The organism is Amycolatopsis lexingtonensis, assembly GCF_014873755.1.
GTDB lineage: Bacteria > Actinomycetota > Actinomycetes > Mycobacteriales > Pseudonocardiaceae > Amycolatopsis > Amycolatopsis lexingtonensis.
On record NZ_JADBEG010000001.1, the window covers coordinates 1,699,692 to 1,814,696 of the forward strand.

A 115,005-nucleotide genomic window follows, 5' to 3' on the forward strand; every position below is an offset into this window, starting at 1 on the left:
CACCTTGATCACCCCCGCGATCCCCGCCGCGGCCTCGGCGTGCGCGATGTTCGTCTTCACCGACCCGATCAGCAGCGGCGACCGCGCGTCGCGCCCGGCTCCCAGCACCGCACCGAGCGCCCGGGCCTCGATCGGGTCGCCGAGCAGCGTGCCCGTCCCGTGCGCCTCCACGTAGTCCACTGTGGACGGATCGAGCCCGCGGTAGGCGTCCCGGAGCATCGCCTGCTGCGCCGCCGGGTTGGGGGCGGCCAGCCCGTGGGAACGGCCGTCCGAATTGACCGCCGACGCGCGGATCACCGCCAGCACGCGGTCGCCGTCGACCTCGGCGTCCGCGAGGCGCTTGAGCACCACCACGCCGCAGCCTTCGGCGCGGGCGATGCCGTCCGCGGCCGCCGAGAACGTCTTGCAGCGGCCGTCCGCCGCGAGCAGGCCCGCCGCCGAGAACGCCGCCGTCGGCCCGGGCAGCAGCATCAGGTTGACGCCCGCGGCCAGCGCCAGGTCGGCGTCGCCGTCGCGCAGGGCGCGCACCGCGTGGTGCACCGCCACCAGCGAAGACGAGCACGCCGTGTCCACCGCCACGCTCGGCCCGCGCAGGTCGAAGACGTACGACAGCCGGTTGGCCGCGATGCTGCCCGCCGCGCCGGTCGCCGTCCACAGGTCCGGGGCGCCGCCGCTCATCGTGAGGTGGCCGTAGTCGTGGGTGGCGATGCCGGTGAACACGCCGGTGCGGCTGCCGCGCAGCGACGACGGCGCGATCCCGGCGTGCTCCAGCGCCGCCCACGTCACCTCCAGGAGCATCCGCTGCTGCGGGTCCATCGTGGCCGCTTCGCGCGGGGTGATGCCGAAGTGCTCGGCGTCGAACCCGGCGACGTCGTCGAGGAACCCGCCCACCACCGGTGCCGCGTCGGCGCTCCACCGCCCCGGCGGCGCGGTCCGGACGGCGTCCCGCCCGGTCCGCAGCAGGTCCCAGTACTCCTCGAGGCCGTCCGCGCCGGGGAAGCGGCAGCCCAGGCCGACGACGGCGACCGGATCGGTGCGGCGCCGGTCGGCGGGCGCCGCGGCGGGCTCGGGTCCGGCGCCCGCGACGAGGGTGCGGGCGAGGTGGTCGATGGTCGGGCTTTCCCACAGCAGCGTCGCGGGCAGCCGGGTACCGAGCAGGTCTTCGAGGTCGGCCGCGATCCCGACGGCCTGGCGGGAGGACAGGCCGTAGTCGGCGAGGGGCCGGTCGGGCTCGGCGGTCAGGCCGGTGTGCTCGGCGACGGCGTCGAGGAGCCAGCGGCGCAGGGCGTCCGGGTTTCTCATCGCGCCAGCGCCTTCCCGTAGTCGCCGGCGAGGTAGCGCTCGCGGCAGGCGGCGCGGGCGATCTTGCCGCTGGACGTGCGCGGCACCCGCCCGGCCGGGACGAGCAGCACGTCCCGCAGCGCGAGCCCGTGCGCGTCGGCGACCAGCCGCCGGACCGACGTGGCCAGCGCGCGTTCCGCGGCTTCGGCCAGGTCGGCGTGCGCGCGGTGCTCCGCGACCACGACGACGGCTTCGGTGTCGGCGCCCTCGATCGCGAAGGCCGCGACGCTGCCGGGGCGGATCGCGGCGTCGGCCGACGCCGCGGTCGCTTCGACGTCCTGCGGGTAGTGGTTGCGCCCGTCGACGATGATCAGGTCCTTGATCCGGCCGGCGATGTACAGCTCGCCGTCGTGCCGGAGGCCGAGGTCGCCGGTGCGCAGCCACGGCCCCTCGGGCAGCTCGCCGCGGTCGCCCGCGAGGCGCGCGCCGAAGGTTTCCGTGCTGTCCAGGGGTTTCTGCCAGTACCCTTCGCCGACGTTCGGGCCGTGCACCCAGATCTCGCCCACCGAGCCGTCGGGGAGCGCGACGGCGGTTTCGGGGTCGACGAGCGCGACGAGCTGCCCGGCCGGGACCCCGCAGGCGACCAGCCGGACCCCGGCGTCCGCGGGTCGCGAGGTGCCGGTCGCGAGGGCGTCGCGGTCGAACGTCGTGACGCGCGGGGCGGCGGCGGGGCCGGTGGTGACGAAGACGGTCGCTTCGGCCAGGCCGTACGCCGGGCGCGTCTTGTCCGGGGTGTAGCCGGCGGCGGCGAAGGTGGTGTGGAAGCGGTCGAGGACGTCCGGGGTGATCGGCTCGGCGCCGTTCACGATCGCCGTGACGCGGCCGAGGCGCAGCCGCGCGCGGTCGGCCTCGCGGATCCGGCTCGCGCAGTAGTGGAACGCGAAGTTGGGGGCGGCGCTCCAGGCGCCGTCGTGGTCGCCGAGCAGCTCCAGCCAGCGGACCGGCCGCTCGATGAAGGCCAGCGGGTCCATCAGCACCGACCGCAGGCCCAGCGCCAGCGGCGTGATCAGGCCGAGCACGAGCCCCATGTCGTGGAACAGCGGCAGCCACGAGACGGTGGTCGACGCGGCCGGGTCCAGGCCGAGGCCGCGCACGGCTTGGGTGACGTTGGCGAGGACGTTCGCGTGCGTGAGCACCACGCCGGCCGGGGTGCGGGTCGACCCCGAGGTGTACTGCAGGTACGCGATCTCGTCCGGGACCGCGGCGGGCGCGGGCCACGAGCGCACCGGGCCGGGGCGGTCCGCCGCGACGACCGGGACGCCGCCGACGAAGTCCTCGACCGCGAGCTGCACCGAGGTGGTGGTGACGACGGCCGAGGGGGCGCAGTCGGCGAGCACCGCGGCGAGCCGTCCCGCGTGGCCGGGCAGGCCCGGGTCGAACAGCGGCACCGCGATCGCGCCCGCGGTGATCGCGGCGAGGAAACCCACGACGTAGTCGGTGCCCTGCGGGCAGAGCACGGCCACGCGGTCGCCGGGCCGGACCGGGAGCGCGCCCGCGACGGCGTCGACGCGTTCGCGCAGCTGCCGCCAGGTCAGGGTGCGGCGCCGTCCGTCGCGGTCGGTGGCGAAGTCGGCGAAGGTCAGCGCGGGGGCGTCGGGGGTGGTCGCGGCCCAGTGGTGCAGGCACGCGGTCAGGGTGGCGCCGCCCACTGCCGGGAAGTTCTGGTCGGACATGGGTTTCTCCTTGGCTAGCGGCCCAGCCGCGGCGCCGCGTGCTGCCACGCGGTGACGGCCAGGGCGTCGAGGTCGAGGTCGGTCGCGCCCGCGTCGCGGAGCACGAGCAGGACGTCGCCGGCGGCGACGGCGACGGTGCGCAGGCGCAGCCCCGGCAGCTCGGCCGGCTGGCCGGGCAGGGTCAGGACCTGCTGGTAGGAAAGGGTTTCCGCGCCGGGGATGGCGGGCGCGGTCCCGGTGGTGAGCGTCGAGACGGTGGGGAGGTCCTGGTCGGTCACGGTGACGCTCGCGCACTCGCGGAGCTTCGCGGTCCACGCGCCGAGGTCGGGCGGCTGCGGGGTGCGCGCGACCAGTTCGCTGAGCTGCCCGCCGGGGACGGCGGTCTGGAAGCCCTGGCCGGTGGCGGTTCCCCGGAGCAGCCTGCCGTGCACGACACCGGTACAGCCGTCGTCTTTGGTGTCCAAAGTGGACAGCGCGGTGGCGACGTCGAACGCGTCGCGCGGGGCGGGTGGCCCGGGGATCGCCTCGGCGGGCAGCAGTGCGGCCGGGGGAACCGGCGGCGGTGGGGGCGGTGGGGGAGCGGCGGTCGCTGCCGCGGTGGGTCCGCCGGAACCGGAAATTGCGGCGGCGACGACCACGAGCGCGGCGACTCGGAACGGGGGGAAACGATTTCGGGCAGCCATGGACGACCCTTTCGGGAGCATTCTCGGGGGATTGCGGGTCCCGGCGCTGGGACATCCGCCCGGGTGGCGGCGAGGGGCGGCCCAACCCGGCGACACGGGCGAGGCTAGGGCAAGAAATCGGTTACCGGAAGAGCCTCAAGATCCCGTCAACGTCCCTCAGTACGCCGCGTGACCTGCTGAATCGCTGGTTACTGGTGAGTTACTGGCACGGGCGTCCGACTTTGGTGACCGAGCGTGTGCGCTGACTCACCCGTGCGGGGGAGTTTGTTTGCCTGCAATTCACATTGTCCGGTCGTGTGGCGCACGAGACAATTGCGCTTGGTGGCTCGATTGATTTAACTTGAGCGCACCGTCGGGGATGTTGGGAAAGGAATGCTTATGCGCATGTTTTCGAGGTGGCTCGCCGTGCTGGCGGCCGTGGCGTGCGGGCTGCCCGGCGTCCCCGCCGCGGCGGCCGACGGGCCGCGCGCCGATGACGGCACGCACGTCGTCGCCGAGACCACTGTGGACGGTGACGCGCGGGTGCTCGACCTCACTGTGCGCTCCACCGGCGTCGGGGCCTACGCGATGGTCCGGCTGATCCTGCCCCGCGACTGGGCGGAGCACCCGGACCGGAAGTGGCCGGCGGTGTACCTGCTCGCGGGCGAAACCCGGCTGCAGGACTACCGCGGCTGGAGCGCCAACACCGACGTCCGGCGGCTGGCCGACGACGCGGACGTCCTGGTGGTGATGCCGGGTGCCGGCCCAGCGGGGTTCTTCACCGACTGGTGGAACTACGGCAAGGACATCGCGCTGAACCAGTGGGAAACCTTCACCGCGGTCGAACTGCCGCAGCTGATCGACCGCGGCTACCGCGGCGACGGCCGGCGCGCGGCGGCGGGGCTGTCCCTCGGCGGCTACGGCGCGATCGAACTCGCCGCGCGGCGCCCGGGCGTCTTCCGCTACGCCGCGTCGTACAGCGGGAACCTCAACCCGGCCGGCCCGACCGGCGAGCTGCTCACCGACGCGATCGTCGCGTCCGTGCACCTGGACCCGGAAGCCCTGTGGGGCGACCGCCGCCGCGAATCGGCGCGCTGGGAGGCGCACGACCCGCTGGTGAACGCCGAGCGCCTGCGCGGCACCGAGCTGTACCTCTCCGCGGGCAACGGCCTGCCGGGGCCGCTCGACGCCAAGCTCCCGATCGACGTCCTGCCCGGCGCGATGCTCCTGGAGTTCCTCTGCGGCGGCCAGACCACGGCGATGGCCGGGCGGCTGCGCGCGCTCGGCGTCCCGGTGACCGCGGACCTCTACGGGCCGGGCACCCACCAGTGGGCGTACTGGCAGGAGCAGCTGCACAAGACGTGGCCGCGGATGCTGCAGGTCGTGGCGTCGTGACGTCTTACGTGGTGACGGGCGCGTCGAGCGGCATCGGCCGCGCGTGCGTGGCGGAACTGGTCCGGCGCGGCGCCCACGTGTGGGCGAGTGTGCGGACCGACGCCGACGAGGCGGAACTGGTCCGCGCGTACGGCGACGCGGTCACGGTGCTGCGGATGGACCTGCGCGACCCGGCGTCGATCGCGGCGTGCGGCGAGCGCGTGACGGCCGGCGGACCGGTGCGCGGCCTGGTGAACAACGCGGGCCTCGCGCGGCCGGGCCCGCTCGAGTACGTGCCGCTGGAGGCGTTCCGGGAGCAGCTCGACGTGAACGTCACCGGCCAGCTCGCGGTCACCCGCGCGATGCTGCCGGCCCTGCGCATCGCGGAGACGGCCCGCGTGGTGACGGTCGGCTCGATCGGCGGCCGCATCGCGGGGCCGATGGTGGGGCCGTACCACACGTCGAAGTTCGCGCTGGTCGGGTTGACGGACAGCCTGCGCGCGGAGCTGGCTCCGGAAGGGATCGAGGTGGTCCTGGTCGAGCCGGGCGCGGTGGCGACGTCGATCTGGCCCCGCGCCCGCGCGGCGGCGGAGGAGGTCCGCGCGACCCTGCCCGCGGCGGGTCTCGAGCGGTACTCGGCCCAGCTGGCGGCGGCGGAGCGAAGCGCTGCCCGTTCGGCACGGACGGGGGTGCCGCCCCGGCGGGCGGCGGAGGTGGTGGTGCGGGCGTTGACGGCCCGTCGGCCGGCGCCGCGGTATTTGGTGGGCACGGACGCACGGGTGGCGGCGGTGCTGGCGAACCTGCCGTTCCGCCTGCGCTACCGGTTGACGGCGGCGAAGCGGTGACCGCGCAATGAGCCGCCAGGTTGTGATCGTTGCGCCCGGTTCGCGTGGGGATGTCCAACCGTGCGTCGCGCTCGGCGAGGGGCTCGCCGCCGATGGCGATCGTGTCCGCATCCTCGCCGCGCCGCGGTTCCGGAGCCTCGTCGAAGGGCACGGCCTCACCTTCGCGCCACTCTCGGCCGACCCCGCGGAAATCCTCGCCTCCGCGGCGGGGCAAGCGTGGACCAGCCCGGGGAAATTCCTGAGCGGGCTACGCGAAGTCCTCCGCCCTGTCCTCGCGCAGCTCCTCGCCGACACCCACGCGGGCACCACCGGAGCCGACCTGATCCTCGCCCCCACCCTCGGCTTCCTCGGCACGCACCTGGCCGCCCACCTCGACGTCCCGCACGCCGAACTGCACTACCAGCCCAGCGTCCCCACCCGCTCCTTCGCGCACCCGCTGCTACCCCAAGCCGAGCACCTCGGCCCGTGGGGCCGCCACCTCAGCTTCCGGGCAGTCGACGCACTCGCGTGGCACCTCCTCAGACCCGAAATCGACCGCTGGCGCACCGAAACCCTCCACCTGCCCGCCGCCGGAATGCGCGGGCCGCGACGCCGTTCGCCGGTGCTGTGCGGGTTCTCGACCGCCGTCGTACCCCGGCCGCCCGACTGGCCCGCGCACGTCCACGTCACCGGGTACTGGTTCCTCGACCAAGGCGCATGGCACCCGGACGCCCGGCTGCGCGACTTCCTCGCCGCGGGCCCGCCGCCGGTCTACGTCGGCTTCGGCAGCATGCGCCCGGCCGAAGCCGAGAAGACCTTTGAGGTCGTCCGGACGTCCCTGCGCCGCGCGGGACTGCGTGGTCTCCTCGCCACCGAGGGTGACGTCGACGCCGATGATCTGCTGACCGTCGCCGACGTCCCGCACGGCTGGCTGTTCCCGCGCACCGCGGCCGTCGTCCACCACGGGGGTGCCGGGACCACCGCGGCCGCCTTGCGGGCCGGGGTGCCGTCGCTGGTGTGCCCGGTGTTCTCCGACCAGCCGTACTGGGGCGAGCGGGTGTCCCGGCTCAGTGCCGGGCCGAAACCGTTGCCGCTCAAGGAACTCGACGCCGACGCGCTCACCGCCCGGCTGCGGGAACTCACCGGCAACCCGCTCTTCCGGCGCGGCGCGCAGTACACCGGGGCGCGGCTGCGCGCCGAGGACGGGGTGGCCCACGCCGTTTCGGTGCTGCGTTAGGTGGCCCGCGCCGGGGCCGCGCGCTCGACCGCCGACACCAGCGCCCGCAACGCGGCCACCTCCGCGGCGAGCGCCTTGCGACCTGCCGGGCTGATGCTGATCCACGTCCGGGGCCGTTTGCCTTCGTAGCCCTTCTCGACGTCGATCAGCCCGGCCTCGTCGAGGATCGTGACGTGCCGGGACAGGTTCCCGGCCGTCATGTCCAGCGTCCGGCGCAGGTACCCGAAATCCACCTTCCCCGCCTCGGCGGCGATGGTGAGGATGCCGAGCCGGTGCCGCTGGTGGACCGTCTCGTCCAGGCCCGCCGCGGGGTGCTCGCTCATGCGCGCGCCCGCCGCTCGTGCCAGGCCGCGAAGGCACCGCCCGCGAGCAGCACCAGCCCCGGGGGCAGCGTGTTCGTGAACGCCATCGTCGCTTCGCCGTCGTAGCGCGGGAAAAGCCCGAGGTGGAAGAACACGTGCTGCACGTTGTAGAGGTTGACCAGCAGCGCCGAGGCCGCGAAGAGGCCGCTGACGACGCCGAGCACCCGGCTGCGCTCCAGCCACGCGAGCCCGAGCAGGCCGAGCGCGATCGTGAGCAGCGGCGCGTAGGGCCGGGCGGGCGCGAGCGCGAGGTCGAGCATCGCCAGCACGACGAAGCCGGAGGCCATCGCCGCCGCCGTGGCGGCACCGCGCGCACCGCGCCGAACAAGCCGAGACCGCAGCCACAGCGCCCCGCCGCCCACGAGCGCGGCGACGGCCGCCACCGGGACCGTGAACGACGGCTGCGAGTACGGCGATCGCGCGACGCGGTAGGCGAACGACTCCACCACCGGGAGCCCGAACGAGATCGCGAGCACGCCGATCAGCCCGATCGCGAGGTAGCCCCGGATCGGCGTCCGCACCCCGCTGCGGCGGCCGCGGTGGAGGTACCAGGCCGCGGTGGCCAGGAACCCGCCGACGACCACGACCAGCCAGTACAGCTGCAACGGCGTCCCGAACCAGATCCCGGCGGCCCCGAACCGCGGCGGCCCGCCCTCGGCCCACAGCGGCGCGAGCAGCACGAGCACTCCGAACAGCAGCAACGGCGGCACGTAGGCGTGGCGATCCGCCCTGGCCTGGGCGCGAAGCCGCGTCATCTCGTCGAGCAGAGCGGCCGGTGGCAGGTCGGTCATGAAGTACCCCCAGATCCGAAACAGGTCTATTTGGCAAACCAGATCTGTGGATGAACCTAGCGCACGGCCGGGGTGGTGCGGAAGCCTAGGCGGCGATCGCCAGCACCAGGCCGGCCCCGACGATGGCCGCGCAGGCCGCGATCGTCGTCCGGCGGTAGTGCAGGATCAGCGCCGCGAACTCGCGCAGCAGCGCGCTCGGCAGGAAGTAGCCCGCGGTCGGTGACCCGGTCGCGTGGAACGGCAGGTGCAGCCGTCGGCACTCGATCGCCGCGCGGAACACGTGGTAGCTGCTCGTCACGGCCACGACGCGGTGGGCGTCGCGGGGGAGCAGCGCCGCCGATAAGCGCAGGTTCTCCTCGGTGGTCGTGGCGCGGTCTTCGAGCCGGATCCGCTCGTCGGGGATCCCGCGCTCCCGCAAGTACGCGTGCATCGCCTCGGCTTCGGTGACCGTCTCGCCGGGACCACGTCCGCCCGACACCACCAGCAGTGGCGGCTCGGGCTCCCGGGCGGCGAGCCGGAGCGCGCGGTCGAGCCGCCCGGCCAGCAGTGGCGGCACCCGATCCCCGGCGAGGCCGCAGCCGAGCACGATGATCGCGTCGATGCCGCCGCGCCGGCCGATCCGGCTGTACACCACCGAATACACCAACAGGGACAGGAACAGGAACCCGAAGTAGCAGGCGAGCACCGCCGCGATGCCCACCAGCGCCGACCCCCACCGCCCGAGCGGGGCGAAGAACAGCGCTTCCAGCGCGAGCAGGCCGGCGCCGAGCCCGAGCGACAGGAGGTTCCCGGTGCTGCGCCCTTCCCGCCGCCACATCTGCACGCCGTTGGCGAGCAGGGCGGCGGGCAGCACCAGCGCGGCGAGCCCCACCGCGGCCCCGGCCACCGCCAGCAGCACCGGCGTCTCCCGCAGCAGCCACAGCGTGGTCAGCAGGAGCGCGACGCCCAGCCAGACGGCGTTGCCGAGCCGGCGCGGCTCCCGCGCCAGCCGGACGGCGAACACGAGCAGCGCCACCGCGGCCGCGACCGGCAGCACCCCACCGGCGACGTTCACCCGGACCTCCCTGGCTCCTCACGCGGAGGTCCAACCTAGTGCTACCGGGCCGCCGGGGTGCACGCCCCCAATGTGGCGTTCGGTGCGTCAGACGCACCCAATGTGGCGTTCGGTGCGCTGGACGCACCCAACGCCACATTGGGGCGCTCGCGACGCCGCCGGCCGCGCGTGGCTAGGCCTTGCGCTGCATGCTCGACCGCGCCGGGTTGGCCTGGTCGGCCGCCTTCGGGTCCTTCTCGTCCTGCTTGGCCCGGACGCCGGACTCGATCCGGTCGCCGAGGTCCTTGTCGACGTTGCGCCAGTAGTCGAACGCCCGCTGTAGCACCGGCTCCGACACGCCGTTGAGCAGGTGCCCGACGATGTTGTCCACCAGCCGCCCGCGCTGGTCGTCGTCCAGCACCTCGCGGACCATCGTGCCGGCCTGGCCGAAGTCGTCGTCGTCCTCGCGCAGCGTGTAGGCGGTGCGGACCATGTCGCCGTCGGTGTGCCAGCCCGCCGGCTGCCCGTACCGGGCGACGTCGGCGTGCGGGCCGCCCTTGGAATTCGGCGCGTACACCGGGTCGGTGACCTTCGTGTACCGCATCGCGCCGTCCTTGCTGTAGCTGTGCACGGGCGCGACGGGCGCGTTCACCGGCAGCTGGCGGTAGTTGGCGCCGATCCGGTAGCGGTGCGCGTCCGGGTAGGAGAACAGGCGGCCGAGCAGCATCTTGTCCGGGCTGGCGCCGATGCCGGGCACCAGGTTGCTCGGCTCGAACGCGGCCTGCTCGATTTCGGTGTGGTGGTCGGTCGGGTTCCGGTCCAGCGTCATCCGCCCGACGTCGATGAGCGGGTAGTCGCCGTGCGGCCACACCTTCGTGAGGTCGAACGGGTTGAACCGGTAGGTCTTGGCGTCGTCGAACGGCATGACCTGCACCTTCAGCGTCCACGAAGGGTGGTCGCCGCGCTCGATCGCCTCGAACAGGTCGCGCGTGTGGTAGTCGGTGTCGGCCGAGGCCATCTGGTCGGCTTCGTCCTGGGTGAAGCACTCGACACCCTGGTCGGTCTTGAAGTGGTATTTCACCCAGAAGCGCTCACCGGCGGCGTTGACCCACATGAAGGTGTGGGAGCTGTAGCCGTTCATGTGCCGCCAGGTGCGCGGGATGCCGCGGTCGCCCATCAGCCACGTCACCTGGTGCGCCGACTCCGGCGACAACGTCCAGAAGTCCCACTGCATGTCGTGGTCGCGCAGGTTGTTGTCCGCGCGGCGCTTCTGCGAGCGGATGAAGTGCTGGAACTTCAACGGGTCCCGGATGAAGAACACCGGGGTGTTGTTCCCGACCAGGTCGTAGTTGCCTTCGCTGGTGTAGAACTTCACCGCGAAGCCGCGCGGGTCGCGCCAGGTGTCCGGGCTGCCCCGCTCGCCGGCGACGGTGGAGAAACGGATCAGCAGGTCGGTCTTCGTCCCCGGCTGGAACACCGCCGCCTTGGTGTACGCGCTGACGTCGCCGGTCACCTCGAACCGCCCGAACGCGCCGCTGCCCTTCGCGTGCGGCTGGCGCTCCGGGACGCGTTCGCGGTTGAACTGCGCCATCTGCTCGATGAGGTAGCTGTCCTGCAGCAGGATCGGGCCGTCCGGGCCGACGGTGAGCGAGTGCTCGTCGCTTTCGACCGGGATCCCGGCGTCGGTGGTGGTCGGTTCGGTCACGGTGATGCCTCTTTCCTGGAAGTGGCCAGACATTCGGGGCACTGGCCCCAGAACACCACTTCCGCTTCGTCGATCAGGAAGCCGTGCGCGTCGTCCGGGGCCAGGCACGGAGCCGTGCCGACCACGCAGTCGACGTCCTCCGTCCGCCCGCAGGTGCGGCACACGACGTGGTGGTGGTTGTCCCCGGCTCGCCGTTCGAACCGGGCGGGGTGTCCCGGCAGTTCGATCCGCCGGATCAAGCCGGCCTCCGTGCACGCGCCCAGGACGTCGTAGATGCCTTGGGTGGACACCGAACCCAGCACCGACCGGACCCCGGTGCCGATTTCGTCCACTGTGGAGTGAGGATGCCCGGCGAGCCACGCGAGCACCGCCCGCCGGGGCGCCGTGACCCGCAGGCCGGCGGCCCGCAGCGCGGTGGTCACATCGCTCATGGCCCCACCGTGCGCGCTTCTTCGGAATGAGTCAAGTGCACGGATGGACCGTTTGGCGCCCGGGAAAACGGGTAGGGACAAGAAGTTCTGGCATCGTGGAGGGGTGAACGAGCGACCGGCCTTCGTGCTGCACGAGCACTGGCGGCCACGGCACCACTTCGACCTCCGCCTCGAGGAAGACGGCGTGCTGCGGTCCTGGGCGGTACCCCGCGGCCTCCCGCCGGACGCGACCGGCAACCGGCTCGCGGTCGCCGTGCCCGACCACGCGCTCGACCACCTCGGCTACGAGGACGACACCAAGAAGATCGCCGACACGGGCTGGTGGGAGGAGCACGACCGGACGGCCAAGCGGATCCTGTTCACCCTGCACGGGCGGACGTCGTCGGTGCGGTACGCGCTGATCCGCACCGAGCGCGATTGGCTGCTGCACCGGACCCGGGAGCAGCCGGACTGAGCTCCTACACGCGGAAGCGGGCCGGGCGCATGGCCCGGTGCGCCCACTGCCCGAGCACCGCGAGCAGCGCGATCTCCAGCACCATCATCAACCGCTCCACCAGCCCGGTCGCCACCGTCGGCAGGTGCCCGCCGAGCACGACGTTCACCGCGAACGGGACGATGAACGGCAGGTAGAACGGGATCGCGGCCAGCGCCAGCCGCCGGGACCAGGCGGCGAAACGGCGCCAGCGGGGGTCGTCGCGGTGGCGGCGGCCCAGCGCCCAGCCGACCACCGGCAGGCTCAGGCACGTCACGGCCGAGGCGTAGAGGTGGATCTTGCCCGTCGCCGTGATCGCGCCACCCTGCGGATCCTTCGCGAACACCGCCACCGCCAGCAGGCTCACGCACCACAGCGCCTTCGCCGCCACGAGCGCCGGGTTCGCCAGCAGGCCGCGGCGGTAGAGCGCGACCAGCAGCAACGCCGAGCCCGTGCTGGTCAGCAGCAGCGCGCCGTCCCACAGCCAGCGGCCCGGGCTCAGCGCGTAGTCGCTGAGCATCGTGCTGACCGGGTCGAGCGCCGCCACCCGCCGGTCGAGGTGCAGCACGGCCAGGAGCACGACGGCGCCGGCGAAGGCGGCCAGCGCCCCGGGGACGAGCAGCCGGGCGCGCAGGGACGGACGGACAGGTGAAGGGCACAGCATGCGTGGAAACACTCCGGGACGGCTCGGCTGGTTCAGGCGAAGTCGCGGACGCTACCCGTGACCATTCCGTGACCATCGCAGACACGCCCCGAGTGTGACGCAGGCCTCAGCGGTCGCCGTCGGCCGGGATCTCCGCCGAGTCCGTCAGCCGCAGCTTGCGCCGGGCCCGCTGGTAGAACGTCGTCATCCCGAGCCGCACCACCCGCGCCGCGTCCGGCCGGGCGCTCAGGTCGAGCCGGTCGCCAGGGGAGACGTACCCCTGGACCTGGCCGTCGACCTCCACCGCGAGCCGTCCGCTGGTCGGCAGCAGCTCCAGCGTCACCTCGTCGTGCACCGAGAGCACCACGCCCCGGCTGTACGCCGAGTGCGGCGCGGCCGGTGTGACGAGCAGCGCTTCGACCGACGGGCTGGTGATCGGCCCGCCGGCGGAGAAGCTGTACGCCGTCGAGCCGGTCGGGGTCGCCACGACCACCGCGTCCGCCGAGTAGCTGACGAACGGCTGGCCGCCGACGCGGACCGCGACCACCGCGCTGCCCTCGCCGGGCACGCGCACCACCGCGATGTCGTTGAACGCGGTGATCCGCCGCCCGCCGAGCACGGCGTCCACGGCCAGCCGCGGCTCGACCGTGAACTGGTGGTCGTCGATCGCCGAAAGCGCGCCGGGCAGGTCCGGGACGTCGACCTCGGCGAGGAAGCCGAGCTTGCCGAGGTTCACCCCGAGCACCGGCGCGCGCTGCCCGTCGGCCAGTCGCATGGCCCGCAGCATCGTGCCGTCGCCGCCCAGGCTGACCACGAGGTCGGACCGGCGCCCGAGCTCTTCGGGCGTCACGCCGATCGCGGCGCAGTCCAGCCGGACGATCTCGTCCTCGATGCCGAGGATCTCGATCCCCCGGTTGCCCGCCCAGCCCAGCACGGCCTCGACGGCGGCCGCCGAGTCGCGGCGGGGGTGCAGCACCAGTCCCGCGGAGTGCATGTCAGCGGCCCCGGGCAGGGGCGGTTCCGAGCGTCATGCGCCCAGTCTGCCCGCTCCCGCCGTCCGTCGCGAGAACCGCAGGGCGCCGTCGTCGATCTTGCCGTGCCGGAGCTTGACGACGTCGTGCGCGTAGCTCATGCCCAGCTGCCACGGTGCCCGCGAGCCCGCCTTCGGGAACTCGTCGATCGACCGCAGCACGTACCCGGCGTCGAAGTCCAGCAGCGGCCGCTCGGTGACCGCCGGGTCGTCGTTGACCGGCACGGCCTGGTCGTACCCGTGGCGGTCGAGGTGGCGCAGGAGCCGGACGAAGTACTCGCCGACGAGGTCGGCCTTCAGTGTCCAGGACGCGTTCGTGTACCCGATCGTGAAGATGAAGTTCGGCACGCCGCTGAGCATCATCCCCTTGTAGGCCATGGTTTCCGGCAGCTTCACCGGGTCGCCGTCGACGACCAGGTCGATGCCGCCGAAGGCGAGCAGCCGCAGCCCGGTGGCGGTGACGACGACGTCCGCTTCGAGCTCAGCGCCCGACTCGAGCCGGATGCCCGTCCCGGTGAAGGAGGCGATCCGGTCGGTGACGATCGAGGCGTCGCCGCGCTTGATCGAGCGGAACAGGTCGCCGTCCGGCACCAGGCAGAGCCGCTGGTCCCAGGGCTGGTAGCGGGGCTTGAAGTGGGTGTCGACGGCGTACCCGGGCGGCAGCTGCTTGAGCGCGGCCTTGCGGATCATCGCCTTGACCACGCCGGGGCGGCGCCGGCTGAGCTGGTAGATCAGCGTGCTGACCGCGACGTTCTTCCAGCGCGCGATCGGGTAGGCCAGCCGTGGGCCGAGCAGGTCGCGCAGCCGGTTGGCCAGCGCGTCCTCCGACGGCAGCGAAAGGATGTAGGTGGGGGAGCGCTGCAGCATCGTCACGTGCTCGGCGCGGTCGGTCATCGCCGGCACCAGCGTCACGGCGGTCGCGCCGCTGCCGATCACGACGACCTTCTTGCCGGTGTAGTCCAGGTCCTCGGGCCACTGCTGGGGGTGCACCACGGTGCCACCGAAGTTCTCGATGCCGGGGAACTCCGGGGTGTGGCCGCCCGCGTAGTCGTAGTAGCCGCTGCACAGGTACAGGAACTTCGCGGTGAACTTTACGGGCTTCCCGTCGTGCACCGCCCCGACCGTCCACAGTGCGTCCTCAGTGGACCATTCGGCGCGGACGACCTTGTGCCCGAACCGGATGTGCCGGTCGATCCCGGCTTCGGCCGCGGTGTCGCGGACGTACTTCAGGATCGACGGGCCGTCCGCGATGGCCTTGGCGTCGGTCCACGGCCGGAACCGGTAGCCGAGGGTCTGCATGTCCGAATCGGACCGGACGCCCGGGTAGCGGAACAGGTCCCAGGTGCCGCCGATGGCGTCGCGCGCCTCGAGGATCGCGTACGTCTTGCGCGGGAACGCCGTCCGCAGGTGGTGGGCCGCGCCGACGCCGGACAGCCCCGCGCCGACGATCAGGACTTCGACGTGCTCGGTCATCGGACGGCCTCCGTCCGCCGCGGGCGCTTCATCACGCGCGAAAGCACGGCGTTGTAGTGGGTGGGGGTGATGCGGGCGAGCGCGTCGAACAGGTAGGCGTCCGGGCCGACCAGGATGCGGGCCTTCCCGCGGTCGACGCCCGCGTGGATGATCGCCGCCGCCTTGTCCGGCGACGTCATGGTCATCGCCTCGAACTGCGCGGCCATCTCCTCGCGGGAGCGGCCCTGCCCGGTGGGGTCGCGGCGGACCCGGGCGTTGCGCGCGATGTTCGTCGTGATGCCGCCGGGGTGCACGGTGATCGCGCGGACGCCCGCGCCGTGCAGTTCCTGCCGCAGCGACTCGGTGAACCCGCGGACGGCGAACTTGGCCGCGCAGTACGCGCTCTGGTTGGGCACCCCGAGCAGGCCGTACACGCTGGAGGTGTTCACGATCGCGCCTTCGCCCTGCTCGACGAGGATCGGCAGGAACGCGCGCGTGCCGTGGACGACGCCGTGGAAGTTGATGTCGTGCAGCCAGTCGTCGTCCTCGATCACCGCGTCCAGCACGCTGGAGGTGACCGCTACGCCGGCGTTGTTGAACACCGCGGCCAGCGGCGCGGGCAGCCATTCCTTGACCTCGGCGGCGAAGCGCAGCTGGTCTTCGGCGTCGCGGACGTCGAGTACTCGGGTCAGCACCTTGCCGTGCAGGGCGGCGGCGGTCGCCTTCAGGCCGGCGGCGTCGACGTCGGCCAGCGCGACCGGCGAGCCGAGCCGGGACAGCCGGGTGGCCAGCGCGCGGCCGATTCCTGAAGCCGCACCGGTGATCACCACCGGCCGGCCGGTGATGCTACGGGGCCGTGACATCGCTGCTCCTCGCGTGCTTGTCGATGAGGTCGAGGACGGTGGGCCACGCGCCTTCGGGCAGGTCGTGGCCCATGCCGCGGACGGTTTCGCGGCGGGCGCCGCGGATCGCGCGGGCGGTCGCGCCGCCGCCGGTGGGGTGGACCATCCGGTCGCGGTCGCCGTGGATCACCAGCGTCGGCGCGGTGATCTTGCGCAGCAGCGCGGTCCGGTTGCCGGACTTCATGATCGCGGCGAGCTGGCGGCCCACGCCGCCCGCCGTCGGGTCGCGGTCCCACCCCGTCCCGGCCAGCTCACGCACCCGGGCCTCATCGAACGGGAAACCGTGCGAGCCGATGTGCCGGAACATCCGGACCGCGCTTTCGACGGCCTCTTCACGCGACTTCGGCGGCTTCCCGCCCATCATCCGCAACGTCGAGAACGCGGGACGGCCGAGCAGGCGCGACCCGGTCGTCGACATGATCGACGTCAGGGTGCGGATCCGGTCCGGGTAGAGCGCCGCCACCGTCTGGGAGATCATGCCGCCCATCGACACCCCCGCGATGTGCGCGGTTTCGAGGTCGAGCGCGTCGAACAGCCCGATGGTGTCGGCGGCCATGTCCTTCAGGTCGTACTGCTGCTCGGGGAACCGTCCGGCGAGCATGGCCGGCAGGCTCGGCGGCCGGAAACGAGGGTGCGTCGAGCGCCCGGCGTCGCGGTTGTCGAACCGGATCACCTCGAAGCCGCGGTCGGCCAGCTGCGCGCAGAAGGCGTCCGGCCAGCTGTGCAGCTGCTGGCCGAGACCGGCGACGAGGACCAGCGGCTCGGCGCCGGCGTCCCCGATCCGTTCGTACGCCAGGGAAATCCCCCGGCCGGCGTCGGCGATCTGTTCGGTCACTGCTCTCCTCCGGTTCGGCGGCGCACGACCGCGCGGCCGCCCTTGGCGGGGGCGTAGGCCACGCCCCTCGAGTGCCAGCGTTCGCCGGGCTCGGTCGTCGGTACGAGCGTGAAGTCCCGCAGCAGCGTCCGCAGCACGACGGTCATCTCCATGGTCGCGAAGGCGGCGCCGAGGCAGCGGCGGGTGCCGCCGCCGAACGGGATCCACTGGTAGAGGTCCGGGCGCGCGCCGGCGAAGCGGTGCGGGTCGAAGGTGGCCGCGTGCGGGAACACGGCGTCGTCGTCGTGGATCAGCGCGATGCTGACCAGCACGTTGTACCCCTTCGGCAGGGTCCACCGGCCGAGCTGGAAGCCGTCCTGCTTGACCTGCCGGGCGGTGAGGTCGATGACCGGGCGGGTGCGCTGGACCTCGAGGATCGTGGCGTCGAGGAGGTCGTCGCTCTCGGCGAGCTCGCGCAGGATCGCCGGGTGGCGGCGGAGGCGTTCGACGGCCCAGGCCAGCGTGGTCGCGGTGGTTTCGTGGCCGGCGGTGAGCAGGGTGAGGAGCTGGTCGGCGATCTCGTCGCGGCCGAGCCCGGAGCCGTCGTCGTAGCGGGTCTGCAGCATCATCGCGAGGACGTCGTCGCCGTCCGGGCGAGCCTTGGCGATCAGCCGGTCGACGATCGCGTCGTACTCGCGGCGCATCCGTTCGAAGCGGCGCCACGGGTTGAAGCGGCCCTTCTTCGTGATCGGCAGGACGGCCAGCCGCGAACCGAGGGTGACGAACGGCGGGAGCAGCTCGCGCAGCTGCGCGAATTCGGCCCCTTCCGCGCCGAACACCGCGCGGAGAATGGCGTTCAGGGTGATCCGCATCATCGACGGCAGCGTGGCGAACGCTTTGCCGTCCGGCCAGCTCGCGAGTTCGCGGACGGTTTCTTCTTCGACGATCTGCTCGTAGGCGGCGAGCCGGCGGCCGTGGAAGGGCGGCACCAAGAGCTTGCGCTGCCGCTTGTGCTCGTCGCCGGAGAGGGCGAACAGCGACCGCGGCCCGAGCACCCGGCCGAGGTTGACTTCGAGGTTGTCGACGAGGTCGGGCCCGGAGGTGAACAGCTGCTTGATCTCGGCGGGATTGCCGAGCACGACGGCGTTGCCGAAGATCGGCACGTCGACGGTGAAGGCGTCGCCGTAGCGCTCCTTGAGCCGCCGCATTCCGCGCAGTGGCTGGGTCAGGGCGTAGGCACCCTGGACGGCGCGGGGCACGGCCGGCCCCGGCGGCAGCGTCGCGGGGCGTGTCATGGTCGTCATCGACCCTCCCGGGAAGGTGGTACGCGAACGTACCGTCGGTACGGTACGCCGGTGTACCATCCGGTTTCAAGAGGAAGGGGTGACTGCCGTGGACGTCGACACCCGCCGGCACCGCCAGCGCCTGCTGGACGGACTGGCCGAGTCGATCACCGAGACGGGCTTCCGCGACACGACGGTCGCCGACGTCGTCCGCCGCGCCCGCACTTCCCGCCGGACGTTCTACGAGCACTTCTCGAGCCGTGAAGAGTGCCTGATCGCGTTGCTGGCCGACGCGAACCGCGCGATGATCGAGCAGATTTCGGATGCGGTGGACCCTGGTGCGCCGTGGTCCCTTCAGGTGCGCCAGGCGATCGAAGCGTGGATCGCGTGCGCGGAGTCGGAGCCGGCGATCACCCTGAGCTGGATCCGCGACGTCCCGGCACTGGGGGCGGCGGCCCGCGACTTGCAGCGCGACGCGATGGAGGGGTTCATCGCGATGACGCAGCGGCTGACGGACACCCCGTCGTTGCGGGCGGCGGGGATCAGCCCGCCGTCCCGCCAGGTGGCGATCATCCTGCTGGGCGGGTTGCGGGAGCTGATCGCGACCACGGTGGAGGACGGCGGGCGAGCGGGGGACGTCACCGAGGTGGCGGTGCGGGCGTCGATCGCGTTGCTGAGTCCGGCTACGTCATAGTCGGATCGCCCAGTGCCAGCTCGGGCGGCCGCCCACCCCGCCGGTTGACGACGACGGCCGTTGACCCGAACGGCGACGCCGTCGCGCCCGGGCGGGACATCTCCACCCGCAGCAGGCGCGCGCCGGTTACTTCCAGGTCGATGGTCGCGGGCTTCCCGACCGCGACGTCGTGCTGGGCGCGCGCGGTCCCGTCGAGCACCACGCGGACCCGCCCGACCTGGAACTCGTCGGCGGCGTCGTCGGGAACCCCGGCGACGGTGCTGAACCGCTGGTAGTTCCCGCCCAGCTCGAGCTCGACGAACCCGGTCCCGGTCGCGGTCGGTGACGTCGGGCGCAGCACGATGCTCTCCTCGTAGCGGGTGCCGCCGATCGATGCCGGGCCGCGGCGGACGCCGTTGCTGGCGCACAGCCACGGCAGCTCGCCCGCGGGCACCTGCCGGGGCTCGCGGACTCCGCCGAGCCAGGTTCCGCGGCGGGGCATCGGGGTCGGGCCTTGCCCGGTGATCGCGGCGACGAGGTCGGCCACGCCGTCCGGCGTGAATTCGTCGACCTGGTACCGCGTCGTTGAGTAGGCGTTGAGGAAGACCGGGATCTCGTCGATCGAGCGGCCGGGCAGGACGACGGGCAGCACGCGCTCGGTTTCCCGGCGCAGGTCCCGGGTCAGGTAGTCGCGGAGGATCGCCGCTTCGAACTGGGAGCCCCGGCCTTCGTGCGGCATCGCGGTGCCGTCCGCGCGGCGCTTGTAGTCGGGTGAGGCGATGACGAGGATGAAGTCCGCCTTCTCCAGGTTCTCGGTGGCCCACAACGACCAGTCCCGGCGCTTGTTGTCGTACCAGGAATCGAGGTGCACGTCCAAGCCGATGCCGGCGCGCAGGAACGACGCGAAGCGGTGCACGAGTTCCTTGTGCGCCGGGCTGTCGTGCGAGTAGGTGACGAACACCCGGGGCGCTTCACGGTCGGTCATCGGGAAAACGATGATGCGCCGATTCCGCGTTTGTCAAGGCTTTCGAGTGGGCGGTCGAGATTGTCCAGTGGTGGCCAGGTATTGGCATGGTTCTGTCCAGTTTCCCGCCTTTCCCGGCCGCTCAGGCCCGGCCTAGGATGGCCGTTGCCTGGTGGGGAGCGGCTAAGGAGCGAAGACACGCGTGTACGAGTACGACGTGTTCATCAGCTACCAACGCACCGGCCGGGACATTTCCGCGTGGGTTAAAAACCATTTCCACCCCCGGCTCGCGGAAGTCCTCGACAACAATCTCTACCGCGACGCGCGGATATTCTGCGACGACCGGGTGCCCACCGGCACGAGCTGGCCGGACGAATGGCGCACGGCGTTGCGGCACACCCGCGTGCTGGTGCCGGTGTGCTCGCCGAAGTACTTCCGGGACGAATGGTGCCTCGCCGAGTGGTACTCGATGGCGAAGCGCGAGGAGCTGACCAGCGGGCCGCTGATCTACCCGGTGATCTTCTGCGACTCCCGGAACTTCCCGGAGTGGGCCCACGAACGGCGGATGCGCGACCTTCAGCAGTGGAACCACCCCTTCGAGCACTTCCAGCTGACGCCGGCGTACCTCGAGTTCAACCACAAGATCGCGGAGATCGCCAAGGAACTCGAAGAGCTCATCGAACGAGCGCCGGATTGGCGGGCGGACTGGCCGGTGCTCACCCCGGCCCCCGAGCCGCCGAAGCCGGCGCGGATGCCGAGGTTCTGACGGATGCCGGGTTCGGTGTTCACCTTCTACTCGTACAAGGGCGGCGTCGGCCGCAGCTTCACGCTGGCCAACATCGCCGTGCTCCTCGCCCGCTGGGGACACCGGGTGCTCTGCCTGGACTGGGACCTCGAAGCGCCAGGGCTCGGCGACTACTTCCGGCCGCAGCTGCCGGGCCGGCCCCGCGGCGGCGTGGTGGACCTCGTCGCGGACTTCCAAGCCGGCCGGTTCGCGCCGAACGCGCACGTCATGCGGCTGCGGGGCGCCCGCGCGCTCGACTTCATGGCGGCCGGGAGCGAGGGGCCGGCGTACGTCGGCCAGGTGCAGGCGATCGACTGGGACGAGCTCTACGACGAGGGGTTCGGCGAGTACCTCGAGAAGTGCCGCGAGCAGTGGACGAACGACTACGACTTCGTGCTCATCGACAGCCGCACCGGGATCTCCGACATCGGCAGCATCTGCACCGCGCACCTGCCGGACCACCTCGTGGTGCTGTTCACGGCGAACCGGCAGAGCATCCGTGGCGCGATGGACCTCGCCGGGCGCGCGGACAAGGCGCGGAACCTGCTGCCGTTCGACCGGTCGCGGCTGACCGTCCTGCCGATCCTGTCGCGCTTCGACAACCGGGAGGAGTACGGCCGGTCGGAAGAGTGGCGGAAGATCGTCGTCGGCGAGACCGCCGAGCTGTACCGGACGTGGCTGGACCAGAGCGTCGCGCTGGAGACGATGTCCCGGCACCTCACGCTGCCGTACGTGTCCTACTGGAGTTTCGGCGAGCAGCTGCCGGTGCTGTCGGAGAAGACGCCGAGCGCGGACCAGATCGGGTTCGCGCTGGAGACGGTCGCGGCGGTGATCGCGTGCCGCCTCGACCGCACGGACCTGCTGGCGGAGAACCGTGACGCCTACGTGGCGGCGGTGCGCGCGAGCCGCCAGGAGTTCAAGCACGAACTGCGGGTCAGCATCCCGCGGTCGTCGGTGGGACCGGCCGCCGAGCTGGTGGCGGAGCTGGAGAAGCTGAACGTCCGGGTGGTGAAGTCCCTGTCGGGCGACCGCTCCCTGCTGTCCCGGGCCGAGGACGACGCCCGCCACCTGTGCCTGGTCGTCGACGGCAAGGTGAGCCGCTGGCAGGCGGCGGAGGTCGAGCTGTTCCTGCACCGGACGCTCGGCCAGGACCGCCGGGTCATCCCCGTCCTGACCTCCGGCACGGAGGCGGCCGGCCTGCCGGGCTACGTCGGCAACCTGCGCTACATCCGCCTCGGCGCCCGCGGCCCGGCGGAGGTCGCCCGCGACCTGGTCGCCCAGCTCCAGGGCTTCACCCCGCTGCTCGAAGCGGTCGACGTCGCCGAAGTCCTGCACCAGGCCCGCGAGGCGCGGCTGCGCCCGTCCCGCTGGGACCTGGTCGACGAACTGGTCGACGGCCTCCGCGCGGCGATCGGCGCCGGCGACGACGCCCGGGCGAACGACCTCGCGGCCGACCTGGCGGTGACCACCCGCGCCCGCCCCCCGAACGGCGACGCCCGCGACGCGGCGCCCGAGTCGACCCGCTACGCGATCGACTGGCTCCTGCGCCTGCTCGACGCCCGCGCGAAAACCACGACGCAGCACCGGAAGGAAGTCGAATGACGGACCGCTTGGGACAGAAGCAAACCGCGGCGATGTTCACGCTGATGGTGCTGGGCCGGGAGGTGTCCAACCAGGAGCTGGAGGAGGTCGTGGGGTTCACCCTCACGGGCACCGAGCGCACGGGGCTGAACAAGCTCGGGTACGTCGACAGCGACCGGACGGGACCCAAGCGGAGTTTCGTGCACGAGCTGAGCGAGAGCGGCTGGGCGTGGTGCGAGCAGGAGCTGGCGGCGGGCGGTCCGCCCCCGCAGCGGGGCCAGAGCCCGCTGGCGGCGGCGCTTTACGTCATCCTCGGCCGGCTGGGGGAGTACCTGCGGCGGGAGAAGCTCCGGCTGGCCGACCTCTTCACCGAGGGCGAAGCGGGCCCGGTGGAAACGCCCGTTGCGGGCGGAAGCCTCGAAGACCGCATCCGGCTCGCCTACCGCGAGCTCGTGAAGGAGCCGCGCGGGTGGGTCGGCCTGGTCGACCTGCGCCCGAAGCTCGGCGCGCCCGCCGCCGAGGTCGACGCCGTGCTCAAGGAGCTGAGCCGGCTCGGCAAGATCCACCTGGTGCCGGAGGACAACCGCAAGGCGCTCACCGCGGCCGACCACGAAGCGGCGATCCGCATCGGCGGCGAGGACAACCACTTCGTCGCTTTCGAGGCGTCGTGATGGACGAGCTGAAAGCACTGGCGACGCTGAGCTTCGACTGGGCGGACACACCCGACCACGTCTGGAAGGATTCGCCTTACCACGTCGACGGGTTGCACGCTGATGCGCTGGCCGCACTCGACACGGGCATCCGCGACGCGGTGACCAGCGACGGGCCCAGTCCGATCGGGCTCGTCCTGCGCGGCTTGAAGGGGGTCGGCAAGACCCACCTGCTCGGCCTCGTCCGGCGTCAGGTGCACCGCGCGCGGGGCTACTTCTTCCTCGACGACGTCACCGCCGCCGAAGCGTTCTGGGAGAACACGGCCGAGGCGCTGCGCCGTGGACTGACTCGCCCGGACGATTCGGGCGAGTCCCAGCTGAAGCGATTCCTGCTTCGCGTGTGCCTGCGGGCACACGTCCACGCCGAGGTCGAGGCGAGGATCCGGCGGGGGCGCGGGCTGACGGTGGAAGACGTCGAAGCGTTCGTCGACGGAGTGGCGTCGCTCGACGAAATGGTCGCCGACGAATGCGGGGACACCGCGCGGGCCCTCGTGCTCATCGCCAGCCGGGACCGCGGCGCCAAGTACATCGGAGAGGACTTCCTCGACGGCGACGCCGAGCTGACCTCGGAAGCGCGCCAGTGGAACATCTACTCGCGGCCGAAACCGTCTCGGGTTCTCGTGCAGGAAATCACGCGGCTGCTCGCCCTCACCGGGCCGGTCGTGATCGCCGTCGACCAGCTCGACACGCTGGTCGCCCGCTCGACCAAGGGCATGCTGAGCGACGGTGTCGGAGACGATCTGCTGGTGGCTCAGATCGCGGACGGGCTGATGGGTCTGCGCGAGGTCACGCACAAGACCCTGACCGTGCTGGCTTGCCTGCCGTCAACGTGGGAGCAGATCAAGACGAAGGCGGCGGGAACCGTCCCGGATCGCTTCCGGGAATCGGTGATGCTCGGCCGGATCACGCACGCCGAGGTCGGCCGGGCACTCGTGGAAAAGCGGCTGGGCGTCGCCTACCAAGCCATGGACTTCACGCCGCCGTACCCGACCTGGCCGGTCGCGCCCGAGGCGTTCGACGAGCCGTGGGAGCAGTGGACACCTCGTGAGCTGCTGAAGCGGATCGGCGCGCACATCGACGCGTGCCTGCGCAGCGGGCAGGTCAGGGAGCTCGTGTCCTTCGACGAAAAGGTCACGGTCCCGGCCGCGCCCGTGCGCACCGCGGTCGAGAGCGATCGGTTCGCCGAGCTGGACAGCCAGTTCGAGAAGCTGCAGGCGGAAGCCGATCCCGGGAAGCTGCTGGCCGAGAAGACCGTCGACAAGGCCATGCCGGACCTGCTCTCCGCCGCTTTGCGGTGCTGGGTCACCGAAGTCGGGGACGACGACCTCGAGTGGTCGTGCGAGCGGCAGAACGCGCGCAGCGAGGTGCACGCCTGGCTCACCCGGACCCTCGACGAGGCCGCGGACCTCCAGGAGCACTGGGCGTTCCGGGCGATCGCGGCCCGGGATCCGCGGGCCGCGCTGAGCCGGTTCCGGAAGGCGCGGTCCGCGGCGGGGCAGCGGCAAGGTGCGGACAACCGGCACCTCGTGATCCTCCGCGACGCTTGGGGACGTGGGGCCAAGACGCGGGAAGAGGTCGAGAAGTTCACGACCGCGGGCGGCAAGACGATCCCGCCGAGCGCGGCCGACGTCCGGATCTTCTGGGCGCTGGACAAGATGCTCGCCAACGGCGGCCGCGAGCTGCACGAGTGGCTCATCGACCGCCGGCCCGCGAGCCGGTCCGAGCTGCTTTCCGCCGTGCTGCCGGAGAAGCCGTCGGGGCAGCCCGCGGAAGGGACGCATCCGCCGCCGGGGGATGGGGAGATCACGCTCGGGACCGTCGTCGGCTCGGGGGAGCCGGTGCGGGTCGAACTCTCCGCGCTGCGCAAGCACGCCGCCGTTTTCGCGGGGTCCGGTTCGGGGAAGACCGTGCTGCTCCGGCGGATCGTGGAGGAGTGCGCTCTCCTGGGGGTTTCCGCGATCGTGCTGGACCCGAACAACGACCTCGCCCGCCTCGGCGACGCCTGGCCGACACCACCGGAGGGCTGGGGTCCCGACGACGCCCAGCTGGCGAAGCGCTATCTCGCCGAGACGGACGTCGTCGTCTGGACGCCGGGCCGGGCGACCGGGCGGCCGTTGGCCTTCCAGCCGTTGCCGGACTTCGCCGGTGTCCTCGACGACTCCGACGAGTTCGCGGCGGCGGTCGAGGTGGCCGTGGCGACGCTGGCGCCGCAGGCCCGGCTGACCGGGACCACGGCGAAGACCAACATCGGGCTGGCGGTGCTTCGGCAGGCGGTGGTCCAGCACGCGCGCACCGGGTCGCGGAGCCTGCCGGAGCTGATCGAGCTGCTGACCGACCTGCCTGAGGACGTCAGCAACCTCAACGACGCCAAGCGCATCGCGGCCGGGCTGGCCGAGGTCCTCAAGGCGGCGATGGTCAACGATCCGCTCTTCGCGGGTGGCGGCGAACCGGTGGATCCGGGCGTGCTGCTGACCCCGGCCGAGGGCAAGCGGGCGCGGGTCTCGGTGATCAGCTTCGTGGGCCTGCAGGCGGAGGAGCAGCGGCAGAACTTCGTCAACCAGCTGCAGATGGAGCTGTTCGCCTGGATCAAGCGCAATCCGGCGGGGGACCGGCCGCTGGGAGCGCTGTTCGTGATGGACGAAGCGCAGACGATGGCGTCTTCGGGTTCGCTGACGGCCAGCACCCGCAGCACGATCGTGCTCGCCTCCCAGGCCCGCAAGTACGGGCTGGGGCTGCTGTTCGCCACGCAGGCGCCGAAGGGGCTGCACAACCAGGTCGTCGGCAACGCGATGACGCAGTTCTTCGGCCGCCTCAACAGCCCGGCCCAGATCGCGGCGGCCAACGAGCTGGCGCGCGCGAAGGGGAGCCCGGTCGCGGACATCTCACGGCTGGAGCGCGCCCAGTTCTACGTGGCGGGGGAGGCGTTCGGGTTCCGCCAGGTGGCGACGCCGCTGTGCTTGAGCCACCACCCGGCCAGCCCGCTGCGGCTGGAGGAGGTGATTTCCCGCGCACGGGAAACGTGAGCGTGTCGATCCGGGCGGAGTTCGTTCGACGCAGGGGTGAAGCGCACCCGACCCGAGGAGCACCCCGTGATCCGCCTCTACATGAGCATGTCCCTCGACGGCTACATCGCCGGCCCCGACGACCGGCCCGGCCAGGAGCTGGGCCGCGGGGGCGGCCGGCTGTTCAACTGGCTCGACGACCGCCACGGCGACGGAGTCAGCGGGCAGGTGTACCGCGAGGCGTCGGCGACCGGCGCGATCATCTCGGGACGGCGGACGTACGAGCTGGCCGGCCGGTGGGGTGGCGACCACCACGACGGCGTGCCGATCCACGTGCTGACCCACCGCGTCGACCCGGCCGACCCGGCGCCCGGCAGCACGCGGTACTTCACCGACGTGGTGGCCTGCGCCGAAGAGGCCCGCGCGGCGGCCGGTGAGCGCGGTGTCATGGTGCACGGCGCGGGCGCGGCGCAGGCCCTGCTGGCGGCCGGGCAGCTGGACGAGCTGGAGATCCACCTGGTCCCGGTGCTCCTTGGCGGCGGACGGCGGCTGTTCGGGGAGTCGGACCCGGTCGAACTGCGGCTGGTCCGCCGCCTCGAAGACCGCGACGTCACGCACCTGCGGTACGAGGTCGTGCGTTAGGCCTGCTTTTCCTCGTACTGGGCGAGGATCGCGTGCGTCGCGTCGATCAACGCCGGCGCTTCGCACACCTGCGCGAAGATCTCCGCGTACTGCAGCAGCACCAGCCGCAGTTTCTCCAGCTCGTCCCGCAGTTCTTGCGACCGCTCCCAAGCCGCCTCGTGGGCGACGATCGCCGTGCCCTCGGGCCGGGTCGCCTCCCACTCCTGCAACGCCGGGTGCCACTGGGCCAGCACCGGGCGCAGCACCGCGTTCAACATCCAGATCGCGAGGTGCCCGAAGCGGTACTCACTCTTCCGAGGCGGCTTCGCCACGGACGGGCCGTACTTGCGCAGGATCTCCCGCGTCACCCCGAACAGCTGGTACAGCGAGGAAAGCGCCTCCCGCAGGATGCCGTGGTTCGGGGCGAGCGGCGCCACCGTGATGCGGGTGACCAGCTCGACGTACAGTTCCCACGCCGCATCGCGTTCCGCCTGGTCCGGGCGCCATTCGCCGGACAGCTTCGCCGGGCCCCAGCCCAGATCCACCCTGACCTTGTCGATGGGCATGTGCCGCCTTCCCGATCCGTTACCGTGCGCAACGGCAGTCTACCCACGGTCGAGCCGGCCGCCGTTCGTGTTACGGACCGGGAAGGGCGGTCACCTCAGCCGTGGCGGAAACACAACGTGCCCCACTGGAAGCCCGCGCCGATGGACGACACGACGTACGTGTCGCCCGGGCTGACCGCGCCGGAGCCGAACCGGGTGTGCAGGGCCGTGAACACCCCGGCCGATCCCGTGTTGCCCAGGGTGTCCACCGTGATCGGGGCGCGGTCACGGGGGATCGAAAGCTTGTCCAGCGCCGCGGTGAGGATGTTCAGGTTCGCTTGGTGCAGGAAGAAGTGCGTGATCTCCTCGACCGGCACGCCCGCGTGGTCCGCCGCCCGGAGGATGCTGTCCGGGAGGCACCGGGTCGCCGTGTTCCAGACCGCGCGGCCGTTCATCTTCAAGTACTCACCGGCGGCGGGGATTTCGACGTCGTACGACAACTCCGAGCCGAAGTCCCAGCCCAGGAGGCCCGCTCCCGCGGCGGCGCGGGTGAGCACCGCCGCGCCGGCCGCGTCGCCGAAGAACACCCTCGTGGTGCGGTCGGCCGGGTCGGTCACCCGCGACGCGCAGTCCGCCGCCAGGACCAGGACCGTCCGCGCCGCCGACGTCTGCAGCAGGTGCGCGCCCAGGAACAGCGCCTGGACGCCGTTCGCGCACGCCGCCTGCGTGACGTCGAGGGGCAGCGCGCGGTCCGCGCCGAGCAGTTCCTTCACGATCAGCGCCGTCGAGGGCAACGGCTGGTCGTAGGTGTACGTCCCGACGATGATCGCGTCGAGGTCGCGCGGCGAGACGCCGGCCGCGGCCAGGGCGGGGTGCGCCGCGGCCGCGCACATGTCCGAAGTGGCGCGGTCCGGCGCGAGGCGGCGGCGGGCGCGGATGCCGGTGCGGCTGACGATCCACTCGTCCGACGTGTCCAGCGTCGCCGCGAGTTCGGCGTTCGTCACGACCTGCGGGGGCAGGTGCACGCCGGTGCCCGTGATGGCCACCGGGACCGGGAGCGCCGTCATCGCGCACCGCCCGCGTAGACGTCGCGCGAGGGGTGCAACTGCTGGTCGAGGTCGGTGTAGAACCGGCCCGACCCGCACGGCCGGCCGAGCAGGATGCGGCGGGCCGCCTCCCCGCACAGCGCGCCGCCGAGCGCCACCCCCGAAGCCAGCTGCGGCCAGCTGCTCAAGGTACGGCCCAGTTCACCGAACGACGCCGCCAGCTCCGGGCTGATCCGGCCCGCGTCCACCATGGCCAGGATCAGCTCGGTCCGGGACTTCGCGGTCAGCTCCAGGACGTCGACCGACTTCACGTCGCCGAGCAGGCCGTGCAGCAGCGGGCGGTCGGGTTCGCGGTCGAACCGCTCGACGTCGAGCATGCCGCGGTCGTTGCAGTCCATCACGACCGGCACGCCGAGGTCGCGGGCGTACTCGCGCGCCGCGATCTTCACCCACGGCGTGTCGCACTCCTCGACGAGCAGGTCGAGCCCGCCGGCGAAGAACCGCTCGATCGTCTCCGGGGTCAGCCCGGCCCGCTCGATCTCGATGTCGAGGTAGGGGTCGATCTCGAACATCTGCCGCGCCGAGAGCACCGCCTTGTTGACGCCGAGGTCGTGCAGCCCGCCGCGCAGCCGGTTCAGGTTGGACAGCCCGAAGTCGTCGAAGTCGGCCAGCTTGAACGCGCCGCCGATGCCCTCCAGCGCGAAGGTCAGCGCCGCGCTGTTGCCGACCGACAGACCGATTACGCCGATCCGCTTGCCGAACAACCGTCGCTGCTCGGGCCGCTCGATGCGGCCGCGGTTGCGGTCGGTGCGCACGAGCCGGAACTCCTCGCGCGGCAGCACGTGCACCAGCCGCCCCGACCACGGGTACCACGCCCAGGTGCCGTACTCCCACGGCTCGGCACCCGCCAGCTGTTCACGCTTCTTGCGCTCGACCTCGACGGCGTCGCGGCACGCCGGTTCGCGGCTGCGGACCAGCTCGGTGAGCTGCTCGTCGATCGTGTCGTGGACTTCGCGGACGTCGCCGGACGCCAGCAGCGCGTCGAGATCGGCCGCGGTGTGCAGGACCGGCCGGAACGTGTCGCGATCGGGCGCGGCGGTACCGGTCAGCGTGACCGGGGAGGTGCGGCGCGCGGGCGGCACGGGGAGCAGCGGGCCCGGGCCCGCCGCGGCGATGACCGGGAACTCGTCGCGCAACCGGGTGATCAGGTCGTGGTGCTGCCCGCCGCCGTCGGCGACGCGGTGGAGCATGATCACGACGTCTTCGGTGTACTGCGGCACGTAGCGGCGGGTACCGCGGACGGGCCGGAAGCCGAAGCGCTCGTGGAAGCGGTCCTGGCCGTCCTTCGTGCCGGAGGTGCCGATCATCGCCCGTGCGCCGAGGTGGTGTGCCGCGCCGATGGCCAGTGCGTTCAGGTGGAGGCCGAGCCCGAGCTTGCGGGCGCGGTGCTCGACCACGAGCCTGCTGTGCTCGAACACCTCGCCTTCCGGAAAGCCTTCGGCCGCGAGGAGTTCTTCGTAGCCTTCGTCGCCGAGGAAGTCGCGGGACTGGAAGCGCGCGCCGGTGTCCGGTGTGGACAGCCGGATGTAGCCCAGCGGCGGGCCGCCGGGACTGCGCCGCGCGAGGAAGTGCCAGGCGCCGAAGTCGAGGTCCTGGTCGTCGGCGTGGGTGCCGTCCGCGCGGCGGAACGCGGGGCGGCGGCCGTGGTCGAACAGGATGCGGGCGCGCAGCGCGCGAACGGCGTCGAGCAGCGAGTGGTCGCCGTCGCCCGGTCGCGGTCCGCGGAACGCGGTGACGTGCCAGTCGGGTGTGTCCGGCGCGGGCTCGGGCAGGCCGGGGTGGTTCAGGTGGGTCAAGTGTCGCCTTTTCCGGAGATCGGGGCGGCGAGGAGCCGGCCGCCCGCGAGAAGGACCTGGCCGGAGTGGTCCGGACCAGAGCGGCGGAACAGTAGCAGCGCACCGCCGCACCCGGCCGACGACGGCGGGAGAGGCGACGGGACCGGGAAATCCTTTACTCACGCGGGAAATCGACGACGCGTGACTTCGCGTGCCCGGTAATGATGAAGATCATCGGGCTCGCGCCACTCGAAGGAGTGGCGAGTGTTCTCCCAGCGCGACGGGAGAGAAAAGCGGCCGCGGCGGGTTCTCGCACCGGCTTCACCCCGGCGGGGGAGAGATCAACGCCCGGACCGTCCGGTGCGGCGCCCGGTCCCGGGTGGCGGGACCGGGCGCCGGGGGATCAGTCCGCTTCCGGGAAGTGGATGTCGGTGACGTGGACGTCCACGACCTCGACGTCGAGACCGAGGTACTGCTCGACGGCGTCGATCACGGCGACCCGGATCTGCTCGCCGAGCGCCTTGACTGCGTGGCCGAAGTCGATCACCAGCGGGATGGTGATCCAGGCGACCTCGTCGGCGAGTTCGATCGTGATGCCGTCTTCGGCGACGCTGTGCACGCCTTCGGCCTTGGCGGCGACGCGGGTGACGATCTTCGCGACCACCCCGTCGGCCACCGTGGTGCTGCCGCGGGTGCCGGCCGCGGGGCGGGTCTCGGCGGCCGCTCCGGTGACCACGGCTTCGGCTTCGGCGACGACTGCCTCGGCGGCGGGTTCGGTCTCGGCGACCGGTTCCGCTTCCGCGGCCGGCTCGGTCTCGGTGGCTGCCTCGTCTTCTTCGGCGGCGACGGCTTCGGGCTCGGCGTCGTCGGCGGCCGAGTCGTCCTCGGCGGAGTCGGTCTCGTCTTCGGTGGTGGAGTCGTCCTCCGCGGACTCGGCGTCCGCGTCGTCTTCGGCGACCGCGTCGGTGTCGTCCTCGGCCACGGCGTCCGAGTCCGTGTCGTCCTCTTCGGTCTCGGCGGTGTCCTCTTCGGTGCCCGCCACGTCCTCGTCGGTGTCGCTGTCGACGGCCACGGCGGTTTCCGCGGTCGCTTCGGCCTCGGCCGCGGAATCCGTCTCCTCGGCGCTGTCGGCCGGGGCCTCGGCGACCACGGGCTCGGGCTCGACGGTGCCGTAGGCGTACCCGCCGGAGCTGGGGTTTTCGTTCTTGGGGCGGCCGAAGATGCTGTTGATGACGTCGGACATGGTTTCCCTTCCCGGGGAGCGACGACTCACTGTGAGGACGATCAGACGGCGCCACTATAGGGTGAAGCCTGTGACGCGCGGCACAGGCCCCCACCTTCGAGACTCGCTTGTGTCCCAACGGATATCCGGCGCTCGCCGGGGTGATCACGGTCCGTCAGGGGCGGTTCGGCGATCCGTGATGTCCGGCCGGAAATGACGTCCAGGAATTGTCCACTTTCCGGCACGTGGACATTTCTTTCACCTGTTCCGGAATAGGTGCGCGGGAACGCTCGAACCCAATGTGCGATATCCCGCGGGGTTGAGGTGCAGGTGGTCACCGACGTCGTAGGCCGGCAGCAGCCGCGCCGGGGCGGACGGGTCGCGGGCCACGCGGTCGAAGTCGAGGACCGCGTCGAAATGGCCCGGCTCGCGGATCCACGCGTTCACCCGCTGCCGCGCCGCCTCGCGTTCCGGGGTGTCGTAATTCGTGTTGCCGCCGAACGGGGTCAGGGTCGCGCCGTACACGTCGATGCCGGCAGCGTGGGCGCGGACCAGGATCTGGTCGTAGGCGTCGATCAGCTGCTCGGCCACGTCCGCGGCGCCGGCCGGGGTGGCCGTGCCGATGTCGTTGACGCCTTCGAACACGATCGCCCACGACACGCCGCTCTGGGCGAGCAGGTCGCGGTCCAGGCGGGCCAGCACGTTCGGGCCCAGGCCGTCCTGCAGGACGCGGTTGCCGCCCGCGGCCTCGTTGAGCACCGCCGACGGCACGCGGGACGCCAGCACGTCCGGCCAGCGGTCGTTGCCGTTCGTCGTCGAACCGCGGCCGTCGGACAGGGAGTCGCCGATCACCGCCACCGCCGAAGCCGGCGACAGCACCTCGACGCCGCTCAGGAAGTACCAGTGGTCCACCGGGGTCGCGCCCGGCAGGTCCGCCGCCGTGACCTGGTTGCCGGGCACCAGGTACGACGTCGTCCGCGAGCCCGGGTGCGAGGTGACCGACAGCGAAGCCTGCCCCTGCGCCAGGTACGCGGTCACGGCGATGTTCTCGAAGGGCCGCACCGGGAAGGGCAGCGGGTCCGAGACCACCTGCGCGCCCACCGGGACCGACGTCGACGGCTTGCCGTGGAACGTCACCGGCACGACGCTGCCCGGGACCACCGACGGCACCCCGGCGGCACCCGCGACCGGGCGCGCCACCGTGACCGCCGTCAGCGGCAGGGGAGCCCCGCCGAAGGCGTTCGAGAACCGCAGGCGGATGCGGGGCCCGCCGGCCGTGACGTGCGCCGTCTGCCGCAGGGAAGCGTTGTCCAGCACCCGGTCGGTGCCGGTGTACGGCGCCGGCGGCAGGTTCGCGGGTTCGGTCAGCTGCGGCATCGACGTCCACGTCGCCACCCAGTGCGACGACGGCGGCCGGGCCGAGGCGCCCGCGAACAACGCGGTCAGGACCGCCAGCGTCGCGACCAGCGCTGCGCGTCTCACCGCGAGAACTCCGGCGCCAGGACCCGGTCGAAGCCGACGTGCCGGCGCGGCCCGGTCAGGGTGCAGTGCAGCGTGGCGACGATCTGCTCGCTCGAGGTCCCGACGCGCAGTTCGACGTCGCCGGGGTCGACCTGGCGGCGGCCCGCGCGGCCGGTGTAGGACGTCAGGTCCGCGTGCAGCCCGATGTCCAGCACCTCGGTCGCGCCCGGGGCCAGCGTGACGCGGCGGGCCGCGATCAGCTGGCGCTCGGGCCGCGCGACCTCGGCGACCGGGTCGTGCAGGTACACCTGGACGACTTCGGACGTCTCGCGCTCGTGGTCGTTGCGCAGCGTGACCCGGACCCGGCACACGCCGTCGGTCGGCCAGACCGAGCCCGTCGCGCTGACGTCCAGCCAGGTCGCCGGCGCGTAGGAAAGCCCGTGTCCGAACGGGAAGAGCGGCGTGGGGTCGACCGTGCTGACCTCGCTGCGCCGGCCGAGCGGCGCCGCCAGGTAGGTCGACGGCTGGCTCGTGCCCGCCGCCGGGAAGCTCACCGGCAGCCGGCCGGCCGGGTCGATCCGTCCACTGAGGACGTCCGCGAGCGCCGAAGCACCTTCCTCGCCGGGGTAGAACCCGGCGACGACCGCGGCCAGCCGGGGGAGCTGGCGGGAAAGCTCGTACGGCCGGCCCGAAAGCAGCACCACGACGACCGGCTTGCCGGTGTCGAGCAGCGCGTCCAGCAGTTCCTCCTGCCGGCCGGGCAGCCGCAGGTCGGGCGCGTCGCAGCCTTCGCCGGACGTCCCGCCGCCGAACAGCCCGGCCCGGTCGCCCAGCACGGCCACGCACACCGACGCGTCCGCGCATGTCGCCACGGCTTCCGCGATCCCGGCGTCGTCCCCGCCGGTGACCGGGCAGCCGAGCGCGTAGCTGACGTCGTAGGACGACCGCAGCGCTTCCAGCACCGTCGGCACCGAAACCCCGAACGGGACGTCGGGGTGGTGGACGCCGACGTGCAGCGGGAACGAGTAGCAGCCGAGCATCGCGCCCGCCGCGTCCGCGCGCGGACCCACCACGGCCACGCGAGCGCCGGGGGACAGCGGGAGCGTCCCGTCGTTGTGCAGCAGCACGATCGACTTTTCGGCCACCTCACGGGCCAGCGTCCGCGAATCGGCGTCGTCGAGGTCGATCTCCTCCGGCACCTCGGGCGCCCAGTCGGCGTCGAGCAGGCCCAGTTCGCACTTCTGCCGCAGCACCCGTTCGAGGGCGCGGTCGACGGCGGCGGCGTCGACCGCACCCCCTTCCACCGCGGCGAGCAGCGGCTCGCCGTAGCAGTCCATGGTGGGCAGTTCCACGTCGATGCCCGCGGTGAGCGCCTGGCCGGCGGCGTCGGCGCGGTCGGCCGCGACCCCGTGCAGCCGGTGCAGGAACGCCACGGAGAAGTAGTCGGCGACGACCGTGCCGTCGAAGCCGTAGGTGTCCCGCAGCAGGTCGGTCAGCAGCGACGCGTCGGCGGCGGAGGGGACGCCGTCGGTGTCGGTGTAGGCGTTCATCACCGACCGGGCGCCCGCGCGCAGCGCCAGCTCGAACGGCGGGAGCAGGACGTCCGCGATTTCCCGCGGCCCGGCCGAAACCGGGGCCAGGTTACGGCCGGCGCGCGAGGCGGAGTAGCCGACGAAGTGCTTGAGGGTCGCGACGATGCCGGCCGATTCGAGCCCCGCGACGTACGCGCTGCCGATCGTGCCGACCAGGTACGGGTCCTCGCCGATGGTCTCCTCGACGCGGCCCCAGCGCAGGTCGCGGGCGACGTCGAGAACCGGCGCGAGGCCCTGGTGCACGCCGAGGCCGCGCATGGTCAGCCCGATCCGCTCGCCCATGCGGCGGATGAGGTCCGGGTCGAACGTCGCGCCCCACGACAGCGGCGCGGGGTAGATCGTCGCCTGCCACGCGGCCAGCCCGGTCAGGCACTCTTCGTGCACCACGGCGGGGATCCCGAACCGGCTGCTGGACACGATCTGCCGCTGGGTCCGTGCCAGGCTGTGCGCGCCGATCACCGGGTCGACCGGGCGGGTGCCGAACACGCGGGTCAGCTGCCCGATGCCGTGGCGGACCAGGTCGTCGAAGTCGAGCGCCGCGTCGACGAACTCGTGCTGGTGCGGGGCCATCTCGCCGCCGGAGTCGATGCCGACCCAGACGCCGTAGAGCTGGGCGAGCTTCTCGCGGAGGGTCATCCGCGCCATCAGCGCGCGGACGCGTTCGCCCGGGTCGGCCGTGGGGTCGCGCCACGGCTCCGGTGCCGTGGTGGGCTGGGTGGTCAAGGCTTTCCGCCCTTCTTCAGAAGCTTTCGGGGGTTCCGGGTGGCGGAGCCCCCGGCCCGGGGCGGAGCCCCGGATGTCACGGAGGGAAGTTCAGGAGAGGGCCCGGGTCGAGTGCCGCACCACGAGGCCGGTGTCGAGGGTGACGTGGGTGCGCGCGACCTCGTCGCCGTTGATCAGGGCGATGAGCATGCTGATCGCGCGGTGGCCCATTTCGCGGATGGGCTGGTCCACTGTGGTCAGTGGCGGGCTGCAGAGCGCGGACTCGGGGACGTTGTCGAAGCCGACGACGGAAAGGTCGTCCGGCACCGAAAGCCCCAGTTCGCGGGCCGCGCCGACGGTCGCGATGGCCGAGATGTCGTTCGCGGCGAACACCGCGGTCGGGCGGTCCGGGCCGGTCAGCAGGTCGTGGGCCGAGGCCGCGGAGACTTCCGGGTCGTAGGCGCCGATCCGGATCAGGTTCTCGTCGGCGGGCACGCCCGCGGCCTCGAGTGCGCGCAGGTAACCGGCTTTGCGCAGGGACGCCGATTCGAGGTCGGGCCGGCCGGCGAGGAACGCGATGCGCCGGTGGCCGAGGTCCAGGAGGTGCTCGGTGGCCAGCTGCGCGCCGCGGAGGTTGTCGGAGTCGATGGTCGGCAGGTGCGACGGGCCGGTGTGCGGGTCGACCGCGACCACCGGCGTGCCGGGCACGGCTTCGAGCGAGACGGCGGGCGTGACGAGCACGGCTCCGTCAACGAGGGTGCCGGACAGGCGGGAGAGGTAGCGCTTCTCCCAACCCGACGGATCGCCGGTGCGCCCGCCCGCGGAGTAGACGACGAGCTCGAAACCGCTGCCGCGGATGGCGTCCGCGGCTCCCTTGAGCAGCTCGGTCGAGAACGGTTCCAGGTCGGCGACCAGGATGCCGATGACGTTGGTCCGGTGGTTTCTCAGGCTCTGCGCCACGAGGCTGGCCTCGTAGCCGAGTTCTTCGATGACCGCGCGGACGCGGGCGAGCGTCGCGGCGGAAACGCCGTAGCGCTCGTTGATCACTTTGGAAACCGTGGCCACCGAGACACCGGCACGCGCCGCGACGTCACGGATGGTCACCCTCGAGCTGGGCTGCATCGGCTCAGACTAACCATGGAAAACGTTATCGACAACGATTGACATCCGATTTGCCCCAGGTGCAGACTCTTCGCCAACCCGGGCGCTGTCACGCCCCGTCCAACTCGGCCGAAGTCGTCAGGAGTGGACCCACGATGTTCGCAAAACGCCGGATCCCCGTTCTCGCCGCACTGGCGGCCGTCGTCCCGCTCGCGCTCGCCGCGTGCAGCGGGGGGAGTGACGCGCCAGCCCAGCCGAGCGGGCCGGTCACCCTCACCTGGTGGCACAACGGGACGACCGACCCGATCAAGTCGATCTGGGAGAAGGTCGTCGCCGACTACCACCAGGCGCACCCCGACGTCACGATCAAGGCCCAGCCGCTGCAGAACGAGGACTTCCCCACCAAGGTCCCGCTCGCGCTGCAGGGGGCCGAGCCGCCGGACGTCTACCAGTCCTGGGGCGCCGGTGACCTCGCCTCGCAGATCACCTCGGGCAAGGTCGCCGACATCACCGACGCCACGAAGCCGTGGATCACCCAGACCACCGGCAAGTTCGGGGAGAACTGGCAGGTCGACGGCAAGCAGTACGGCGTGCCGTTCGAGCAGCACTTCGTCGGCTTCTGGTACCGCAAGGACCTCTTCCAGCAGGCGGGGATCACCACCCCGCCGAAGACGATGGAGGAGCTGAACACCGCCGTTTCGCAGCTGAAGGCCAAGAACATCGCGCCGATCTCGGTCGGCGGCAAGGACCGCTGGCCCGACGCCTTCTACTTCAACTACTTCGCCATCCGCGAATGCTCGGTCGACGTGCTCAAGCAGTCGGTGAAGGCGGTCAAGCTGGAAGACCCGTGCTGGACGAAGGCCGGCCAGGACCTGAAGAACTTCCTGGCCACGCAGCCGTTCCAGACCGGGTTCGCCGGCACGCCGGCCCAGCAGGGCGCGGGCAGCTCCGCCGGCCTCGTCGCCAACGGCAAGGCCGCGATGGAACTGCAGGGCGACTGGGAGCCCGGCACGATGTCGGCGCTGACCGACGACAAGCAGCTGGATTCGAAGATCGGCTGGTTCCCGTTCCCGTCCGTGACGGGCGGCCAGGGCGACCCGGCGGCCGTGCTCGGCGGCGGTGACGGCTTCGCCTGCACCACCCGCGCGTCGAAGGCGTGCGCGGACTTCCTGCAGTACCTGGGCAGCGAGCCGGTGCAGACGCAGCTCGCCGCGCAGGGGGCCGGCCTGCCCGTCAACACCGTGGCCGCGAAGTCGCTGAAGACCGACACGCTGCGGGCCGTCTACGACTACGGCACGAAGTCGCCGTACCTGCAGATGTACTTCGACCGGGCGTTCCCGACCGCGGTCGGCGCCGCGCTGAACGACGCGGTGGCCAACATGTTCGCCGGCCAGGGCACCCCCGAAGGCATCGTGACCGCCGTCAACCAGGCCGCGGCGGGTAACAAGTGACCACGGCGACGACCCCGGTGCGGACGGCGGCGCGGCCGTCCGCACCGGCGGTCGGCGCCCGGCGGCGGCGGTCCGGCCTGCGGAAGCGGCTCGAACTGGCGCTGCTGCTCGGGCCGGCGCTGCTGCTGTTCACCGGGTTCGTCCTGGTGCCGATCGGGATCGCCGCGTTCTACAGCCTGTTCAAGTGGAACGGCTTCGGCCCGCTCGACAAGTTCATCGGTTTCGACAACTACGTCGACGCCTTCAGCGGGTCGGTGTTCCAGAGCGCCATCGTGCACAACCTGATCATCGCGGGGCTGTCGATCGTGGTGCAGCTGCCGCTGTCGATCGGGCTGGCGATGCTGCTCAACCGGAAGCTGCGGGGCCGCGCGGTGCTGCGCGCGCTGGTGTTCGCGCCGTACGTGCTTTCCGAGGCCATCACCGCGGTGATCTGGGTGCTGATGCTGCAGCCCAACGGGTTCGCCGACCAGGTGCTCAAGGGAGTCGGGCTCGGCGGCCTGATCCACCAGTGGCTGGCCGACCCGGGCATCGTGCTCTACACGCTGTTCGCGGTGATCACCTGGAAGTACGTCGGCTTCGGCATCATCCTGCTGCTGGCCGGCCTGCAGGGCGTGCCGGCCGAGCTGCGCGAAGCCGCCGCGCTGGACGGCGCGTCGGCCTGGCAGACCACTCGTCACGTGGTGCTGCCGCTGCTCGGGCCGACCATCCGGATCTGGATCTTCCTGTCGGTGATCGGCTCGCTGCAGCTGTTCGACGTCGTCTGGATCATGACGACGGGCGGCCCGGCGAACGCGTCGACGACGATGGCGTCCTACCTGGTCGACCACGGCTTCAAGCGCTACGAGTTCGGGTTCGGCTCCGCGGTGGCGGTGATCCTGTTCGTCATCTGCTTCGTGTTCGCCCTGCTGTACCAGCGGTTCGCGCTCCGCCGCGACACCCAGGGCGCCCTGACGAGGATGGTGGGCTGATGCGTTCACGCCGGTTCGGCCTGTCGGTCGGCTACCTCGCGGCGATCGTCGTGCTCGGGGTGACCGTCGTGCCGCTGCTGTTCGTCGTGCTCGGCGGGTTCCGCAGCAACGCCCAGCTCAACAACGACCCGGCCGGGCTGCCCAGCCCGTGGATCTCGGACAACTACGCCTCGGTCCTCGGCTCGGGCGCGTTCTGGACGTTCCTCGGCAACAGCGCGCTGATCGCGGTGATCGCGACCGGGGTCGCGGTGGGCCTGGGTTCGATGGCCGGGTACGCGCTGTCGCGGTACCAGTTCAAGGGCCGGGAAGGCCTGTACACCCTGTTCACGCTCGGGCTGCTGTTCCCGCTGACGGTGGCGACGCTGCCGCTGTACCTGTGGCTGCGCCAGCTGGGCATGCTCGAGAGCTTCTGGGGCGTGGCGATCCCGGAGGCGGCGTTCTCGCTGCCGGTGACGATCGTGATCCTGCGGCCGTTCATGCACGCGATCCCGGGGGAGATCGAGGACGCGGCCGTGCTCGACGGCGCGAGCCGGCTCGGGTTCTTCTGGCGCATCCTGCTGCCGCTGTCGACCCCGGCCCTCACCACGGTCGCCGTTCTCGCCTTCGTCACCAGCTGGAACGCCTACCTGCTGCCGTTGCTGGTGTTCAACGACTCCGCGCACTTCACGCTGCCGCTCGGCGTCGCGACGTTCCAGTCCCAGTACTCCCAGGACACCGCACGCGTGCTCGCGTTCACCGCGCTGTCGATGATCCCGGCGCTCGCGTTCTTCGTGCTCGCCGAACGGCGCATCGTCGGCGGGCTGACCGGATCCGTGAAGGGCTGACTCAGGAGGTCTCCCGTGCCGTCCGAGGTCCACCGCCGTACCTTTCTGCAGTTGCTCGCACTGGCCGGGGCCGGGTCGGCCGCCCTGCCGGGACTCGCCGAGGCGGGGACCGGGTTCCCGTTGGTGTCGCGGGGGAAGGCCGCGACGATCGTGGTCGCCCCCGGCGACCTGCCGGGAGTCCGCCGGGTCGCCGTTGACCTGGCCGCCGACGTCGAGCGCGTCACCGGCGTCCGGCCCGTCGTGGCCGACGCGGTTCCCGCCGAGGGTCCGGTGGTGCTGGTCGGCACCCTCGGGCACAGCCCGCTGGTCGACTCGCTGGTGGCGGCCGGGCACCTGGACGTCCGGGACATCGCCGGGAAGTGGGAGACCTCGCTGAGCCAGGTCGTCGACGGGCGGCTCGTGCTGACCGGCAGCGATCAGCGCGGGGTCATCTACGGCGTCTACGAGGTCTCGCGGCGGATCGGCGTTTCGCCGTGGTACTGGTGGGCCGACGTCCCGCCGCGGCGGCAGGCCGAGCTGCACTTCCCGGCGGAGCGGTTCAGCCTCGGCACCCCGCACGTGAAGTACCGCGGGTTTTTCATCAACGACGAGAACCCGGCGCTCGGCACCTGGGCGCCGCGGTACTTCGGGCCGGGGCTCGCGCCGGGCTACCCCGGCGGCTTCAACCGCCTGTTCTACGCCAAGGTGTTCGAGACGATGCTGCGGCTGCGGGCCAACTACCTGTGGCCGGCGGTGTGGGGGCGGGCCTTCGCCGAGGACGACCCGCTCAACCACGCGACGGCCAAAGAGTACGGCGTCGTCATGGGCACTTCGCACGAGGCGCCGATGATGCGCGGCATCGAGGAGTGGAACCGGCACGCGACGCCGGGCCACGACCCGTACGGCGGCACGGGGGAGTGGAGCTTCCGCCGCAACGGCGAGGCCATCAAGGCGTACTGGACCGAGGGCATCCGCCGGATGGCGCGCGAGGGCTTCGAAGGCGTCGTCACGCTCGGCATGCGCGGCAACGGCGACGTCAGCCTGCCCGACGGCGACGGCATCGAGCTGATGCGGGAGATCATCGCCGCCGAGCGGGAGATCCTCGCCCGCGAACTGAGCACCGACGTCCCGCAGGTGTGGACGCTCTACAAGGAGGTCCAGCGGTACTGGGTGCAGGGCCTGCGCCCGCCGGACGACGTCATCGTGGTGTTCACCGACGACAACTGGGGCAACATCCGCAAGCAGCCGGACCTCTCGCTGCCGCCGCACCCGGGCGGGTACGGGCTGTACTACCACTTCGACTACGTCGGGGGCGGCCGCAACTACAAGTGGGTCGACACCGCGCTGATCGCGAACACGTGGGAGCAGCTGAACCAGGCCGCCGCCCACGGGAACGACCGGCTGTGGGTGGCGAACGTCGGGGACATGAAGGGCAACGAGCTGCCGCTGCAGTTCTTCCTCGACTACGCCTGGAACCCGTCGGCGTGGCCCGCTTCGCGATTGTCCACTTGGGAGCGCGAGTTCGCCGCGGAGAACTTCGGCTCGGCGCTCGCCGCGGACATCGCCGGGCTGCTGCACGACTACGGGCGGCTGCAGTCGCGGCGGAAACCGGAGCTGCTGAACCGGCGGGCCACCCTCGCCGCGGACGGCGCCATCACCTACGACGACCAGGCGACGCCGTTCAGCCTGGAGAACTACGGCGAACTGGACCGGGTCACCGCCGAGTGGCAGGACCTGGGCGCGCGGGCCGCCCGCGTCGCGGCCCGGGTGCCCGCGGCGTACCGGGACGCGTTCTACGAACTGGTGGGCTACGAGGTCCAGGCGTCAGCGAACCTGTATGCGCTGCGGCGTGCGGAGTTCACCAACCTGCTGTACGCCGCACAGGGGAGGGCTTCGGCGAACGCGCTCGCCGCCGTCACCGAGGCCCGGTTCGCCGACGACCTCGCGCTGGCGGAGAAGTACAACACCGCCGTCGCGGGCGGGAAGTGGCAGGGGCTCCAGACCCAGCCGCACATCGACTACGGCGATGTCGAGCGGTACGGGCCGAACGCGCCCTGGCAGCAGCCGGAGCTGAACAACGTGGCCCTGCCGGACGTGATCTTCCCGGCGGTGCGCCGCCTCGACGTCCCCGCCGCGGCGTCGCTGGGCGTGGCGGTCGACGGGTCGCTCGACGCGTGGCCGGGCGCGCCGGGACGGCCGGTGCTGCCGGAGTTCAGCCCGTGGCAAAGCGCGCCGGCGCAGTACATCGACGTGTTCAACCGCGGCCGGACGCCGTTCCGCTGCACGGTCACCCCGGGCGCGCCGTGGGTCCGGGTCGAGCCGCGCGGCGGGCGAGTGGAGGAGGAGCTGCGGATGACCGTGCGCATCGACTGGGCCCGGGCGCCCCGGGGCACGACGACGGTGCCGATCACGGTGTCGGGCGCCGGTGCGTCGGTCGTGGTGGACGCGGTGGTGCGGCACCAGGACTTGCCGCTCCCGTGGCGCCGCGGGTTCGTCGAGGCGGGCGGGTACGTGTCGGTCGAGGCGCCGCACTGCAGCGCGAACGTCGGTGCCGGGCCGGTTTCGTGGCGGCGCGTCCCGGACCTGGGGATGACGCCGTTCCCGGTGACGGCGGGGAGCGTGGCGCCCGGAGCGGGTGCCCGGCTGGAGTACCGGATGACGTTGTTCACGGCCGGGCCGGTCACGGTGTGGGCGCACCTCGCGCCGCGCAACAACGTGCTGGCGGGGGACGGGCTGCGCTACGCGGTCTCGTTCGACGACGCGGAACCGCAGGTCGTGAACATCACGAAGGCGACGGGCGCCGATGACACGTCGATGAACCGCCCGTGGGAGCGCACGACGTCGGACAACGTGAACCTGACGTCGACGGCGCACGTGGTGGGGGAGGCGGGCCCGCACGTGCTGAAGTTCTGGATGGTGGACCCGGCGGTGGTGCTGCGGAAGCTGGTGGTCGACACGGGCGGCTTGCGGCCGAGTTACCTGGGGCCGCCGGAGAGCATGCGGTGGCCGGGATGAGCCGCCCCCGACGACCGACGCGTAGCTTTCACGTGAAAGCTACGCGTCCGGCCCCCGCCGCCGGTTATCGCAGGCCGCCCGACAAGACCGCGGTTCGGCGGTGGGCCGGCGCCGCCGTGCTGTGCCGGACCACCAGGCTCGTCGCCAGCTCCACCCGCTGGCTCTCCGGAACCACCCCGCGGGCCAGCGAAATCGCCAGCCGCGCGCCCGCGGCGGCCATCTCCTGCAGGGGCTGGCGGATCGTCGTCAGCTCCGGGGTCAGCCAGCGGGCGATCGGCAGGTCGTCGAAACCCACCACGCTCAGGTCGTCCGGGATGCGCAGCCCCGCGCCGCGGGCGGCTTCGTACACGCCGAGGGCCTGCAGGTCGCTGCCCGCGAACACCGCCGTCGGGGGATCCGGGAGGGTGAGCAACGATGCCAGCTCGCGGTAACCCGAGCGGACGTGGAAGTCGCCGCGGCGGACCAGGGCCGGGTCGAACGCCAGGCCCGCCGTCTCCAGGGCCGTGCGGTAGCCGTCGATGCGCGCGCGGCTGCACAGCACGCCTTCCGGGCCGCCGATCATCGCGATCCGGCGGTGGCCCAGCTCCACCAGGTGGCGGGTCGCGGTCAGGCCGCCCTGCCAGTTCGTGGCCCCGATCGAGGGCGTCTCCGGGCCCGGGGCGCCGGCCGGGTCGACCACGACCAGCGGGATGTCGCGGGCGCGCAGCTTGGCCAGCTGCCCGCCGGTGAAGTCCGAGCACACCGAAACGATGCCGACCGGGCGGCGGGCGAGGACGCTCTCCAGCCAGCTCTGGCCGGGGGTGTGCCGTCCCGAGGATTCCGCGAGCACGACCGCCATTCCGTTTTCGCGGGCGACGCACTCGACCCCGCGGATGATTTCCAGTGCCCACGTGCTTTCGAGTTCGTGGAACATCAGTTCCAGTAATCGCGAACGGCGGGACCGCTCGTCGGCCCGGCGGCGGTAACCGTATTTCCCGATGACCGCTTCCACGCGGGCGCGGGTGCTTTCGGCGACGTCCGGGCGGCCGTTCAGCACTTTCGAAACGGTCGGTACCGAAACGCCGGTCTCGGCGGCGATCCGGGCGATCGTGACCCGGGACGCGGTCGGCTCGAGTTCCTCGGACTTCGTTGTCATGAAGGAGATTCTAGGTCATCGAAACCTGAATTCAAACGCTTCGAAACTTTCGGTCCGCCATTGTCGATGGAAGGGTGAAGATGCTGAGAAGAATTCCGAAGAAACGTGCCGTGGTGGTGCTCGCCGCCGTCGCCGGTATCGCGGTGTGGCAGGCGCCGGCGGCTTCCGCGTCGGTTCCGCTGCAATACACCACGAACCGCTATGTCGGCAGCGCGGTCGCCGCGTCCTACCTGGCGTCGGAAACCGATTACCGGGCCGTGCTCACCCGCGAATTCGACAATGTCACCCCCGAGAACGAGATGAAGTGGGGCACCGTCGAGGCCGTCCGCGGGCAGTACGACTGGTCGGGCGCGGACGCCATCGTCCGCTACGCCCAGGAGCACCACAAGACCGTCCGCGGCCACACGCTCGTCTGGCACTCCCAGCTCCCCGACTGGGTCGCCGCACTCCCCGCCGACGAGCTGCGCCGGGTCCTGCGCGACCACATCACGACGGAAGTCAAGCGGTACCAGGGAAAGGTCCGTGCCTGGGACGTCGTCAACGAGATCTTCAACGAGGACGGCACGCGGCGCGACACGGTGTTCCGGCAGAAGCTCGGGGACGGCTTCGTCGCCGACGTCTTCCGCTGGGCGCACGCGGCCGACCCGAAGGCGACGCTCTACCTCAACGACTACAACATCGAAGGCCGCAACCCGAAGAGCGACGCCGTGTACGAGCTGGTGAAGACCCTGCGGCGGCAGGGCGTGCCGATCGGCGGCGTCGGGATCCAGGGGCACCTGTCCATCCAGTACGGCTTCCCGGCGGAGTACCGGGCCAACCTGGCCCGGCTGGCGAAGCTCGGCGTGGACGTCGCGATCACGGAGGCGGACGTCCGCATCCCGACCCCGCCCGACGCGGCGAAGCTCGACACCCAGGCGAGCTACTTCGGCCAGCTCTGGGACGGCTGCCAGGCGGTCCGCCGCTGCGTCGAGTTCACGACGTGGGGCTTCACCGACCGGCACTCCTGGGTCCCGGACGTGTTCCCCGGCGAGGGCGCGGCCTGCCTCTTCGACGAGAACCTGCACCCGAAACCGGCCTACACCCGCATCAACCCCTGACCGGAAGTCATGAGGGGCACCCTCATGACTTCCGGTCAGGGGCCCGGCAAGTCGCGGCCGCGCAGTTTGCCCGGCGTTGCGGGAAATGTCATGAAGGGGTCGTTCATGTCGTCTGGCGAGGTGAACGACCCCTTCATGACGTGCGGGCGGCCGTCCGGCGACCGGGTGCCGGCTAAGTCGTGTCCGACCGGCTGGCCGGTGTAGGCAGTGACCGATGCGGCTGCTGGGTCTGGTGTTCTGGTTCCGGATGCACCCGATGCGGCGTTGGGTGCGTTGGACGCACCGAACGCCACATTGGTGCGTATCGGCCCCGGCAAAGTCGTCGGGCCGGCCGCCCCCTGAGCCGAGCTGAGTGACCGGTGTGACGGGTGTGTCTGCTGGGTCTGGTAATGCGAGTCCGAGCGCACCCAATGTGGCCTTCGGTGCGTCCGACGCACCGAAGGCCACATTGGGGCGCATCCGCCCCGCCGCCGGCCGCCGTCGATCCGACTTTGCCGGGTCCTGGCCTCAAAAGCGATGAGCGTGCCCCTCATGGCCGCTGCACCGGACCGGGATGCAGCCCGCGGGCGGCGAGAGCTGCCAGGACGCGGGGCACCGCCTCGACGGTGGCCGGGCGGCCTTCGTGCATGAGCACGACGCCGCCCGGCTCCACCGCCGAAGCCGCCGTGACGATCTCGTCTGCGGAACACCCCGCCCAGTCCCGGGTGTCGACGCTCCACAGCACCTCGTCGAGCCCCTGCTCGGCGGCGGCCGACGCGACGGCCGGATCGGTGTCGCCGTAGGGCGGCCGGAACAGCACGGGGCGGACGCCGGTGAGCGAGGTCAGCAGCTCCTGGGTCCGGCGGATCTCCGCGTCGCGGGAGGCGGCGTCCAGTGACGTGAGCCGCGGGTGCGTCCACGTGTGGTTGCCGAGCACGTGCCCGGCCGAGGCGATCGCGCGCACCAGGGCCGGGTGCGCCTCGGCGTGCTCGCCCCACAGGAAGAACGTCGCCCGCACCTCGCCGAGGGCGGCCAGCAGGGCCGGCGTGGTCGACGGGTACGGGCCGTCGTCGAAGGTGAGGGCGACGGTGCTCACCGGGCGAGCGCTGCCAGGCGCTTCGGCGTCGGCCAGCGGACGTTCCACGCCCAGCCGAGCTTCTCGAACAGCCAGATGACCCGCGCCGAGACGTCGATCTGGCCGCGCAGCGCGCCGTGGCGGGCCGACGTCGGGTCCGCGTGGTGGGTGTTGTGCCAGGACTCGCCCATCGACAGGATCGCCAGCGGCCAGAAGTTCGCCGAGCGGTCGCGGCTCGCGAACGGGCGCTCACCGATCATGTGGCAGATCGAGTTCACCGACCACGTCACGTGGTGCTGGAACGAGATCCGGGCCAGTCCCGCCCAGAGGAACGCGGTCAGCGCGCCCCACCACGACAGCGTGAGCAGGCCGCCGAGCAGCGGCGGGAGCAGCAGGCTCAGCACCACCCACAGCGGGAACAGCCGGTCGACGACGCGCAGGTCGCGGTCGGCCGCGAGGTCCGGGGCGAACCGCTCGACGTTGGTCTTGTCGCGGCCGAACAGCCAGCCCATGTGGGCGTGCCAGAAGCCGCGGGCGAGCGCCACCGCGGAGGTGCCGAACAGCCACGGCGAGTGCGGGTCGCCCTCGCGGTCGGAAAAGGCGTGGTGGCGGCGGTGGTCGGCGACCCAGCCGATCACCGGGCCCTGGGCGGCGAGGCCGCCCGCGATGGCCAGCGCGACTCGCAGGGCCCGCTTCGCGCGGAAAGCGCCGTGGGTGAAGTAGCGGTGGTAGCCGACGGTCACCCCGAGGGTGGACACCACGAAGAACGCGCCGCCGATGGTGAGGTCCAGCCAGCTGACGCCCCAGCCCCAGAACACCGGGACGGCCGCGGCCAGCGCGAGGAACGGGACCAGCAGGAACGTGCGGATCGTGATCAGTTCGGCGAGCGTCTGCTTACCGGAGAGCACCGGTTTCGGCGCGGGACGGGGAGCCTTCACAGAGGCGGTCATGCACTACTCGTTTCCAGGTCGGCACCGCGGCGAGGTACGCGCGGGAGGCCGGGGAGCGGGAACACCCGGCGGGCGGCGAGGGGAGACGTCGCCGCTCCTGCCGGCGGCGTGCTCGCTACGTCCTCCACGTTACCTGATCGTTGTGAATCCGCCGTGTGGCCGCACACGAAGAAGGCCCCCGCCCAGTGGACGGGGGCCTTCAGGTGCCTCGTGGCTCAGATGACGCTGACGCGCTGGGCCTGCGGGCCCTTCTGGCCCTGGCCGATTTCGAACTCGACGCGCTGGCCCTCGTCGAGCGACTTGAAGCCGGTGCCCTGGATCTCGGAGTAGTGGACGAACACGTCCGGACCCCCGCCGTCCTGGGCGATGAAGCCGAAGCCCTTTTCACCGTTGAACCACTTGACACTGCCCTGAGCCATACCTATACCCACTCTTTGTTAGTGAGCCGGAGCGTCCCGTTCGGACGTCCCGGTCTCGGTGTCATTCTCGCACTACTCCCCGCACCCGGGTCAAACCCCCCAGTCGGGACGGAGTGGCATGCCCATCCCGCCCTCACTGTCGGTTCGCACCCCGAGCACCTGGTGCAGTTCGATCTCGCGCCGCTCGAACGCCAGCCGGCAGGCCGCGAGGTACAGCGCCCAGACGCGGCTGCGCCCGGCGCCGGCCTCGGCGACCGCCTCGTCCCAGTGCTCGTCGAGGTTCGCGCACCACCCGGCCAGCGTCAAGGCGTAATGCTCCCGCAGGTTCTCCGAGTGCCGGACCTCCAGGCCGCTGTCGTGCATCGCGGTGACGATCTCGCCCGGTGCCTCCAGCTCGCCGTCCGGGAAGACGTACCGGTCGATGAACCCGCGCGAGCGGTGGGCGACGCTGGTGTCCGGGTTGGTGATGCAGTGGTTGAGCAGGCGTCCGTGCGGCTTCAGCTTCCCGGCCAGGAAGCGGAAGTAGCCGGGCACGTTGCGTGCCCCGATGTGCTCGGTCAGGCCGATCGAGGAGATCGCGTCGAACCCCGTTTCGGTGACGTCCCGGTAGTCCAGATGGCGGATTTCGGCGCGGTCGGCGAGGCCGAGGGCGACGATGTTCTTTTGCGCCCACTGCGCTTGTTCACGCGAAAGTGTGACGCCGAGGGCTTCGACGCCGTAGTGCCGGACGGCGTGCGCGACCATGCCGCCCCAGCCGCAGCCGACGTCGAGCAGTCGCATCCCGGGCTTCAGGCCGAGCTTTCGGCAGACCAGGTCGAACTTGTTGGCCTGCGCCTCCTCCAGTGTGGCGTCCGCGGTCGGGAACACCGCGCACGTGTAGGCCATCGACGGGCCGAGGACCAGCTCGTAGAACCGGTTGGAGACGTCGTAGTGGCTGGCGATGGCCTCGCTGTCGCGCTCCTTCGAATGGCGGAGCGCGGTCAGCCCGCGGCGGAACCGGCTCGGGTGCTCCTCGGCGGGCGGTTTGACCAGCCGCAGGTGGCTCGGGCCGAGCTTGCGCAGCAGCCACAGCCGGTCGGCCGCGGTGAGCTGGTCGACCTGGGCCGACAGCGCGTGCAGGGCGCTGTAGAGGTCGCCGGTGACGTCGAGCGCCCCCGCGACGTACGCGCGGGCGAGGCCGAGGTCGCCGGGGGAGGACATCAGGTAGTCCAGCGCCAGCGGCGAGCGCACCTGGATGGCCACCGGGGCGTCGGCCGGGCCGCTGCTGCTGCCGTCGTAGGCGGTGATCGACACGGTGGCGCGAGGGCCGAGGAGCCGCTCGAAGACCTCGCCGACCGTGGTGCTTGCCTGGGTCACGTTCGTTCCTTTCACCGGCGGCGGACGCATTTTTCGTAGAGGCCGAGCAGCCGGCGGCCCGGATCGTAGGTCCGCTTGAGCTGCGCGTAGGCGTCGCCGTTGTAGAGCCGCCAGAACTCGTCTTCGGCGTAGAAGCTGTCCGAATAGAGCGACTTGTGCCCGCCGAGCCGGGTGACTTCGGCCTCGATCATCCGGTTGTGCACGCCGTCGCGTTCGCCGGGCGCCAGTGGCACCGACGACCAGAACCCGAAGTTGACGTAGAGCTCGGCGGGGTCGAGTTCGTACAGCGGCCAGCGCACGCCGCCCGGGCGCTGCTTCAGCGGGCAGATCCAGACCGGGCTGATCGGGATCTCCCGTTCGAAGAACTCGAGGAACTCCGCCGCACGGGCGAGCGGCACCTCGATGTCCTGCACGATGGTCTCCTCCGGCGGCATCCGCCGGAGCTTGAGCAGCCGCTCGGCGATCTTGAACCGGCGGTCGAGCGCGACGGCCTTCCAGTACACCGACGACCGGAGCAGCCGGCGGCCGAGCAGCAGCCGCGGCAGCCGGTGCTGGACGCCGAACGCGCGGGAGCACCAGAACCAGTCGGTGTCCCAGCGCCAGAGGTAGTCGCGGACGGTGAGGTGGTCGGTCTCGCGCCGCTGGATGGACCGGTAGTAGATGTCCAGCCAGGTGTAGTCGCTGGTCGACGGTGCGGAGTCGGTGAAGCTGCCCAGCGTCAAGTAGAGCTCGTCCGGGCCGAAGACCGTGCCGTCGACGAAGTCCTGCTCGCCGCTCTCGCAGACCTCGCCCAGCGCGCGGAAGAAGGTCTCCCGGTCGTGGTAGCGGACGTGCCGGAGCTCGACGAACGGCTTGACCGGCTCCAGCAGGATCCGCAGCCGCAGCGCGTAGCCGAGGGTGCCGTAGGAGTTGGGGAAGCCGTGGAAGAGGTCGCGGTGCTCGTTGTCCGGCGTGGCGACGACGATCCGGCCGTCGCCGGTGAGGATCTCGAGCTCGAGCACCGACTCGTGCGGCATGCCGTTGCGGAACGACGAGGACTCGATGCCGAGGCCGGTGACCGCGCCGCCGAGGGTGATGGTCTTGAGCTGCGGGACTACCAGCGGCATCAGCCCGTGCGGCAGGGTGGCGTCGACGAGCTGCTCGTAGGTGACCATCCCTTCGACGTCGGCGGTCCGGGTTTCGGGGTCGACGCGCAGCACGTGGCTGAACCCGGAGACGTCCAGCCCCGGGTGCCGCGTGGCCGCCCGGGAGCGGAAGAGGTTCGAGGTTTTCTTCGCCAGCCGTACGGTGGCTTCGCCGCTGATCTCGGTGAGCTGCCGCCGCAGGGCGTCGACGCGGGCTTCGTGCTCGGGGAACGCCGGGCCCGGACGGGCTTCGGGCACCCCGGCCTGATCGATGGTCACGACTCGATCCTGCCTCACGTGCAGGGCGGGCGCACTGCGCCTGGTGCCTATTTCAAAGCCATACCGGGGATTCGGGCGCGGATCGCGGCCAGGTCGGCTTCGTCGGAGATGCCCTGCCAGTCGTAGCGAGGGGTGTAGGGCGCCTCGAGCGCGCGCACCTCGTCGTCGGAGAGCACGACGTCCAGCGACGCGACGGCGTCGTCGATCTGGCTCACCGAACCCGCTCCGACCAGCGGCGCGGTCACCACGGGCTGCCGGCACAGCCAGGCCAAGGCGATCCGCGCGCGGCTCACGCCGTGGGCCGCGGCGACCTTCCCGACGGCCTCGACGATCGCGCGGTTCGACGCCTCCTCGGTGGGGGCGTAGAGCGCGTCCGCGAAAGCGCTGTCGGTCTCCGAGCGCGCGGTCGACCGGGCGTCGTCCCAGGCCCGGGCCAGGCGGCCGCGGGCCAGCGGGCTCCAGATGATGGTGCCGACGCCTTCGTCGAGGCACAGCGGGATCATCTCGCGCTCCTCTTCGCGGTGCAGCAGGTTGTAGTGGTCTTGCATGGACACGAACCGCGCCCAGCCGTGCGCCCGCTGCAGGTGGAGCGCTTTCGCGAACTCCCAGGCGGGCATCGAGGACGCGCCCAGGTAGCGCACTTTGCCCGCTTTGACCAGGTCGCTGAGCGCCTCGAGGGTCTCCTCCAGTGGGGTGGCGTGGTCGTTGCGGTGCACCTGGTAGAGGTCGATGTAGTCGGTGCCGAGCCGGCGCAGCGAGTGGTCGGCTTCGGTCATGATCGCCTTGCGGGAAAGCCCCTTGCCGTTCGGGCCGGGGCGCATCGGGTGCCGCAGCTTGGTGGCGATCACCACGTCGTCGCGGTCGGCGAAGTCCTTCAGCGCGCGGCCGAGGATCTCCTCGCTGGACCCGTTCGAGTACATGTTCGCGGTGTCGAAGAAGTTGATGCCGGCGTCCAGCGCGTGCTTGATCAGGGGGCGCGCGTCTTCTTCGCCCAGCGACCAGACGGGGTGGCCGCGGTCGGGTTCGCCATAGGTCATCGCGCCGATCGCGATCGGGGAGACGTCGAGGCCGGTGGTGCCGAGCTTCACGTAACGCATGGGGGGTTCTCCTGCCAGAGGCAACTCGCGGAGGATTCTCCGCGAGTTCGAAACTAGCGGAGAGTTCTCCGCATGTCAAAGATGGGGCATGATCGGGGCATGACCGATGGCACGTACGGCACTCAGCGCAAGGCCGCCGCGCGCAACCGGGTCGCGATCATCGAGGCCGCCCACGAGCTGTTCGCCGCGAACCCGCTCGTGCCGCTGAGCGAGGTCGCCAAGCACGCCGGCGTGGGTGCCGGGACGCTCTACCGCCACTTCCCGACCCGCGAGGACCTGATCCTGGCGGCCTACCAGCACGACATCGAGCGCCTGACCGCCGAGGCCGACGCCGTGCTGGCGAGGCATTCGTCCGCGAAGGCGGCGTTCGTCGAGTGGTTCGAGACCCTTGCGGGCTACATCCGGCTGAAGCACGGGCTCGGCGACGCCCTGCACAGTGCCGCGGCCCAGGACCTGATCAGCGCTTCGTGGGCGCCGACGTCCGCCGCGGTGAAGAAGCTCGCCGATGCCTGCGTGGCGGAGGGCACGATCGCGGAGGGTCACGACCCGGCGGACATCATCATGCTGATGAGTTTTCTGTGGCGGGTGGCGAACGACGAGGAAGGCGCGGCACAGGGGCGGCGGTTGATCGCCGCGGTGTTCTCGGGACTGTCGGCGCCGCCCGGGCCGCTCTGAACGCGGGATTGGGGCTGGGGGAGAGTCGCGCCCGTTCGAGCGGACCCTCTCGCCCGCGCGATGTCCGGAACCCTGCGCGCGGGCGGCAACCTATCGCGAACCCGGGATTGACCCGCCCCACAGCGGGGTACTCGCCGTCCGGACCGCGGGGATCCCGCGGCGCACAGGGGAAAGCGAGGCGGCGTTGAGCATTCTGATCGACTTCGGGCGCGACACGGAGTTCTCGTTCGAGCGGCGGTTGCGCGGGTACGTGGAGGCGGTCGCCAAGGCCGTCGGCGTGGGGCTGGAATCCTGCGCGTTCGACGCGGGCACGCCCGCCGCGGCCTACATCGCGCTCGACTGGCGGCTCGGCCGCTTTCCCGACCACGATCTCGCGCTCGTCTGGGACGAGCGGCACGGCTGGGCCGCGGCGATCGAAGGCGCGGCCGGGAACCCCTCGACGGTGCTGGCCCACCTCGGCGGCGAAGTCGTCCCCGAACCCCGTGCGGTGGTGCGGTTCCTGGCCGCCGTGCGGGCCGGCGATCCGGATGCGGGCTTGCTCGAAGCACCGGAGCTGCGCGCAGCGGGCGACCACGAACAACTGCTGAGCGCCCTGCTCAAGCGCCAATAAGTTCCGTAGGCGTACGGGGCGGCTCCCCGGTTGTTCTCCTACCCGGCGTCACCGGAAAGTGACCGGCAGCAACCTCGAAAAGGAGCTGCCGTGAACTCGAGACAACGCTTGCTGGGCGCGTTCGCCGCCGTCCTCGCCCTTCCGCTGTTCGCCGTGCCCGCCGCGCACGCCGGCGACAATCCGCCCGCGGTCACCCCGCTCGGCGGGACGCCGCTGCCGGCGGGGGTTTCGCCCTCTTCGGTCGGCGGGACGCCCGCGTCGGTCAAGGACTACCCGTTCATCATCGCGGGGCTGCGGGAGGGCGGGTCGCGGCCGCTCGGGCAGACCTGCACCGGCTCGGTCGTGGCCCCGCGCAAGATCCTCATCGCCGCGCACTGCAAGGCGGCCGAGGGGGAGAAGTCGTTCCTGTACGGGCTCGACGACCTCAGCACCGGCGGCGGCACGGCGATCGGCGTCGTCAGCTACGACACCCACCCCAAGTACGTCAACTTCGACCAGGGTTACGACGTCGCGGTGGTGACCACCGACCGGGACATCCCGGTGCCGGGCGGACAGTACGCGAAGGTCGCCACCTCGGCCGACACCGACCTGAACAAGCCGGGCAAGACCGGGCTGGGCCTCGGCTACGGCAAGAAGGACTTCAACGACGACACCCGCGACGTCACGCTGACGAAGTTCAGCCTGCCGATCGTCGCCGGGAGCAACTGCAGCGGGGTCGGCGCCGGGTTCCAGGAAGCCACCATGATCTGCAGCGGCTACGCCGACGGGCACGTCACGATCCTGCCCGGCGACAGCGGCGGCCCGCTGCTCGTCGACGGCAAGGTCGCCGGGGTCGCGTCGTGGAGCCGCAGCGACTTCAAGTGGTACAGCGTCTACGGCCGCCTCAACAACGACATGGGCGACTGGGTCAAGCAGCAGATCGGCGACGTCACGCCGCCCGAGACGTTCGGTCTCGGCGTCACGCCGGGCACGGTCCAGGCCGAACCGGGCAAGTACGTCTCCGCGTCGGTGACGAGCACCGCCGGGAAGAACGGTCCGGAGCAGGTCGACCTGACCGCCGCCGGCCTGCCCGAAGGCGCCAAGGCGACGTTCCAGCCCGCGACGATCACCTCGGGGGAGACCGCGAAGCTGACCATCGAAACCTCCGCGAGCACTCCGCAAGGGAACTACCCGGTCACGATCACCGGGAAGGGCGCGAGCGGGACGGCGACCGCGAAGCTGACGCTCACCGTCGGCAGCGGCCAGCCGCCCACGGGCGACCTGAAGGTGAGCGTCGACCCCGGCAGCGGGACCGTGCAGCCCGGCTTCTTCGCGACCGCGACGGTCACCGTGTCCGGCGGCACCGGCACCGTGACGCTGTCGGCCACCGGGCTCTCGTTCGCGCCGTTCTTCACCCCCTCCACGCTGAACGGGAGCGGGACGGCGCAGATGCAGGTGGTCGGGCCGTTCCAGCGCGGGACCTACCCGGTCACCGTCACCGCGAAGGACTCGACCGGGAAGACGGCGACGGCGAAGTACACCCTGACTGTCCAATGAGGACGGGGAACGGGGAGGCGGTCGCCTCCCCGTTCCGCGGTCAGAAGGTGATCGTGAAGCCGTCGAGCGTGCCGGTGTCGAAGCGGTAGACGTCCTGCACCCGCAGCTTCCAGGTGCCGTTCGCGGACTCCGCCGCCGCGTTGACCGTGAAGGTGGTGTGGATGCCCGCCGCCGAGCCGGTCCCGCCGGCCTTCTGCAGCGGGTAGACCGCGCCGCTCGGCCCGATCAGGTCGACGGCGAGGTCGCCGGTGTAGGTGTGGCTGATGTCCACCTTCACCGGCAGCGCCGCGGAGGCCTTGCCGTCACAGCCGTCCTGGGTGACCGAACTGGTGACCGCGGCACCGGCGTCCGGAATCGCGACCGGCGTGGTGTTCGACCGGGCCGCGCAGCCCGACGGCGGCGAGCCGCCTCCGATGAAGGACACGTTCAGCAGCTTGTTCGGCGAACCGCTCCCGGCGTTCTTGACGACGCCGGAAGTCGCGCCGCCGACGAGCGCGTCCCGCACCTGCTGCGCCGTGGCGCCCGGGTTGGCCGCCAGGTAGAGCGCGGCCGCGCCGGTGACGTGCGGGGTCGCCATCGACGTGCCGCTCATGTTCGCGCTGCTGCCGTTCGACAGCCCGAGCGACGTGATGTTGTTGCCCGGCGCGAAGATATCGGTGCAGCTGCCGTAGTTGGAGAAGGACGCGCGGTTGTCGTTCTCGTCGGAGGCGTTCACCGTGATCGCCTCGGGGACGTGCGCGGGGCTCGTGTTGCACGCGTCGGTGGAGCTGTTGCCCGCGGCCACCGAGTAGACGATCCCGGCCGCGATCGACCGCTTGATCGCGTCGTCGCCGACCCCGACCTGGTCCATCGTGAGGCTCATGTTCGCCACCGCGGGCTTGACGGCGTTGGCCGTGACCCACTCGATGGCGTCGACCGCGGCGGAGTCCGGGCCGTTGCCGGAGCAGTCGTTGCCGAGCACCTTGAGCCCGACGAGCTTGACCTTCTTGGCGACGCCGTAGGTCTTGCTGCCGATCGTGCCCGCGGTGTGCGTGCCGTGGCCGTTGCAGTCGCTCCCGTTGCCCCCGACGAAGTCCTTGCCGATCGACGCGCGGCCTTCGTACTCCGGGTTGTCCGGCTTGATCCCGGTGTCGAGGTCGTAGGCGGTGACGCCCTCGCCGGTGTTCGGGTAGGTGTAGGAGTTGTCGCGGGGCAGGTTCGCCTGGTCGATCCGGTCCAGCCCCCACGTCGGGTTGGCCTGCGTGCCCGCGATCCGGGCGGTGCCGTCCTCGTAGACGGCCGCGACCGCCGGGTCCGCGGCCAGCCGTCGCGCCTGCTGCGCGGTGAGGTGCCGGGCGGAGAACCCGTGCAGGACCCGGGAGTACGTCGACCGGACCTCGCCGCCGTACCGCCCGGCGAGCGACGCCGGCGCGGCGAGGCCCTGGGTGTCCTTCAGGACCACGATGTACTGGTCGCCGTAGTGCTGCCGGGCCGGGACCACGGCGCCCTCGGGCGACGAGGCGGCCGCCACGCCGGCGGTGGCCAGCGCGGCCACGACCGCCGCGGCGACGGCGCCCGCCTTTCGGTGAACTGTGCGCATGCTTCGACTCCACTCACTCGAACAGGTGAATCGCGGCGCGGTGACCGAGAGCCACCGCCGTCTCACTGTCGGGTGGGCTCACCTGCGCTAACAAGCGAGGCAGCGCCCCGTAGGCCTACGTAACTAATGTCTTTCGCGGTACCCCTACGAAAGTTCCGTGCCCGGTCGTTCGGGTTCCGCGCGCCCGAACGGCGGACTTAAGCTCCGGTCACCGGACAGGGTGGTTCGGTACGCGATGCCGCTTTTCAGGGGGGCGGGGGATGACGGTCCTGATCGGGCGGACGGCCGAGCTGGCCGCATTGGTCTCCGCCGCGCTGTGCCCGCCCGCGGTCCTCGTGCTCGAAGGGGAGGCGGGCACCGGCAAGACCCGGCTGGCCGCCGAACTCCTGGCCCGGCCCGAACTCGCCGGGGCCCGCGTGCTGGCCGGCCGCTGCCGGCCGCAGCGCGAGCCGTTTCCCTGCGGCGTGGTCGTCGAAGCGTTGCGCGACGCCGGGAAGTACCTGCCGTCGGCGCCGCCGCCCGGACCGCTCACCGGCGTCCTCGGCCGCCACCTCCCGGAACTGGCGCCGCTGCTGCCCGCCGCACCGGACCCGCTCGGGGACCGCCGGGCCGAGGCGCACCGGTTCTTCCGCGCCGTCCGCGAGCTGCTGGACGTGCTGGGCCCGCTGGTGCTGGTGCTCGAGGACGTCCAGTGGGCCGACGACGGTTCGCGGCGGCTGCTGCGGTTCCTCATGGGCGACCTGCCGGCCGGGACGGTCCTGCTGGTGAGCTACCGGCCCGAGGACGTGCCGGGCGGGCTCCCGCTGGGCCGCGCGCACCGGCCGGCCCCGGGCAGTTCGACCACGCTGGTCCGGCTCGGCCCCCTCGAGCCGGACGGCGTGCGGCAGCTGGCCTCGGCCCTGCTCGGCGAGCCCGGCGTCTCCGACGCCTTCGCGGCCCGGCTGCACGAACGGACGGCCGGAATTCCGTTCGTCGTCGAGGAAGTCGTGCACGCGCTGCCGGGCCCGGTCACCGACGGGGCACTGGACGCGGTCGAGGTGCCCACGCTGGTGCGTGAAGCGACCGTCGAGCGGCTCGGGTCGTTGCCGCTCGTGGCCCGGCGGATCGCCGAAGCCGCCGCGGTGCTCGGCGAGCCCGCGCCGGTCGAGCTGCTGACGGCGGTCGCGGGGCTGGGCGCGACCCGCGGCCGGCAGGCGCTCGTGCTGGCCCTGGAACGGGCAGTGCTGGTCGAGGCCGCCGAGTGCCGCTACGGGTACCGGCACGACTTCGCGCGGCGAGCGGCGTACGGCACGATCCCCGGGCCGGTGCGGCAGGAACTGCACCGGCGGGCCGTCCGCGAGCTGGCTGGACGGCGCCCGGAGCCGTGGCTGCGGCTGGCCGAGCACAGCCGGAAGGCCGGGAACGCGGCCGACGCGTTGCGCTACGGCGAAGCCGCGGCCGACCGCGCGATCGACGCGGGGGACCCGGCGACCGCGATCGGCCTGCTGCGCGCGCTGCTGGCCGGGCCGGAGCTCGATCCGTCCGATGTGGACAGACTGGCGGCGAAACTGGCGTCCGTGGCCGCGAACGGCGTTTCGCAGGCGGAAGTCATCGCGACGCTCGAAGGGCTGCTGTCCGGCGACCGGCTGTCCGGGCGGCTGTCGGCGGAGATCCGGCTGAGCCTCGGGTTGCTGCTGGCCCGGCAGGCCGGCGGCCTGGAGGCGGCACGCGCCGAGATCGAAGTGGCGCTGCCGGGCCTCGGGCACCGGCCGGACCTCGCCGGACGCGCCATGGCGGTGCTCGCGCAGCCGTGGATCGGCGCGACGCCGTTGCGCGCGCACCTGCCGTGGCTCGACCGGGTCGACGGGCTCATCGCCACCGCGGCCGACGCGCGGCTGCGGCTGACACTGATGGCCAACAACATCCCGTCGCGCCTGCACATCGGCGACCCGCGCGCGTGGGCGGCGCTCGACGCGGCTCCGGTGAGCGCCGGGTCGGCCGAGGAGCAGCGCCAGCTCGCGCGGCTGTACTGCAACGCCGCCGACGCGGGCGCGTGGACCGGGCACCACCGCCGCGCGCGCGGCCTGCTGGAACGCGGGATGCAGCTCGCGGCCGACGCCGGGACGCCGTACGTCGTCAGCACGGCCCGGACCACCGGCGTGCACATCGACTGGCTGAGCGGCGCGTGGGCCGGGCTCGACGAGCGGGCGCGGGCGCTGCTGGCGGAGTACCGCGACCTGCTGCCGGTGAGCAGCGAGCTGTCGCTGGTCCTGGGCCTGCTCGCGAGCGCGCGCGGTGCCTGGGACCGGGCCGCCGCGTGCTTCGCGGTGACCGGGGTCGACCGGCCGGAGAACGCGTTCACGCCGGTGGTCGTCGCCGCGCACGGCGGGATCGCCGGGATGCTGCTGGCCCAGGAGGCCACCGAGGCGGCGGCCGCCGAAGCCGCGCGCGGCCTGGAACTGGTGCGCACCAAGGGCGTCTGGGCGTGGTCGGGCGACCTGGTCCCGGCGGCGGTGGTGGCGTTCTGCCGGACCGGCCGCGCGAGCGAAGCCCGTGACGTGCTCGCCGAGCTCGACCGCGAGACCCGCGACCTGGCGGCACCGATGGCCCGGGCGGTCCTCACCGAGGGCCGCGGGATCGTCGCGGCCCACGACGGCGACGTTGCCGCGGCGGCCGGGTTGTTCGACGAGGCCCGTGCCCGCTACGAGCGCCTCTCGGCGCCGTACCCAGCCGCACTGGCGGCCGAACGCCGGGCGCGCTGCCGCTTCGAGGCCGGCGACCTGGCCGCGGCGGGCGAGTTCGGCGACCTGGCCGACGCGTTCGCCGCACTGGGCGCGACCCGCGACGCGGCCCGCTGCCGCCACACGTTCCGCTCGACGGGCGCGACCGCCCCGTCCCGCCGCGGCCGCCGCGGCTACGGCGACGAACTGTCCCCGCGCGAGCGCGACGTGGCCCGCTTGCTCACCGACGGGCACACGAACCGGGAGATCGCGGAGGTCCTGTTCCTGTCGCGGCGCACGGTCGAGCAGCACGTCGCGAACGTGCTGCGGAAGCTGAAGGTGCGGTCGCGGGGCGAGCTCGTGGGCGTGCGGACCGGGTGAGCGGTCAGCGGAAGAGACGGACGGGCACCAGCGCCCAGACGGTCTTCCCCGCCGCGCCGCCGCGGACGCCCCAGCCGTGGGAGAGCTGGCTGACCAGCCGTAGGCCGTGCCCGTTCCCGGCCGCCACCCGTTCGATCGCCGGGTCCTCGTCGGACACCTCGACCAGCAGGCCACGGCGTTCGCGGGTGATCCACAGGCGCGACGGCCGCCCGGTGTGCGCGTAGGCGTTGCCGACGAGTTCGTCGACCACCAGGAGCAGTGCCCCGAGCAGTTCGCCCCGCGGTAGCCCGAAGCCGAGGCAGTCGGCGACGGTCGAGCGGATCCGCCGCAGCGGGGGTCTCGTGGTGAGGTCGATCGTCAGCTCCGCGGCCACGGCTATCCGCAGGCTGAGCCAGTCCACGATCTGCGCCCACTCCGGTGGCAGTGGCCCGAGGTCCTCCGAGCCCGCCGTTTCGGCCATGCGCACCACCCACCTCTCGGGAGGGGTTCGGGGCCGTGGGGCCGTCGGATGGGTCGGCGGTGGCGTGCCGGAAAGGAACCCGGGCAGACTGGAGCCGGTGACCGAACGCGAGCTGACAGCGCAGACAGTGGTCGACCGCGAGATCCCGGCCGAGCCGCGCCTTTCCCCGGATGGCCGTTGGGTGGCCTTCGTGACGTCGCCGGTCGGGAGGGTGGGCGGGCACCGATCGAGCACGCTCTGGCTGGCTCCGGCCGATGGCACCGAGCCACTTCGTCCGTTGACTCCGGGCACGGCCAATTGCTTCGGGCCGCGGTGGGCGCCGGACTCGGGTTCGGTGTTCTTTCTGTCGGACTCGGCGGAGCGTGGGGTGGCGCAGCTTTACCGGGCCGGACTGAACGGGGCTGCGGCTGAGCGGCTGACGGACTTCCCGGGTGGGCTGACGGCCTTCGCGCCGGTGCCCGGCGGAACCACGGTGGCGCTGGTCGCGCCGGGCTCTGAAACACAAGCCGGCCCCGACCGGCTCTGGCTGCTCGACCTCGCCACCCGCACCATCCGCTCCCTCGGCCACCTGAACGACCGCCACGTCCGCGAAGTCGCCCCCAGGCCCGACGGGCTAGCTCTCGCCGTCCTCACCTGGGCGACCGCCGACCGGGAGCCGGGGGTCTTCGAGCCCGGCCTGTTCCTCGTCGACGTCGCCACCGGGGCCACCGAAGACCTCGGCACCCCCGCGCTCGAAGCCGCCGACCTCGTCTGGTGGCGCCACGAAAACGCGTGGCAGCTCGGCTACCGCGGCCTCACCCCACCCGGGCTGGTGGGCGGCCACGCCGTTTTCGCCGTGCCCGGGCACCGGAACCTCACCGCGGGCGCCACCTCCTGCCCGATCGAACTCGCGCCGGGCCCGCACGTGTTGTTCGCCGACGGGCTGGACACCACGGTCCGCCGTCTCGATTCCGCCACCGGGACGTTCGTCGAAGTCGAGCGGGCCCGCGGCTCCCTATCCGGGCTCAGCGTCAGCGACGCGGGCACCTTCGCCGTCATCGCGAGCGCTGGGAACGAACCCGAGGAAGTCCGGACGCAGTGCACGATCAGCCGGACCGGGCCCACGGGAATCCGCTGGGGGAGCCAAGAACGCCTGCACTACGCGGCGAAAGACGGCACCGATCTCGACGGCCTGCTCGTCCTCCCACCGGGGAAGACCACGGCGGACGGCCCGTTCCCCCTGGTGACGCTCGTCCACGGCGGCCCGTATGACCGCTACGCCGACCGCCTCAACCTGAGCTGGTACCCCTCCGGCCAGTGGCTCGCCGCCGCCGGATTCGCCGTCTTCCTGCCGAATCCACGAGGCAGCATGGGCCGGGGTCACGCCTTCGCCGCCGAGGTCGCCGGGGACGTCGGCGGCGCCGAATTCGGCGACGTCCTCACCGGCATCGATCTGCTCGTGGAACGCGGGATCGCCGACGAAAACCGGCTCGGGATCGGGGGCGGCAGCCACGGGGGTTTCCTCGCTGCCTGGGCCGTCGGGCAGACCGATCGGTTCGTGGCCGCTGTCGTCCTGGCCGGGGTCATCGACTGGCCGCTCCTCGCCGAGACCGGGGAGCACAGCCGGTTCGAAGCCGCGCTGGGCGGGAAGCAGCAGAGCCCGATCACCCACGCCCACCGGATCCGCACACCCGTGCTCATCCTGCACGGCGAGGACGACACGAACGTCCCGCTCTCCCAAGCCGAACTCCTGCACCGCGCCCTCGGGGACCGCGAGCACGAGTTCGTCGTCTACCCCCGGGAGAACCACTCGATCCGCGAACGCGAGCACCAGATCGACGTCCTGCACCGCACGCGCGAGTGGTTCTCCCGGTGGCTCACACCTGCTCGCCCAGCTTGAACTCCGCCTCTCCGGTGCGGAAGGAGAACCCGTCCGCGCCGATGGTGACGTCGGCTTCGCGCGGCTCGGACCGGGCCAGGACCGGCTGGACCGCGCCGTCGAGGTCCAGCACCACCGACGCGTCGGTGTACCAGCTCGGCACCACCGGGTTGCCCCACCAGTCGCGGCGCTGGTTGTCATGGACGTCCCAGGTGATCACCGGGTTGTCCGGGTCGCCGGTGTAGTAGTCGTGCGTGTAGATCTCGATGCGGTGCCCGTCGGGGTCGCGCACGTACAGGTAGAACGCGTTCGACACGCCGTGGCGGCCCGGCCCGCGCTCGATCATCCCGGACTTGCGCAGGGCGCCCAGGTGGTCGCAGATGTGCAGGATCTGGTGCCGCTCGTGCGACGCGAACGCGATGTGGTGCAGCCGCGGGCCGTCGCCGCCGGTCAGGGCGACGTCGTGGACCGTCGGCTTGCGGAACATCCACGCCGCGTACACCGTGCCCTCGTCGTCCTTGATGTCCTCCGACACGCGGAAACCCAGGCCCTCGTAGTACTTCCGGGCCGCCGGGACGTCCGGGGTGTCCAGGTTGAAGTGGTCCAACCGCGACAGTGCACCGGCGCCGTGGACGTCGTAGCGCTGCGTGAACCGCTCGACGTGCTCGGCCTCGTGGAAGAACTCCACCGGGAAGCCGAGCGGGTCGACGATCCGCACGGCCTCGCCGATGCCGCGTGTCGCACCGGCCGGGCGCCGCTCCGCCCGGACGCCGAGCGCGCGGTAGTACTCCTCGGCGAGGTCGAGGTCGCCGGGCGTGCGCACCCGGTAGGCCAGCACGCCGAGCGCGGCCGCCGGCCCCTTGCGCAGCACCAGCGAATGGTGGAGGTACTCCTCGAACGCCCGCAGGTACAGCGCGTCCGCGTCCTCGTGGGTGACGACGAGCCCGAGCACGTCGACGTAGAACGCCCGTGACGCCGCCAGATCGGTGACGACGAGCTCGGCGTAGGCGCAGCGGATGACGTCCGGTGGCGTGGCGGTCATGACTGTCCCTTCCGGACGGTCCCGAAGCGGGCGGTGTGCACCGGCCCGAGCGAAACGTGGATCGCCTGCTGGTGGGTGTAGAAGTCGAGCGAGCGGTAGCCGCCTTCGTGGCCGAGGCCGGACGCCTTGACCCCGCCGAACGGCGTCCGCAGGTCGCGGACGTTGTGCGAGTTCAGCCAGACCATCCCGGCTTCGACCGACTGCGCGAAGGTGTGCGCCCGCTGCAGGTCCGACGTCCACAGGTAGGCGGCCAGCCCGTACTTGACGTCGTTGGCCAGCGCCAGCGCCTCGGTTTCGGTGTCGAACGGCGTCAAGGCGACCACCGGCCCGAAGATCTCCTCCTGGAAGATCCGTGCGGTCGAAGGGACATCGGCGAACACCGTCGGTGCGACGTAGTTTCCGCTGTCCAATCCGGACGGACGCCCGCCGCCCGCGAGCAAGTGGCCTTCGGACTTGCCCAGCTCGACGTACCGCATGACCTTGTCGTAGTGCTCGGGGTGCACCAGTGCGCCGACTTCAGTGGCCGGGTCGTGCGGATCACCGACGACGATGTTCCGCGCCCGCTCGGCGTACCGGGCGCAGAACTCCTCGTAGACCGGGCGCTCGACGAGGATCCGGCTGCCCGCGGTGCAGCGCTCGCCGTTGAGGGAGAACACGCCGAAGAGCGTCGAGTCGAGGGCCGCGTCGAGGTCGGCGTCGGCGAACACGATGGCCGGGGACTTGCCGCCCAGCTCCATCGACATGCCCTTGAGGTGGGCCGCGCAGTTGCGGTAGATCGTCTGCCCGGTCGTGGTTTCGCCGGTGAACGAGATCAGCGGGACTCCCCTGTGCTTGACGAGCGCGTCGCCCGCCTCCTCGCCGAAGCCGTTGACCAGGTTGAAGACACCGGAAGGCAGCCCCGCGCCGGCGAAGATCCCCGCCCACAGGCTCGCCGAGAGCGGCGTGAACTCCGCCGGCTTCAGTACCACCGTGCAGCCCGACGCCAGTGCGGGCGCGAGCTTCCAGCTCTCCAGCATGAACGGGGTGTTCCACGGCGTGATCAGCCCGGCGACCCCGACCGGCTTGCGGTGCACGTAGTTCACCTGCCGCCCGGGCACCTGGTAGGTGTCGTCGGCCTGCGCCACGACGAGGTCGGCGAAGAACCGGAAGTTCTCGGCCGCGCGCTGCGCCTGCCCCAGCGCCTGGGTGATCGGCAGGCCGGTGTCGAACGTCTCCAGCTCGGCCAGCCGCTTGTCCTGCGCTTCGACGGCGTCGGCGATCTTGTTCAAGATCCGCGCGCGGGCCCGCGGCAGCATCCGCGGCCACGGCCCGTCGGTGAAAGCCTTCCGAGCCGCGGCGACCGCACGGTCGACGTCCTCGGCCTGGCCCGCGGCCGCGGTGACGTACGGGGTGTTGGACACCGGGTCGAGCACGTCGAACGTCTTGCCCGACACGCTGTCGACGAACTCACCGCCGATGTAGTGCTTCAGCTCGCCCGGCAGTCCGTCCGGGACGTAGTGGGTCATTGCTTTCCTTCCACGGTGAAGCCCTCGACCGGGCTGAGGTAGGGAGCGCCTTCGGCCATCAGGTCCTTGATCCGGGCGACGCCGGACTCGGTCGGCGTGATCAGCGGCGGCCGCACGTGCCCGGACGCGATCAGCCCGCGCTGTTCGAGCACCCACTTCCCGGGCGCCGGGTTGGTTTCGACGAACAGCAGGTCGACGAGCGGGTGCAGGCCGTAGTGGATTTCCCGTGCCCGCTCGTGGTCGCCGGACTGCCACGCCGTGAACATCTCCGAACAGGCGGCCGGGGCGATGTTGGCCGTCGCGCTGACGAACCCGGCGCCGCCGAGGGCCAGCAGCGGCAGGCACAGCAGCTCGATCCCGGACCACACCAGCAGGCTCCGGCCGCACAGGTGCAGCACGCGGGAGAAGTGCTCGAAGTCCTTCGTCGTCTCCTTGATCCCGACGAAGTTTTCGCACGAGCGGAACAGCCGCGCGACCGTTTCCGGCGCGAGGTCGACCGCGGTGCGGCTCGGCACGTTGTAGGCGACGATCGGCAGGTCCGGGAACTCCCGGCAGACCGTGCGGTACCAGACGAACAGCGCGTCCTGCGTCGGCCGCGCGTAGTACGGCGTGATGACGAGCGCGGCGTCGATCCCCGCGTCCTGCGCGAGCGCCGTCAGCTCGAGCGTTTCGTCGAGCTTCGCCGAGCCTGTGCCGGGCACGAACGGGACGCGGTCGGCCACCACGGCGGCCACCGTGCGGATGGCCTCGGCGCGTTCGGCGACGGTCTGCGAACCGGGTTCGCCGGTGGAGCCGCCGATCGAGATGCCGTGCGAGCCAGAGGCGAGCTGCCAGCGCACGAGGTTCTCGAGACCGGCGTGATCGACGGCCCCCTCGGCGGTGAACGGCGTCATCAGCGGCGCGATCGACCCGCGGACGGCCTGGGGATCGGAGCGGAATCGCATGGGTTTCCCTTCCTGGGGTCAGTGGCGGCGGTGGGCGAGGAACGCGTCCAGGGTGGCCAGCCGGTGGGCGCGGACGGCCTGTTCGACTTCGGCGGCGGGAGCGCCGTTCTCGAGCAGGGCGAGGATGGCTTCGTGCTCGGCGACCGACTCGCGGGCCCGGCCGGGCACGAAGCTGAACGTCGAGGTGCGCAGGCCGCTCAGCCGGTCCCAGCCGCGCCGGACCAGGTCGAGGACCTGTGGGTTCGGGCAGGCGCCGAACAGCACGGTGTGGAAGTCGCGGTTGAGCCCGGTGAACCGGGCCGGTTCGAAGTGCCCGAGGCAGTCCGCCAGCTCGGCGTTGAGTGCACGGGCTTCGGCCAGCGCGCCGGGCGGGAGGACGGGCGCGGCGAGTGCGGCGGCGTAGCCCTCGACCAGCGCGAGGGTCTGCATCGTGTGCTGGTACTCGCTTTCGTCGACCATCGCGACCTGCGCGCCGACGTTGCGCTCGAACGTCACCAGCCCTTCGGCTTCCAGCAGCCGGATCGCCTCGCGGATCGGGACGACGCTGACGCCGAGCTCTTGGGCGAGCTGGCCGAGGACGAGCCGGTAGCCGGGGGAGAAGGTGCCGTCGGCGATCCGGGCCTTGATCCATTCGTAGGCGATCCGCGACTTGCTCATCGCGGTGCCGTTCACCGTTTCGCGAGCCATGCGGCGTACCTCCCGCGCCAGTGCTCGTCCATCGGGTAGAGGCCCTCGACGCGTTCGCCGGCGGCGACCTGCTCGGCGATGAACGTCTCCTGGAGTTCCTGCTCGATCGCCGCGTCGACGACCTCCTCGACCAGGTCCGGCGGGATGACCAGGACGCCGTCGCCGTCGCCGACGATGACGTCGCCGGGGCAGACGGCCGCGCCACCGCAGGCGATCGCGACGTCGACGTCCCACGGCACGTGCCGGCGGCCGAGCACCGCCGGGTGCGGGCCCGCGTGGTAGGTCGGAATGTCCAAAGCGGACACCGCGGCGAGGTCGCGCACCCCGCCGTCGGTGACGATCCCGGCCGCGCCGCGCACCTGCGCCCGCAGCGCGAGGATGTCGCCGACGGTGCCGGTGCCGCGTTCGCCGCGGGCCTCCATGACGAGGACGTCGCCGGGGCCGAGCGCGTCGATCGCGCGCTTCTGCGCGTTGTAGCCGCCGCCGCGGGACTTGAACAGGTCCTCGCGGTAGGGCAGGTACCGCAGGGTCCGCGCGCGGCCGGTCAGCCGGGTGCCCGGGCGGGTCGAGGTCAGCCCGTCGATCGACACGGCGTTGTAGCCGCGCTTGCGCAGCTGCGCGGACAGCGTCGCGGTGCCGACGGATTCGATCTTCTCGCGCAGCTCCGGCGTCAGCTCGAAGCCCGGCTCGGCGGCGCCGTACGCGTCCGCCCGCTGCTGCTCGTCCACGCGGGGGAGGGCGCCGTACGGTCCGAAGGGGACGGTCCCGTCGGCGATCGGGGTGACGAGCCGCCCGGTGGTGTGCCCGTCGCAGTCGACCTCGACCTCGACGACGTCGCCGGGGATGGCGACCGACGCGCCCGCGGGGGTGCCGGTCAGGACGACGTCGCCGGGTTCGAGGGTGATCAGCTGCGAAAGGTCCGCGACCAGCCGCCCGAAATCGAAGAGCAGGTCGCCGGTGGAGTCCTGTTGGACCAGTTCGCCGTTGAGCCAGGTCCGCAGCCGCAGCGCGGCCGGGTCGACGTCGGCGGCGGGCAGGACCGCGGGGCCGAGCGGGGTGAAGCCGTCGCCGCCCTTCGAGCGCAGGTTGCTGCCCTTGTCGGCGTAGCGGAGGTCGTAGACGCCGAAGTCGTTGGCCGCGGTGACACCGCCGACGTACGACCAGCCTTCCGCGGGCGTGACGCGGCGGGCGGTGCGGCCGATGACCAGCGCGATCTCGCCTTCGAAGCCCAGCAGCTCGGTCCCCGCCGGGCGCTCGAGCGCGGTTCCGCTCGCCGCCACGGACGTCGGCGGCTTGAGGAAGTACGACGGCTGCTCCGGCACCCGGCCGCGCTGGGCGGCGCGGGAGCGGTAGTTGAGGTGCAGCGCGATGATCTTGCCGGGCCGCTGCGGAAGGGTCGTCATCCGTCGTCCTGACTGCTGGTTCGGAGAAGGTATCTTAAATAATATACGATCTGTGGCGCGGGGAAACCCCCTTTCACCCGCCGTAGTGCAGCCAGACGGCCTTCGTCTCGGTGTACGCGTCGAGCGCCCAGGGGCCCATTTCGCGACCCCAGCCGGACGCCTTGTAGCCACCCCACGGCGCCGCCATGTCCGGGATCGGCGGCATGTTGACGAAGACCGCGCCGGCCCGGATGCCGTCGGCGTAGCGCTGGGCCGTGCGCAGGTCGCGGGTCCACACCGTGGCGGCGAGGCCGTATTCGGTGTCGTTGGCGCGGTGTAGCGGCTCGTCGCTGTCGTCGTAGGCCGTCACGGCCAGGACCGGGCCGAAGATCTCTTCGCGCATGATTGCCATGTCGTCGCGCACTTCGGCGAACAGTGTCGGGGCGTAGAAGTAGCCGTCGCCGTCGACCGGGTTCCCGCCGGTGACCAGGTCGGCGCCTTGCTCACGGCCGGTGCTGACGAGGAAGTCGACGTGTTCGCGGTGCTTGGCCGACACCAGCGGGCCGAGCTGCGTGGTCTCCTCGGTGCCCGGCCCGAGCCGCAGGCTTTCCAGGCCGCGCGCCATTTTGTCCACGAACTCCTGCTCGCGCTTGCGGTCGACGTAGAAGCGCGTGTAGGCCGCGCACACCTGGCCGGTGTTGAGCGTCGCCCCGGCGAGGTTGCCCGCGACGGCGGCGTCGATGTCGGCGTCGGCCGCGATGATGCTCGGGGCCTTCCCGCCGAGTTCGAGGGTGAGCCGCTTGAGGTTGGACGCCGCGCTCGCCGCGGTGATCAGCTTCCCGACGGCGGTGGACCCGGTGTAGGAGACGTGGTCGACGTCCGCGTGCTCGGTCAGCAGGGCCCCGACCGCGCCGTCGCCGGTGACGAGGTTGACCACGCCGGGCGGGATCCCGGCTTCGTGGACCAGTTCGACCAGCCGGATGCTGGTCAGCGGCGTGACCTCGCTGGGCTTGATCACCACCGTGTTGCCGGTCGCCAGCGCCGGCGCGAGCTTCCAGGCGAGGATCATCAGCGGGAAGTTCCACGGCGTGATCAGCGCGTTCACCCCGACCGGCTCGCGGCGGGTGTAGTGCAGCGTGTCGGGGAAGGACACCGGGTTCGTGGTGCCCTGCAATTTCGTGACCCAGCCGGCGAAGTAGCGGAAGTGCTCCGCCGTGCCGGTCACGCTCACCTGCCGGGACACCCCGATCGGCTGGCCCTGGTCGAGCGTCTCCAGGCGGGCCAGTTCTTCGTGGTGCCGCTCGACGAGGTCGGCCAGCCGGAACAGGAGCGCGGCGCGCTGCACCGGGAGCAGCCCGGCCCACGCGGGCGCGGTGAGCGCGCGCCGGGCGGCCGCGACGGCGGCGTCGACGTCGGACCGCGAAGCCGTGCCGACCTCTTCGATGACCCGGCCGGTGGCGGGATCGCGGGTCGGGAGCGCGCCGCCGCCGGCTTCGGTCCACTGTCCGTCGATGCAGAGGCGTGTCGCCATCCCGTTGTCCTCCTCGGCCTGGGGTGAGCCGAGTATCGGGCGGCCGGGCGCCGCGGGTCTTGTCCGCTCCCGCACGCCCGTTGACCGACCGCGAAGGAATACCGCGGGGCGTCCGGGACACGCATCAGGCTGGGAGGCATGGACGTGATCGTGGTGGGCGCCGGCTCGGCCGGTTCGGTGGTGGCGCGGCGGCTGGTCGACGCGGGCGCGGCGGTGACGCTGCTGGAGGCGGGTGGCGAGGACGTCAACCCGGCGATCCATGACCCGGCACGGGCGGGGGAGCTGTGGCACGGGCCGGAGGACTGGGACCTGTACACGGTTCCGCAGGAGCACGCGGCCCACCGGCGGCTGCACCTGCCGCGGGGCAAGGTCCTCGGCGGCTCGCACGCGCTCAACGCGATGATCTGGGTCCGCGGCGCGCCCGCCGACTACGACGGCTGGGGCTTGCCCGGCTGGACCTGGGCCGACGTCGAGCCGGTGTTCGACCGGATCGAAAAGGACCTGCTCGACGTCGTCCCGAACGAGCCGCTGCACCCGATCCAGCGGTCCATAGTGGACGCTTGCCGCTCGGTGGGCTTGCCGTTCAACGCGGACTACAACAGCGGGACGTTGGACGGGGTGTCCGTCGAGCGGATCACCCTGCGGGGCGGACGGAGGTTCAATACCTGGCACGCTTACGGCGCACCGGTTGCCGCGCGGATGACCGTCCACACGGGAGCCTTGGTGCACCGGCTGCGGTTCTCCGGAACCCGCGTGACCGGCGTCGAAGTCTCCCTCGATGGGGTGCCGCGGGAGCTTTCGGCCGATCTGGTGGTGCTCGCGGCGGGTGCGCTGGCCTCTCCGGCGATCCTGCTGCGCAGCGGCGTCGGCCCCGCGGACGAGCTGGCCGGGCTCGGCATCGACGTCGTCGCGGACCTGCCCGGCGTCGGGCGCAACCTGCACGATCACCTGCTCTCCCCGGTGATCTTCTCGACTTCCCGCGAGGTCTCGCCGTCGCCGGGCCGGCCGGTGACGCAGGTGCACTGGTTCTGGCGCAGCCGGGACGGGCTCGCGGTGCCGGACACCCAGCCGATCTGCTTCAGCGTGCCGATGTACGAGCCGTGGATGTCCGGGCCGCCGACGGGCTTTTCGCTGATGGCCGGGATGGTGTCGCCGGAGAGCCGGGGCAGCCTGCGCCTGGCGCCGGACGGCTCGCCGCTGATCGACCTCGCGGCCCTCTCGGCGCCGGCGGACTTCGAGAGCTTGGCGGCTTCGGTCGGGCAGTGCCTCGAGGTCGGCCAGGCCCCGGCGCTGGCGGAGGAGTGGGGCGCGCGCCCGCGGTACCCGGCGCCGGGCGACGACGTCCGGGAGTACGTCCGGCGGACCGCGATCACGTACCACCACCAGGTCGGCACCTGCCGGATGGGCACCGGACCGGAGTCGGTGGTGGACCCTCGGCTGGCGGTGCACGGTCTCGACGGGCTGGTCGTCGCGGACGCGTCGGTGCTGCCCCGGGTGACCACGGGCAACACCAACGCGCCGGCGGTGCTCGTCGGCGAGCAGGCCGCTCGGTTCATTCTCGGGAGCTGAGCAGCCGCGGCGGTGTCTTGAATGAGTCATTCAGGACCGCCGAAGACCTGAATGACTCATTCAAGACACGTCGCCCGGGATGCGTCGGCCGCGTTTTCACCCACGACCTCCCGTGTCTGGAGCACCCGGCGGAACCACGAGGACCGCGCCGCCAGAGCCGCCCGGGTCACCTCCGCCTCCGGGGCGAAGCGGTCGAAGCCGTGGTGCGCGCCCGCCCAGACGTGCAGCTCGGTCGGGACTCCCGCCTGGGCGAGCCGCTGGGCGTACGCCACGTCCTCGTCGCGGAACAGCTCCGCCCCGCCGACCTCGACGAACGCCGGGGGTAGGCCGCTGAGATCGGCCATGCGCGCCGGGGCCGCGTACGGCGAGGTCTGCCCGGCGAGGAGGCTGCGCCAGCCGAAGTCGTTGGCCTCCCGTGTCCACACCAGGTCCGGAAGGTCCGCCGACGTCCGGTCGTCGAGCATCGGGCACAGCAGCAGCTGCCCGGTCAGCGCCGGCCCACCCCGGTCGCGCGCGAGCAGCGCGACTCCCGCGCTCAGCCCGCCGCCCGCGCTACCTCCGCCCACGATCAGCCGCTCGAAGCCGAACGTCTCCGCGAACCACACCAGACCGGCGTAGCAGTCTTCGAGCGGCGCGGGGTGGGGGTGCTCGGGCGCGAGCCGGTACTCGACGGTCGCGCAGACGAACCCGAACTCTTCGATCAGCGGCACCAGCCGCGGCAGGTCGGCGAAGCGGTCGTCCAGCACCATGCCGCCGCCGTGGATGCTGTACAGCCCGGGCGCGTCCGGCCGCGCGTGCCGGGGGCGCAGGACCGTGACGCCCACGCCGCCGTCGAGGACGTGGTCCGACCACACGATGTCGCGGTCGCCGATCGCCTCCTCCGGGGTGAGGTTGCGCAGCGACGCGCGGACTTCGGCCAGGGTTTCGGCGGACAGCTCGATCACGGGCCCTCCGGATCGACGACGCCGCGGTCGGCCCAGAACGGCTCCACCAGCGCGCGCAGTTCCGCCGCACCGACGCGCTCGACCAGCGAGACCGCCGCCAGGTTGTCTTCGAGCTGCTTGACGCTGGTGGCACCGAACAACGTCGTCGTGTTCGCCGGGTGCGTGAGGGTGAACGCCAGGCACAGCTGGGCCGGCGTCGCCCCGACGCTCTCGGCCGCCTTCGCGAGGTCCGCGGCCGAGTCCGCGATCCGCTGCCGGACGTCCCCGGGGTCCCGGCCGACCTGGCGGCCGCCCTTCCCGAGCAGGATCCCGCCCTCGAACACGTCGGACGCCTGGAGCGAGACGCCGAGTTCGCCGAATACCGAAGCGAACGGAGCACCGTCCGGAATGGACCGTCGCGCCACGCTGTACTTCAGCTGGGCGATCGCCGGACCGGGGACGCCGTCGGCGGCGGCGAAGTCGTGGACCGCCTTGATCGCCGAAGCCGACCAGTTGTTGACGCCCCACTGCCCGATCAGGCCCGCCGAGCGCAGTGCCGCGAGGTCCGTGACGAGCGCATGGAGGTCGGTGTCGTCACGGCGGAGGTCGCCGAGGATCACCAGATCGGCGTGCGAGACGCCGGCGCGGAAGAAAGCGTTCTCCAGCTGCGCGCGCAGGCTGTGCTCCGGATAGCCCTCCAGCCACAGCTTCGCGGACAGCAGGTAGTCCTCCCGGCGCAGGCCCGCGGCACGGACCATCGCCGAGAACAGCACGTCGGTGAACACCGGCGGGGCGCCGGGGAGGCCGTAGACGCCGACGTCGAACAGGGTGATCCCGGCGTCGATCGCCCTCTGCAGCAACGATACCGCTTCGCGGAAGTCCATCCGGTCGAACGTGTGCCAGGAGCCGAGGGACAGGACGCCGGTGGCCGGCCCGTCGCGGCCGATGCGGCGCTGGGGGATGCGCACGAAAACCCTCCTAGGGCAGTCGGGGGTCGATGACGGCTTTGAGCTCGCCGAGCCGGGACATCGACTCGACGGCGGCGGACGCGCCGGCCAGCCCGACCGGCGCGCTGAACAGCTCGTGCCACGGCATCCGGCCGGCGAAGGCGCGGAAGAACTCGACCGAGCGGTGGTAGTCGGCGATGTCGCCGTTGAGGGATCCGGCGATGGTGAGCTCCTTGCCCATCACCGTGCCCAGCGGCACGGGGGACGGCACCGGGCCGGTTGAGCCGACGATCGCGACCGTCCCGCGCTGGGCGGCGAACGCGACGGCCTCCTCGCCGATCGTCGGGCCGCCCGCGAAGTCGAAGACGTGGTCGGCGCCGCGGCCCCCGGTGAGTTCGCGGACCTGCTCGATGCGTTCCTCCGAAGTGGACTCGACGGGTACGGTCGCCGTGGCCCCGAACCGCTCGGCCGCCGCCAGACGCGATGCCGGGCCGCCGACGGTGATCACCACCCCGGCGCCGCACAGCCGCGCGACCGCCGTGGCGAACACGCCGAGCGCGCCCGCGCCCTGGACCACGACTGTCGCGTTCGGACGGATGCCGCCGGAGCGGGCGACCGCGCGCAGCACGGTCTTGCCCGCGCAGCCGGACATCGACGCCCACGTGTCCTCGACGTCGTCCGGGAGCAGCAGCTTCGCCGCGCCGGGCGTGACGTAGCAGTAGCGGGCCAGGCCGCCGGTCGCGTACGGGAACCGGTCCGCGCGCTGGAGGAAGCCGTAACCGCGGCGCTCGCACGCGACCGGCTCGCGCAGGATCGTGCAGCCGTGGCACTTCCCGCACGTGGACTCGGACCAGCCGATGCGGTCGCCGGGCTTGAGGTCGCGGCCGAGGGTGTCGGTGGTGCCGGGTCCGGTGGCGACGACTTCGCCGACCATTTCGTGACCCAGCACCATCGGCAGCATGCCGGGGACGCTCATTTCCCCCGACCAGAGGTGGACGTCGGTGCCGCACAACGTGGTGCAGGTGAGCCGGACGAGCGCGGCGCCGGGTTCCGGATCCGCCGGCAGGGGGAGTTCGCGCAGTTCGAGGGGCGCGCGGTGGCCGGTGAGAACGGCGGCCTCCGTGTGGGTGGGCAGGGCCATCGTTTTAGTCTACAGTCGTGGAAGAAAAAGTCCAGGTCCGGGAGGAAACCATGACGGCGCAACGCATCCATCCCGCGGATCTGGTGGTCCACGGCGGGGTGGTGCACACCTTCGATTCCGCCGGCACAGTGGCGGGCGGTCTCGCCGTCCGGGGCGGGCGCGTCAGCGCGGTGGGCGACGACCTGACCGCCCACATCGGACCGGGCACCGAAGTCCTCGACCTCGCCGGGCGCGCGGTCCTGCCCGGCATCAACGACACCCACCTGCACGCGACCTGGCTCGGCGCCCGCTGGCCGCACCCGCTCCTCGGCGCGCCGCACGAGGAAACCCCGGTGGTCACCGCCGAAGACCGGCGGGCGGCGATCCTGCGCGCCGGGGACGTCTGCGCGGCGCTCGGCATCACCAGCTACACCGAACCCGGGCTCGGCCCCGGCGAGACCGGGTGCTTCTCGGCGGATGTCCTGGCGGAGTACGCGAACCTGCGCCGGGAGGGACGGCTGCGGGCGCGGGTCACCGTGCTGCGGCTGTTCGGTCTCCTGGACGGCGCCAGCTCGTTGCCGGACTTCGCCCGCGGCCTCGGCACGCCGGTCCCGGCGACCGACCAGGAGTGGCTGGCCGTCCCCGGCGTCAAGATCTTCGCCGACGGCATCCCGCCGATGCGCACCGCGTGGACCCACCACTGCTACGCCGACGGCACCCACGGCGCACTGCTCGTCGACGGACCCGGCGACGCCGAACGCGCGGCCAACCTGGCGGCGATGATCTCCCTGGCGCACCAAGCGGGTCTGGTCGTCGGCGTGCACGCGACCGGGGAACGCAGCATCGAAACCGTCCTCGCGGAACTGCGGGAAGGCGACCACCTCGTGCACGGCGACCTCGTCACCCCGGCGCAGCTGCGGCGGATGGCCGAGCGCGGCGTCGGGCTGACCACGCAACCCGCGATCGCCACCGCCATGCGGCCGATGGTCGCCACCGCGCTCGGCGACGACGTCGCGGCGAAGGCGTGGCCGCTGCGGGAAATCCTGGACCTCGGCGTCCGGCTCACGCTGAGCAGTGACGCGCCGGTGGTCACGCCGGACTGGCGCGTCCACCTCGCCGCGGCGGGGGAGTTGCTGGGCGCCCGGGGTGCCACGCCCGAGCTGACCGCGCGGCTGCTGCGTTGCTACACGACCGACGCCGCGGTTCAGGACGGATCCGCCGCCTGGAAGGGCGCTCTCGAACCCGGGATGGTGGCCGACTTCTGCGTCCTGGCGGCCGACCCGCTGGGCGTCGCCCTGGCGGACCTGCCGTCGGTCACCGTCGAGCTGACCGTGACCGGCGGCCGGATCGTCCACAAGGGATAGTCAGGTGAGCAGCTGGCCGCCGTCCACCGCCAGGCTCACCCCCGTGATGTGCCCGGCGGCGGACGAGGCCAGGAAGACCACCGACGGCACCACGTCGTCGACTGCGGCGATCCGGCCCAGCGGGATCCGGGCCTCCCAGGCCGCGCGGGCGGCGGTGTCGGCGGCGAAGCCGGCCGTCATCGGCGTGAGCACCGGGCCGGGCGCGACGGCGTTGACCCGGATCCCTCGTGGCGCCAGCTCCAGGGCCGCGGACCGGGTGAGCGCGTCGACCGCCGCCTTTGTTGCTTCATAGTGTCCGAGCCCGGGTGTCGGCTGCCGCGCGCCGATGGACGAGACGTTCACGATCGCGCCACGCGTGCCGGTGGAAACCATGTGCGCGCCGAACGCGCGGGTCATCAGGAACGTGCCGCGGAAGTTGACCCGCAGGCACTGGTCGAAGACTTCGATGGGCAGGCCGGTCACCGGGCCACCGCCGCCGGCCAGCCCGGCGTTGTTGACCAGCACGTCCACCGGCCCGAACCGGTCCGCGATCAAGGATACCGCGGCGTCGACCGACGCCGGGTCCGCGATGTCCAGCTCGACGTGCTCGGCGCCGATCTCCCGGGCGACGTCGTGCGCCGCCCGCGCGTCGACGTCCGCGACGACTACGCGGTCGCCCGCCGTGAGAAAAGCTTCGGCGACGCCCCGGCCGATCCCGCTCGCGCCGCCCGTCACCACCACAACCCGTGTTTTCATTCTACAATCGTAGATGAAAGATGTGCTGCGGCGAAAGGAAAACCCGTGCTCGGAAGATCCGCCTTCGGTCTCGGCTCCTGGAACACCTGGGACCGGATGGACTTCGGCGACGCCGTCCGGCTGCTCAAGATGGCCGTCGACGCCGGCGTCACGTTGTTCGACGTCGCCCACTACGACTTCGGCCCGCACGCCGAGAACTCCCGCACCGACATCCTGTTCGGCGAGGCGGTGCGTGAGGCCGGGATCGCCCGCGAGGACTACGTGCTGTGCGGCAAGCTCTGGCTCTGGGACTACCCGCGCAGCGGGTTCGCCGGGCAGCTGGAGACGTCGCTGGGCCGGATCGGCACCGACCACGCAGACCTCGTCGTCGTGGGGGACTACCGCGAGCGCCCGGACATCCCGCGCGTCGTGACCGAAGTCGCGGAGCTGGTGCGGGCCGGGCGGATCGGCGGCTGGGGCGTCAACAACTGGCTCGCGGCCGACCTGGACCTCGCGCTGGCGTTCGCCGAGCGGGAAGGCCTGCCGGGGCCGGAGTTCGCGCAGCTGAAGTACTCGATCGCCCGCCGCTCGATGGCCGAGGGCGAGCCCTACCGGAAGCACTTCGAGAGCGGACGCCTGGCGCTGCAGGCGTCCGACGTCTTCGAAGGCGGGGTCCTGCTGGGCACCGCGGCCCCGGCTCGGAAGATCGGGGCGGACGTCGGCGGCATCCGGTCGTCCATAGTGGACGCCGCCGCCGAAGTCGCGGCGATCGCGGCGGACTTCGGCGCCACTCCTGCCCAGCTGGCCCTCGCGTTCTGCCTGGCCTACGAACCGGTGGCGAACGTCCTGTTCGGAGTGAGCCGGGCGGAGCAGCTGACCGACAACCTCGGCGCGCTCCTCCTCGCCCGCGAGCACGGCGCCGAAATCCGCGCGGCCCTCGCCCACCTCCGCCTGGACCGGGACGTCAACCCCGACGGCTCGTGGTGAAGGGGGTGTCGAGGAAGGTGAGCGCGGCGGTGCGGAAGGGAGCGCCGCGCAGGGCGCCGCCGTGATCACCGGGGACCATGAGGAGGTCGCTGCCCGGCACCAGGGGGACGAGGGTCTCGATCCCCTGGCTGACCGGGTCCTCGCGGCCCGCGACGAACCGCGTCGGGACGCCGATCGTCCCGACGCGGGGTGCGAACGGCTCCCGGCGCAGGCCCTCGATGCAGCGCGCGAGCGCCACCGGGTCACGGCCGGGCGCGGTGATCATCCGGGCGATCGCCGCCGTCAGCGGGTCGGCGGGCAGGCGGCCACCGCCGGCGAAGGCCAGCGCCGCCTCGACGTCGACCGCGCCGAACGGCTCGTGCGGGCTGATCCCACCCAGCACCAGCCGCCGGACGGGCAGCAGCGCGGGCAGGTCCCACGCCAGCCGCGCGCCGAGCGAGTAGCCGACGACGTCCACTTCGGACACCTCGCCGACCGCGATGGCCAGTTCCTCGGTGACGGCCTTCGGGGTGGTGTCGGCCGGCGCGGGACTGGAGCCGTGGCCGGGCAGGTCGGGGACGAGCACCGGCCGCCCCGAGGCGACGAGCGCCGCGGGCCAGCCCGTGCTGACCCAGTCGGTGTGCCCGTCGGAGGCGAAGCCGTGCAGGAGCAGTACCGGCGGCCCGGCGGCCGGGCCACTGGGAGCGAACCGGCGCACGGCCAAGGTCGAAGGCGTCAAGGAGGTCCTTTCTCAAGAAGAACGGCGCAGGCGCTGCAGTTCGCCGAGCGTGCGGGCCCGGGCGTCGACGGCGATCCGCAACGCGGACCCGATGAGGTTGAGCAGGAGCACGCAGAGCATGATCGTCGCGCCCGGCACCACGACCAGCCACGGCGCGACCACCAGGTACGACCGGCCCTCGGCGATCATGTTGCCCCAGGTCGGGGTGGGCGGGGCGATGCCGAGGCCGAGGAAGCTCATGGCGCCGTCGACCAGCATCGCGGCCGCGGCGAGGATGACGACCTGGACCAGGGCCAGCGGCAGCACGTTGGGGAACACGTGCACCAGCAGGATCTTGCCGCGGCTCATCCCGGACACGCGGGCGGCGCCGATGTACTGGCGCCCGGCGATGCCGAGCACCCGGCTGCGGATCACGCGGGCGGTGAACGGCGTGAAGATCACCGTCAGCGCGATCAGCTCGGTCCAGATGCTCGCCCCGAGCGCGATGGCCAGCGCCATCGCGAGGATGATCGCCGGGAAGGACATCCACGCGTCCATCAGCCGCATCAGCACCGCGTCCGCGGCCCGGTAGAAGCCGCTGACCAGGCCGATCACCATGCCGGAGAACGCCGCGCACAGCGTGATCAGCGCGGACAGCCCGAGCGACGCGCGGCCGCCGGACACCAGCCGGGCGAGGACGTCCCGGCCGAAGGAGTCGGTGCCGAGCGGGTGCGCGCCCGACGGCGGCAGCAGCCGGTGCACCGGGTCGGTCGCGCTGACGCTCGGCAGGAAGAACGGCAGCACGACCACGGCGAGCACGATCAGCCCGAGCAGCACCGAACCGAGCACCAGGGTCCGGTTGCGCCGGAACGCGCGGGCCGCGCGCCGGGGCGGGGGAGTGTCCACGGTGGACGCCGGTTCGGCGACGGCGAGGCTCATGCGGCACGCACCTTCGGGTCGAGCAGCGCGTACGACAGGTCGACCAGCAGGTTGACCACGACGAACAGCACCGCGACGAACAACGTCACGCCCTGGATCAGCGGGAAGTCGCGAGTGGACACCGCGCCCATCAGCAGGTGGCCGAGTCCCGGCACGACGAAGATCGATTCGATGATCACGATCCCGCCGACCAGCATGGCGAAGTTGCTGCCCAGCTGCGTCACCAGCGGCATCAGCGCGTTCGGCAGGACGTGCTTCAGCAGCACCCGCCGTTCGGGCAGGCCCTTGACGCGCGCGGTGCGCAGGTAGGCCAGCGGCAGCTCGCCGAGCACGCTCTCGCGGAGGGTGAGCACGAACAGTGCCGTCTGCCCGATGACGAGGACGGTCACCGGCAGCACCAGCGCGGGCACCGCGGCCACCGGGTCGGTCAGCAGGTCGTGGTAGCCGCTGGAGGGGAACCACCGCAGCGTCACCGAGAACACCAGCACGAGCACCAGCGAGATCCAGAAGTCCGGCATCGCCATGCCGAGCGAGGACAGCCGGTCGAGCGCGCGGGCCGCCGGGTTGCGCGGCGACACCGCCTGCCACGCCGTGATCGCGACCGACAGGAAGAAGCTGATCACCGTGGACAGCACGGCGAGCGTCAGCGTCGGCACGATGTGCGTGGCGACGACGTCGAGGACCGGCTGGTGGTAGGTGATCGACGTCCCGAAGTCCCCGCGCAGCACGTGCGCGGCCCAGCTCAGGTACTGGTGCCAGAGCGAGCCGTCGAGCCCCATGCTGGACCGCAGCGCCGCGACGTCGGCCGGGCGCGCGGTCGGGCCGAGGATGGCCTGGGCCGGGTCGCCCGGGATCAGCCGGATGACGAAGAACATCATGGTGCCGACGATGACCAGGATGATCAGCAGGTCGCGCAGCCGGCGCAGCAGCACCCCGGTCATGCGGCCAGCCAGGAGTTCCAGAAGACCCGGTAGAAGTCGCCGTAGCCCTTGAGCCGCGGGGTGTAGGCGGCGTACAACCGGGACTGGCTGAGCGTGATCACCGACAGCTGCTTCCACGTGAAGGCCTGGAGCTTGTCGATGACGGCCTTCGCTTGCTCGGGCGTCGTCGAGGCGTTGAACTCGGTCATCAGCCCGTCGAGCTCCGGCGACGACGAGCCGTTGAGCGTGCCGAGGGTGAGCGCGGGCATCTGGGCGGGCGAGGTCAGCGACGAGTCGAAGAACAGCGTCGTGATGTCCCAGCCGCCCGGGTCCTTGGTCAGCGTGCCGAGCATGGTGGCGAAGTCGAAGGTGTCGATCTTCGTCTGGAGCCCGATCTTCCCGAGCGCGTCCTGGATCAGCACGGCCCACTTGCCGAACTCGGGGTAGGAGTTCGTGGTGACGATGTGGATCGTCGACCCGGCGGGGACGCCGGCCTCGGCGAGCAGCTGCTTCGCGCGGGCCGGATCGTGTTGCTTGTAGACGTCGTCGCCGGCGGTCGAGTAGGACGCCTTGTTGTCCGGTGAGGCGAACGCGCCGGTTTCGAGGGTGAGGTCCTTGCTGCCGCCGGTCGCCGCGTTGATCGCGGGCTTGTCCAGCAGCAGGTTCAGCGCCTGGCGGGCCCGCGGGTCGGCGAACTTCGAGCCGGGGTTGAAGTTGGGGATGACGACGTTCTCGTTGCCGCCCGGCAGGTTGTGCACCACCAGGTTCGGGGTGGCCTTGAGCTGCTCGTACTGGTCGTTGGCCGGCATCGCGTGGTCCCACTGGCCGGTCTGCAGCCCGTTGATCAGCGCGTCCTGGTCGCCGACAACCTTGTAGGTGACCGTGTCGAGGTAGGCGTGCTTCGCGCCGGCCTGCCCGCCCCAGTCCTCTTCGGACCGCGACTTGTAGCCGTCGTAGCGCGCCAGCACCAGCTGCTGGCCGATGTCCCAGCTCTTGAGCCGGTACGGCCCGGTGCCGATGGCCTTATCCTGGCCGAACCCGGTGGCGGGCAGGCCGGCGAGGTTCTTCGCCTCGTAGATCTCGGTGCCCGCGCCGGCCAGTTCGTCGATCAGCGGGTAGCGCGGCCGCTTGAGCTTGACGCTCACCGTCGCGGGGTCGGGTGCGGTGATGGCGTCGATGTCCGGGGTGACGAGCTGCCCGGTGCGGTGGCTCTTCTGCCAGCGCTGGAGGCTCGCGACGACGTCGTTCGCCGTCAGCGGGTTGCCGTCCTGGAAGGTGACGCCCTGACGCAGCTTGAAGGTGTAGGCGAGCCGGTCCGGGCTGGTCGTGTAGGTGTCGACCAGCATCGGCCGGGCGACGAAGTGCTGGTCCACTTCGAACAGCTTCTCGTACATCATGTTGCCGATCTGGGCGGTCACCTGGCCGGGGTTGGCGACCATGTCGAGCGACTGCGGATCGGTGGGGACGGCGACGGTGAGGTTGCCGCCGCGGACCGGTGGCCCGTCGGCGGCGGGCGTGGTGCCTGCGCTGCCCGTGCAGCCGGCGAGCAGCGTGGCCGCGGCGGCGAGGGCGGCGAGCAGGGGAGTGCGTTTCATGGGCGCGTCGATCCTGTGTGGGGGAGGGCGGGCAGGTCGGGGTTGGCGGCGAGCAGTCGCCGCGTGTACTCGTGGCGCGGGGCGAGGCGGATCTCGTCGGGGGTCCCGGTTTCGATCAGCTCGCCGCGGTACATCACGCCGACGCGGTCGGCGACCGACAGCACGAGGCTGAGGTTGTGGGTGATGAACAGCAGGCTCAGCGTGCGGGTGCGGCGCAGGTCCAGCAGCAGGTTCAGCACCTGGCCCTGCACGGAGACGTCGAGCGCCGACGTCGGTTCGTCGGCCACGATCAGCTCGGGCCCGGCGGCGATCGCCCGCGCGATGGAGACGCGCTGGCGCTGCCCGCCGGACAGCTGCGACGGCAGTTTCCCGGCGGCGTCCGCGGGCAGGCCGACCTCGTCGATCAGCTCGGCCACCCGCCGGTCCAGCTCGGCGCCGCGCAGCGGGGTCAGCTCCTTCAGCGGCTCGGCGATGATCCGCGCCGCGGTGTGGCGGGGGTCCAGGGAGCTTTGCGGGTCCTGGAAGATGAGCTGGACGCGGCGGCGGAACGCGCGCTCGTCGCCGATGAGCCCGCCGGGCGTGATCCCATGCGCGCCGAAGGTGATGGTCCCCGACGCCGGCGGTTCGAGTGCGGTCACCAGCCTGCCGAGGGTGGACTTGCCGGAGCCGGATTCGCCGACCAGGCCGAAGAACTCGCCCGGCGCGATGTCCAGCGAGACGTCCCGCACGGCGTCCACCCGGTGTCCTTTTCGGCCGTACACTTTGGACACCGCGGTGATGGTGAGCGGCGGCCCGTCGTGCGCCCGCTCGGGACGCGGCTTGAGCGCCCGGGTTTCGACGGCTTCGGTCGCCTCGCCCGCCATCGCCGATTCGAGCAGGGCGGGGGAGATGGTCGGGAAACCGTCGCGGCGGCTGACGCCCAGCTGCGGCACGCACCCGAGCAGCGCCCGCGTGTAAGGGTGCTTCGGCCGGGTCAGGACTTCGTCGCGTGAGCCGACCTCGACCAGCCGGCCGCGGTACATCACCGCGATCCGGTCGGCGACCTGCGCGGCGACGCCCATGTCGTGGGTGATGAAGACGCAGGCCGTGCCGTGGTCGCGGCGCACGCGGTCGAAGAGCGTGAGGATCTCCGCCTGCGTGGTGACGTCGAGGGCGGTGGTCGGCTCGTCGGCGATCAGCAGGTCGGGGTCGGCCATCAGGGCGAGCGCGATCATCACGCGCTGCTGCATGCCGCCGGACATCTGGTGCGGGTACAGCCGCAGGATCCGGTCGGTGTCGGTGAGCCCGACCTCGGTCAGCAGCCGCCGGGCCTTGGCCTCGGCGCGCTTGCGCAGCGGGCTGCCGCGCCGGGCGGCCTGCCCGGGCAGCGACCCGGGTTCGCGGTAGGCCTCGGCCAGCTGCCCGCCGACGCGGCGGCCCGGGTTCAGGGAGTCGAGGGCCTCCTGGAAGATCATGCCGATCCGCGGGCCGCGGTAGGCGCGCATCGCGTCGGCGGGCAGCTTCGTGACGTCCACGCCGTCGACCGCGATCTCGCCGCGGGTGCGGACGGGGGCGACGAATTCGAGCAGGCGGATGATCGACAGGGCGGTCACGGTCTTGCCGCTGCCGGACTCGCCGACCACGCAGAGCGTCCGCCCCCGCGCGAGGTCGAGGGAGAGCTCCCGCACGAGTTCGCGCTCGGTGCCGTCGGTGACGACGCCGACGGTGAGCTCCCGGATTTCGAGCAGCGTCATGGATTCCCCTTCCTCGTGCCCGCCGCGAGGGGGCGGGCCGGACTGCCGGGCACCGGCAGGGGTAGTTCTACGCATGTTGACACCGGGGCCAGGTGGTGTCAATGGTTTTATTCTACAAACGTAGGAAGTTGAAACATCACGGCTTTTTGTTGCTGTGCGGGGAAAATTCGGCGCTGGACTCTTTTATCTACGCATGTAGAGTGTCCGCGTCGAACAAAGGAGGACGACCGTGCCGACCAGTCCCGCCACGCCCGAACGGATCGTGGACATCGCCGTGGGCCACATGGCCGCCCAGCAGCTCTTCGCCGCCAATCGCATCGGATTGTTCCCCGCGCTGGCGGCCGGCCCGCTCGCCGCGGGGGAGCTGGCCGGGCGCACCGGCCGGCCCGAAAAGACCGTCCGGATCCTCGGGGACACCCTCAGCGCGCTCGGCCTGCTGTCCCGCGTGGACGGTCGCTACGCGCTCACGCCCGACACCGCCGCGTACCTCGGCGGGGAAGGTCTGGACCTCGCGCCGTTCCTGACCTTCCTCGAGACGATCAGCTACCCGCACTGGCAGCAGTTCCCGCACACCACCGACACCGGCGAACCCGGCGAGCTGGACCTCGCCGGCGACCGCTGGGACACCTTCCTCGGCGGGGTCATGGTGTATAACGCCCTACACGCTCGGATGCTGACGAACCATTTCGACTTCACCGGCTACAAAAACCTCCTCGACCTGGGCGGCCTCTCGGCCGAGTTCGCCGTGCGGGCCCTGCGTGCCAACGACGTGCTGCGGGCGACGTTCGTCTACGACCCGCGGTCGGTCCCGTCGGTCACGGAAGCCGTCGCGGAGTTCGCGGACCGGACCACCGTCGTCGGGGCGCCGACCCCGGACGCCGAGCCCGCGGGGGAGTTCGACCTGGTGATGGTGAACCACGTCGTCCACCGGTTCTCCGCCGCCGAAAACCAGGCGATCCTGCGCCACGCCCGGGCCGCGGCGGCGCCGGGCGCGCGGTTGCTGCTGCTCGACTTCTTCCTGGACGACGACCCCTCCCCGCGGGCCCTCGACGCGCTGCACGCGGGGGAGTACCTGGTCATCGACGGCACGGTGGTGTACCCCGAAGCCGACGTCCGCGGCTGGCTGTCCGGCGCCGGCTGGCGCCCGGTGGACCGGCTGACGCTGCCGGGCTCGCCGCGGGTGCTCGTCGCGGAGGCGGTGTGAGCACCGGACTCGACCCGGCCGTGCGGGAACTGCTGGACCGGGCCGCGTCGGCGCCCGTGCCCGACCGCCCGCCGACCGCGGTGGAGCTGCGGGCGGCGTTCGCGGCCTCCCGGCCGCTGCCGGGCCTGGCGGCGCCGGTCGCGTCGGTGACCGACCATTGGGTGCCGGGCCCCGGCGGTGTGCTGCGCGTCCGCCTGTACCTGCCGGCGGCGCCGGGCCCGGTGCCGGTGTTCGTGTGGATCCACGGCGGCGGCTGGACGATCGGCTCGATCGACGAGAACGAGGTCGCGTCACGGGCGGTGTGCGCGGCGGCGTCGGTCGCGGTGGCGGCGGTCGAGTACCGCCTCGCGCCGGAGGATCCGTACCCGGCCGCGCCGTCGGACTGCTACGCGGTGCTGGAATGGCTCGCCGCGGGCGGCGCCGGGCCGGCGGTTTCGCCGTCCCGCCTCGCGGTCGGCGGGGAAAGCGCGGGCGGCAACCTGTCCACAGTGGTCTCGCTGATGGCCCGCGACCGCGGCGGCCCGCCGATCGCGGCCCAGGTGCTCATCTGCCCGGTCTTCGGCCACCCGGACGACGGCCACCAGTCCTATGTGGACTTCGCGACCGGCTACGGCATGACAGCGGACGCGATGCGGTTCTTCTTCGCCCAGTACGCCCCTGCGGCGTCGGACGACCCGTACGTGCTGCCTTCGCGGGCCCGGGACCTGTCGAACCTGCCCCCGGCGCTGGTCCTGACGGCGGAGTACGACGTCCTGCGCGACGAAGGGGAGGCGTTCGCCCGGCAGCTGGCCGAGGCGGGCGTGGCGGTGGACGTGCACCGGTATGAAGGACAGATCCACGGGTTCTACGGGCTGTACACGGATCTGCCGGCGTCCCCGCGGTCGCACGCCGAGGTGGCGGCGTACCTGAAGGGGATCTTCGCCTGAGGTTCAGGGGCGGGTGAGGCGGTCCAGGAGGGACTCCAGGTGCCGGTGCTGGAGGTCGATCGTGGAGAACTCACCCGCCACCAGGCTCATCACGTTGGCACCGGCGTTGAGCAGGACGATCTCGTCGACGATCTGCTCGTCGGGGGTCTCGGTGACGATGTCGCCGTCTTCGCGGCCTTCGGTGAGGTAGCGGTGGAGCAGCCCGCGCCACTCGCGGACGTGCTCGAGGTACTTGTCGTGCATGGTCCGGTTGCCCAGCGACATCTGCCAGAAGATCATCAGCACCCGGCCGGCGGTGATGCGCTCGTCGTCGATCGGCATGGACGACACGCAGAGCTCCCGCAGCGCGGCGATCCCCCGGAGCCCGTCGAGGTCGACGTACTGCCGCATCATGTCGAGGGCCCGCTCGTAGGTGGCCGCGATGATGTCTTCCTTGCTGGGGAAGTACAGCTTGAGCGCCCCGTTGGCGAACCCGGCGGCGGCGGCGATCTCCCGCATGGTGGCGGCTTCGATCCCGCCGCGCACGATGAGGTCCCAGGTGACGTCGACGATGTCGCTGCGCCGCTGGTCGTGGTCGATGATCTTGGGCACCCGGCACCTCCCGCACTGGTTTCTCTACCAGTGTAGGAGAAAGTGCCGGCGAGGACCGCGCGGGGGTAGCGGCCGGCTCGCAAGGTCTTGAATGACTCATTCAGGTCACCGGAGGTCTTGAATGACTCATTCAAGACCACAGCGGGGCGGTACGGACAGTGCGGGGTCAGCGCTCGAACACGCGCCGCCCCGCGAACCACGTCTCCGCGACCCTCGTCGCCGCCACCCGGGACGTCCGGAAGGGATCCCGGTCCAGCACCACGAAGTCCGCCGACCGGCCCGGCGTCAACGCGCCCGTGACGTCGTCGAGCCCGCACGCCCGCGCCCCGCCCAGGGTGAACACCTCGATCGCCTCGGCCAGCGTGATCGCCTGCTCCGGCCACAACGCCCCCGGCCGGCGCCCGAACGGATCCCGCCGCGAGACCAGCCCCGCGATCCCCACCCACGCGTTCGGCGACTCGCTCACCGGCCAGTCCGACCCGCCCGCGACGAGCGCGCCGCTGTCCAGCAACGCCCGGTTCGGCTGCATCCGCGAAGCTCGCGACGCCGGGAGCACCTCGGCGATCGCCGCCGGGATCACGCCCGGCACCCACAGGAACGGCGAAATGTCCGCCGCCACACCCAGCGCGGCGAACCGCGGCAGGTCGTCCGGGTGCACGAACTGCCCGTGCGCCACCTGGAACCGCGTGTCCGCGAACCCCGCGGCTCGCACCTGTTCGACCGCGTCCAGGAACTGCCGCACCGACGCGTCGCCGGTGCAGTGCACCTTCGCCGAGAAACCGGCCGCGGCGGCTTTCAGGAGCCATTCGGTCAGTTCGGCCGGGGCCATCGTCGTCGACCCGTGGAAACACCCGCCGTGCGTCTCGTCCGGCAGGTACGGCTCGAGGAACGCCGCCGTTCGGGTCGGCGGGACGCCGTCCAGGAAGATCTTCACGAAGTCCGGGCGGTGGTGCGGGCTCCGGTAGCTGCCCGCCACCTCCAGCAGCGGCGCGCCGACCGGGTCGAAGCCGAAGATCGGGTCGTTGACCAGCAACGACGTCACCACCCACGCGGCCAGCTCGCCGTCGAGGTCGAGCGACCGCAGCGCGCCCAGGATGTCGGTCGAGACGCCGGCGTCCTGGAACGCCGTGACGCCGAAGCCGTGCAGGATCTCGATCGCCCGCTGCGACGCCCGGCGGTGCTGCTCGGGAGTCAGGGCGCCGGTCACCCGCTCGACCAGAACCCCGGCCGCCTCCAGCAGGAGCCCGCTGGGTTCGCCGCCGTCCCGGACGATGACACCGCCGGGCGGGTCCGGCGTGGCCGCCGTGATCCCGGCCAGTTCGAGGGCGCGCGTGCTGACCCAGCGGTTGTGCCTGCTGTCGTCCGAAAGGGACACCGGACGGCCTCCGGCAGCGTCGTCCAACGCCCGTCGAGCGGCCGAAGTGGACAACGCCGAGACCAAAGTGGACGCCCACGCCCCGCCGGTCAGCCACTCGTCCGGCCCCAGCGACGCGGCCCGCGCCCGGACCGAGCCGAGGATGTCGTCCAGGCCCGCGTCGGCGCCGAAGGTCAGCTCGAACAGCTCGGCGCGCCCGGCCATCGCGTGGTGGTTGTGCACGTCGACCAGGCCCGGCATCACGAACTTGCCGCCGAGGTCGAGGACCTCCGTCTTCGGCCCGCGCTCGGCGTCTTCGAGCGCGACGATCTTCCCGCCGGACACCGCGAGCGCGGACGCCCACGGCCGCGCGGCGTCCACTGTGTACACGACGGCGTTGGTCAAGACCAGGTCGGCGGCCACGGCTCAGCCCTCCGCCGGGTCCAGGCCGTCCGGGTGGACCGTGGTGCTCAGCAGCCGCCCGTACGCGCCGAAGGTGAAGTGCGTCGGCCGCTCGCCGGTGCCGTCGAGTCCGAAGAGGACGCCGTGGGAGCGCAGGCGGCGGGCGTCGCGGTGGTCGGCGACGGTGACCGACGCGCACGGGATGACCTTCTCGCGCCAGGCGAACACGTGGATGCCAGGCCGGATCCGGTACACGGTGTTCTCGTCGGTGTCGGCGAGCCCGCGCTCGGGCCCGGCCAGGCACTGCCAGGTGTACCAGTGCGGGCTGAGGTAGACGTGTTCGTAGGCGTGCTCACGGCTGTAGACCCACACCACCCGGCGCCCGATCAGCGCGGTGCTCGGCGCCATCGGCTCCCCGCGCGCCTCGACGCCGTCGAGCGTCGCGGGCCGGAACTCCTGGGTGACGCGCGGCGTGCCGTCGTCGCCGATCGTGGTGGTGACGACCAGCGCGCGGCCTTCGCGCAGGTCCAGCAGGAGCGAAACCGCCTCGCGCGGGGCGGGGTGGAACTGGACGTAGTACAGGTCGGGGTCGACCAGGAATGTCTCGCAGAGGACGGTCGAGCCGTCCCACGCGACGCGCGCGCCGGTGAACCGGGCGGTGCGGTCCGGGCCGTCGCCGTCGTCGTGCAGGACGAACGCGCGGCCGTGCAGGTCGCCGACCACCGGGGCCTTGTTCGCGTCGAAGCCCGGGGCGAGGCCGTCCAGCGGAAGCCAGGTCGAAGTGTCCGAGAGAGTCGTCAAGGTGGGAGTCCTCAGTGGTCGCAGTGGTCGCCGGAGGGGAGGTCGAGCGCGGGGTTGCGGTCGAGGAACCCGTACGGCCGGAACAGGAAGCCGGAGCGGTCGACCGGCATCACCGGCCAGTCCTCGGGACGCGGGACGTGCGTCGGGCCGAAGACGTGCCACAGCACGAGGTCGGTGTCGACGAGGTCGCGGTCGGCGGCGGTCCAGGCGGGCAGGCCCGCGCCGCCGGGGTGGGCGTTGGGCCGCTCGCCGGCCGGGAACCGCTCGTCCTCGCGGTACGGCGTCGCCCACAGGTGCTTCGTCGCGAACGTCGCGCGGGCGTGCACCGTCGCGTCCGGCTGCGCCAGCAGCGTCGCCGACGGGCTCGGCACCAGCTGGTAGGCGGTCGGCTTGCCGAGCCGGTTGGTCCGCGAAGCGCTGCGGACCTCCCAGACGCGGGCCCGGGCGGGATCGGCGAGGCGCATCGCCTCCCGCTCGGTCCGCAACGGCGTGCTCCGCCAGGTGAACGCGTTCCCGTACGGGTTGCCCGGCCCGGTCGGCACCCCCTCGACGTCGACCTCGTGCAGGCTGGTGCGGTCGCCGTCGACCTCGACGTCGAGCCGGGCGCAGAACAGGTGCTGGTGCACCGGCGCGAACAACCCGGGTGCGAGCTCGGCGGCGTGCGGCTGGTCCCGGCCGGGTGTCCCGGCGCCGCAGAAGACGATGCCGGTGGCCTTCGCCTCGAACGCGATCGAGCCGTCGAGGTGGAAGTACCAGTAGTGGCCGTAGTCGTAGTTGCCGATGGTGGAGATCGACGACACCACCAGCCGCCGCGACCGGCGGACCTCGGGCCGTCCGGCGAGGTCGGTGTGCTTCCAGAGGATCCCGTCGTCCTCCTCGTGCAGGCAGATCGCCCGTGGGATTTCGACCGGCTCGCCGCGGTCGTCGGCGATCCACGCCGGGAAGTAGTGGATCTCGCCGACGCAGTCGCAGCCGAGCCGCAGGTCGTTGCCGTTCTTGCCGAACTGGTACTCCCCGGCGTCGAAGTAGCTGATCCAGAACCGGCCGGGCGCGACGTCCCCGTACGGGACGACCATCTCGGGGACGGACGCCCGGTAGAGGACCGGCCGGTCCTGGAAGCTCATCTGGTGCAATGTCAGGCCTTCGCGGGCGTTGAAGCCGACGCGCAGGCGCCAGCCCTCCCACGTCACCTCGGTGCCGTCGACGGTGAAGCTCGGGCCGTCGGGCTGGGTGATCTCGATCGGCTTGAGCGTCGTGCGGGCCGGGACGCCGGTGTAGCGCCCGTGCTCGGCGGGCACCGGGATGTCGCCCTCGTCTTCGACGCGCAGCACGCGCTGGCGCGTCAGGTCGAGGTGCACGACCAGGCCTTCGACGGGATGCGCCCACGGGCTGTCGTCGGCGTCTTCGCGCAGGAAGGTCAGCGTGCGCATGACGCGGCCGGTTTCGTCCTCGCGCCCGAAGTACCCGGGCGCCAGGGGAGCGCAGAAGGCGTGGCCGATCCGGTCGGCGAGGCCGCGGCGCGCCATCGCGGCCTGCCAGCCCGACGACGCCTTCGTCAGCCGCTCGGCCAGCGCGTACTCCTCGAACAGGTACGACGGCTGTCCTTCGGTGTCCGCCCAGTCGTCCCAGGAGACCAGTTCCTGCTTGGTCACCGACACCACGGCTTCCCCGGCCCGGCCGGTGGCGGTGTCGAGGAGCGTGTAGCGGATGCGGCGGTCGCCGGCGCCGGCGCGCACGTCTTCCTTGGCGGGTTCGACGGGGACGGCCTGCGGGACGCGGATCGTGCCGCCGGCGAGCCCGGCTTCGGCGAGGATCGCGCGGCCCGCGCTCAGCTCGGCGGCGGTCAGCGGGTCGAGGGGGTGCGGCGTGCTCACCCTGGTCAGTCTCGGCCCGGCCCGGTGCGCGCGCCATCGCCCGTGCGGTCCCCGACAACAACGCTGCGCTCGAGGCCAACCACGTCCTCACCGCGCGCGGTGAGGATGGGCGCATGCGAACAGATCTCGCCGGAAAGGCGGTCCTCGTGACCGGCGGGGCGTCCGGCATCGGGCTGGCCTGCGCGCGGGCGTTCCGCGCCGAGGGGGCGCGGGTCGGCGTCATCGACCTCGAGCCCGGTCCCGACGTCGTCCGGGCGGACGTCACCGACGAGACCGCGCTGGCCGCCGCGGTGGAGACCATCGCGCGCGGGTTCGGCGGTCTCGACGCGGTCGTCGGCTGCGCCGGGGTCTCCGGCCCGGTCGGCGCACTGCTGGCCGCGACGACGGCGGCCGACGTCACGCGGGTCCTCGCCGTCAACGTCACCGGGCAGTTCCTGCTGGTCAAGCACGCGCTGCCGTGGCTGGCCGAGGGTGGCGCGGCGGTCCTGCTCGGCAGCGACTCGGCGTTCACGGCCGCGCCGGGCATGGTGCCCTACTGCGCGTCCAAGGGCGCGGTGGTCGCGATGACCCGCGCGCTGGCCGTCGAGCTGCCGGGGATCCGGGTCAACTGCGTCTGCCCGTCGGTGGTGGACACGCCGATGGCGCGTGCCGACCTCGGTGCCGTCCTGGACGACCCCGCGTTCCCGGTCCAGTCCGCCGCCGACGTCGCCCGGCAGGTGCTGTTCCTCGCGTCCCCGGCTTCGCGGCCGGTCAACGGCCAAGCCCTGCTGGCCGACTTCGGGATGTCGGCCCGCTCGGCGTTCCCCGCCTAGGAAAGGATCCACAGTGGACTCAGCTGGCAAGGTCGTCGCGATCACCGGCGGTGGCACCGGAATCGGCGCGGCGGTGGCTCGTCGTTACGCGGGCGAAGGCGCGCACGTGGCCGTGCTGGGACGGCGGCGCGAGCCCCTCGAGAAGGTGGCCGCGGAAACCGGCGCGCACGTCATCGCCTGCGACGCGAGCGTGCGCGCGGACGCCGAAAGCGCGATCGCCGAGATCATCGGCAAGTACGGGCGGCTCGACGTCGTGGTCGCCAACGCCGGTGGGCACGGCCTGTCGTCGGTCGTCGACACCGGCGACGACGAGTGGGAGCTGGCCCTGCGCTCGAACCTGTCGAGCGCGTTCGTGCTCTGCCGGGCCGCGCTGCCGTCGCTGGTGGAGACCGGCGGGCAGGTCGTCGTGGTGTCGTCGCTGGCCGGGCTGTTCGCCGGGCCGAACGTGGCCGGCTACACCGTCGCGAAGCACGCGCTGATCGGCCTGACCCGCTCGATCGCCCGCGACTTCGGGCCGCGCGGGGTGCGGGCGAACGCGGTCTGCCCGGGCTGGGTCCGGACCCCGATGGCCGACGGCGAGATGGACCAGTTCGCCGCGGCGGCGGGTTTCACCGGCGGCCACGACGAGGGCTACCGCCGCGTGACGGCCGAGGTCCCGCTGCGCCGCCCGGCTGAGCCCGAAGAGATTGCGGCGATCGTGCGGTTCCTGGGCTCGGCGGAGTCGTCGTACATCACGGGCGCGGTCCTGGTCGCCGACGGCGGCGCGCACGCCGTCGACCTCCCCACGCTGGCCTTCGAGCGCGCGGGGATGTGACTCACGAGCCGAGGTAGGCGGCGTGCAGGGTGGCGGGGGAGTCGAGGAGGGCCTGGGCGTCGCCGGAGTAGGTGACGCGGCCCGACGAGACGACCACCGCCTCCTGCGCGACGCCGAGTGCCAGGTGCGTGAACTGCTCCACCAGCAGGATCGCCGCCCCGTCGGCGGCGAAGCGCGTGACGACCGGCAGCAGGCGCGTGAACACCACCGGGGCCAGGCCGAGTGACATCTCGTCGATGAGCAGGAACGCCGGTTTCGCCGCGAACGCCCGCGCGAGGACCACCATCTGCTGCTCGCCACCAGAAAGCAGGGCCGCGGCGGAGTCCCGGCGCTTCTCCAGCTCGGGGAACAGCGCCAGGACTTCGTCGACGGCCGCCGGCGTGCGGGCGGTCAGGCGGAGGTTCTCCAGCACCGTCAGACCGGGGAACACCGCCCGGCCCTGCTCGATGTGCGCCAGCCCGAGCCGGGCCCGCGCGACCCGGGAGTGCCGGGTGACGTTGACCCCGCCCAGGTGGACGCTGCCCGCCGACGGCGGCACCACCCCCGACACCGCCTCCAGCAGGCTCGTCTTCCCGGCCCCGTTGGGCCCGACGAGCGCGGTGATCCGGCCGGGTTCGAGGACGAGGTCGACGTCGCGGATGACCGGCCCGGCGCCGCGCTTGACCGTCAGTCCGTGGACTCGCAACGCGTTCACAGCAGCTCCGTTTCACCCATGTAGGCCTTCAGGACGGCGGGATCGGCGAGCACGTCCGCCTGCGGCCCGCTCGCCAGGACCTGGCCGAAGTCGAGGACGGTGAGCGTGTCGCAGACCGACCGCACCAGGTCCAGGTCGTGCTCGATGAGCAGCACCGACACCCCGAACCGGGCCGGGACCTGCCGTAGCCGCTGTCCGAAGGCGACGTGCTCCTCGTGCGGCAGGCCGGCCGCGGGCTCGTCGAGCAGCAGGACCCGGGGCCGCGCGAGGAGGTGCCCGACGACCTCGACGAGCCGCCGCGCGCCCGCGTCCACCCGGGACAGCGGCGTGCGCGGCGGCGGGCAGCCGAAGAACTCCAGCGCGTCGGCGGCTTCGCGGCCGGTGAGCCGCCGCCGGGCGACGAACCGCACGTACGCGCCGACAGTGAGGCCGGGCGGGACGCGGTCCTGCTGGAACGTCCGCCGCAGCCCGGCGCGGGCCCGGCGGGTGGACGACCCGGTGAGCGGCCGGCCGCCGAGGGTGACGGTTCCGCTCGCCCGAGGGAGGAAGCCGCTGATCGCGTCGACCAAAGTGGACTTCCCGGCGCCGTTCGGCCCGATCACGCCGAGGATCCCGTGCTCGGGGACGGTGATGTCCACATCGGACAGGGCGGTCACGTGTCCGAAGGAGACACTCAGTCCGTGTACCTCCAGGACAAGCTCGCCGGGCGCCAGCGGCTCGACGTCGGCGACCTCGGTGGTGAGCCCGAGGCCCGCGGTGCGCCCGCGGCGGTACCAGAGGTTCCGCACGGCCGTGCCGAGGTTGCCGCGGCCGGTGAGGGCCTGGACGCCGAGCACGCCGAACACGACGAACCCCCAGTCCTGTGGCACGCCCCAGCGTTTCAGCAGTTCGGGGACGGCGACCCAGAGCAGCGCGCCGAACACGGCCATGTCGATCAGGTGCGCGCCGGACATGATGGCGAGCACGTAGAGGGCGAGGGACTGGATGGCGGTGAAGCTCGCCGGGAAGGCGAGGCCGACCTGGCCGGTGAGCAGGCCGCCGCTGATCCCGCCGAGCGCGGCGCTGACCGCGAACGCCGTGAGCTTGGAGGCGCGCACACCCGCGCCGACGGCGGCGGTCCCGCGTTCGGAGAAGGCGACCAGGTGCCAGCTGCTGCCCCAGCGGCCGCGGCGGAGGAAGTGCACGAGCAGCCCGCAGGCGACGAGCACCAGCACGGCGAACAGGAAGTAGGACCGGTCGTCGGAGAACGCCTCGGGCCGCTCGACGGACAGGCCTTCGGTGGCGCCGGGGAACTGGATCTGCACGAGTGTGAGGTCGGCGGCCGCGGCCAGCCCGAGCGTGACGACGGCGAGGGTGATGCCCCGCAGCCGTAGTGCGGGCAGCCCGACGAGCACCCCGGCCAGCGCTGCGGCCAGGCCGCCGAGGAGCAGCCAGGTGACGAACCCGCCGGGCACGCCCGCGACGTTGCACGCCGAGACGACGAACGCCCCGACGGCGGCGAAGGTCAGCTGGCAGAGGGAGATCATGCCGGCGGTACCGGTGACTACGCCGAGCCCGAGGAGGGCGATGGCGGCGACGACGGCACTGACCCCGAGGTAAACGAAGTACCCGGCGAGCCCGACGGTGAGCGCGTAGCCGACACCGATCGCCGCGGCGGCGACCAGGAAGGGGAGCCCCGCGCGAGCGACGGGGTGTTCAGCGAGCCGCATCCCACACCTCCTTCCGCTGCGTCCACAGCAGCAGCGCCACGATGACCAGGAACGGCAGGAAGTACCGCAGCACCGACAACCTGTCCGCCTGCGCGACCGCCCCCTGCGCCATCCCCAGAACCAACCCGCCCGCCACGGCCAGGTCCAGCCGGCGGAAGCCGCCGAGCAACGCCGCCGCCGCGGCCGGGACCACCAGCATCGCCAGTGACGTCGGGTCGTTCGACTGCGACGGTGCCACGATCGACACCGCCAGCGTCGCGATCACCCCCGTCGCCGTCCACACCCCGACCGACAGCGGACGGGCCGGGATGCCCAGCAGCTCCGCCGTCGTCGGGCGCTCCGACAGCGCCCGCAGCCGGACGCCCAGCGACGTCCGGGCCAGCACCGCGCGACAGCCCAGGGCGACCAGCACCGCCAACGCGACCGTCACCACCGTGACCTGGCTGACCACCACGCCACCCACGGTGAACGCCGGCCCGGCCAGCAGCGGGTGGAACGGCTGTGGCTTGTTGCCGAACAGGATGAACGCCAGCGAGATCAGCAGCAGGAGCACCGCGACCGTCACCGCCGAGCGCGTTCCGGTGTCGGCCTCGGCCAGCCACGTGGACACGATCCAGCCGAGCAGCGCGCTCAGCGCGCCGCCGAGCAGGATGCCCGCGAGCGTCGCCAGCCACTCCGGGAACCCGAGGTGGACGGCGAGGAAGACGGCGACGTAGCAGCCGAACATCCCGGTCGCGGACTGGGCGAAGTTGACCACCCGCACCAGCCGCGACATCAGGGTCAGGCAGACCGCGAGCACCGCGTAGAGGCCGCCGGCGGCGAGACCGGCCAATGCGCCCTGCAGCATGGACGTCCTCCTACGGCCGGGGGATCCGGAGCCAGTCCCGCGCCGACAGCTCCCACTTGTTCGTGCCGCTGGCCAGCTTGATCGGCCAGCCCGCGGTGTTGTCGTGGTGCGCCTGCGCGGACCCGAACACGTACGGCGTGCCGACCATCGGGTCGCTGATCGGCTTCATCTCGCGCAGCGCCTTCGTCACCGTCTCGCGCGTGATGTCGCCCTTCATCCCGCGCAGGACGGCCAGGAAGTACTTGGCCGCCAGGTAGCCGCCCTGGCTGAACGACGTCAGCGGGATCTTGTTCTTCGTCATCAGGGCCCGCCACTCCTGGTTCGCCGGCGCGGCGGCGTCGGTGAACGGGTAGAACTCGGCCGGTACGTACACCCCGGCGCCCGCGTTGGAGATCGCTTTCGCGTAGTTCTCGCTGTAGACACTGGTCAGCAGCAGCCACGTGACGTCGGTCCAGCCCTGCGCCTGCGCCGCCTTGAGCTGCCCGATCGAGTCCGGCTCCACCGGGTTGACCGTGATCGCCTTGCAGCCCGCCGCGCGCGCCTTGACGATGTAGGGCGTGTAGTCCGACCCTCCATAAGGGACAGTCGAGTCGACGTACTTCAGCTTCTTGCCGGTGATCTTCGTCCACTCGCCGATCGCCGCCTGGTACGCCGGGAGCGTGTTGCCCGCGATCTCCAGCAGCGCGCAGACGTCGTCCAGCTTCAGCACTTCCGAGCCGTAGAGCAGGGTCAGCGTCATGTCGTGGAAGGGCCCGACGTTGACCGGCGCGATGTTGGGGCTGGAGAAGCACGCCGGGTCGACGCCGATGCCCGGCATCGACAGGATCTTCTGCTGCTCGTAGTACTTCTCGTTGATCTCGCACTCGATCAGGCTCGACGACCCGACCAGCGCGACGGCCGAGTCGCCGCCGACCACCTCGCGGGCGGCGGCCGCGGCGGCGGCCGGGTCGCCCTTGTCGTCGATCGCCTTGTACTCGATCTGCCTGCCGTTGACGCCGCCGGCGGCGTTGGCCGCGTCGAACACGGCCTTGGCCGCCTGCGAGGACTCCGGGAACGTGGCCGCGCCGCTGAGCGCGTTCACCGAGCCGACGACGATCGGGCCGCTCGACCCGGCGTCGGAGCCGGCGCAACCCGCGGCGGCCAGGAGCACCGTCGCCACGAGGACGGGAAGGACTTTTCTCATTGCTGCTCCCGGGTTGCGGCCACGACGGGCGCGGAGTCGACGATCTGCTCGAAGGAGACGACCTCGCCGCCGTCGAAGCGCCACAGGTGCGCGACGCGGGCGGTGAAGGACCGGCCGGTCCGCCGGTGTGTGCCGGTGTAGGTGCCGACGCCGATCACCGTGTCCCCGGCGTCCAGCAGGTCGCCGAGGGTGAAGCGGTAGTCGTCCCAGTCCCGGCCGATCGCCGCGAAGACCTGCTCGGCGACCTCGTCCGGGCCGGTGTACGTTCCGGCGTAAGGGAAACCGGCGGCTTCGGTCCACGTCGTCTTCGCCCCGAGCGGGGCGAGCATGCCGGGCAGGTCGCCCCGGTCGCTGGCGGCGTAGTGCGCGCGGATGACGTCCACATTGGACACGTGCGGCTCCTTCAGACGGGCTGGGCGTCGGGGTAGCTGACCGAGCCGAGCGGGTAGACGTGCCCGCCGGCGCGAGAGTGCTCGGAGCGGCCGTCGCCGGTCAGCCCGAGGAACACGCCGGTGGTGCGCAGCGCGTAGCCGAGGTCGTGCAGCCACACGCTGGCCACGGCGATCCGGAACTCGCGGAAGCAGAACAGGTACAGCCCGTCGGCGAACTTCCACACCGTCGACAGGTCCATGTCGCCGTGCCCGCGCTGGACGCCCTCCAGGCACTGCCAGGCGTAGCGCTCCGACGAGACGTAGACGTGCTCGTAGAGGTGCTCGGGGCTGTAGCGGTAGAGGTTCCGCTTGCCGATCAGGTCCCGCGACGGGCCCGGTACGTCGCCGGAGGGCGGGCCGCCGTCGGTGATGCCGCTGCGGAACCGCTGCGACACCCGGGGAACGACGTCCTCGGCGCCGATCACCGAGCGGACGGCGAGCGCGCGGTGCGACGTCGTGGAGTACACGACGGTCAGCGCTTCGCCCTCGACGCTGGTGAGCGGCAGGTTCACGAAGAAGACGTCGTCGCGCACGGCGACGGCGTCGTACGGGTCCTCGACGCCGTTGCACACGACGTGTTCGGCGTCGGTGAAGCTCAGCGAGAGGACTTCGCCGTCGTCGAGGGTGATCGTGACGGCCCGGCCGGTGAGGTCGGCGTCCGGCAGGCGGTAGGTGGCGATCCCGGCGGCGAACTCGTCGTAGGTGCGCCAGCCGTCGGTGGGGGCTTCGGGCATGGCCTCATCGTCGGGCGGGCAGGGAGCCCGGGCGAGCGGTCACGCGCTGCGGGGCAACTACCGGACGCTGACGGTCAACTCCCGGCGCAGCTCGCTCGGCGCCCGGCCGAACGCGGTCTTGAAGACGCGGCTGAAGTGGGCGGCGTCGACGAACCCCCAGCGGGCGGCGATCGCCGCGACCGGGCGGCCGGCGTGCACCGGGTCGAGCAGGTCGCGGCGGCAGTGCTCGAGCCGCCGCGCGCGGATCCAGCCGGACACCGTGGTGCCCTGCTCCTGGAACAGCCCGTGCAGGTGCCGCGTCGAGATGAAGTGCTCGGCGGCGATCCGCGCCGGCGTCAGGTCCGAGGCGTGCAGGTTCGCGTCGATGTGCGCGCGGATCCGGCGCATCAGCTCGTGGTGCGGGTCGGCGTTGGCGTGCGCGAGGTCGAGCTCCGTGGCGACGAGCGTCGAGAGCAGGTCCACGGCGCTGTGCGCGAGCCGCGCGCCCGCCGGGCCCGCGAGCTGCTCGAGGTTGCCGCCGAGCTGGGCGAGGAAGGGCACGACGACGTTGCCGACGCCCTCCTTGCCCGACATCCGCACCGCGGTCAGCCGCCCGACGAGCTCGGCGGGCAGGTCGATCAGCCGCTGCGGGAACATCACGACCAGCGTCCGGAAATCCTCTTCGAACACCAGCGAGTAGGGCCGGTGCGTGTCGTAGAGGGCGACGTCGCCGGGGTGCAGCACGGCCTGGCGGTCGTCCTGCACGAGCAGCCCGGTGCCGGCCAGGATCAGGCTCAGCTTGTAGTAGCGCCGCTCGCCGCGGGCGATCAGCTCGGGCGTGCGCTCCACGACGTGGGGCGACGCGGTGACCTCGGAGACCTGCACCTCGTCGGCAGCCGACGAGCGGATCCGGCCGCGGAAGCCGTCACCGCCCGCCGTGACGTGCAGCGGGACGAACGACTGCGAGACGGCGGTGCGGAACTCGGTGAAGTCGCGGGCGATGAGGGTCGTGGGGGCGGGCACGGGGTCACCTCGCAGCGTCGGGAGGAGGACAGCGTCGTATACGATAAGCGATACGATCTTCCGCGACAATGCTCCGGTTCCTTCCGCCGTAAGATCTCGCCTCGGGTGAGCCCGTGCTCGGTGTCTTGAATGACTCATTCAGGTCTTCCGAAGACCTGAATGAGTCATTCAGGACGTTCGGGGGCGGCGGGGAGGGGCGCGGATGGAGTCGTTCGGAGTGCGGCTGCGCCGGCTGCGGCGCGCGGCCGGGCTGACCCAGGAGGCGCTGGCCGAGGCGTCCGGGCTCAGCGCGCAGGCCGTCGGCGCGCTCGAGCGCGGGGAACGCCGGTTCCCGCACCGCGAAACCCTCGACCTGCTCGCCGACGCCCTCGACCTGGCCGGGGACGCCCGGACGGAGTTCGCCGCCGCGGCCGCGCGGCCGAAGACCCCGGCGGGAACCGCCGCCGTGCCGCGGGAGCTGCCGGGCGGGATCGCCGCGTTCACCGGACGCGAAGCCGAGCTCGACCGGGTGCTGGGCCTGTTCGCCGAAGCCCGGCACGGCGTCGTGGTCGCCATCGCCGGGATGGCCGGGGTCGGCAAGACCGCGCTCGCGCTGCAGGCCGGGCACCGCCTCGCGCGGCGGTTCCCGGACGGCTCGCTGCACCTGGACCTGCGGGGTCACGCCGCCGACCCGCCGGATCCCCTGGACCTGCTCGACCGGCTGATCCGCGAGCTGGGCGGCGAGCTGCCGACGCCGTTGACGCTGGACTCCGCCTCGGCCCGCTTCCGGTCCGTGCTCGCCGGGAAGCGCGTCCTTCTCTTGCTGGACAACGCGCGCGATGCCGCGCACGTCGCTCCACTGCTGCCGGGCGCGGGCGGCTCGGCGGCCATCGTGACGAGCCGGGTCGCGCTGCCGGACCTGCCGCAGGCGCACCAGGTGCTGCTGGACGTGCTGCCCGAGCCGGACGCGCTGCGCCTGCTGGCAGCGGAGATCGGCGCGGAGCGGGTGGCCGCCGAGCCCGCCGCGGCCCGGGCCGTCGTCCGGCTGTGCGGGTACCTGCCGCTGGCGCTGCACCTGGCCGGCGCGCGGCTGGCGACGCGCCCGTCATGGCCGGTTGCCCACCTCGCGCACCGGCTCGCGGACGAGAGCCGCCGCCTCGACGAAACCGGCGTCCGCACCAGTTTCGCGCTCGCCTTCGGGGCGCTGGACGACGCGGCGGCCCGCGCGTACCCGCTGCTGTCCCTGCTCGACGTGCCGGAGCTGTCGGTGCCGGTCGCGGGACGGCTGCTCGACGTCCCGGACCGCGAGGCCGAAGGCCTGCTGGAACGGCTGACCGACGAGCACCTGCTGACCACGCCCGCGCCGGGCTGGTACCGGCTGCACGACCTGCTCCGGCTCTACGCCCGCGAGCACGCCGCGCGGCTCACCGAAGGCGAGCGGGCCGCCGCGATCACCCGCGTCGTCGAACTCTGCGCGGCCGTGGCGTGGCAGAGCATGGCGCTGGTTTCGGCGGCTTCGCACCGCCACGACTGGGCGGCCGGGCGCTGGAAGGCGGGTGCGCTGGCGACGACGGAGGAGGTGTTCGGCTGGCTCGACCGGCACCAGGAACACCTCGTCACGGTGGTGCGGCAGGCGGCGGCGACCCCCGGGGTGCCCGCCGAGGCGATCGCCGCCGTCGGGCTCGGCCTGTTCGAGTACCACCGGGCGCGAGCGCGCTGGCGCGACGCCATCCAGGTCGACGAGGTGGCGCTCGAGCTGGTCGACGGCGTCGACCCGGTGGCGGCGGCGACGCTGCGCAACGACCTCGGCGTCGCCGAAGCCGAACTGGCCCACGGCGGCGACGCGGCCGACTACCGGCGGTCCCACGCCCACCTGCGCCGGAGCCTCGCGGACTGGGAGAAGATCGGCGACCCCCGCCAGCTCGCCGGCATCCTCAACAACCTCTGCTTCGTGTTCGGCCTCGGCGACGACGTCGACGCGGCCATCGAATTCGGCGAGCGCGGCCTGGCGCTCAACCGGTCGCTCGGGTTGCGCCACGTCGAGACGCTGAACCTGGTGAACCTCGGCGTGCTCTACGGCCGCCAAGGCGACCGTTCGCGCGAGCTGGCGTACGCGACCGAAGCGGTCACGGTCGGCGAGCGCACCGACGACCTGCGCGGGACGGCGTACGGGTGGATGCGGATCGGCATGGTCCACCGCGACGAGGGCCGGCACGCGGACGCCGTCGAAGCGCTGTGCCGGAGTGTGGATCTGTGGCGCGAGGCCGGCGTCCGGTCGTACGAAGCCCTGACGCTGGCCGAGCTGGGGCGGGCGCACGCCGGGCTGGGTGAGACGGTCCGCGCGCGCGAGGTGCTCACGGAAGCGGTCGCGATGCTGCGGGAGTACGGGGGAGCGGAGCAGGTGGCGGCGGTCCGGGCGGAGCTGGAAGCGCTGTGACGACGGCGGCGAGGTAGGTGCGGGGCCGGTGGAGGGCGTGGCAGACGACTCGGTCCGCCTTCTTCGCGCAGGTGATTTCGATGGTGTCGCGGGCGAGGGCGACGAGCTGGATCCGGGATTCCGCGGCCTCGGCGGGTACCCCGGTGAGCGCGGCCGCGGCGAGCAGTGCGGCGGCCGACAGCGTCCTCCAAGCGGTCGTCACCGGCCGATCTTCGCGGGGCATCGCGTGGCGCGACAGCGACAACCGCTACGAACGACCTCCACAAACGCTGCGCCCCAAGGCGGCCTTCGGTGCGTCAGACGCACCCAAGGCGGCCTTCGGTGCGCAAGACGCAACCAAGGCCACATTGGGGCGCTTCTGGTCGGGAGGCCCTCCTCAACGATGGCGGCCGCACCCGTCGTGGTCCCTCGCCAGCTGGCGCAGCAACGTCGCGAGGCCGTCCGGAGCCCGGCCGTGCAACCGGGCGCTCGTCACCACCGGCGCCGCCGATTCGAAGCAGCGCCTGAAGCCCGCCTGGCCCAGACGGCGCCACAGGTCGTGGTCCTCCCCGCTGGATCGCCGTCCGAAGCCGCCCGCGACGTCGAACGCGTCCGCGCGGACCGCGAGGTTCGCGCCGTACACCGAGCCGTGGCCCGCTGCCGTGCGTGCGTCGTCGAGGACGTGCTCGTACTGCCGCAGGGCCCGCGCCGACGTGCTGAACGGTGCCGCCAGTTCGGCCGTCCCGGCGATCGCGTGGTAGCCCTGCCGCGCCCGGGCCAGGTGCGCCCGCGCCCACCCGGGCGTCACGCGCGTGTCCGCGTCCGTGCTCAGCAGCAGGGTTCCGGCCGCGGGCGCGCGCAACCACCTGCGGACCCGCGCCACTCCGAAGTCGCGGACCTCGCCGATGGTCCGCGGCGACCGGGAAGCCACGACCCCGCCGGGCAGGTCGCCCAACGCCGTGCCGGCCACCGCCGCGGTGGCGTCCTGGCAGCGGTCGGCGACCACGCAGACCGCGTACACGATCCCGGACGGCAGCCGCCGCAGGGCTTCGGTGAGCGCGGCCACGCACTCGCCGACCAGTTCCGCCTCGTCCCGCGCCGGGACGACGACGCCGACCGCCTCGATCACCGGCGCCTCAGCACGTGCAGCAGGAACTGCTCGTCGGTGTGTTCGACCAGCGGCTCGAGCGCCGGGTGCGCCAAGAGGCGGGCGTGTGCGTCCCGGCCGTCGCGCGGGGCCTCGGGCGCCCACGGCAGCCAGTGCACCGCGAGCAGGTGCCCGCCGGGGCGCAACGCGGTCACCGAAGCGTCGATCGTCTCCCGGAGCGCGTCGTCGGCCAAGTAGTACAGCAGTTCGCCGTACACGAAAAGATCCACCGGCCCGGACGGCAGAGCGCCGGGCACCGATCCGATGTGGACGTCCACATGCGACAGATCGGTGACGGCCCGCCGGGCGCGCTCGACAGCGGTGGGCACGGGGTCGAAGGCGAGCAGCCGCCCGGCCCGCCCCGCCAGGTCGCGGGTGAGCGCCCCGACGCCACAGCCCGGCTCGACGACAGTGTCGTAGTGCTCATCAGGCAGGCACGCCAGCACCATCGCCCGCTTGCGCCGCTCGTACCACTTCGTGCCCACCGACCACGGGTCCTCGGCGCCGTCGTACAGCTCGGCGAACCGGCTGACCGGCGCCGAATCACGCGGCGGCTCGCGGAAGAACACTTCGGTGTCCCGCGCGAAATGCGCCAGTACCTCCTCCGGCAGGATCGGGGCCTCGCCGCGTGGTCCGGGCTTCAGCTGCGACGGAAAGGCAGCGATGGCAGCGGCCTTGGCTGCCCGTTCCGCCGCCGTGAGCCCGAGCGACCGGGCCCGCGCCCACGGGATGGCCGGGTCGTCCGGGCGCAGCCAGTGCCACAGCCAGATCGGGTACGACCAGCGCTGCGCGGTGAGCGGAGCGGCGGCGAGGGCGGCCCGCGCGGCCGCCTGGTGGTCCGGGTGCGGGTCGTCCGGCCAGGGGAATAAGCACAGGTCGTGGCCGTCGGCACGCTCCCGCAAAGCCGTCACCAGCGAGTCGCCGTGGGCGGAAAGCGCGGAATCCGGCAAGCCCAGCCACACCGGCTCGACGTCGGAAAGTCCCTGTGCCCGCAGGGAATCCCGCAGTTCGCGGCGGCGGGTCCGGCCCAGTTCCCGACGCTCGAAGGGGCTCGAATCCGGGAACGCCGCCTCACCATCGGTCGCGACGACGAGCGTCACCGCGGTGCCGGACGAGTGCAGCCGCTGCAGGAGCCCGCTGGCGCCGAGGGTCTCGTCGTCGGGGTGCGCGGCGACGACCAGCGCGCGCTCGAACGCCTGCGCGGGCCAGGGCGGCACCTCGGGAAGCGCCGCCCATTCCGCTTCCCGCACGAACGCGGTCACGGCGTGCCCAGGACGTCGCGGCCGAGCGCGGCGAGGTCCCGCTCGGCGTGGTGCTGCCGGACGTACACCGGCAGATCGGCGACCCGCTGGGCGAAGCGCCGGTCCCGGCACGCGGGTGTCGGGCCGGTGACCTTGAGCGCCCGCTCCAGCACCTCGACGGCGGTGCGTTCGGTGACCGCCCGGCAGGTGCCCGCGAGCAGCGCATCGACCGGACCGCCGGCGGCCCGGCTCAGCACGGCGTCGGCCGCGGTCAGCGCGGTGTGGATCGCGCCGACGTGCGCCAGCTGGTGCTCGTCGGCGCCGCCCCGGTCGCGCAGGTAGGCGAGGACGCCGTCGAAGACGCCCGCCGCGCCGCCGAGCCAGACCGCCGCCACACCGGCGCCGCCCAGCGCGAACCCGGGGCGCGTCACGTACCAGCCGGGCGGGCCGACGAGGTCCGCGCGCACGCCGTCGAACACGACGTCGCCGCTGTCGGACGCGTCCATCCCGACCGCCTGCCACGCGTCCGGGTGCCGCCGCACGCCGGGGTCGGCGAGGTCCGCTTCGACGAGCCGGTCGCCCGCCGCGACCAGCGCGCGGTCGAGCAGGGACAAGCCCGAGCAGAACCGGACCGTGCCGGTCAGGACGCCGTCTTCGAGCGCCGCGCCGGTGCCGCCGGACTTCGCCGCCCACACGCCGTAGAGCGCGCCGGGGACGGGGGAGCGGCCCGCCTCGGCGAGGATGGCGACGGCGTCGGCGTGCCCCTCGGCGAGCCGGGCCAGCGCCAGGTCGCGGCGGCCGAATGCGGCCAGCGCCGCCCAGCGGGCCGCGGTACCCGAACCGCCGGGCAGCGGCAGGTCGAGGTCGCCGGCCGCGTGCAGCGAACGCAGCTCGGCGCCGATCGAGGCGGTGGTGCGCGGGTACGGCAGCGGCTTCGGCGGGCTCTCCGGCAGCAGACTGGTCACAAGATCGGCGGTTACCCGTTTTCGCCGCCGGTTACGCGGGGAACCCCGGGGTATGACGAGAACCCGGGCCTACCGCGACGGCGTGCTGCACAAGGAAGACTTCCCGGTCCCGGCCGTTTCCGACTTCCTGGCCGAACCGGGCACCGCCGTGTGGGTCGACCTTTGTGAACCGTCCGAAGCGGACCTGGCCGAGCTGGCCGGCGAGCTGGACCTGCACCGGCTCGCCGTCGAGGACGCCGTGCAGGAGCACCAGCGGCCCAAGCTCGACCGCTACGACGGCCACGCGTTCCTGACCGCCTACGCCGTCCGGTTCGCCTCCGCGAGCGAGCGCCCGGCGACGTCCGAGCTGGCCGTGTTCATCACGCCCCGCGCGCTGGTGACCGTGCGCAAGGACGACGGCTTCGACATCGAGGCCGTCACGCGCCGCTGGGACCAGGCCGCCGACCTGGCCGGGTCCGGGGTGCCGTTCCTGCTGCACGGCCTGCTCGACTACGTCGTCGACGGCCACTTCGAGGCCGTCCAGCTGCTCGACGACGAGGTCGAGGAGCTGGAGGATCTGGTGTTCGACGACCGCCCGGACACCGCCGAACTGCAGCGGCGCTCGTTCCGGCTGCGCAAGAACCTGACCGCGCTGCGCCGGGTCGTGGGGCCGGTGCCCGACGTCGTCGGCTCGCTGATGCGGCCGGACCTGCGGCTGGCCGACGAGACCACCCGCCCGTACTTCGAGGACGTCCACGACCACGCGCGGCAGGCCGCCGAGCACATCGAGGCGCTGCGCGAACGGCTCACGACGGTCCGGGAGACCCAGCTCAACCTGCAGAGCGACCGGCTGAACCTGATCATGAAGAAGGTCACCGGGTGGGCGGCGGTGATCGCGGTGCCCACCGCGGTGACCGGGTTCTACGGCCAGAACGTGCCCTACCCCGGCAACGGCACGACGGCCGGGTTCTGGGTTTCGACGGCGGTGATGCTGGTGCTCTCGGTCGGGCTGTACACGCTCTTCAAGAAGAAGGACTGGCTATGACACCGGCACCGGGGCACCGCGCCGGATGAGGTCCGCACCCCGTTCGTAGTCCTCGTCGGCTTCGTGGGTGAGGACGCCGACCGCCCGGCCGTCGCGTTCGTACCAGAAGGTGAAACCGCCGTCGTCGCGCGGGAACGCGTGCGCGCGGTCGAAGCCGTCGCCCCACGCGGCGTACTTCAGGACGCGCTCGCCGACCACCGACCAGAACCCGGGGACGGCGTCCCAGGTGGCGTCCTCGCCGGCCGCGGTCCGCCCGGCGACTTCGCCCATCGCCAGGCCTTCACCCCAGTGCTCGACGGCCAGCGCGCGCCCCGCGGCGGGGTTGTGGGCCAGCGCGACGTCGCCCGCCGCGAGCACGCCGTCCCGGCTCGTGCGCAGGTGCTCGTCGGTGCGGATCCGGCTCCGCTCGACGGCGAGCCCGGCCGCTTCGGCCAGCTCGATCCGGGGCCGGATGCCGGTGGCGAGCACGACGAGCCCCGCGTCGAGGACCGGCACCAGGTCGGTGCGGACGCGGTGGCCGCCCTCGACCGACAGCAGCTTCGTCCCGCGCAGCACGCTGACGCCCTCGGACTTGAGCCAGCGCAGCAGGAATCGCCCCGCTTCGCGACCGAGCCGCTTCTCCTGGGGGACGTCGTCGGGGCAGACGACGGTCACCTGCAACCCGAGCCGGGACAGGGAGACCGCGGCCTCGCAGCCGATGAACCCGGCGCCCACGACGATCGCGCTGCGCACCCCCGTCGCCGCCGCGCGCAGCTCGCGGGAATCGGCGGCCGAGCGGAGGGTCCGCACGTCGGGGTGGTCGGCGCCGGGCAGCTCGGGCCGGACGGGTTCCGCGCCGGTGGCGAGCACGCAGGTGGTGAACGGGTGGACCGCACCGGCCGCGGTGCGGACCCGGCCGTCGCCCAGTTCGGTGACCGGGTCGCCCAGTGTGACGGTGATGTCGAGGTCGGCGAGGGAGTCGTCCAGCGGCGGGAGATCGGCCTCGCCACGCAGGAATTCCTTGGACAGCGGCGGGCGCTCGTACGGCGGGTCGGCGTCCGCGCTGAGCAGGCGGACCGGCCCGGCGCCACCCGCTTCCCGGTAGGCACGGGCCGCCGACACGCCGGCCGGGCCGCTTCCGACTACGAGCAGGGTTTCGGCATCCATGCCCGGAGGGGTACCCACTGGAGCCCGGGGAAACCGGAGGGCACGCCGCGGGAGCCACCCGTGTCCACAGTGGATCGTCCACTGTGGACGCCAGTGGGCGGGCACGACGAAGGGCGGCACCGCCGCGGCGCGCGGGGTACCGCTGTGTGGGAGCGCGTTCAGCCGAACGGGTCAATGCGGCCGAATGGCCTGCGGGGAAAGGAAAGGCTCTCGAGCACCGCCTGGGAGCGCGCGCGGACACGGGCGCGGCTGGTTGCTCAACCGTTGCCGCTCAGAGTAGTGCAACTGCACTATGCTGAGCCATCCGGTGTGCTCACCGGGACGGCGCCGGGGCGCCGACGACCGGAGAAACGGGTGGCGGATGGGTGGGGCAATGGTCGAAGGGACGCGCCCGGGGACGGGTGCGGCCGTTTCGGGCGTCGGCGAGGCGGGGGAGCAGGAGCTGCGCCGGCTGCTGGCCGGCCTGACCGCGGTGCGCGACGGCGACTTCGGCATCCGGCTGCCCGGCGGGGCCGACGGCCTGCTCGGCGAGATCGCCACGGTCTTCAACGGCATGGCCGACCAGCTTTCGCTGTTCACCTCCGAGGTCACCCGCGTCGCCCGCGAGGTCGGCAGCGAGGGGCAGCTCGGCGGCCAGGCGAAGGTGCCCGGCGTGTCCGGCACGTGGAAGGACCTCACCGATTCGGTGAACGCCATGGCGGGAAACCTCACCACCCAGGTGCGTGACATCGCGCAGGTGGCGACCGCGGTGGCGAAGGGTGACCTGTCCCAGAAGATCGACGTCGACGCGCGCGGTGAAATCCTCGAATTGAAGGACACCGTCAACACGATGGTGGACCAGCTGTCGTCCTTCGCGGACGAGGTCACCCGGGTGGCGCGCGAGGTGGGCAGCGAGGGCCGCCTCGGCGGTCAGGCGCAGGTGCCCGGTGTCGGCGGGGTCTGGCGCGACCTCACCGATTCGGTGAACTTCATGGCCGGGAACCTGACCGACCAGGTCCGCAACGTCGCCCAGGTGACCACGGCGGTGGCGAAGGGCGACCTGTCGCAGAAGATCACCGTCGACGCGCGCGGCGAAATCCTCGAACTCAAGAGCACGATCAACACGATGGTGGACCAGCTGTCCTCCTTCGCGGACGAGGTCACCCGCGTGGCCCGCGAGGTGGGTACCGAGGGACGGCTGGGCGGGCAGGCCGACGTCAAGGGCGTTTCCGGCACCTGGCGCGACCTCACCGACTCGGTGAACTTCATGGCGGGCAACCTGACCGACCAGGTCCGCAACATCGCCCAGGTCGCCACCGCGGTGGCGAAGGGTGACCTGTCCCAGAAGATCAACGTGACCGCCCGCGGCGAGGTCCTCGAGCTCAAGGACACGCTGAACACGATGGTGGATCAGCTGTCCGCGTTCGCGGACGAGGTCACCCGGGTGGCGCGCGAGGTCGGTACCGAGGGCAGATTGGGCGGTCAGGCGGACGTCAAGGGCGTCTCGGGGACGTGGAAGGACCTCACCGAGTCGGTCAACGTCATGGCCGACAACCTCACCGCGCAGGTCCGCTCGATCGCCCAGGTCACCACCGCCGTCGCGCGCGGCGACCTGTCCCAGAAGATCCGCGTCGACGCGCGCGGTGAGATCCTCGAGCTCAAGGACACCATCAACACGATGGTGGACCAGCTGTCCGCGTTCGCGGACGAGGTCACCCGGGTGGCCCGCGAGGTCGGCACCGAGGGCAACCTCGGCGGCCAGGCGACCGTCCGCGGCGTGTCCGGGACCTGGAAGAACCTCACCGACAACGTCAACGTCATGGCGTCCAACCTGACCGGCCAGGTCCGCTCGATCGCGCAGGTCGCCACGGCCGTTGCGCGCGGTGACCTGTCGGGCAAGATCACCGTCGAGGCCAAGGGCGAGGTCGCGGCGCTGGCCGACGTCATCAACACGATGGTCGACACGCTCTCGGCGTTCGCGGACGAGGTCACCCGCGTGGCCCGCGAGGTCGGCACCGAGGGCATGCTCGGCGGCCAGGCGCGCGTGCCGAACGTGGCCGGGACCTGGAAGGACCTGACCGACAACGTCAACTCGATGGCGAACAACCTCACCGGGCAGGTCCGCAACATCGCCCAGGTGACCACCGCCGTCGCGCAGGGCGACCTGACCCGCAAGATCGACGTCGACGCCCGCGGCGAGATCCTCGAGCTGAAGACCACGATCAACACGATGGTCGACCAGCTCTCGGCGTTCGCCGCGGAGGTCACGCGAGTGGCCCGCGAGGTCGGCAGCGAAGGCCGCCTGGGCGGTCAGGCCGAGGTCGAAGGCGTGTCCGGCACGTGGAAGCGGCTCACCGAGAACGTCAACGAGCTGGCCGGGAACCTCACCCGGCAGGTCCGCGCGATCGCCGAGGTGACCAGTGCCGTCGCCGAGGGCGACCTGACCCGCTCGATCACCGTCGACGCCTCCGGCGAGGTCGCCGAGCTGAAGGACAACATCAACTCGATGGTGGAGTCGCTGCGCGAGACGACGCGGGCGAACCAGGAGCAGGACTGGCTCAAGTCCAACCTGGCCACGATCACCGGGCTGATGCAGGGCCGCCGCGACCTCGCCGTCGTCGCGGCCGCGGTGATGGACGAGCTGGTGCCACTGGTCAACGCCCAGTACGGCGCGTTCTACCTGGCCGACGACACCGCCGAGGTCCCGGAGCTGCGGCTGGTCGGCGCGTACGGGCACCCGGACGGCGACGGCCCGGTGACCCGGTTCCGGATCGGCCAGTCCCTGGTCGGGCAGGCCGCCCGCAGCCGCCGCCCGATCGTCGTCGACGACGTCCCGCCCGGCTACGCCACGATTTCCTCCGGCCTCGGCAGCACCGTGCCGGCCAGCCTCTTCGTGCTGCCGATCGTGGTCGAGGACCAGGTGCTCGGCGTCATCGAGCTGGCGTCGGTGCACGGGTTCACCACGGTGCACCGCGCGTTCCTCGAACTGCTGATGGAGCAGATCGGCGTCAACGTCAACAGCATCGTCGCCAACGCCCGCACCGACGAGCTGCTCGGCGAGTCGCAGCGGCTGACCGCGGAGCTGCAGGCCCGGTCCGAAGAACTCCAGGCGCGGCAGGAAGAACTCCAGTCGTCCAACGCCGAGCTGGAGGAGAAGGCGGCGCTGCTGGTCACGCAGAACCGCGACATCGAGACGAAGAACCTGGAGATCGAGCAGGCCCGCCAGGAGCTGGAGGCCCGCGCCCAGCAGCTGACGCTGGCGTCGAAGTACAAGTCGGAGTTCCTGGCCAACATGAGCCACGAGCTGCGCACCCCGCTCAACAGCCTGCTCATCCTCGCCCAGCTGCTCGCGCAGAACCCGACCCGCAACCTCACCGCCAAGCAGGTCGAGTACGCCGGGATCATCCACTCCGCGGGCTCGGACCTGCTGCAGCTGATCAACGACATCCTCGACCTGTCCAAGGTCGAGGCCGGGAAGATGGACGTCACGCCGGAGCAGGTGTCGCTGCGCGGCCTGCTGGACTACGTCGAGGCGACGTTCCGGCCGATGACGTCCCAGCGCAACCTCGATTTCCGGATCACCGTCGCCCCCGGCTCGCCCGCCGAACTGCTCACCGACGACTCGCGCCTGCGGCAGGTGCTGCGCAACCTGCTGTCCAACGCGGTCAAGTTCACCGAGGTCGGCGGGATCGAGCTGCACATCGAGCCGGTGGACGCCGAAACCCTGCCGCGCCCGCTGCGCGCGCACGGGCCCGCCGTCGCCTTCCGCGTCACCGACACCGGCATCGGGATCGCCGAGCACCAGCTCGAATCGATCTTCGGCGCGTTCCAGCAGGCCGACGGCACCACCAGCCGCAAGTACGGCGGCACCGGGCTCGGCCTGTCGATCAGCCGCGAGATCGCCCAGCTGCTCGGCGGGTTCATCACCGCCGACAGCACGCTGGGCGAGGGCAGCACGTTCACCTTCTCGCTGCCGGTCGCGCGCCCGGACTTCTCGACGCTGCCCGCCGGCGACCACTCCAGCGCCGTCGTCCTCGCGGGTGACCCGGGCGCCGCGCTCACCGCGCCGGGGCCGCGCGCGTACCGGCGGCTGCTGGTCGTGGAGGAGCGCCAGCACGGGCTGCTGACGCTGGTCGCCGAAAGCGCGGCCGCGGACCTCGCCGACAGCCGGGACATCGGCCTCTCGCCCGCCGACGTCGAAGTCGTGACGGCGGTCGGCACGCAGGAGGCGGCGGCCGCGCTCGCCACCGAGGCCTACCACTGCGTGGTGCTCGACCTCGACTTGCCCGACCGGGCGGCGTTCGGGTTCCTCGACGCGATGCAGGGCGACAGCGCGCTGCGGCTGGTGCCGGTGCTCGCGCACAACAGCCGCCGTCTCGACACCGAGCTGGAGCAGCTGGTGCAGTCCCGCGCGGACGTGCAGTCGCTCGAAGTGCTGTCCGGCTTGGACGAACTGCGCGAGCGGATCGCGCTGCACCTGTCGGCCGAAGAACCGGGCGCGGTGCTGCCGCTGGTCCGCCCGGACGAGCCGGCCGCGCCGGTGCGGGCGGCCGACGTCGACACCACGCTGTCCGGGCGCACGGTGCTGATCGTCGACGACGACCCGCGCAACGTCTACGCGCTGACCGGGATCCTGGAGCTGCACGGGATGCAGGTGCTGCACGCCGAAGACGGCCGCAAGGGCGTCGAAACGGTGGCCGCGCACCCGGGCATCGACCTGATCCTGATGGACGTGATGATGCCGGAGATGGACGGCTACACCGCGACCGCGAAGATCCGCGCGATGCCCGAGCACGCCGCGATCCCGATCGTCGCGGTGACGGCGAAGGCGATGCCGGGCGACCGCGAGAAGAGCCTCGCCTCCGGCGCGACCGACTACGTGACCAAGCCGGTCGACGCGGACGACCTGATCGCCCGCATCAAGCGGCACGTGACGGCGTGATCGGGTGACCGCCGACGAAGAGACGCTCCCGGTACCGTCGCCGCCGGCCGAGGTGTCCGCCAACCTGGCCCGGCTCGCCGACACCGTCGCCCGGCTGCGCGGCGAGGTCGACCACGCGCACGCCGTCGCCGACGGCCGCGCGCTGATCGAGCTGGCCAAGGGCGTGTTGATGGAACGCCTCCACTGCACGCCCGCCGACGCCGCCCGGCAGCTGGAAAGCCTGGCCGGGCGGGCCGGGCTGACGCCTCTGGAGTTCGCCGCGGACGTCGTCGGCGAAGCGGCCGAGGACCGGATCACCGAAGTGGCGCAAGAGTTCCTGGCCCGCGCCGACGGCGAGGAGTCCGTCGCGGTGCGGCTGCGCACGGCGGAGAGCGGCGTGCTCGCGGCGGGGGACACCCAGCGCGTCGCGGAGTCCATTTTGGAGCACGCGCTGCGCCCGCTCGGCGCGACCGCCGTCGCGGTGTGGCTCGCCGGGCCGGACGGGTCGCTGACGCTGGCCGGGTCGGCCGGGTTCTCCGCCGAGGAGGCGGCCCGCTGGCGGTACGTCCCGCCCGGCGTGGCCACGCCCGCCCGCAGCGCGCTGCTGGAGCGCGACACCGTCTGGTACCCGACGCTGGCCGCGGCCGGGCTGCCCTCGCTCGGGCAGCACACCCTGGCCGGCGGCGGCCGGGTCGCGGTGCCCACCGGCACCGGCGGCCGGATCGTCGGCGTCGTGGAGATGTGCTGGCCGGACCCGCTGCCCGCCGAGCCCGGGCGGCAGCGCCGTCAGCTGGAGGCGCTGGCCGAGCTGTGCGCGCACACGCTCGACACGTGGGACGGCGTGGTCGCGCCGGTGGCCGCCGGCACCGGGGACTTCCTCGGCGAGCTGGTGGACTTCGTCGACGGCCTGCACGACCCGGCGCTGCTGCTGTCGCCGTGCGTCGACGGCGGCCGGCTCACCGACTTCCGCATCCACCACGCCAACGTCCGGTTCGCCGACCCCGGCGGGCGGCCCCGCAGCCGGATCATCGGCAGCCGCCTGCTGGAGGCGTACCCGCTGGCGGCCGAGGCGAGCGGCCTGCTCGACAAGATCCAGCGGGTCTACGCCACCGGCGAGCCGTTCCGCGCCGGCAGCATGGCCATCACCACCCTGGTCGACCAGATCCCGCTGACCGTGCTGACCGACATCAGCGTCACGCGCTTCGCCGGGAACGTGCTGCTGCTCCTGCGCATCCAGGACGACGCCGCGAAGCTCGCCGTGCTGCTGCAGCACGCCCAGCGGCTCGGCCGGATCGGCGGGTTCGAGGAGAACGTCGTCACCGGGGCGATCACCTGGAACACCGAGCTGTTCTCGCTGTACGGCCTGCCGCCGAACGCCACGCCGCTGTCGCTGCACGACCTGGCCACGCACGCGCACCCCGACGACGCGCCGGCGATCGGCCGGTTCCTGCGCGCGGTGCTGCACCACCAGCGCCCGTCGTCGACGGCGTTCCGGCTGCAGCGCTCCGACGGCGTCGCCCGGCACATCCGGGTGGTCGCCGAGCCGGTTTCCGACGCCCGCGGCGAGCTGCTCGCGGTCCGCGGGGCCTACCAGGACGTGTCGGCCCAGCACTGGACCGAGGTGGCGCTGGCGGCGACGCGGGACAAGCTCGCGGAGACCGAGCAGGAGGCGATCGAGCGCAACCGGCTCGCGCTGCAGCTGCAGCACGCGATCATGCCGCCGGCCAAGGGGCCGATCGACATGCCGGGCCTGCGGGCCGCCGTCCGCTACCGGCCGGCGGAGAAGGAGCACCTGGTCGGCGGCGACTGGTACGACGCGGTCGCGCTGCCGACGGGCGAGGTGCTGCTGTGCGTCGGCGACGTCGCCGGGCACGGCATCGACGCGGCGACCGGCATGGTGAGCCTCCGCAACGCGCTGCGCGGCCTGGCGGCGACCGGCGCCGGGCCGGCCCAGCTGCTGACGTGGCTGAACCTGGTGGCCTACCACCTCACCGACCACGTCACGGCGACCGCGGTCGCGGCCGTCTACGACCCGGCGACGCTGGTGCTGCGCTGGGCGCGGGCCGGGCACCTGCCCCCGATCGTCCGCCACCACGGCGGCGAGGTGACGACGCTGCCGCTGATCCGCGGCTCGCTGCTCGGCGCGGTCCAGGACGTGGCGTACCAGGAGGAGGAGATCCGCCTCGACGAGGGCGACATCCTGCTGATCTACACCGACGGCCTGATCGAGCGGCGCGACCGCCCGGTGCAGGAAACGGTGTCCAGGCTGGTGACGCTGGTGGAGCGCCACGAGGGCGGGCTGGAGCACCAGCTGGACACCCTGCTGACCTACAGCACGGCGGACACCGACGACGACACCTGCGTGGTCGGGATCGAGGTCAGGCACAGCTCCTGAAGGGGGAGCGGGCGGTCATCCGCCGACCTACGCCGCGGGCCGCGCGTCTTGATTGACTCATTCAGGACCGCCGAAGACCTGAATGAGTCATTCAAGGCACGACCGGGTGCGCGGGGCGGGCGGGCCGGCGGCGCGGAGGTCATGAACGACCCTTTCACCACGTCCGGCGACAGGGCTCCGGCAAAGTCGCGTCGGTGCAGCCCGCAGCGGTGTGCCAGCGTCTTGAATGACTCATTCAGTCGTTGGTGTCCCTGGCGGGACGTCCGTGCTGGGGTGAAAATCGTGTCTGGTCGCCTGCGTGACGTCGTGTGTCCTTGGCGCTGGGTCAAGGCCGTCATTCAGTCTGACGCTGGGAGTCGTTGAGGGTCCTGCATTGTTGCTTCGAGCACGCGAGCCCGGCTTTGGCTCACATCCCTGGCTCCCCGGGTGACCGCCGTTGTCGCTGATGCGAGACCGAAGCGAGGTGAGTCGTGGAAGAGGTGGACGAACTCGACCAGATCATCGAACGCGTGGCCGGGGTGGATCTGGGCAAGGCCGGTCTGGTCGCGTGTGTGCGGGTGCCCTCGGACCGGCCGGGCCGACGCCAGCAGGAGGTCCGCTCCTATGACACGTTTTCCCGGTCGTTGCTGGAACTGGCGGACTGGTTGCGGGCCGAGCGGGTGACCCTGGTGGCGATGGAGGCCACCAGTTCCTACTGGAAGCCGGTGTTCTACCTGCTGGAAGCCGAAGGGTTCGACTGCTGGCTGCTCAACCCCAAGCACGTCAAGCATCTGCCCGGCCGCCCGAAGACCGACACCCTGGACGCGGTCTGGCTGGCCAAGGTCGTCGAGCGCGGGATGTGCCGGCCCAGCCTGGTCCATCCCGCCCCGATCCGGCAGCTGCGGGATCTGACCCGGTATCGCCGCACCCTGATCCAGGACCGGACCCGGGAGAAGCAACGGCTGGAGAAACTGCTGGAAGACGCCCAGATCAAACTCTCCAGCGTGATCAGCGACATCCTGGGTGTCTCCGGCCGGGAGATGCTGGAGGCCATGATCGGCGGGCAACGGAACCCGCGGGTGCTGGCGCAGCTGGCCAGGACCCGGATGCGCACCAAGATCGGGGTACTGGAAGAGGCGCTGACCGGGCATTTCACCGACCACCATGCGTTCCTGACCCGCACGATGATCGACCGGATCGACCGGATCAGCGCCGATGTCGAGAAGGTCAACGCCGCGATCGAGGAGGCGATGGCTCCCTTTCGCGCCGCCGCGCAGCGGCTGGATGAGATTACCGGGATCGGGATCATCTCCGCCCAGGAACTGATCGCCGAGATCGGGGTCGACATGACCCGGTTCCCCAGCCCGGGGCATCTGGTCTCGTGGGCCAAATTCGCCCCGATCGCGCATCAGTCCGCCGCTACCACCGGCTACGGCTCCACCGGCAAAGGCAACCCGTGGCTGGCCGGGACCCTGGGCGAAGTCGTGGCCGGTCTCTCTCGCACCCGCACCTTCCTCGGGGAACGCTACCGGCGTCTGGTGCGCCGCCGCGGCAAGAAACGCGCCATCACCGCCGTCGGCAACTCCGTCCTCAAGATCATCTGGCATCTGCTGTCCGACCCCGGAGCCCGTTACCAGGACCTCGGCCAGGGCTACTACGCCGACCGGTACACCACGCAACGTCGCCGCCGCACCCTCATCCGTGACCTCGAACGCCTCACCGGCCAGCACGTCACCCTGCGACCTCACGCCGCCTAGCCCACCACCCGGGCCCAGGTCCAGGCCCCGGCTCCGCTGCGCTGCGCCGGGGGCGCTACCGCGCGCCCACGGTCACCTCGATTTACGAGCCAGGACCGCCGAAGACCTGAATGAGTCATTCAAGACGTCGGGCGAGCGGGTCACCGGCGGCAGAGCGGCCCGGCCGCGTGACGTTGCCGGGACCCCGGCCGTGATGTCGTGAACGACTCGTTCAGGTCGTCTGGTGAGGTGAACGACCCGTTCATGACGTGCGGGCAGCCGGATCGGCCGTGCTGATCCGACTTTGCCGGGACCCTGACGTCCGGCGAGGTGAAAGGGGCGTTCATGTCTTCCCGGGCCGACGCGGGTCAGGGGTTGACGGCCAGCACCAGGAAGCCGGCCAGCAGGACCAGGTGCACGCCGCCCTGGAGACGGGTCGCGCGGCCGGGGACGACCGTCAGGACGCTCACCACCACGGTCAGGGCCAGCAGCACGATCTGCGTCGAGCCGAGGCCGAGCAGCAGCTCGCCCGGCAGCCACACCGACGCCAGCGCGATCGCCGGGATGGTCAGGCCGATGCTCGCGATCGCCGAGCCGTAGGCGAGGTTGAGGCTGATCTGCATCCGGTCGCGCTGGGCCGCGCGCGTCGCCGCGAGGGTTTCCGGGAGCAGCACCAGGAGCGCGATCACCACGCCGACGAACGACTGCGGGAAGCCGGCCGCGCGGACGCCCGCCTCGATCGCCGGGGACTCCACCTTCGCCAGGCCGACGACCGCGACCAGGGCCACCAGCAGGAGCGCGAGGCTGCCCAGCGCCGCCCGGCCGGACGGCGGGTCGGCGTGGTCGTCCTCCTTGACCTCGCCGTCGGCCGCCACGGGGAGGAAGAAGTCGCGGTGGCGCACGGTCTGCGTCAGCACGAACGTGGCGTACAGCGCCAGCGAAGCGACGGCGGCGAACGTCAGCTGCGCCGAGGAGAACGCCGGGCCGGGGGTGCTGGAGGTGAACGTCGGCAGCACGAGGCTCAGCGCGGCCAGCGTCGCGACCGTGGCGAGCGCGGCGCCGCTGCCTTCGGGGTTGAAGAGGGTGACGCCGTAGCGGCGGGCGCCGACGAGCAGGGAGATGCCGACGATGCCGTTGGTCGTGATCATGACCGCGGCGAACACGGTGTCGCGCGCCAGCGAGCCGGCTTCCGGGCCGCCGGACACCATCATGGTGACGATCAGCGCGACTTCGATGACGGTGACCGCGACCGCGAGCACGAGCGAGCCGAACGGTTCGCCGACGCGGTGCGCGACGACCTCCGCGTGGTGGACCGCGGCCAGCACGGTCGCCCCGAGCGCGATCGCCACGATCGCCACGAAGACCGGGCCGAGGTCGCGGCCCCAGGCCAGCGCGAGCACGAGGATGCCGAGCACGGGGGTGACGGAGGTCCAGGAGGTCAGGAAGGATCTCAGCGCGGCCATGCCCCCACCCTGTCACACCGGCGGTCACTTTGCGTGGTCGTACGGCGATTCTCACATCGTCCCTTGTGGACGTTCGAGCACGTACTTCCGGAAGGTTTCGCTCAACGGCGGGAGAGTCCGCCCGCTCGCCCACGCGAGCCCGATGTCGCGTGCGGCGTCCACATCGGTCAGTTCCAGGTGCGGCGCCGGGAATTCCGCGGCGTGCGGCAGCGGCAGCACGGAC

At 72.2% G+C, this 115,005-nt stretch carries 95 protein-coding genes (2 of these 95 running past the window's edge); 32 read left to right on the forward strand and 63 right to left on the reverse strand.

All coding sequences use genetic code 11. From position 1 onward, the window contains the following. The 3 genes in view from H4696_RS08090 to H4696_RS08100 are tightly spaced (at most 14 nt apart) and all read right to left on the reverse strand, a layout consistent with a single transcriptional unit that may run on beyond the window. Nucleotides 1–1,302, reverse strand: the 5' end (the start) of a protein-coding gene (locus tag H4696_RS08090; RefSeq protein WP_086864923.1) for a type I polyketide synthase. Its footprint begins 2,859 nt before the window's first position; only the first 1,302 of its 4,161 coding nucleotides appear in the window; its start codon is at nucleotides 1,300–1,302; its stop codon lies beyond the left edge, outside the window. After that, the gene (locus H4696_RS08095) at nucleotides 1,299–3,014 is read right to left on the reverse strand and encodes a fatty acyl-AMP ligase (protein WP_192782155.1); all 1,716 of its coding nucleotides are present in this window, start codon (nucleotides 3,012–3,014) and stop codon (nucleotides 1,299–1,301) included. The genes H4696_RS08090 and H4696_RS08095 overlap by 4 nt, the downstream gene beginning before the upstream one ends. A 14-nt stretch (nucleotides 3,015–3,028) precedes the next feature. Then, complete coding sequence (locus tag H4696_RS08100; protein ID WP_192782156.1) at nucleotides 3,029–3,697, reverse strand: hypothetical protein; 669 nt, start codon at nucleotides 3,695–3,697, stop codon at nucleotides 3,029–3,031. A 378-nt stretch (nucleotides 3,698–4,075) separates the two neighbouring features. Between H4696_RS08100 and H4696_RS08105 the strand changes: the two genes are divergently transcribed. From H4696_RS08105 to H4696_RS08115, 3 genes are read left to right on the forward strand one after another with little or no spacing between them, the layout of a single operon-like run. Beyond that, nucleotides 4,076–5,071: an alpha/beta hydrolase gene (locus H4696_RS08105; RefSeq protein ID WP_192782157.1), complete on the forward strand. Its 996-nt coding sequence runs from the start codon at nucleotides 4,076–4,078 to the stop codon at nucleotides 5,069–5,071. After that, on the forward strand, nucleotides 5,068–5,895 hold the full coding sequence (locus tag H4696_RS08110; RefSeq protein WP_086865583.1) for an SDR family NAD(P)-dependent oxidoreductase: 828 nt from the start codon (nucleotides 5,068–5,070) through the stop codon (nucleotides 5,893–5,895). Before H4696_RS08105 ends, H4696_RS08110 begins: the two co-directional genes overlap by 4 nt. Before the next feature lie 7 nt (nucleotides 5,896–5,902). Next, nucleotides 5,903–7,111, forward strand: coding sequence for a glycosyltransferase (locus H4696_RS08115; protein ID WP_086865584.1), 1,209 nt, complete (start codon nucleotides 5,903–5,905; stop codon nucleotides 7,109–7,111). On the opposite strand, the gene H4696_RS08120 is transcribed toward H4696_RS08115, so the two are convergent. From H4696_RS08120 to H4696_RS08140, 5 genes are all read right to left on the reverse strand, one after another. After that, a complete protein-coding gene (locus H4696_RS08120) occupies nucleotides 7,108–7,434 on the reverse strand; it encodes a transcriptional regulator (RefSeq protein ID WP_086865585.1) in 327 nt (108 codons plus the stop codon). The two genes, H4696_RS08115 and H4696_RS08120, sit on opposite strands and share 4 nt — an antisense overlap. Beyond that, entirely contained in the window at nucleotides 7,431–8,264 is an 834-nt protein-coding gene (locus H4696_RS08125) for a hypothetical protein (protein WP_086865586.1), read from the reverse strand. Before H4696_RS08125 ends, H4696_RS08120 begins: the two co-directional genes overlap by 4 nt. Nucleotides 8,265–8,349: 85 nt before the next feature. Next, entirely contained in the window at nucleotides 8,350–9,318 is a 969-nt protein-coding gene (locus H4696_RS08130; protein ID WP_086865587.1) for a YdcF family protein, read from the reverse strand. A 172-nt stretch (nucleotides 9,319–9,490) separates the two neighbouring features. Beyond that, nucleotides 9,491–11,035 (reverse strand): catalase, encoded by a 1,545-nt coding sequence (locus H4696_RS08135; RefSeq protein ID WP_086865588.1) that lies wholly within the window; start codon nucleotides 11,033–11,035, stop codon nucleotides 9,491–9,493. Next, nucleotides 10,999–11,433 (reverse strand): Fur family transcriptional regulator, encoded by a 435-nt coding sequence (locus H4696_RS08140; protein WP_086865589.1) that lies wholly within the window; start codon nucleotides 11,431–11,433, stop codon nucleotides 10,999–11,001. Before H4696_RS08140 ends, H4696_RS08135 begins: the two co-directional genes overlap by 37 nt. A 103-nt stretch (nucleotides 11,434–11,536) precedes the next feature. Between H4696_RS08140 and H4696_RS08145 the strand changes: the two genes are divergently transcribed. Next, nucleotides 11,537–11,887: a DNA polymerase ligase N-terminal domain-containing protein gene (locus tag H4696_RS08145; protein WP_192782158.1), complete on the forward strand. Its 351-nt coding sequence runs from the start codon at nucleotides 11,537–11,539 to the stop codon at nucleotides 11,885–11,887. 4 nt (nucleotides 11,888–11,891) lie between these two features. On the opposite strand, the gene H4696_RS08150 is transcribed toward H4696_RS08145, so the two are convergent. The 6 genes from H4696_RS08150 to H4696_RS08175 form a co-directional block, all read right to left on the reverse strand. Continuing rightward, a complete protein-coding gene (locus tag H4696_RS08150) occupies nucleotides 11,892–12,569 on the reverse strand; it encodes a DUF998 domain-containing protein (RefSeq protein WP_086857693.1) in 678 nt (225 codons plus the stop codon). Nucleotides 12,570–12,675: 106 nt separating this feature from the next. Beyond that, on the reverse strand, nucleotides 12,676–13,542 hold the full coding sequence (locus tag H4696_RS08155; protein WP_086857692.1) for an NAD(+)/NADH kinase: 867 nt from the start codon (nucleotides 13,540–13,542) through the stop codon (nucleotides 12,676–12,678). Between the two features lie 33 nt (nucleotides 13,543–13,575). Further along, nucleotides 13,576–15,051, reverse strand: a complete 1,476-nt coding sequence (locus tag H4696_RS08160) for a flavin-containing monooxygenase (RefSeq protein ID WP_086857691.1) — start codon at nucleotides 15,049–15,051, stop codon at nucleotides 13,576–13,578. Further along, entirely contained in the window at nucleotides 15,048–15,893 is an 846-nt protein-coding gene (locus tag H4696_RS08165; protein WP_086857690.1) for an SDR family NAD(P)-dependent oxidoreductase, read from the reverse strand. The genes H4696_RS08160 and H4696_RS08165 overlap by 4 nt, the downstream gene beginning before the upstream one ends. Further along, a complete protein-coding gene (locus tag H4696_RS08170; protein ID WP_086857689.1) occupies nucleotides 15,877–16,767 on the reverse strand; it encodes an alpha/beta fold hydrolase in 891 nt (296 codons plus the stop codon). Before H4696_RS08170 ends, H4696_RS08165 begins: the two co-directional genes overlap by 17 nt. Beyond that, entirely contained in the window at nucleotides 16,764–18,050 is a 1,287-nt protein-coding gene (locus H4696_RS08175) for a cytochrome P450 (RefSeq protein ID WP_086857688.1), read from the reverse strand. Before H4696_RS08175 ends, H4696_RS08170 begins: the two co-directional genes overlap by 4 nt. A 79-nt stretch (nucleotides 18,051–18,129) precedes the next feature. On the opposite strand from H4696_RS08175, the gene H4696_RS08180 reads away from it, so the two are divergent. Beyond that, nucleotides 18,130–18,723: a TetR/AcrR family transcriptional regulator gene (locus H4696_RS08180; protein ID WP_086857687.1), complete on the forward strand. Its 594-nt coding sequence runs from the start codon at nucleotides 18,130–18,132 to the stop codon at nucleotides 18,721–18,723. On the opposite strand, the gene H4696_RS08185 is transcribed toward H4696_RS08180, so the two are convergent. Beyond that, nucleotides 18,713–19,687, reverse strand: coding sequence for an SEFIR domain-containing protein (locus H4696_RS08185; RefSeq protein WP_086857686.1), 975 nt, complete (start codon nucleotides 19,685–19,687; stop codon nucleotides 18,713–18,715). The two genes, H4696_RS08180 and H4696_RS08185, sit on opposite strands and share 11 nt — an antisense overlap. A 181-nt stretch (nucleotides 19,688–19,868) precedes the next feature. On the opposite strand from H4696_RS08185, the gene H4696_RS08190 reads away from it, so the two are divergent. The 5 genes from H4696_RS08190 (at nucleotide 19,869) to H4696_RS08210 (ending at nucleotide 26,385) form a co-directional block, all read left to right on the forward strand. Continuing rightward, nucleotides 19,869–20,432, forward strand: coding sequence for a toll/interleukin-1 receptor domain-containing protein (locus tag H4696_RS08190; RefSeq protein ID WP_086857685.1), 564 nt, complete (start codon nucleotides 19,869–19,871; stop codon nucleotides 20,430–20,432). Between the two features lie 3 nt (nucleotides 20,433–20,435). Then, a complete protein-coding gene (locus tag H4696_RS08195) occupies nucleotides 20,436–22,052 on the forward strand; it encodes a CATRA system-associated protein (RefSeq protein ID WP_086857684.1) in 1,617 nt (538 codons plus the stop codon). After that, the gene (locus H4696_RS08200) at nucleotides 22,049–22,702 is read left to right on the forward strand and encodes a hypothetical protein (protein WP_086857683.1); all 654 of its coding nucleotides are present in this window, start codon (nucleotides 22,049–22,051) and stop codon (nucleotides 22,700–22,702) included. The genes H4696_RS08195 and H4696_RS08200 overlap by 4 nt, the downstream gene beginning before the upstream one ends. Beyond that, complete coding sequence (locus tag H4696_RS08205; protein ID WP_086857682.1) at nucleotides 22,702–25,764, forward strand: ATP-binding protein; 3,063 nt, start codon at nucleotides 22,702–22,704, stop codon at nucleotides 25,762–25,764. The genes H4696_RS08200 and H4696_RS08205 overlap by 1 nt, the downstream gene beginning before the upstream one ends. 66 nt (nucleotides 25,765–25,830) lie before the next feature. Then, the gene (locus H4696_RS08210; RefSeq protein ID WP_249026895.1) at nucleotides 25,831–26,385 is read left to right on the forward strand and encodes a dihydrofolate reductase family protein; all 555 of its coding nucleotides are present in this window, start codon (nucleotides 25,831–25,833) and stop codon (nucleotides 26,383–26,385) included. Here H4696_RS08210 and H4696_RS08215 read toward each other — a convergent pair. From H4696_RS08215 to H4696_RS08245, 7 genes are all read right to left on the reverse strand, one after another. Beyond that, a complete protein-coding gene (locus H4696_RS08215) occupies nucleotides 26,382–26,930 on the reverse strand; it encodes a hypothetical protein (RefSeq protein WP_086857681.1) in 549 nt (182 codons plus the stop codon). The two genes, H4696_RS08210 and H4696_RS08215, sit on opposite strands and share 4 nt — an antisense overlap. A 95-nt stretch (nucleotides 26,931–27,025) precedes the next feature. Further along, a complete protein-coding gene (locus tag H4696_RS08220) occupies nucleotides 27,026–27,976 on the reverse strand; it encodes a 3-oxoacyl-ACP synthase III family protein (RefSeq protein WP_086857680.1) in 951 nt (316 codons plus the stop codon). Continuing rightward, nucleotides 27,973–29,811, reverse strand: a complete 1,839-nt coding sequence (locus H4696_RS08225; protein ID WP_086857679.1) for a ThiF family adenylyltransferase — start codon at nucleotides 29,809–29,811, stop codon at nucleotides 27,973–27,975. The genes H4696_RS08220 and H4696_RS08225 overlap by 4 nt, the downstream gene beginning before the upstream one ends. A gap of 382 nt (nucleotides 29,812–30,193) precedes the next feature. Then, a complete protein-coding gene (locus H4696_RS08230; protein ID WP_192782159.1) occupies nucleotides 30,194–31,033 on the reverse strand; it encodes an Asp23/Gls24 family envelope stress response protein in 840 nt (279 codons plus the stop codon). A 237-nt stretch (nucleotides 31,034–31,270) separates the two neighbouring features. Next, nucleotides 31,271–32,494, reverse strand: coding sequence for an SGNH/GDSL hydrolase family protein (locus tag H4696_RS08235; RefSeq protein WP_249027097.1), 1,224 nt, complete (start codon nucleotides 32,492–32,494; stop codon nucleotides 31,271–31,273). Further along, on the reverse strand, nucleotides 32,491–34,788 hold the full coding sequence (locus H4696_RS08240) for a beta-xylosidase/alpha-l-arabinosidase (protein ID WP_086862537.1): 2,298 nt from the start codon (nucleotides 34,786–34,788) through the stop codon (nucleotides 32,491–32,493). The genes H4696_RS08235 and H4696_RS08240 overlap by 4 nt, the downstream gene beginning before the upstream one ends. Nucleotides 34,789–34,878: 90 nt before the next feature. Beyond that, nucleotides 34,879–35,889 carry a LacI family DNA-binding transcriptional regulator gene (locus H4696_RS08245; protein ID WP_166640652.1) on the reverse strand — a complete coding sequence of 337 codons (1,011 nt, stop codon included), beginning with the start codon at nucleotides 35,887–35,889 and terminating at the stop codon, nucleotides 34,879–34,881. 134 nt (nucleotides 35,890–36,023) lie between these two features. Here H4696_RS08245 and H4696_RS08250 point away from each other — a divergent pair, with 134 nt between their 5' ends. The 4 genes from H4696_RS08250 to H4696_RS08265 are packed head-to-tail and all read left to right on the forward strand — an operon-like array spanning nucleotide 36,024 to nucleotide 42,105. After that, nucleotides 36,024–37,319 carry an extracellular solute-binding protein gene (locus H4696_RS08250; RefSeq protein WP_086862539.1) on the forward strand — a complete coding sequence of 432 codons (1,296 nt, stop codon included), beginning with the start codon at nucleotides 36,024–36,026 and terminating at the stop codon, nucleotides 37,317–37,319. Beyond that, nucleotides 37,316–38,287, forward strand: coding sequence for a carbohydrate ABC transporter permease (locus tag H4696_RS08255; protein ID WP_086862540.1), 972 nt, complete (start codon nucleotides 37,316–37,318; stop codon nucleotides 38,285–38,287). Before H4696_RS08250 ends, H4696_RS08255 begins: the two co-directional genes overlap by 4 nt. Further along, nucleotides 38,287–39,111, forward strand: a complete 825-nt coding sequence (locus H4696_RS08260) for a carbohydrate ABC transporter permease (RefSeq protein ID WP_086862541.1) — start codon at nucleotides 38,287–38,289, stop codon at nucleotides 39,109–39,111. Before H4696_RS08255 ends, H4696_RS08260 begins: the two co-directional genes overlap by 1 nt. Nucleotides 39,112–39,162: 51 nt before the next feature. After that, nucleotides 39,163–42,105: a glycosyl hydrolase 115 family protein gene (locus H4696_RS08265; RefSeq protein ID WP_225955626.1), complete on the forward strand. Its 2,943-nt coding sequence runs from the start codon at nucleotides 39,163–39,165 to the stop codon at nucleotides 42,103–42,105. A 64-nt stretch (nucleotides 42,106–42,169) separates the two neighbouring features. Here the strand turns inward: H4696_RS08265 and H4696_RS08270 are convergent, their stop codons facing one another. Further along, on the reverse strand, nucleotides 42,170–43,240 hold the full coding sequence (locus H4696_RS08270; RefSeq protein ID WP_086862543.1) for a LacI family DNA-binding transcriptional regulator: 1,071 nt from the start codon (nucleotides 43,238–43,240) through the stop codon (nucleotides 42,170–42,172). 80 nt (nucleotides 43,241–43,320) lie between these two features. Between H4696_RS08270 and H4696_RS08275 the strand changes: the two genes are divergently transcribed. Continuing rightward, nucleotides 43,321–44,337 (forward strand): endo-1,4-beta-xylanase, encoded by a 1,017-nt coding sequence (locus H4696_RS08275; RefSeq protein ID WP_225955627.1) that lies wholly within the window; start codon nucleotides 43,321–43,323, stop codon nucleotides 44,335–44,337. A 529-nt stretch (nucleotides 44,338–44,866) separates the two neighbouring features. Here the strand turns inward: H4696_RS08275 and H4696_RS08280 are convergent. From H4696_RS08280 to H4696_RS08305, 6 genes are all read right to left on the reverse strand, one after another. Next, the gene (locus tag H4696_RS08280) at nucleotides 44,867–45,412 is read right to left on the reverse strand and encodes a polysaccharide deacetylase family protein (protein ID WP_086862553.1); all 546 of its coding nucleotides are present in this window, start codon (nucleotides 45,410–45,412) and stop codon (nucleotides 44,867–44,869) included. After that, nucleotides 45,409–46,341, reverse strand: a complete 933-nt coding sequence (locus H4696_RS08285; RefSeq protein WP_086862544.1) for an acyl-CoA desaturase — start codon at nucleotides 46,339–46,341, stop codon at nucleotides 45,409–45,411. The genes H4696_RS08280 and H4696_RS08285 overlap by 4 nt, the downstream gene beginning before the upstream one ends. Before the next feature lie 215 nt (nucleotides 46,342–46,556). Then, entirely contained in the window at nucleotides 46,557–46,760 is a 204-nt protein-coding gene (locus H4696_RS08290) for a cold-shock protein (protein WP_086680104.1), read from the reverse strand. Between the two features lie 90 nt (nucleotides 46,761–46,850). After that, the gene (locus H4696_RS08295; protein WP_192782160.1) at nucleotides 46,851–48,146 is read right to left on the reverse strand and encodes an SAM-dependent methyltransferase; all 1,296 of its coding nucleotides are present in this window, start codon (nucleotides 48,144–48,146) and stop codon (nucleotides 46,851–46,853) included. Beyond that, complete coding sequence (locus H4696_RS08300) at nucleotides 48,128–49,519, reverse strand: FAD-binding oxidoreductase (RefSeq protein ID WP_086862546.1); 1,392 nt, start codon at nucleotides 49,517–49,519, stop codon at nucleotides 48,128–48,130. The genes H4696_RS08295 and H4696_RS08300 overlap by 19 nt, the downstream gene beginning before the upstream one ends. A gap of 47 nt (nucleotides 49,520–49,566) precedes the next feature. Continuing rightward, nucleotides 49,567–50,616 (reverse strand): aldo/keto reductase, encoded by a 1,050-nt coding sequence (locus tag H4696_RS08305; protein WP_086862547.1) that lies wholly within the window; start codon nucleotides 50,614–50,616, stop codon nucleotides 49,567–49,569. 99 nt (nucleotides 50,617–50,715) lie between these two features. Here H4696_RS08305 and H4696_RS08310 point away from each other — a divergent pair, with 99 nt between their 5' ends. From H4696_RS08310 to H4696_RS08320, 3 genes are all read left to right on the forward strand, one after another. Continuing rightward, complete coding sequence (locus tag H4696_RS08310) at nucleotides 50,716–51,291, forward strand: TetR/AcrR family transcriptional regulator (RefSeq protein WP_086862548.1); 576 nt, start codon at nucleotides 50,716–50,718, stop codon at nucleotides 51,289–51,291. A 184-nt stretch (nucleotides 51,292–51,475) separates the two neighbouring features. Then, nucleotides 51,476–51,901 carry a DUF6292 family protein gene (locus H4696_RS08315; RefSeq protein ID WP_086862549.1) on the forward strand — a complete coding sequence of 142 codons (426 nt, stop codon included), beginning with the start codon at nucleotides 51,476–51,478 and terminating at the stop codon, nucleotides 51,899–51,901. Nucleotides 51,902–51,991: 90 nt separating this feature from the next. After that, nucleotides 51,992–53,437 (forward strand): trypsin-like serine protease, encoded by a 1,446-nt coding sequence (locus H4696_RS08320; RefSeq protein WP_086862550.1) that lies wholly within the window; start codon nucleotides 51,992–51,994, stop codon nucleotides 53,435–53,437. A 40-nt stretch (nucleotides 53,438–53,477) separates the two neighbouring features. Here H4696_RS08320 and H4696_RS08325 read toward each other — a convergent pair whose 3' ends face one another. After that, nucleotides 53,478–55,016: a S8 family peptidase gene (locus tag H4696_RS08325; RefSeq protein ID WP_192782161.1), complete on the reverse strand. Its 1,539-nt coding sequence runs from the start codon at nucleotides 55,014–55,016 to the stop codon at nucleotides 53,478–53,480. A 260-nt stretch (nucleotides 55,017–55,276) separates the two neighbouring features. On the opposite strand from H4696_RS08325, the gene H4696_RS08330 reads away from it, so the two are divergent. After that, nucleotides 55,277–58,096 carry an ATP-binding protein gene (locus H4696_RS08330; protein ID WP_192782162.1) on the forward strand — a complete coding sequence of 940 codons (2,820 nt, stop codon included), beginning with the start codon at nucleotides 55,277–55,279 and terminating at the stop codon, nucleotides 58,094–58,096. A 4-nt stretch (nucleotides 58,097–58,100) separates the two neighbouring features. Here H4696_RS08330 and H4696_RS08335 read toward each other — a convergent pair whose 3' ends face one another. Next, complete coding sequence (locus tag H4696_RS08335) at nucleotides 58,101–58,556, reverse strand: ATP-binding protein (protein WP_192782163.1); 456 nt, start codon at nucleotides 58,554–58,556, stop codon at nucleotides 58,101–58,103. Between the two features lie 367 nt (nucleotides 58,557–58,923). On the opposite strand from H4696_RS08335, the gene H4696_RS08340 reads away from it, so the two are divergent. After that, a complete protein-coding gene (locus tag H4696_RS08340; protein WP_338078657.1) occupies nucleotides 58,924–60,435 on the forward strand; it encodes a S9 family peptidase in 1,512 nt (503 codons plus the stop codon). Here the strand turns inward: H4696_RS08340 and hpaD are convergent. The 6 genes from hpaD to H4696_RS08370 form a co-directional block, all read right to left on the reverse strand. Beyond that, the gene (gene hpaD / locus H4696_RS08345) at nucleotides 60,413–61,456 is read right to left on the reverse strand and encodes a 3,4-dihydroxyphenylacetate 2,3-dioxygenase (RefSeq protein ID WP_086864046.1); all 1,044 of its coding nucleotides are present in this window, start codon (nucleotides 61,454–61,456) and stop codon (nucleotides 60,413–60,415) included. The two genes, H4696_RS08340 and hpaD, sit on opposite strands and share 23 nt — an antisense overlap. After that, a complete protein-coding gene (gene hpaE, locus H4696_RS08350; RefSeq protein ID WP_086864045.1) occupies nucleotides 61,453–62,961 on the reverse strand; it encodes a 5-carboxymethyl-2-hydroxymuconate semialdehyde dehydrogenase in 1,509 nt (502 codons plus the stop codon). The genes hpaD and hpaE overlap by 4 nt, the downstream gene beginning before the upstream one ends. Next, nucleotides 62,958–63,905: a 4-hydroxy-tetrahydrodipicolinate synthase gene (gene dapA / locus H4696_RS08355; RefSeq protein WP_086864044.1), complete on the reverse strand. Its 948-nt coding sequence runs from the start codon at nucleotides 63,903–63,905 to the stop codon at nucleotides 62,958–62,960. The genes hpaE and dapA overlap by 4 nt, the downstream gene beginning before the upstream one ends. An 18-nt stretch (nucleotides 63,906–63,923) precedes the next feature. Then, entirely contained in the window at nucleotides 63,924–64,592 is a 669-nt protein-coding gene (locus H4696_RS08360; RefSeq protein WP_086864043.1) for a GntR family transcriptional regulator, read from the reverse strand. Then, nucleotides 64,574–65,995 carry a fumarylacetoacetate hydrolase family protein gene (locus H4696_RS08365; protein ID WP_086864042.1) on the reverse strand — a complete coding sequence of 474 codons (1,422 nt, stop codon included), beginning with the start codon at nucleotides 65,993–65,995 and terminating at the stop codon, nucleotides 64,574–64,576. Before H4696_RS08365 ends, H4696_RS08360 begins: the two co-directional genes overlap by 19 nt. A 73-nt stretch (nucleotides 65,996–66,068) precedes the next feature. Continuing rightward, nucleotides 66,069–67,505 (reverse strand): aldehyde dehydrogenase family protein, encoded by a 1,437-nt coding sequence (locus H4696_RS08370; RefSeq protein WP_086864041.1) that lies wholly within the window; start codon nucleotides 67,503–67,505, stop codon nucleotides 66,069–66,071. A gap of 138 nt (nucleotides 67,506–67,643) precedes the next feature. Between H4696_RS08370 and H4696_RS08375 the strand changes: the two genes are divergently transcribed. Further along, a complete protein-coding gene (locus H4696_RS08375; protein WP_086864040.1) occupies nucleotides 67,644–69,074 on the forward strand; it encodes a GMC family oxidoreductase in 1,431 nt (476 codons plus the stop codon). Between the two features lie 56 nt (nucleotides 69,075–69,130). Here H4696_RS08375 and H4696_RS08380 read toward each other — a convergent pair whose 3' ends face one another. From H4696_RS08380 to H4696_RS08390, 3 genes are read right to left on the reverse strand one after another with little or no spacing between them, the layout of a single operon-like run. After that, the gene (locus H4696_RS08380; RefSeq protein WP_249027186.1) at nucleotides 69,131–70,018 is read right to left on the reverse strand and encodes an alpha/beta hydrolase; all 888 of its coding nucleotides are present in this window, start codon (nucleotides 70,016–70,018) and stop codon (nucleotides 69,131–69,133) included. Continuing rightward, nucleotides 70,015–70,965, reverse strand: coding sequence for an aldo/keto reductase (locus H4696_RS08385; protein ID WP_086864039.1), 951 nt, complete (start codon nucleotides 70,963–70,965; stop codon nucleotides 70,015–70,017). Before H4696_RS08385 ends, H4696_RS08380 begins: the two co-directional genes overlap by 4 nt. Before the next feature lie 10 nt (nucleotides 70,966–70,975). Then, nucleotides 70,976–72,079 carry a zinc-binding dehydrogenase gene (locus H4696_RS08390; protein ID WP_086864049.1) on the reverse strand — a complete coding sequence of 368 codons (1,104 nt, stop codon included), beginning with the start codon at nucleotides 72,077–72,079 and terminating at the stop codon, nucleotides 70,976–70,978. Nucleotides 72,080–72,102: 23 nt separating this feature from the next. Here H4696_RS08390 and H4696_RS08395 point away from each other — a divergent pair, with 23 nt between their 5' ends. After that, entirely contained in the window at nucleotides 72,103–73,428 is a 1,326-nt protein-coding gene (locus tag H4696_RS08395; protein ID WP_338078658.1) for an amidohydrolase, read from the forward strand. On the opposite strand, the gene H4696_RS08400 is transcribed toward H4696_RS08395, so the two are convergent. Continuing rightward, entirely contained in the window at nucleotides 73,429–74,163 is a 735-nt protein-coding gene (locus H4696_RS08400; RefSeq protein WP_086857087.1) for an SDR family NAD(P)-dependent oxidoreductase, read from the reverse strand. A 45-nt stretch (nucleotides 74,164–74,208) separates the two neighbouring features. On the opposite strand from H4696_RS08400, the gene H4696_RS08405 reads away from it, so the two are divergent. Then, nucleotides 74,209–75,129 (forward strand): aldo/keto reductase, encoded by a 921-nt coding sequence (locus tag H4696_RS08405; protein WP_276328913.1) that lies wholly within the window; start codon nucleotides 74,209–74,211, stop codon nucleotides 75,127–75,129. Here the strand turns inward: H4696_RS08405 and H4696_RS08410 are convergent. From H4696_RS08410 to H4696_RS08430, 5 genes are read right to left on the reverse strand one after another with little or no spacing between them, the layout of a single operon-like run. Next, on the reverse strand, nucleotides 75,107–75,847 hold the full coding sequence (locus tag H4696_RS08410) for an alpha/beta fold hydrolase (RefSeq protein ID WP_225955628.1): 741 nt from the start codon (nucleotides 75,845–75,847) through the stop codon (nucleotides 75,107–75,109). The two genes, H4696_RS08405 and H4696_RS08410, sit on opposite strands and share 23 nt — an antisense overlap. Nucleotides 75,848–75,859: 12 nt before the next feature. After that, nucleotides 75,860–76,765 carry an ABC transporter permease gene (locus H4696_RS08415; protein ID WP_086857089.1) on the reverse strand — a complete coding sequence of 302 codons (906 nt, stop codon included), beginning with the start codon at nucleotides 76,763–76,765 and terminating at the stop codon, nucleotides 75,860–75,862. Beyond that, a complete protein-coding gene (locus H4696_RS08420; protein ID WP_086857090.1) occupies nucleotides 76,762–77,706 on the reverse strand; it encodes an ABC transporter permease in 945 nt (314 codons plus the stop codon). The genes H4696_RS08415 and H4696_RS08420 overlap by 4 nt, the downstream gene beginning before the upstream one ends. Beyond that, nucleotides 77,703–79,280 (reverse strand): ABC transporter substrate-binding protein, encoded by a 1,578-nt coding sequence (locus H4696_RS08425; protein ID WP_192782166.1) that lies wholly within the window; start codon nucleotides 79,278–79,280, stop codon nucleotides 77,703–77,705. Before H4696_RS08425 ends, H4696_RS08420 begins: the two co-directional genes overlap by 4 nt. Next, on the reverse strand, nucleotides 79,277–81,013 hold the full coding sequence (locus H4696_RS08430) for a dipeptide ABC transporter ATP-binding protein (protein ID WP_192782167.1): 1,737 nt from the start codon (nucleotides 81,011–81,013) through the stop codon (nucleotides 79,277–79,279). The genes H4696_RS08425 and H4696_RS08430 overlap by 4 nt, the downstream gene beginning before the upstream one ends. A 229-nt stretch (nucleotides 81,014–81,242) precedes the next feature. Between H4696_RS08430 and H4696_RS51170 the strand changes: the two genes are divergently transcribed. Next, entirely contained in the window at nucleotides 81,243–82,217 is a 975-nt protein-coding gene (locus H4696_RS51170) for a methyltransferase domain-containing protein (RefSeq protein ID WP_249027266.1), read from the forward strand. Beyond that, on the forward strand, nucleotides 82,214–83,143 hold the full coding sequence (locus H4696_RS08440; RefSeq protein WP_192782168.1) for an alpha/beta hydrolase fold domain-containing protein: 930 nt from the start codon (nucleotides 82,214–82,216) through the stop codon (nucleotides 83,141–83,143). Before H4696_RS51170 ends, H4696_RS08440 begins: the two co-directional genes overlap by 4 nt. A gap of 3 nt (nucleotides 83,144–83,146) precedes the next feature. Here H4696_RS08440 and H4696_RS08445 read toward each other — a convergent pair whose 3' ends face one another. The 4 genes from H4696_RS08445 to H4696_RS08460 all read right to left on the reverse strand — a co-directional run bounded on the left by H4696_RS08445 (nucleotide 83,147) and on the right by H4696_RS08460 (nucleotide 88,165). Next, nucleotides 83,147–83,734, reverse strand: coding sequence for a TetR/AcrR family transcriptional regulator (locus H4696_RS08445; RefSeq protein WP_086865167.1), 588 nt, complete (start codon nucleotides 83,732–83,734; stop codon nucleotides 83,147–83,149). 166 nt (nucleotides 83,735–83,900) lie between these two features. Continuing rightward, nucleotides 83,901–85,511, reverse strand: coding sequence for an amidohydrolase (locus H4696_RS08450; RefSeq protein ID WP_086865168.1), 1,611 nt, complete (start codon nucleotides 85,509–85,511; stop codon nucleotides 83,901–83,903). A 3-nt stretch (nucleotides 85,512–85,514) separates the two neighbouring features. Then, nucleotides 85,515–86,291 (reverse strand): molybdenum cofactor biosynthesis F family protein, encoded by a 777-nt coding sequence (locus H4696_RS08455; RefSeq protein WP_192782169.1) that lies wholly within the window; start codon nucleotides 86,289–86,291, stop codon nucleotides 85,515–85,517. Between the two features lie 11 nt (nucleotides 86,292–86,302). Then, nucleotides 86,303–88,165 (reverse strand): primary-amine oxidase, encoded by a 1,863-nt coding sequence (locus H4696_RS08460; RefSeq protein WP_192782170.1) that lies wholly within the window; start codon nucleotides 88,163–88,165, stop codon nucleotides 86,303–86,305. A 113-nt stretch (nucleotides 88,166–88,278) separates the two neighbouring features. On the opposite strand from H4696_RS08460, the gene H4696_RS08465 reads away from it, so the two are divergent. Together H4696_RS08465 and H4696_RS08470 are read left to right on the forward strand one after the other, a co-directional pair. Further along, a complete protein-coding gene (locus H4696_RS08465; protein WP_086864706.1) occupies nucleotides 88,279–88,977 on the forward strand; it encodes an SDR family NAD(P)-dependent oxidoreductase in 699 nt (232 codons plus the stop codon). Nucleotides 88,978–88,990: 13 nt separating this feature from the next. After that, nucleotides 88,991–89,791 (forward strand): SDR family NAD(P)-dependent oxidoreductase, encoded by an 801-nt coding sequence (locus H4696_RS08470; protein ID WP_086864707.1) that lies wholly within the window; start codon nucleotides 88,991–88,993, stop codon nucleotides 89,789–89,791. A 1-nt stretch (nucleotide 89,792) separates the two neighbouring features. Here the strand turns inward: H4696_RS08470 and H4696_RS08475 are convergent, their stop codons facing one another. The 7 genes from H4696_RS08475 to H4696_RS08505 are packed head-to-tail and all read right to left on the reverse strand — an operon-like array spanning nucleotide 89,793 to nucleotide 96,391. After that, the gene (locus H4696_RS08475; protein WP_086864708.1) at nucleotides 89,793–90,485 is read right to left on the reverse strand and encodes an ABC transporter ATP-binding protein; all 693 of its coding nucleotides are present in this window, start codon (nucleotides 90,483–90,485) and stop codon (nucleotides 89,793–89,795) included. After that, entirely contained in the window at nucleotides 90,482–92,194 is a 1,713-nt protein-coding gene (locus H4696_RS08480; protein WP_086864709.1) for a branched-chain amino acid ABC transporter ATP-binding protein/permease, read from the reverse strand. The genes H4696_RS08475 and H4696_RS08480 overlap by 4 nt, the downstream gene beginning before the upstream one ends. Continuing rightward, on the reverse strand, nucleotides 92,181–93,041 hold the full coding sequence (locus H4696_RS08485; protein ID WP_086864710.1) for a branched-chain amino acid ABC transporter permease: 861 nt from the start codon (nucleotides 93,039–93,041) through the stop codon (nucleotides 92,181–92,183). The genes H4696_RS08480 and H4696_RS08485 overlap by 14 nt, the downstream gene beginning before the upstream one ends. 10 nt (nucleotides 93,042–93,051) lie before the next feature. Next, complete coding sequence (locus H4696_RS08490; protein ID WP_086864711.1) at nucleotides 93,052–94,224, reverse strand: ABC transporter substrate-binding protein; 1,173 nt, start codon at nucleotides 94,222–94,224, stop codon at nucleotides 93,052–93,054. Continuing rightward, entirely contained in the window at nucleotides 94,221–94,616 is a 396-nt protein-coding gene (locus tag H4696_RS08495) for a nuclear transport factor 2 family protein (RefSeq protein ID WP_086864712.1), read from the reverse strand. The genes H4696_RS08490 and H4696_RS08495 overlap by 4 nt, the downstream gene beginning before the upstream one ends. Nucleotides 94,617–94,627: 11 nt before the next feature. Further along, the gene (locus H4696_RS08500) at nucleotides 94,628–95,389 is read right to left on the reverse strand and encodes a MoaF C-terminal domain-containing protein (RefSeq protein WP_192782171.1); all 762 of its coding nucleotides are present in this window, start codon (nucleotides 95,387–95,389) and stop codon (nucleotides 94,628–94,630) included. 57 nt (nucleotides 95,390–95,446) lie between these two features. Continuing rightward, entirely contained in the window at nucleotides 95,447–96,391 is a 945-nt protein-coding gene (locus tag H4696_RS08505; RefSeq protein WP_192782172.1) for an AraC-like ligand-binding domain-containing protein, read from the reverse strand. A gap of 202 nt (nucleotides 96,392–96,593) precedes the next feature. Between H4696_RS08505 and H4696_RS08510 the strand changes: the two genes are divergently transcribed. Next, nucleotides 96,594–98,807 (forward strand): helix-turn-helix domain-containing protein, encoded by a 2,214-nt coding sequence (locus tag H4696_RS08510; RefSeq protein WP_192782173.1) that lies wholly within the window; start codon nucleotides 96,594–96,596, stop codon nucleotides 98,805–98,807. Between the two features lie 376 nt (nucleotides 98,808–99,183). On the opposite strand, the gene H4696_RS08515 is transcribed toward H4696_RS08510, so the two are convergent. From H4696_RS08515 to H4696_RS08525, 3 genes are read right to left on the reverse strand one after another with little or no spacing between them, the layout of a single operon-like run. Next, entirely contained in the window at nucleotides 99,184–99,915 is a 732-nt protein-coding gene (locus H4696_RS08515; protein ID WP_086858206.1) for a glycosyltransferase family 2 protein, read from the reverse strand. Further along, nucleotides 99,912–101,195 carry a bifunctional PIG-L family deacetylase/class I SAM-dependent methyltransferase gene (locus H4696_RS08520; protein WP_086858207.1) on the reverse strand — a complete coding sequence of 428 codons (1,284 nt, stop codon included), beginning with the start codon at nucleotides 101,193–101,195 and terminating at the stop codon, nucleotides 99,912–99,914. Before H4696_RS08520 ends, H4696_RS08515 begins: the two co-directional genes overlap by 4 nt. Beyond that, nucleotides 101,192–102,139, reverse strand: a complete 948-nt coding sequence (locus tag H4696_RS08525) for an acyl-CoA dehydrogenase family protein (RefSeq protein WP_086858208.1) — start codon at nucleotides 102,137–102,139, stop codon at nucleotides 101,192–101,194. Before H4696_RS08525 ends, H4696_RS08520 begins: the two co-directional genes overlap by 4 nt. 52 nt (nucleotides 102,140–102,191) lie before the next feature. Between H4696_RS08525 and H4696_RS08530 the strand changes: the two genes are divergently transcribed. Next, nucleotides 102,192–103,163, forward strand: a complete 972-nt coding sequence (locus tag H4696_RS08530; RefSeq protein WP_086858209.1) for a magnesium transporter CorA family protein — start codon at nucleotides 102,192–102,194, stop codon at nucleotides 103,161–103,163. Here the strand turns inward: H4696_RS08530 and H4696_RS08535 are convergent. Then, a complete protein-coding gene (locus H4696_RS08535) occupies nucleotides 103,158–104,309 on the reverse strand; it encodes an NAD(P)/FAD-dependent oxidoreductase (protein WP_086858210.1) in 1,152 nt (383 codons plus the stop codon). The two genes, H4696_RS08530 and H4696_RS08535, sit on opposite strands and share 6 nt — an antisense overlap. 373 nt (nucleotides 104,310–104,682) lie before the next feature. Between H4696_RS08535 and H4696_RS08540 the strand changes: the two genes are divergently transcribed. The 3 genes from H4696_RS08540 to H4696_RS08550 all read left to right on the forward strand — a co-directional run bounded on the left by H4696_RS08540 (nucleotide 104,683) and on the right by H4696_RS08550 (nucleotide 113,340). Further along, nucleotides 104,683–109,230 (forward strand): HAMP domain-containing protein, encoded by a 4,548-nt coding sequence (locus tag H4696_RS08540; protein WP_086858211.1) that lies wholly within the window; start codon nucleotides 104,683–104,685, stop codon nucleotides 109,228–109,230. A gap of 4 nt (nucleotides 109,231–109,234) precedes the next feature. Further along, nucleotides 109,235–111,604, forward strand: a complete 2,370-nt coding sequence (locus H4696_RS08545; protein WP_086858212.1) for a SpoIIE family protein phosphatase — start codon at nucleotides 109,235–109,237, stop codon at nucleotides 111,602–111,604. Nucleotides 111,605–112,083: 479 nt separating this feature from the next. Further along, nucleotides 112,084–113,340 carry an IS110 family RNA-guided transposase gene (locus H4696_RS08550; protein WP_338078659.1) on the forward strand — a complete coding sequence of 419 codons (1,257 nt, stop codon included), beginning with the start codon at nucleotides 112,084–112,086 and terminating at the stop codon, nucleotides 113,338–113,340. A 347-nt stretch (nucleotides 113,341–113,687) separates the two neighbouring features. Here the strand turns inward: H4696_RS08550 and H4696_RS08555 are convergent, their stop codons facing one another. Then, nucleotides 113,688–114,782 (reverse strand): calcium:cation antiporter, encoded by a 1,095-nt coding sequence (locus H4696_RS08555; RefSeq protein ID WP_086862994.1) that lies wholly within the window; start codon nucleotides 114,780–114,782, stop codon nucleotides 113,688–113,690. 51 nt (nucleotides 114,783–114,833) lie between these two features. Beyond that, nucleotides 114,834–115,005, reverse strand: partial view of a LysR family transcriptional regulator gene (locus H4696_RS08560; protein ID WP_086862995.1) — the 3' portion only. The gene runs 710 nt beyond the window's last position; the window shows 172 of its 882 coding nt (coding positions 711–882); its start codon lies beyond the right edge, outside the window; its stop codon occupies nucleotides 114,834–114,836.

What these genes read in the sequence shown, in the direction of transcription:
- H4696_RS08095 (WP_192782155.1), bottom strand. Translation starts at nt 3,014, where the DNA reads ATGTCCGACCAGAACTTCCCGGCAGTGGGCGGCGCCACCCTGACCGCG.
- H4696_RS08100 (WP_192782156.1), bottom strand. Translation starts at nt 3,697, where the DNA reads ATGGCTGCCCGAAATCGTTTCCCCCCGTTCCGAGTCGCCGCGCTCGTG.
- H4696_RS08105 (WP_192782157.1), top strand. Translation starts at nt 4,076, where the DNA reads ATGCGCATGTTTTCGAGGTGGCTCGCCGTGCTGGCGGCCGTGGCGTGC.
- H4696_RS08115 (WP_086865584.1), top strand. Translation starts at nt 5,903, where the DNA reads ATGAGCCGCCAGGTTGTGATCGTTGCGCCCGGTTCGCGTGGGGATGTC.
- H4696_RS08120 (WP_086865585.1), bottom strand. Translation starts at nt 7,434, where the DNA reads ATGAGCGAGCACCCCGCGGCGGGCCTGGACGAGACGGTCCACCAGCGG.
- H4696_RS08125 (WP_086865586.1), bottom strand. Translation starts at nt 8,264, where the DNA reads ATGACCGACCTGCCACCGGCCGCTCTGCTCGACGAGATGACGCGGCTT.
- H4696_RS08135 (WP_086865588.1), bottom strand. Translation starts at nt 11,035, where the DNA reads ATGTCTGGCCACTTCCAGGAAAGAGGCATCACCGTGACCGAACCGACC.
- H4696_RS08140 (WP_086865589.1), bottom strand. Translation starts at nt 11,433, where the DNA reads ATGAGCGATGTGACCACCGCGCTGCGGGCCGCCGGCCTGCGGGTCACG.
- H4696_RS08150 (WP_086857693.1), bottom strand. Translation starts at nt 12,569, where the DNA reads ATGCTGTGCCCTTCACCTGTCCGTCCGTCCCTGCGCGCCCGGCTGCTC.
- H4696_RS08155 (WP_086857692.1), bottom strand. Translation starts at nt 13,542, where the DNA reads ATGCACTCCGCGGGACTGGTGCTGCACCCCCGCCGCGACTCGGCGGCC.
- H4696_RS08160 (WP_086857691.1), bottom strand. Translation starts at nt 15,051, where the DNA reads ATGACCGAGCACGTCGAAGTCCTGATCGTCGGCGCGGGGCTGTCCGGC.
- H4696_RS08165 (WP_086857690.1), bottom strand. Translation starts at nt 15,893, where the DNA reads ATGTCACGGCCCCGTAGCATCACCGGCCGGCCGGTGGTGATCACCGGT.
- H4696_RS08175 (WP_086857688.1), bottom strand. Translation starts at nt 18,050, where the DNA reads ATGACGACCATGACACGCCCCGCGACGCTGCCGCCGGGGCCGGCCGTG.
- H4696_RS08185 (WP_086857686.1), bottom strand. Translation starts at nt 19,687, where the DNA reads ATGACCGACCGTGAAGCGCCCCGGGTGTTCGTCACCTACTCGCACGAC.
- H4696_RS08195 (WP_086857684.1), top strand. Translation starts at nt 20,436, where the DNA reads ATGCCGGGTTCGGTGTTCACCTTCTACTCGTACAAGGGCGGCGTCGGC.
- H4696_RS08200 (WP_086857683.1), top strand. Translation starts at nt 22,049, where the DNA reads ATGACGGACCGCTTGGGACAGAAGCAAACCGCGGCGATGTTCACGCTG.
- H4696_RS08205 (WP_086857682.1), top strand. Translation starts at nt 22,702, where the DNA reads ATGGACGAGCTGAAAGCACTGGCGACGCTGAGCTTCGACTGGGCGGAC.
- H4696_RS08215 (WP_086857681.1), bottom strand. Translation starts at nt 26,930, where the DNA reads ATGCCCATCGACAAGGTCAGGGTGGATCTGGGCTGGGGCCCGGCGAAG.
- H4696_RS08220 (WP_086857680.1), bottom strand. Translation starts at nt 27,976, where the DNA reads ATGACGGCGCTCCCGGTCCCGGTGGCCATCACGGGCACCGGCGTGCAC.
- H4696_RS08230 (WP_192782159.1), bottom strand. Translation starts at nt 31,033, where the DNA reads ATGTCCGACGTCATCAACAGCATCTTCGGCCGCCCCAAGAACGAAAAC.
- H4696_RS08245 (WP_166640652.1), bottom strand. Translation starts at nt 35,889, where the DNA reads ATGCAGCCCAGCTCGAGGGTGACCATCCGTGACGTCGCGGCGCGTGCC.
- H4696_RS08250 (WP_086862539.1), top strand. Translation starts at nt 36,024, where the DNA reads ATGTTCGCAAAACGCCGGATCCCCGTTCTCGCCGCACTGGCGGCCGTC.
- H4696_RS08260 (WP_086862541.1), top strand. Translation starts at nt 38,287, where the DNA reads ATGCGTTCACGCCGGTTCGGCCTGTCGGTCGGCTACCTCGCGGCGATC.
- H4696_RS08270 (WP_086862543.1), bottom strand. Translation starts at nt 43,240, where the DNA reads ATGACAACGAAGTCCGAGGAACTCGAGCCGACCGCGTCCCGGGTCACG.
- H4696_RS08275 (WP_225955627.1), top strand. Translation starts at nt 43,321, where the DNA reads ATGCTGAGAAGAATTCCGAAGAAACGTGCCGTGGTGGTGCTCGCCGCC.
- H4696_RS08285 (WP_086862544.1), bottom strand. Translation starts at nt 46,341, where the DNA reads ATGACCGCCTCTGTGAAGGCTCCCCGTCCCGCGCCGAAACCGGTGCTC.
- H4696_RS08290 (WP_086680104.1), bottom strand. Translation starts at nt 46,760, where the DNA reads ATGGCTCAGGGCAGTGTCAAGTGGTTCAACGGTGAAAAGGGCTTCGGC.
- H4696_RS08295 (WP_192782160.1), bottom strand. Translation starts at nt 48,146, where the DNA reads ATGCGTCCGCCGCCGGTGAAAGGAACGAACGTGACCCAGGCAAGCACC.
- H4696_RS08305 (WP_086862547.1), bottom strand. Translation starts at nt 50,616, where the DNA reads ATGCGTTACGTGAAGCTCGGCACCACCGGCCTCGACGTCTCCCCGATC.
- H4696_RS08310 (WP_086862548.1), top strand. Translation starts at nt 50,716, where the DNA reads ATGACCGATGGCACGTACGGCACTCAGCGCAAGGCCGCCGCGCGCAAC.
- H4696_RS08325 (WP_192782161.1), bottom strand. Translation starts at nt 55,016, where the DNA reads ATGCGCACAGTTCACCGAAAGGCGGGCGCCGTCGCCGCGGCGGTCGTG.
- H4696_RS08330 (WP_192782162.1), top strand. Translation starts at nt 55,277, where the DNA reads ATGACGGTCCTGATCGGGCGGACGGCCGAGCTGGCCGCATTGGTCTCC.
- H4696_RS08335 (WP_192782163.1), bottom strand. Translation starts at nt 58,556, where the DNA reads ATGGCCGAAACGGCGGGCTCGGAGGACCTCGGGCCACTGCCACCGGAG.
- hpaD (WP_086864046.1), bottom strand. Translation starts at nt 61,456, where the DNA reads ATGACCGCCACGCCACCGGACGTCATCCGCTGCGCCTACGCCGAGCTC.
- hpaE (WP_086864045.1), bottom strand. Translation starts at nt 62,961, where the DNA reads ATGACCCACTACGTCCCGGACGGACTGCCGGGCGAGCTGAAGCACTAC.
- dapA (WP_086864044.1), bottom strand. Translation starts at nt 63,905, where the DNA reads ATGCGATTCCGCTCCGATCCCCAGGCCGTCCGCGGGTCGATCGCGCCG.
- H4696_RS08360 (WP_086864043.1), bottom strand. Translation starts at nt 64,592, where the DNA reads ATGGCTCGCGAAACGGTGAACGGCACCGCGATGAGCAAGTCGCGGATC.
- H4696_RS08365 (WP_086864042.1), bottom strand. Translation starts at nt 65,995, where the DNA reads ATGACGACCCTTCCGCAGCGGCCCGGCAAGATCATCGCGCTGCACCTC.
- H4696_RS08370 (WP_086864041.1), bottom strand. Translation starts at nt 67,505, where the DNA reads ATGGCGACACGCCTCTGCATCGACGGACAGTGGACCGAAGCCGGCGGC.
- H4696_RS08375 (WP_086864040.1), top strand. Translation starts at nt 67,644, where the DNA reads ATGGACGTGATCGTGGTGGGCGCCGGCTCGGCCGGTTCGGTGGTGGCG.
- H4696_RS08400 (WP_086857087.1), bottom strand. Translation starts at nt 74,163, where the DNA reads ATGAAAACACGGGTTGTGGTGGTGACGGGCGGCGCGAGCGGGATCGGC.
- H4696_RS08415 (WP_086857089.1), bottom strand. Translation starts at nt 76,765, where the DNA reads ATGAGCCTCGCCGTCGCCGAACCGGCGTCCACCGTGGACACTCCCCCG.
- H4696_RS08420 (WP_086857090.1), bottom strand. Translation starts at nt 77,706, where the DNA reads ATGACCGGGGTGCTGCTGCGCCGGCTGCGCGACCTGCTGATCATCCTG.
- H4696_RS08425 (WP_192782166.1), bottom strand. Translation starts at nt 79,280, where the DNA reads ATGAAACGCACTCCCCTGCTCGCCGCCCTCGCCGCCGCGGCCACGCTG.
- H4696_RS08430 (WP_192782167.1), bottom strand. Translation starts at nt 81,013, where the DNA reads ATGACGCTGCTCGAAATCCGGGAGCTCACCGTCGGCGTCGTCACCGAC.
- H4696_RS08465 (WP_086864706.1), top strand. Translation starts at nt 88,279, where the DNA reads ATGCGAACAGATCTCGCCGGAAAGGCGGTCCTCGTGACCGGCGGGGCG.
- H4696_RS08480 (WP_086864709.1), bottom strand. Translation starts at nt 92,194, where the DNA reads ATGCGGCTCGCTGAACACCCCGTCGCTCGCGCGGGGCTCCCCTTCCTG.
- H4696_RS08485 (WP_086864710.1), bottom strand. Translation starts at nt 93,041, where the DNA reads ATGCTGCAGGGCGCATTGGCCGGTCTCGCCGCCGGCGGCCTCTACGCG.
- H4696_RS08490 (WP_086864711.1), bottom strand. Translation starts at nt 94,224, where the DNA reads ATGAGAAAAGTCCTTCCCGTCCTCGTGGCGACGGTGCTCCTGGCCGCC.
- H4696_RS08500 (WP_192782171.1), bottom strand. Translation starts at nt 95,389, where the DNA reads ATGCCCGAAGCCCCCACCGACGGCTGGCGCACCTACGACGAGTTCGCC.
- H4696_RS08510 (WP_192782173.1), top strand. Translation starts at nt 96,594, where the DNA reads ATGGAGTCGTTCGGAGTGCGGCTGCGCCGGCTGCGGCGCGCGGCCGGG.
- H4696_RS08530 (WP_086858209.1), top strand. Translation starts at nt 102,192, where the DNA reads ATGACGAGAACCCGGGCCTACCGCGACGGCGTGCTGCACAAGGAAGAC.
- H4696_RS08535 (WP_086858210.1), bottom strand. Translation starts at nt 104,309, where the DNA reads ATGGATGCCGAAACCCTGCTCGTAGTCGGAAGCGGCCCGGCCGGCGTG.
- H4696_RS08540 (WP_086858211.1), top strand. Translation starts at nt 104,683, where the DNA reads ATGGTCGAAGGGACGCGCCCGGGGACGGGTGCGGCCGTTTCGGGCGTC.
- H4696_RS08555 (WP_086862994.1), bottom strand. Translation starts at nt 114,782, where the DNA reads ATGGCCGCGCTGAGATCCTTCCTGACCTCCTGGACCTCCGTCACCCCC.